Below are 115,343 nucleotides of genomic sequence, written 5' to 3'. Positions count from 1 at the left end.
ATCCATGTATAATCACCGCTTTACCAGAAGACAAACACGCTGCAGAACATCTAGCAATGTCGACACATGCTTCCTATCTCCCAACCCAATCTTTTGACGAGGTAGTAGCTATTATCGCCCAAGGAAAGCTGTTCATCACACTAGATGGTGGTGCGATGCACGCAGGTGCGGCAACAGGCGTTCCTACAGTTGCAATTATGGGCAAACAAGGATCAGAGTATTGGGCACCTTGGGCTTACCGTAAATATGCCCTACATAGCACAACTGGATGTGCGCACGAGATTACTATCGACAGCGTATTGCAGCAGTGCAGAGCACTGCTATCAAACTCATAATTTCACCACTAACCACTGCCGCATCACACGATAAAGGAGTATATTAGTGAAACAATTTTTGAAATATTTTTTACGTTCAGGGTCTTTAACATTTACCTTGGCAAGAAAAGGTGATGGAACCATTAAAGTGTTCACCTACAAGGGAAAGGAAATTTTCTACCGTAGTGGAACAAGTGATGTTCGGCTCATATATGAAATTCTTTTGAAAACTGGAACAAAAGCGGAATACAAGCCACCTTTTAAATTGCGTCCTAATGTCATTTTCGACATAGGTGCAAATATCGGACTTAGCTCAATCTATTTCGCAAACTGCTTTCCTAACTCGCGAATATACGCTTTTGAGCCAAGTCGCCAAAATTATGAATTGCTTGTCAATAACACTAAAAACTATCCGAACATCTCCGCTCATTGCCTTGGCTTCGGTTCTGCGGACGGAGAAACAACATTTTACCTCTCTGATGATGCAACAAACTTTGGAGGAGGCTCAATTCACTCGCTAGGTATTGATATCGCAAAGCAGGAAACCGTAAAAATTGCTAAACCATCAACCTTTCTTAAAGAAATTGAGAACCAGAAGATTGATATCATAAAGATAGATACGGAAGGAGCAGAATACGATATCATCACGTCATTTCCCAATGATGTTCTTAATTCGGTTACTTGGATTACCGGTGAACTTCACGGTATCAACGACTTTAAGTTACTTGACTACTTGTCAACCACATTCTCCATTCAGGTCAACACGAAACTATTCAAACGTTTATCGCGATTCGATGCCTTTAATAAAAATGCAACAAAAGAAACATTGGAAGGAAATTAAGCCTTGCTAAACGCAATTACCATTACACAATACCATGACAGAGTTCTTCAACACCAATCTTGGCCAGTATTGCTTTATCAAGAAAGTGATCCGTTGTGGCTTGCCATAGATAAAAATCATTTCTTTAATTGCTCACTCTGGAAAGAAGAAGATCAAGCACGCAGAAAAAATGTCCCCGATAGCGAAATTGCAGCTAATAAAAGAGCTATCGACTCATTTAACCAACAAAGAAATGATGCCGTAGAAATTATTGATGAGGTTCTTTTGATGCAGTACACGAATATTGCTCCCGCATCAGACTCATGGACAAACAGTGAAACTCCAGGCGGCATCATCGATCGCCTCTCCATTCTGAGCCTGAAGATCCACCACATGGCAATACAAGCTCATCGCGATGACGCTGATGACAACCACCGAAACGCTTGCCAGCTCAAACTCGCTAAGCTACAAGAGCAGCGGACGGACATCTCAATATGTTTCGATCGCTTCATAATCGGCATAGCAAACGGAACAGCACACTTTAAAATTTACCGCCAATTCAAAATGTATAACGATCCCAAAACAAATCCCTACCTGTACGCTACGATCCCTTCGTGCGCCCAGCGATAAGAGAGTCGACTTTTGCATATACATCGTCATCAGGCAATTCAGCCACTGCCTTTGGTGTATCAAGAAACGATACATTCGCCCCGACGGGTCCCCACTGGCTGGGATGTGGAGAAACATCAGTTTCCGCAAATAACCCTAGCACCCCACCGGGACTCGCTGCGGCAAAATGCATCAATCCACTATCAGGAAAAATAGATGTAGAAGCTGACCAAATAAGCCCTATGGCAGGGAGAATAGCACCCCGAAAAGGAATGAGCCACGGCATTTTGGCATCTACTACCGGCAAAGCGATATCATCATCACCAGGATATATAGGGTTATTCGAAGCCCCTGGAGTCCACATGAAAATTGTTTTCAACCTATGCTTCCTATAAAAATGCTCAGTCCATCGCACTATTTGATCGTATGAAGGCTGCTTTTTTGCTCGACGTGCTCCGAGCCCAAGGACAATGTATTCACGCTCATCAAGACCATTCTCACTAAGCCACTTTAGTGTCCAACTCCGCCATACGGTAGGAAGTTGAAATGTTGGGCACAAAAGCACTTCCGGTAATTTTACACCAAACGGCTCAAGCAACATCAGCATGCGTTGACTTTCATGCAACTGGGAGCTGATAGCAGGAATAGGGTGGGTCACTGGTGCTCTCACACCTTGCTCACCCTCCAAAAATGAAATTTGGTACTTAGCTCCTGTTAGGCGGGCTCTACGTAATGCCCGATGGGAAAAATCGCCACCGGCGACAATAACATAGTCATAGCAGGCTTTTCGTATACGCAAAAAGCATACAAGCTGGCTCCAAAGCGCAGTAATAGATATTTTCTTTCCTTCGCGGTACCGCTGGTAGATATGAATATGGTCAACAGCAGGATGTCCTTGAATAACCCAAGCGTTGTAAGAGTTGGCCAAAACATCAATCTGAGCACTGGGAAAGCTCTCGCGCAAATGCGCCAGCATGGGAGTAGTGAGCAACATGTCGCCTATTTTATCACGTTTCAGAATAAGAATTTTCATTGATTTGCCTCTCTAAACAACCCAACCCAAACTCCGAAAAGCACCATAGAGAGGATACCATGTTCCGTATGCAACGATGTATTAAATAGTCCGCTCACAAACGTCACAACAAGACCTCCTACAGCAGATAACCATACAATCAGACGCTGGTCTGACAAATAGAGTAAATTTCGTTTCTTCCACAGTGACCCTGCCCAGACAATAATTAGAAAAAGCAAGGCAGAGAATCCGAGAATACCTTTTTCTGCAAGGGTATTCATATACAAACTGTGAGCATGGTTCGAACCCAGATACCTTTCCGGGTCAAATACCTCCCCTCGCTGTTCCTTCCGCAAGGCAATCAACTCCAATGTGATATGGCGAAAATTTCCCATTCCAACTCCGGCGACAGGATTCTCACGCCATCCTTCGTAAGCGACATTGGCCAACCTATCTCGGTGACTAAAACCTTCTGACCCTGCCACCCCCATTTGCAAAAATTTTGCAGTGGCGTGAGGTATCGCAATAATAAATCCGGCCATAATGATTACAGATAGAACGCTCGCCATAGCCGCCTGCTTAAATGAAACCCTGAACCACGCAATGACGACAAGTACCCAGAAAACAGCAAAGGCCAATATCGCACCCCGACTCGCCATCTCTAATAGAGATACCCCATAAAAAAGGCAACACGTCATGAAGCCCCAGAAGCCAAATCGTTTCACCACATCAGGCTGGCGGACGTACCAAAAGACAAACGCCATCAAAACAGCAAAAGATAATGCAAGATAGATGGCACTATGGTTTACATGCCCAACCGAATGCAACTGCAACACACCCCGCTTGCCTGTGAAAACAAAATTCCAATATCCATGTATCAACGCAATGATGGTGCCAGCAACTACACACTGCAACAATAGGACATAAGTTCTTATTTTATAATGACTCCGCGCAAGCATCCACCCTACAAGGGTGTACCGCAAAACATCGAGAAAGCCGCCCCACTGCGCATCCGAAACACTTGCGAAAAAAGCGGAAAAGGCACTTGCAAGAATGAAACAAGCAAACACATTGTCCCAAAAATCCCACCGAAATAATCTATCAGGCTCTGACCTCATTCCCCACAACCAAGCTATAACAAAAAGCATCCAAGCGATATTTTTCGGTGCTTCAGCAAGTGGCAGCACTAAGAGCAGCATGCATAGAAAAAACACCTCCACGCGCTGTTGAGTACTCTGCAAAGCATTCGCGAACATTAGCCACCTCCCGTAGTCACGATATGCCGACACACGCACTGATACACTTCATTCGCTGAGATTGCCCCCATACCCACGTTACTCCTCTGCTTTTTCGGAACATTACTTTCCCATACACAATCTTCCGCAACTATCATGACATGTTTATCGAGATCCTGAACGATACCGGTGTGTGAAGGATTTGTGCTTGCAAACAACCCAACGGTCGGGACACCGAGCGCTACCGCTACGTGCATTGTTCCTGTGTCATTGCTTACCAGCACGTTAAATTCCCGCACGAGCCATGGCAATTGGGCAATCTGAGTATTGCCACAATAATTCTTCACCCGAAGCGGATCTACCTGCACCACTTTTTCCGCAATCGCCCTTTCCTGGGCAGTTCCACACAGTGCGATAATGATATTGTTATTGTGATTCAACAGTTGCACGGCAAGTGCACAGAAACTCTCAATAGGCCACGTTTTGTAAATATCCGATGCACCCACCTGAAAGCCAATAACCACATTGTGATCAGAAAAATACTGCCGCTCGGTACTTTGCGAATATTCAGGGGATAGCACCATACGCATATCACTGGCTCGACCACCCAGAAAGCGAACGATCTCAAGACGCTCTTCGATTGTATGTACTCCCGAAGGGAACGTAAATTGGTGCGAAAGGAGGGAGCTATAAGGGCTGCAAGTAGGAGACTTCAAAATAATATTGCAGCCTGAGAGAACTGCGCTGGGAATATCCTGCGGCCCATTTGCATGAAAAATGAGAATACAGTCGGGACGCATTGAACGAAGCTCACGAACGTTCCTGAGAAACCCCCGATACCCCCCATAATACAATAAAAACGCGTCAACATAGGGAAAATGAGCAAAAAGTGGATGGATTTTTTCGTGAATAAAGAGCGTGATGTGAGCCGCTGGAAATGACTCGCGTAGCGCTTTCAGCGCGGGGGTCGACATCAACGTATCCCCAAGAGCCGTATTGGAGTAGACAACTATAGAACGGGGAACCTGATTCAGTCGATGTCGATGTTGCAGACCAGAAGCATCGCGCGGGTGGCGCCACAAATACCACCGCAGCCAGACATCCACGCACCATTTCCAAAAATTCTTCACAAATCGCCCTTTCACGTTCACTCTCTATACACGCTTATAGCATAGAAAGCAGTCCCTATCTATGGTCAATTTCGCCACATACAGACAAAATTATCGTGTAGTAAAAACACTTGTAAGAATCAATATGAAAAGCTAGAGTTCACCCACTTACTAAAATAAACGTGAAGGATAGAAAAACCTTGTATGATCGCTAAAAGACTTTTTATGTATGTCATGCCATACAAAAAACTCATTGGTATATCAATTTTTTTCAGCATAGCAGTTTCTGCAACGGATGGTGTCATGGCATACCTCGTCCAACCTGTTTTGGACGATATTTTTATCAGTCAAAATGGCACATTACTTCAGTTGCTTCCCTTTGGCGTCATCGCCCTTTTTTTCCTGAAAGGCGTCTTCCGCTACATACAAGGGGTAACAATCCGCATAGCAGGACAACTCGCCATGCAAACCATCCGCAATGAAGTCTACTCACACATGGTGCGGCTACCCGTTCGTCATTATAGCAAAAACTCAGTTGGATCACAGATGAGCAAAGTGATTAACGATGTCAGCACCATGCAAGTTGCTATAGCTGACACTGTTACCGTTCTCCTGAAAGATTCCCTCACCGCTATCGCACTCCTTGGTCTTGCCTTTTATCAAAACTGGCAACTCACCTTACTGGCTATCATTGTACTTCCGCTCACCATACTCCCTGTGCGCACAATCGGGCGCAAAATTAAAAAATTTACGATTCAATCACAGGAAAAAATTGGTGAGCTCTCTGATACCCTTCAAGAAACATTTAGCGGCATAAAAATTGTTAAATCATTCGCATTGTCCCACACCATGATCAACCGCTTTGCCACCATCAACGATCGGTACTACCGTTATATCGTCAAAACTATCAAAAATGAACAGCTTGCCTCACCCGTCATCGAACTCATCTCCAGCTTTGGTATTGCGGCTATCATCTGGTTTGGCGGAAAACAAGTCATCGATGGCAGCATGACTACCGGAGAGTTTTTCAGCTTTTTAACTGCTCTTGGGTTGATGCTCGCTCCCGTTAAGCGCCTTATCGCACTGAACAGCGTCCTGCAACGCTCTTTCGGTGCTGCCGAGCGAGTTTTTGAAGTCCTCGATACGCCGCACGAAATCACAGACCCTACCGAACCCAAGAAAATCGAACATATTAACGGCAACGTCATCTTTCACAATGTCAGCTTTCGCTATGACGACGAATGGGTACTGCGTGATATCAACTTAGAAGCTAACTCTGGTGATGTTATCGCTCTTGTTGGTATGAGCGGTGGTGGCAAAACAACTCTGGCTTCACTGCTTGTCCGTTTTTATGATGTTACAGAAGGCGCCATTACTATCGATGGAGTTAACATCAAAGATTTTACGCATGTTGATCTCGCGAATGCAATAGCGTTTGTTGATCAAGAAACCATCCTCTTCAATGACACCGTGCGCCAAAACATTCTTTACGGAAAACCCGATGCGACAGAAGAGCAAGTTATCGTTGCCCTGAAAGCCGCAAATGCGTACGATTTTGTCATGGCAATGGAACAAGGACTTGATAGCGTCATTGGTGATCGTGGCGTTCGCCTTTCCGGTGGCCAACGTCAGCGCCTCTGTATCGCCCGCGCCATCGTCAAAAATGCTCCCATTCTTATACTCGACGAGGCCACCTCTGCTCTGGATAATGAGTCGGAAGCTCTTGTACAGGCGGCGCTGCACAATCTCATGCAAGGTCGCACTACGTTTATTGTCGCCCATCGTCTTTCCACTATCACCCATGCTGATAAAATTGTGGTTCTTGAGCAAGGACGCATCGCAGAAGCAGGCAACCACGCAGAACTATTAAAACATAACGGCCATTATGCCCGTTACTATACTATGCAATTTACAACGACAGCACACAAGGAGAACCCATGAAACTCGGAGTCAACATCGACCATATTGCTACGGTGCGTCAGGCACGGCGTGGTGCCGAACCATCCGTTGTAGCCGCTGCATTCGCCGCCGAACTTGGCGGAGCCGATTCAATTACCATCCATTTGCGTGAAGATCGCCGCCACATTCAGGACAGCGACCTTTCCCTCCTCCGTCAAACCTCTATTCTTCCACTTAATCTGGAAATGGCTTGCACGGATGAAATGATTCGCATTGCTTGTGAAGCCAAACCAGAACAAGTCACTCTCGTCCCTGAAAAGCGTGAAGAGCTTACCACCGAAGGAGGGCTTGATGTGAAAGCTAACTTTCATGCACTTCAAAGTGCGGCACGCACCCTACGCGAGGCTGGCATCTTGGTCAGTTTTTTTGTTGATCCCGATAAAGAACAGATTCAGGCATGTAATGACGCTGGCGCACATGCGGTCGAAATTCATACTGGCAGCTATGCCAATGCAATGAATCAACAACAAAGGGAAGAGCTCCGCCGTATTGTCTGGGCTTCCGAGTTCACCCTTGAACAAGGTCTCTATTTGCACGCAGGGCACGGGTTGAACTACCAAAACGTGATAGCAATTGCTCAAATCCCTGGGATGCAAGAGCTGAATATTGGCCACAGCATCATTTCACGCGCCCTGTTTTGTGGACTCGAGCAGGCAGTTCGCCACATGAAAGAACTCATGAGTCGGGTCATGCAATCGTGATTTATGGCATAGGAGTTGACATTGTCGAAGTGCACCGCTTCGACAATGTCACAATTAAATTCTTAGAACGTGTTTTCACGCCAAGTGAAATTGAATATGCGTCACGCGCTGCGAGCCCATCACAGCGATACGCCGTTCGCTTTGCAGCCAAAGAAGCCTTCTTAAAAGCGATCGGAACAGGCCTCCGTGACTGCACCTTTCAAGACATGGAAGTTTACCATGATCACCTTGGGAAACCATTCCTTAAGCTGCACGGCCGCCTTGCAGTATTTAGCCACATTGAACAGTACCGCGTGCATCTTTCGCTCTCGCATACCGCCCAGCAAGCTATAGCATATTGTGTTGTTGAGTCCATTACAACCCCGCTCTCATAAGTTACGAAACTCGCTCCTGTGCTACATTCAAATTAGTTACGTTTCAATGTCAACTAACTGACAAAATACGACATACAAAATATTTCTTCTCTCTTAAATGGCGCGTAAATAATTTGGATACCATTAATTATAAACTCTGTCATGTTTGTTACATCTATCTTTCTGTAAATTGTCAGTTGATTTTGCATCCTCTTTACATTATCAACTCACTGACAAGTTCTCAAATATCACACTTTATGGAGGATTTATGAATCGTGTACACCACAGTTTATTTGTTGCGGCTGCTCTTTGCGCAATCCCTGCCATGGCTTCTGCCAACGCACTCGAAGAATCGTTCAAAAATGGGTCTGTCTCTGGTCACGTAGGAATTTATGGCCAGCAAACTAATTATGACGATGCCGCCACTCCAGACGAAGGATTTTCTAACGGGAATGCTTCGATTAGCTACGAAACGGCTCCACTGCATGGATTGAGCCTTGGAATGGGTGCTTGGGCGACTACACGTTTGAGCGAAAAAAATGATGGCAACTATGACGCCCTTATTGCACAAGATGCTATCATACATGAAGCTTTCATTCGCTATACCCGTGAAGGAGTCGTTGGTATTACTGCTGGGCGCCATGCAGCCGATCTTGAGTGGCTCGGCGACTATATTGAAGGCGCCACGGCCACCGTTGATGCTATCGAAAACCTTGGACTTACTTTCGTATGGGCAAAGCGCCAAGCGGTTGTGGGCGTCGATGAAGTAAGCGATAAGTTTTCTCTTTTGAGCGATAATGATGCCTTGACAGGCGCTGGGCTTAATAAAGAAACCAGTGGTCTTTTCGTCTTTGATGCCAAATACACCCCTATCACATGGCTCGAAATTAACCCTTACTACTATCATGCACCTGATGCCTTCCGCGCTCCCGGCCTCAAGCTTACTGCTACGTTTGAGCCTATGGAAGGGCTGACAGCGACTACCATGGGACAGTATGTCCGTTCGAGTGTAGATAGCAACCTTGGCGGGCAAGATGGTAATGTCGCTTGGATTGAACAAGGGGTTGCATTTAATATTTTTAGCGCTACTGCTGGCTATATTTCAGTTGACGATAAAGGTGCAGGGTTCATCGCATCTTTTGGCGATCAAACGCCATTTGCAGAAGGAAATAACACATTATCTGACGATGCACGTACGTTCTACCTTGGTGCTGGTGTAGAAATCGCTGGTGTTTCCCTTGGGGCGCTCTATGGCCAAACTCGCTATTTTGATGGAATAGATAAAACAAAAGAAAAAGAACTTGACCTGAGTGTGGGCTACGAAATCATTCCCAACCTCACTTTTGGAATTTCGTATGCTGACGTGAAAAACGATAAATCAGGAAATGATAATTATAATATCGTAAGTGCGGGCATAGAATACGGTTTTTAAATCAAGCACCCATTCCTGCGATTATTGGGATCGACCTTACGTCGATCCCAATTTTTTTCGCATACATCAAAAAAAAGCCGACACCTCGTAAGGTGTCGGCTTTTTACGCATAACACGTAAAAGTTATCTGCCGTATTTCTCAGCAATGCTGATACGCATAATCTGACGAATCAGTTCAACCCGAGCCCGCTCGAATGCGATGGTGTCTTCATATTCTGCACGCTGCAGAACCTCTTCCACTTGCATCTTTTTGTTCCGAGCCTCTTCGATATCAATATCGATTGCCAATTCACTTGTTTCAGCCAGTACGGTAACTTGGTGAGGCAGAACCTCACAAAAGCCCCAGTCAACAAAAACGTGCGTTTCTTTCCCGTCGACAACATAGGTAAGTTCACCCAGTTTAAGTGCCGTCAAAAAGGGAGTGTGGTTTGGTAAAACCGTAAAATCCCCTTCGATGCCAGTCATAGAAACTTGCTCAACGTCAAGCTTTAACAGCTGCTTTTGTGGGGTAATCAGCTCAAAACCGATGGTCTCAGCCATAAAATTCCCCCTTATTTAACGCTGGCTTGCAGTTTTTCGCCCTTCTGAATCGCCTCATCAATCGTTCCAACCATGTAGAACGCTTGCTCAGGCAGATGGTCAAGTTCACCATCGACGATCATCTTAAAGCCACGGACGGTTTCTTTTACTGGAACATATTTCCCAGGGCTGCCAGTAAAGACTTCTGCAACGAAGAACGGTTGCGACAAGAAGCGTTGAACTTTACGCGCACGTGCAACAATTTGCTTATCTTCTTCACTCAGTTCGTCCATACCAAGGATGGCGATAATATCCTGCAATGCTTTGTAGCGCTGCAGCACGTTCTGCACCGAACGCGCAACCTGATAGTGCTCATCACCAACGACAGCAGGCTCAAGGATCCGTGACGTTGAATCAAGTGGATCAACCGCTGGATAAATCCCCAGTTCGGCAATCGAACGGTTCAGAACTGTGGTCGCATCCAAGTGGGCAAACGTCGTCGCAGGCGCTGGGTCAGTCAAGTCATCGGCAGGAACGTAAACAGCCTGAACCGAGGTAATCGAACCAGTTTTGGTCGACGTAATCCGCTCTTGCAGGTTCCCCATCTCGGTTGCCAGTGTCGGCTGATACCCAACGGCTGAAGGCATCCGACCAAGGAGAGCCGAAACCTCTGAACCTGCTTGGGTAAAGCGGAAGATGTTGTCGACAAAGAAGAGAACATCGCGCCCTTCTTCGCGGAATTTTTCCGCAATCGTCAACCCAGAAAGGGCTACGCGCATCCGTGCTCCTGGTGGCTCGTTCATCTGACCATACACCAGCGCGGCTTTATCGATAACCTTAGAATCAATCATTTCATGATAGAGGTCGTTCCCTTCACGGGTACGCTCACCAACGCCAGCAAATACAGAATATCCACCGTGCTCAGTCGCAATGTTACGGATAAGTTCCATGATAAGAACGGTCTTACCAACACCAGCACCACCGAAGAGACCAACTTTTCCCCCTTTGGCGTATGGGCAAAGCAAGTCAACAACTTTAATACCAGTCTCGAGCATCGCCCCTTCAGTATCCTGATCGATAAAGGCAGGTGCTTCACGGTGAATAGGCCAGTATTCATCGGCATTTACCGGGCCAGCTTCGTCAACTGGCTCACCGATAACGTTCAAAATGCGACCGAGAGTTGCCTGACCAACGGGCATATTGATGGCATGACCAGAGTCTGCCCCTTCCATACCACGTACTAAGCCATCTGTTGAGTCCATAGCAACGGCACGAACCATCCCTTCGCCAAGGTGCTGCTGTACTTCGAGCACCAAGCGACGGCCATCAATGTTCATTTCGATTGCGTTGTAGATATCTGGAATCTTGTCTGCGTCGAACGCGAAGTCGACAACTGGCCCGATGACCTGTGTGATCTTCCCTTTGTTCATAATTCTCCCATCCTTATACAAGGGGTATTTTAGAGTGCACCGGCTCCGGCGATAATCTCTGAAAGCTCGGTGGTAATGGCCGCCTGGCGAGCCCGGTTATACTTGAGGCTTAACTTACGCAGCATTTCGCTGGCGTTGTTTGTAGCCGAATCCATCGCCGTCATACGGGAAGCTTGTTCACTGGCCATTGAGTTCAGCAGCATGGCATTCACTTGTACTTCCACATTTTTCGGAAGCAGCTCCGCAAGGAGTTGCTCTTCCGAAGGTTCATAGAGATACCCGAGTGCTTCTTCGTCGCTTCCATCGTTTGGAGTCGCTTCAATCGGCAAAACCCGTACTGCTGTTGGCACCTGTGTTAACACGGTAACAAATTTATTGTAGACGGAATGAACTTCGTCATACGTACCAGACATAAAGCTTTCACTCAATTCGCCGGCAATCGTTTGAACATCGTCATAATTCAGTCGACCTGTAATATCAATGAATGCTTTTTGGAATCCTTGATCCCGACGAAATGCATCACGCCCTTTTTTGCCAATGGCAATAACATCGACGGTTATTCCTTCACTGCGCTTTTGCTGAATTGCCAGTTTGGCAGCTCGGATAAGGGCAGAGTTGAAGCTTCCGCATAAACCTCGATCAGAGGTAAAAACGTAGAAGAGTACTTTTTTTACCTCTTTCGGGTTTGCGAGCATGGGGTGAGCATCTTCACTGGTTCGGGCAGCAAGGTTGGCGATTACTTCCCGCAGCTTGTTGGCGTAGGGACGAGCACTTTGTACCGCCTCCTGAGCACGACGCAACTTCGCAGCCGAAACCATTTTCATGGCTTTAGTAATCTGCCGAGTATTCTTTACCGAAACAATCCGGCGTTTAATTTCCTTGGAACCTGCCATTGCCTACTTCCCTTTCCGATCAGGCGCTGAACGTTTTTTTGAAGTCTGCGATAGCCGCTTTCAGTTTGCCTTCAGTCGCTTCATCGAGTTGCTTCTTGGTCGCAATTTCCGTCATGACATCACCCCGCTGCGAACGAAGGAAGTTGAGAAACTCTGTTTCAAACTTTCTCACCGCATTGACAGGAATATCATCCAGATGACCACGAACCCCACAGTAGATAGAAGCAACTTGCTCTTCAACTTTGAATGGGCTGTACGCTGACTGCTTCAGCAGTTCAGATAGACGAGCACCACGATCAAGAACCGCTTTGGTTGTCGCATCAAGGTCAGAACCAAATTGAGCAAACGCCGCCAATTCGCGGAACTGTGCCAATTCGAGTTTCATAGTACCGGCAACTTGTTTCATCGCCTTAATCTGAGCCGCACCACCAACACGCGATACCGAAATACCGACGTTAACGGCAGGACGCTGCCCCGAGTAGAAAAGATCTGATTCAAGGAATATCTGGCCATCGGTAATCGAAATAACGTTTGTTGGAATATACGCCGAAACGTCACCCGCCTGTGTTTCGATAATAGGAATCGCCGTCAATGATCCTGCACCAAGTTCATCATTCAACTTCGCCGCACGCTCAAGCAGGCGCGAGTGGATGTAGAATACGTCACCAGGATACGCTTCACGCCCTGGCGGACGACGGAGCAAGAGCGAAAGCTGACGGTAAGCAACTGCTTGCTTACTTAAATCATCATAAATGATGAGCGCGTGCTTGCCGTTATCGCGGAAGTATTCGCCAATCGCAACACCGCAATATGGAGCAAGGAACTGAAGTGGAGCCGGCTCAGAAGCCGTTGCCGCAACAACCGTTGTGTACGCCATAGCGCCGTTTTCTTCGAGTACTTTAACCACCTGTGCAACGGTAGAACGCTTTTGGCCAATCGCTACATAGATGCAATACACATCTTCTGTTTTCAGGTTCAAAATCGTGTCAATCGCGATCGTCGTTTTCCCAGTTTGGCGGTCGCCAATCAGAAGTTCACGCTGACCACGTCCAATTGGAATCATGGAGTCGATCGCCTTAATACCAGTTTGCATCGGCTCGTGAACAGACTTCCGCGTAATAACCCCAGGAGCCTTCTTTTCAATCAAACCAAATTGCTTGGCATTGATTGGCCCTTTGCCATCAATTGGCTGACCAAGCGCGTTTACTACGCGGCCAACCATCTCTTCACCTACTGGAACTTGAGCAATTTTTCCAGTCCGCTTCACCAAATCGCCTTCGCGAACTGATGTTGCTTCCCCAAGAAGAACCGCACCTACGTTGTCTTCTTCCAGGTTGAGTACCATTCCGTACAGGTCGCCTGGGAATTCAAGCAATTCGCCCGCCATCGCGTTTTCGAGGCCATAAATGCGCACAACCCCGTCACCGGCGGAAATGATCTTACCGGTCTCTTGCACATCGAAGCTCTTGTCGAACCCTTCGATTTGCTGTTTGATAATCCGGCTGATCTCTTCAGCTTTGATCTGCATTCGCTCGTCACCTCAATAAAATTTAAGCTTTAACCAAGCTTTCTTTCAGTTTGTCAAGCTGGCCGCGAACGGATCCGTCGTACAGCGTAGAACCAATTTGAGCCGTCATCCCCCCGATAAGAGAATCATCAACGGATACTTCCATCGTGATTTTCTTGTTGGTTAAGGCCTCAAGGCAAGTACGAATTTCTTCTTTTGTCGTATCGCTCAGTGCAAAAGCACTGCGAACATCGGCCTGAACAATATTTTTCTCAGCATTGTACAGCTCTTCATAGGCACGAATAATTTCGCGCATGATCTCCAGCCGTCCCTTGTTCGCCAAAAGCACCAGAAAACGGCCACACGTCGCATCAATTGCGGCCGTTGCTTTTTGCATGACCTCAACTTTCAACTCACGCTGCACCGTCGGGTTCAAAAAAAAGCCGGCAAGGGACTTGTCATTCAAAATTTCGTCAGCAAAAGGAACTACTTGATCAAAAAACAACTCGGTATTGCCAGCATCACGTAACAGCTCATACGCTGCTTTGGCGTAACGCTTGGCGACAACATACTGACTCACGACTCCCCCTTCACCGCAACAATGTACTCTTTTACCAGTACCTCGTTGTTTGCTGCGTTCAGTGAAGAGCGCAAAGAACCTGACGCCTGCTCTAGCGCCTCTGCGACAATCCCTTGGCGAATAGTGTTGGTTGCTTTTTTGAATTCGATTTCAATTGACGCCTTGGCATTGGCAACCATTTTTTCGGCCAGTTCATGCGCATCACGAATAATCCGCTCGCGCTCTTCCTGAGCAATCTTCTCTGAAGTCGCCTTCATTTCCGAAAGCTCTTTTTCGACAGCACGGTACTTTTCTTCGTACTCTTTCGCTTTCTGCTCCGCTTCTTGCTTGGCTATACGAGCGGCATTCAGCTCTTTTTCAATAGTAGCAGTACGATTCGAGAAGAAATCAACGACATACTTTTTGCCAAAATACACGATAGCACCAAGCAAAATTGCTAAGTTAATCGCTTTCGGGATCATATCGGCAGGGTCGCCAGCTGCAAAAGCAACGGCTGGAACTGCCAACACACCAAGCACTACCAGCGAGAGAGCTTTTTTCATGAAGCCCTCCCAACAATTTTCTGGACAATCAACTGGGCAATCGCTTTGGATTCAACGTTCAGTTGAGCCTTCGCTTGAGCCAATTGTGCCTCAATTTCTCCCATACCAGCTGCGAGGATTTTACCGGCGTCTTGCTTCGCACTCCCAAGCACCTCTTCCTGCACTTTCAGAGCATCGACTCTGGCGGCTTCGGCCTTTGCACGAGCTTCCGCACGGTGTTTCTCCAGTGCGGCTTCGTATTCGGCTTTTTTGCGCGCGACAAGATCGTCGGTGTTCTGGACGCTGGCTTTTGCGTCAGCAATCGTTTTCTCCCGCTTCTCGATAGCTCTGAGCAGTGGCTTCACCACAATAATGTTCAGAAGTACCAGAAAAACGAGGAAATTGACCAGCTGAACAAAAAACGTCACATTCAGGTCAATCACTTCTAACCCCTTTTCCGATGAGATATACACTTCACAATGAAGAACCTTGTGCCAATGAGTGCAAAAAACCTGCGTAAACTAGCACACTGAAAAAGAATTCGTCAAGCAAACGGAAACAAAACAGAGTACTATTTATCGTTCAGACAGTCGACGCCAGGGAGAATTTTTCCTTCAAGCAATTCTAGGCTTGCTCCTCCCCCAGTAGAAATATGCGACATCTGCGCAGCTGTACCACTTTTATTGACCGCACTCACACTATCGCCGCCGCCAACAATCGTGATCGCTTGTGTATTTGCCGCCATCGCATGGGCTACGGCATATGTCCCTTCAGAAAAGCTTTTCCACTCGAAAACTCCCATCGGGCCATTCCATAACACCGTCTTCGCATCACCAATGAGTCGCTCGTAGTGCTTGATGGTTTGTGGCCCAATGTCGAGCCCCATCCACCCTTCGCCAATCGCGCGGTCTGCTGTCATTTTCTTTTCGGTTACTTCGGAAAACTCTCTGCCGACAACATGGTCAATCGGAAGTCCAATAGTTACCCCTGCAGCCGTTGCTTTTGCAAGCAACTGAAGCGCAAGATCTTTTTTATCTTCTTCCACCATAGATTTCCCTGTGCTTACACCTTGTGCAGCAAGGAAGGTATAGGCCATAGCGCCACCAATTAGAATAGCGTCAACTTTTGGAATCAGATTTTCAATGACGGGAATTTTATCAGAGACCTTCGCGCCACCCAAAATGGCGACAAAAGGGCGATCAGCAGCAGCAATTTTCGCACCGAGATATTCGATTTCTTGTTCCATCAGGAAGCCGCACACCTTCTCCTGCACATAATCGCAAATCCCAGCAGTAGAACTATGTGCGCGGTGTGCCGCACCAAAGGCATCGTTCACATACACATCGCACTGCGCGGCAAACTGCTGCGAAAGCGTTGGGTCGTTTTTCTCTTCACCTTTATGGAAACGGGTGTTTTCCAACAGCACAACATCGCCATTTTTCATTGCGGCAATCATGCTGTCCACCTCAGCACCAATACAATCGGGCGCAAAGGCTACTGGCTGTCCAAGGATTTGAGATAAGAGCGGTGCAACTGGTGCAAGCGACATATCATCGCGACGTTCGCCTTTGGGGCGACCAAAATGAGAGGCAAGGATAACCTTGCCTCCTTGTTCAACAATGTAACGTATCGTGCTGAGGGCAGCCTCAATGCGCGTAGCATCGGTAACGACTCCATCCTTCACGGGAACATTAAAGTCTACCCGCGTCCAGACTCGTTTCCCGGCGAGGGAAACTTCCTTAACCGATTTTTTGCGCATCGGTTACCCCTTGCTAGACATGAAGGATACTAAATCCACAACACGCGATGAATATCCCCACTCGTTGTCATACCACGCAAAAACCTTCACCATATTCCCACCAATCACCTTGGTGTTATCGGCATCAACAATACTGGAGCTGCTATTCCCCACGAAATCGACACTCACCAGTGGAAGATCACAGTATTGGAGGATTCCCTTCAGTGGCCCTTCGGCGGCTGCCTTCAGTGCTCCATTTACTTCTTCTACGGTTGTTGGGCGCTCTACTTCGCAGACAAAGTCCACCATAGAAACGTTGGGCGTTGGAACCCGCACCGCAAGGCCATCGAGTTTCCCTTTGAGGGTTGGCAATACCAGCGCCACCGCTTTCGCCGCTCCTGTCGTGGTTGGAATCATGCTCATCGCGGCGGCACGTGCCCGACGCAAATCTTTATGTGGAAGATCGAGAATACGTTGATCGTTGGTATACGAGTGAATAGTGGTCATTAACCCCTTCGCAATACCAAAGGTATCCAGCAACACTTTTGCCACCGGTGCTAAACAGTTGGTGGTACAGGAAGCATTGGAAACAACATGGTGCGAAGCGGGATTGTACTTTTCTTCATTCACGCCCAACACGATGGTCAGATCTTCATTTTTCCCAGGAGCCGAAATAATAACTTTCTTTGCGCCAGCGGTAAGGTGAGCGGCCGCTTTATCGCGATCCGTAAAAATACCAGTGGACTCCACCACATATTCAACCCCGAGCGCACCCCAAGGGAGCTTTGCCGGGTCTTTTTCAGCATAAATCTTGATGGTTTTTCCGTTTACAATGATGGCTCCGTCTCCAGCAACAACGTCCTGCTGGAACGTCCCTTGCACGGAGTCGTATTTCAGAAGATGGGCGAGAGTTTGCGCATCCGTCAGATCGTTAATGGCGACGATTTCAATATCGGTGCGAGTGCTGGCGATCCGAAATACTCCACGACCGATTCGACCAAATCCGTTGATTGCCACTTTAATTGCCATGATTTCCTCCCTTGCTCTGTGTAATGCGATTGTGACCGAGTAGAAAACAACACGATCACGAAAGCGAACCGTGAAAAGATACTGAATTCTGGAATTTTTGTCTATGTATTCAATCGAAACAGTTGAATTCCTTCAGAGCTTCCCGCGTCAGCAGGTGCTTGCGAAGGGACATATGGCACACTTTCTGCTTCGACAGGTACCAAAGCAGGGAGATTTTCGATCGTATCCACGTTCTCTACTGCCATTTCGCTGGCGACAAAATTTTGGTTCGTGCTCATATCGGCCATAAGGCCACGCGTGGTGTTGATCATTTGTAAAAGAGGTCCTAATCGGTCTGAAACTTCACGAATTCCACCGTTTGTTGTTTGCAACATTTGCTGCATATCTTCAAGCTGACGGGTATTCAATCCAGATGATCGAGATAATAATGAGTCGATTTTATTGGTAAATGTCGTCATTTGATAGAGAATCTTGCGATACCCCTCGGCGGTGTTTTCGAGGAGCATCCCTCGCTCAGTCATCAGGTTATCAACCGTCGTCTTTTGCTTGGTCAATAAGTGCACCGCTTCACGTGATTTCCGTTGTAATTCAACTTTTTCGGCAAGCAGTTTCGACATCCCATCTTTGGCAAGCAGTTTTGCTGACTGTTCATATTTCACCTGAAGAGTTGAACATTTATGCGACATGCTTTCAAAATCTTTCGTAAGCTGGAGATATTTTCCCATAAGCATTTTATGCTTCTCCACTACCGACTGATATTCCTTGTGTAAACTCCCCATGGTTTCGAACTTCTTTTTGGCAAATTTCTGGAAATCTTGGAAGGAACGTTGCGTTGCGGCAAGGTCACTCATGTCTTTCACAAAAATCCCCACCTCATCAGAAACGCCTTGTTCGCCCAACGCAAAAAGTTCTACCGAGTACACACCGCTCTTGCCCTGAAAGGCATCAAGCACTGTTGACACACTTTCGTGACTCTCAAACGCCTGACCAATAAGACAATCAGAAATATCCGTGACATCCTCTTGCGTGCCAAGATTCATATACCTGCCAATCGGGGTATCGATGACGTCCTTTACCTCTTTTTTCCCTGCCATAACCGCAAAATGGCGATTAGCACTAACGATTCGATTGTCGCGGTTGACGGAGCAAAGCCCTACTGAAATATTATCAAAAAGTTTATACAGCTTATTACGGCTTCGTTTAATAATTTCGAGCAGCTCGTCAGTTTCTTTCAGTTTATCCTTGAGCGATGACACATTTTTACGCTCGTTTTGCTCAAATTCAAAACACATCGACATCATTTCGCTTTTGAGTTGATCAACCTTGCGTTGGTATCCATCAAAAGACTGAATCAATGGATCTTTTAAGGAACAGACGGCATATGATTTTGTTCGCAGAAACGCAACGGCATCTTCAGGAAACTCTGGTGCCACATCCCGACTATCAAAAATAACAAACCCCCCTTCCGCATAGTGCGGCAAAGGAAATCCCAACATCTGGAAACTCACATCACCCTGCTTCAGCGTTAAGGAAGATGCTGCCCTCGTAGTCATAATTTTTTGCACGAGTTGGCTCAGTGGATTGTCACGATATTCCGCCTCAATAACCTTAGCATGCACCTGCGTAGGTGTCGCACGCAGATGCAGCGTAAATGTGTTGCGTCCGCCGTACCCAAGAATGAGCTGCGAAAAACAATTACTCGCAAGGAGTGTTTGGGCAAACAACTCAAGAAATTTAATATCGAGAGGGGAAAGCGATGGACTCATCTATCACTCCTCTGCACGTAATAATGTCAGTGCAGTAATTTTTTCAGTTCCACGCGCGGCACAAACGTGAGCATACCGGTTAAGGGTTGCCCCTGTGGTGATGATATCATCCACTATTATCATAGTAGGCGAGATTTTACCAAGATAAACCAACCCGCGGAATCCGCTGAGTAGTCGCTTTTGCCGCCCAAGTGCGACCTGTGACGCCCGTGGCATAACTTGACAAAAGGGGATAGAAAGCGGCATGCCAATATTTTCCGCCAACACCCTTGCCGGAATAAATCCGCGCAACAGTGACTTCCCCCAGAATACCGGCGGGTAACTGGCCGTCACCATCGACCGGTCAACATGCAACACGGCAGCAGACTGCCACCAGCGAATAATATAGTCCGCAGCCAGCATGTCTTTACGATATTTCCACGCTTTCAACAGCGAAAAGAGAGGCGAGTTATACGATGCTAAGGAAGTGACCGGAAGTCCATCTATACGCTGCAAGAGCGGCTTGAGTACAACCAGCGACTGACAGAGTTGACAGAGGGGAACGCTATCCTGACTCATCACAGCGCCACAGTGGCGACATCGTGGCGGAAAGCAGACACAGCGCGAAAATTGTAGAAGTGTGCGCAACAGCGGAGCTGTTTTTTCCATAACCGACTCGCCTCTTTTCGGCTCAAGCGGGAATGATTGCCAGTGACACTCCCGTCATGGCAGCAGGGAGAGGGATATCAAGCAGCGACAAGAGCGTCGGCGCAATATCCGCCAGTTTACCACCATTTTTCAGGGCAGTAACGCCCGGCGAAACCGCCACCAACTCGACCGGATTGATCGTATGTGCGGTATGCGGCTCACCATACTCATCCGCCATCATCTCAACATTGCCATGATCGGCCGTAATTAAAATATGGTACTCAAGTGCCTGTAGCTTTTCTACCACCTGCTTTAGAGCTTCATCAACTGCCTCGCACGCCGCTACCGCTGCATCAAATCGCCCCGTATGTCCAACCATATCGGGATTCGCAAAATTGAGGACAATCAGATTAAACGGCGTTTTTTCGACGCGATCACACAAACGACGTGCCACTTCGTCCGCACTCATCGATGGTTTTTCGTCATACGTCCGTACATCGCGCGGAGAGGGGATAAGCTCACGCTCTTCACCTGTGTATTGCGCCTCGCTACCACCGTTAAAGAAGAACGTGACGTGCGCATATTTTTCAGTTTCGGCAATGCGCAACTGCGTCATACCGTGGCGCGCGACGACTTCACCAAGAAGATCATGCAGAGGCTCGGAACGAAACACCACTGGCATCGGAAAATGCGCCGCATATTCAGTCAGACAGAGAAACTGCTGTGCCGGAATTTTGACGGGAGTCGCAAAGGGAAGGTCTTCCGAAAGCACAAGCGCCTGCGAAATTTCACGCGCACGATCCGCGCGGAAATTCCAAAACAATACCGTATCGTTTGGCGTCATGAGTGCTGATCCCTGTATCCGCATAGGCTCAATAAATTCGTCCGTGATCCCTTCATGATACTGAGCAGCCAACGCCGCAACCACATCGGTCACCTCACGACCAATCCCTTGCGTAAAGAGGTCATAACAACGCGCCACCCGATCCCATCGTTTATCGCGATCCATCGCATAGAAGCGACCGATAACCGTCGCCAGCTTCACTCCATCCAGGCTGGCAATCGCCGCTTGCAACTGCGCAACGTAATGCATCGCACTTTGCGGCGGAGTATCGCGCCCATCAAGAATAGCGTGCACCGCAATGCGTTCAACACCCATGCGGCGTGCTGCGTGAATAATACCGATGAGATGATCAATATGTGAATGGACGCCACCATCAGATAAAAGTCCCGGAAGGTGCAACGTCCCGTGACGCTGCTTCACGTGGGCGAAGGCTGCACAAATCACAGGATTGCTGTCAATATCACGCTCAGCGATTGACTTGCTGATGCGAACAAGCTCCTGATACACCACCCGACCAGCGCCAAGGTTAAGATGCCCCACTTCGGAGTTGCCCATTTGACCATCAGGAAGCCCGACAGCTTCCCCACTGGCTTCGATTAACGTCACTGGATAGTGAGCGCAAAGGGCACGATAAAACGGCATACGAGCAGCACGAATAGCATTATTTTTCGTAGCCTCGCTATATCCAAAACCATCAAGAATGATGAGTGCTGCCCGCCGTGCCATTAAATATCGTCCACTTCGTTATTTGCTTCCAGCTCTTCCTTGCACTCTTTGCAATAGCGCGCATAGGGGCGGAATTCGAGACGCTTTTCACCTATAGCACAACCGCATTCAAGACAATGCTCGTACTCACCCTTAGCGATGCGCTCAAGCGCCTGTTCGATAAGTCGCAGGGTTTTTGCGTCTTTTTCATTAATTTCAAGCATAATGTTGCGCAAATAGTCGTTACTGGCTTCGTCAGCGGAATCCTGAATGCCATCCTTGCCAAACTCATTACTGCGCTCGTTTGTAAGGCGAATATTCTCTACCAGTGTCGCTTTCATAGTCAGCAGGCGCTCTTTGGCGGCCTCAATATCAATGGCCATAAATACCTCCGATAAAATCAATCATTATGATAAGGCATGCCGCGCAATAAAGTGAGCGCTCTATAGAGCTGCTCCAGTGCTACAAGCCGTGCGAGATAATGGTTGAACGTTAGCGGTGACAGACTGACACGACGCTCTGCACGAGTGCGGACAAGCGTTCCATGCCCCAAAGCCCCACCAATCGCAAAGGCAATTTCGCGGTTCCAGCTCTCCATTGAACCGATCCACTCGGCAAACTGCCTACTGGTAAGCTGATCCCCCTGCTCATCAAACAGAATCAGTGACGTGTCACTACTCACTGCTTTTAAGAGCCGCTCCCCCTCTTCTTCTTGCACCTGCGCAACCGGAACATGGGAAGCAATTTTTGCATCTTTCAGCACCGTCGCCTCAAACGGCACGAACCTACCTATCCGTTTTTCAAAGTCCTCAATCAAGGCCTGAAAATGCCGATCCCGAACCTTACCGAAGCTCAGGAGACGATACTTCAAACTTCACCTCAGGAGCCTCGGCCCAGAGGGCTTCAAGACGATAGAAATCACGTAATTCCGGCAGGAAGATGTGCACAAGGACGCTACCGTAATCGAGCAGAATCCACTGTGAGTTCCCTTTCCCTTCAACGCCGAGTGCAATCTCACGAAATTGCTTTTTTAACTCTTCCTGAATATGGTCGGCAATCGCAATCGCTTGGCGTTCGGAGCCAGCCGTGCAGATATAGAAATAGTCGGCAAAAGACGAAATACCGGCTAACGCAAACGCTTGCACGTTTTCAGCATGCTTCTCGTCAGCTAAACGGTGAATGTGATGCAATAAATCAATCGGTTCCATTGTAACCCCTTGCCAGACGGACTTTTTCCCACATTGCCCGTACCAGCGATTCTAAATTCTGGCCAGTTATACTGGAAATGAAGATTATGTCAAACCCGTTTTCACGGACAACTTCTTCCAAAGCAGACTGCGCTTCGGGATCCTGAGCACTATCAATTTTTGTCCCCACAATCAACCGATCACGATTTGCCAACTCCTCGCTATACAAGCGCAGCTCTGTATCGACAATGCGGAACGCGTCAACGGGGTCGTATTCGCACGAAGCAAGGTCAACCAACTGCACAATCAGCGACGTCCGTTCAATATGACGCAAGAACTGATAGCCTAAGCCAGCCCCATGGCTCGCCCCTTCAATTAACCCGGGAATATCAGCAACGACGAAGGAATCAAAATCACCCGCCTTGACCACGCCCAAGTTAGGCACCAGCGTCGTGAAGGGATAATCAGCAATTTTAGGACGCGCCGCGCTGATACGGGAAATCAGCGTCGACTTTCCGGCATTTGGTAAACCAGCGATACCGACATCGGCCAGAAGCTTTAACTCCAGCGCAATCATCCGCTCTTCGCCCGGCCAACCTGGCTCTGTGCGACGTGGCGCTTTATTGGTAGAACTCGCAAAACACGCGTTGCCACGCCCGCCATCGCCCCCCTTGGCGACGAGCACGCGCTCACCGTGTTGCGTCATGTCGGCTATAATTTCTTGCGTATTCGCATCTTTAACAATAGTTCCAACCGGAACGCGCAGCACCTTATCCTCACCAGAGCGCCCCGTCATATCGGAACCTTTTCCGTGCACGCCACGATCCGCACGATAATGGCGCATATACCGAAAATCGAGCAGCGTATGGAGGTTTTCGTCGGCTTCAAGGATTATATTCCCGCCTTTACCACCGTTGCCGCCATCTGGTCCACCAAGAGGAACATACTTTTCACGCCGAAAACTCAAACAACCATTCCCGCCATTTCCAGCAGCAACGGAAATGGTTACACTATCAACAAACATACTCTTCCAATCTATCGTTCAACCCACAACCGGCACCGCCGGCTTGATAACGCATGAATAAAAAAGAGCACCCGCATTGGATGCCCTTTATAAGTCGATCAAACTCAAATGTTGGTGCGAACTATTCAGCAGCGACGTTAATGCTAATATAACGTTTTCCGCCACGTTTTTCAGCGAAAACCACCTGCCCTGTTGCCGTAGCAAAAAGGGTGTGATCTCTGCCAATTCCTACGTTCTCACCAGGGTAGAATTTTGTTCCGCGCTGACGAACGAGAATATTACCGGCTAATACTGTTTCGCCAGAAAACTTCTTGACGCCAAGTCTTTTTGATTGGGAGTCGCGACCGTTCCGGGTACTCCCGCCTGCTTTCTTGTGTGCCATCGGTTCAGACTCCTAGCATTCTATCTTGGTAATTTTAATTTTCGTCAAATCTTGACGGTGACCGTTTCTCTTCTTGTAACCCTTACGACGCTTTGATTTGAAGACGATGATTTTCTTCCCTCTGAACTGAGCCAGAATTTCTGCTGTCACTTTCGCGCCACTGACTACCGGAGTACCAACGACTGTTTTTTCGCCAGAAATCATCAAGACTTCGTTAATGCCAATCTCTTCGCCTACATTACCTTCCAAGCTGCTAACAGCGAGCACTTGGCCTTCAGAAACACAATACTGCTTTCCGCAAGTTTTTATAACCGCTTGCAAGAAACACCTCCATTTATAATCGTTAAAATTTGAATATGTGCGTTCAAAAAACCGTAGAAAGCTAGCACAAAGATTTTCGCCAAGTCAAGGGGAAATAAACTACGTAGAGAAACGCTCTTGATTCTGATACTGTAGTGACCTGCAATCCGCCTATTTCAATAGCATCAGAAAGAAAGGCACTTTTTGCTATGCACGATATTCGAGAAACCGTTCGCGAAGTTCTGTATGCCATCCTTCCAATAACGATCGTCGTATTCATACTTCAGTTTACCATAATCTGGCTCCCTTTTGCGGTTTTTGCACAATTTTTAATTGGCCTCGCCATGGTCACTATTGGCTTGATGCTTTTTCTTATTGGCGTGCAGGTCGGCCTTCTCCCTGTTGGAGAGATGATAGGTTCAGCGTTGCCGCGCACGGGCAAGCCGTGGCTGGTTATATTTTTTGGCTTTATTCTTGGCTTTGTTGTTACCGTTGCCGAACCGGATGTACGCGTTTTAGCCATGCAAGTCGATATGGTGTCAGGAGGCGAGATCAGCAAGAACCTTCTCGTCTACACGGTTGCACTCGGTGTTGCTATTTTTGTCGGGTTCGCCATGCTGCGCATTATTCTGAATTTTTCGATTACGTATTTACTCGTTGGGGGATATGCGTTGGTGTTTGGCCTCGCAGCTTTTACACCAGCGTACTTTGTCCCCCTTTCATTCGATGCCGGCGGAGTCACTACGGGGCCAATGACCGTCCCCTTCATCTTGGCACTTGGCGTCGGGGTAGCCTCGGTTCTACGTGGCAAATCAGCATCAACTGATGGGTTCGGGCTGGTCGCTCTCGCCTCTATCGGACCAATCCTCGCCGTCATGGCTTTAGGAGTAATATACGGATGAACGACATTAAAGTGTTCGAAGGGTTTTCACATGTCCTCACTGAGGTGAGCCTCGCGCTCATCCCGCTGATTATTCTTTTTATTATTTTTCAAATATTCTTTCTCCACTTGCCACAACGCAAGCTGGTCGATATTTTTAAGGGGATCTTCCTGACCTTCATCGGTCTTTCGCTTTTCTTGCAAGGGGTGCATGTCGGCTTCTTTCCTGCTGGTGAAGCGATGGGCGGCATCATGGGCAATCTCCCGTATCGCTGGGTGCTCATTCCAGTTGGCTTCATCTTAGGTTTTGTTGCCACCTATGCTGAACCAGCCGTACGGATTTTAAATCTTGAAGTCGAAAAAGTTTCGAGCGGCTACATTCCTCGAAAGGTCATGCTGTATACCCTTTCACTCGGCGTTGCTGTCTCAATAGCCGTCTCAATGGCGCGGATGCTGCTTGGCATACCTCTTTGGTATATTATTATCCCAGGTTACTTAGCAGCACTTATCATGATTCGCTATTCCACAAAAACTTTTGCGGCGATAGCGTTTGATTCCGGCGGAGTAGCAACTGGACCAATGACAGTGACGTTTATCATGGCCATTTCAGTCGGCGCGGCGAGTGTTATTGAAGGACGCGATCCGCTCGTCGATGGTTTTGGTATGATCACATTGGTGGCACTTGCACCAATCCTGTCGGTACTCATTCTTGGCCTGCTGTACCAGCGGGGAGAACAACAAGGGAGAAAGCAGCCATGATTACTCACAAATTGTTGGTTACAATTGTAAAAAAAGGTGCCGCGTCCACTATCGTCAAAGCAACCAAAGCGGCTGGCGCTGAGGGAGGCACTATCCTACCAGGCAAAGGAACCGGCATTACCCCCAAATCATTTTTTGGTTTTTGTGTGGAACCAGAAAAGGAAATCATTTTCACCTTGATTCCCGATGATAAGCTTGATGGCATGCTCGAAGCCGTGGCACGCGCTGGCAAGCTCACCGAACAGGGAAACGGAATCGCCTTTGCTCTTAATATAAATCAGGTTATCGGCATCGCTCACTTACAACAAGTTTGTTCTATTCGGGGAAACGAAGGAGAAGACATGGATAAGATTCAACATGAGCTCATTATTACCGTCGTGAATAAAGGAAATTCGGAAGTTGTCGTCGACGCAACAAAACGTGCTGGGGCTGAAGGTGGAACTATTATCTACGGACGCGGCACCGGCATTCACGAACAGGGAAAGCTTTTTTCTATCGCCATTGAACCAGAAAAAGAACTGGTGCTTACATTGATTGATCGTCGCCGCGTCGACGATGTACTCGCAGCCATAGAAGAAGACACCCGACTCAATGAGCCGGGTAATGGCATTGCATTTGTACTTCCAGTGGAAAAGACGATTGGCATTAAGCGTTACGAACAGCCACACAGCACTCTACATGAACCCGGACTCAACCAAGGCTCAGAATAGATCCATGTGTGATTACGTGAGATCCTCAGGGTATTCGATCGGCGGCTGATTTTCAATATGGGTAGCGATCTTCACATCCTCTTCCATAATATGGTGCACCAGCCAGTCGACAACCTTGTCATTTAAGTAATCTTCCATCTCCTTATCAAGGCCAATAACACGGAATTTTTCACGAAAATGGTAGAGATTGGCAATGTATTCAGAATGCGCATGACGATGCGCAAGAAACGCAGGATAATCACATTCCAGCATCAACTTCTCTTCTGCCGAAAAGTGGTCAATAACATAGTCCAAGAGATACAGCACCAGATTGAGCGCTTCCAGCTCTTCTTCAAAACTAAACTCATGTGGCTGATTGCAATAGCTGACAAAGGCATTAATCCGTACCAACAACTCACGGTGCTGACTATCAATCAGCGGATGATGTGTTGCCAGTTGATCGCTCCAGATACAGAGTGCCGTATTCTTTGTTCTTACTTTCACCGCAACCTCCATCAGCGCAAAACTACTGCGCCATCGTGCTTTTATTTCTACCCGTCTGCTTTGACTTGTACAGCGCCCGATCCGCACGAGCAATAAAATCATCTACCGCTTCGCCTTTTTTAAGCGTTGTAACCCCTACACTAATCGTGATCGTTCCAAGCTCTTGTCCTGCATCGTCGGTGCCAAAATCGAAGAGTGAAATTTGCTGACGCAACTTTTCGGCCACTTTGAAGGCACTTCCGAGATTCGTTTTCGGCAATAGTACCACAAACTCTTCCCCGCCAAAACGTGCCGTAATATCGTCATCACGCACATTATGGCGCAACTCACCTGCCATCTGACGCAGCACATGATCCCCGACCAAATGGCCGTACGTATCATTGACCCGCTTGAAGTGGTCGATATCAAAAAGAATAATCGAAAGCGGATGAAGCGCCGTATTCGTAAGATGACCATCGAGAAATTCAGAGAGAGCGCGGCGATTAAAAAGACCCGTCAAATGATCCGTGCGCGACGCACAGGTTAACTCATTCAGTTTCTGCGTCACTTCATCAAGTCGCTGAATAGAGTTCTCAAGCGACCCACGCATCTCACGATTCTGCACCGCGACCGCTTCGATTTCGCCCACCAACATATCAACGACCACTTCGGGAGCCTCTTCGCCCCGAAGGATTTTCACCTTCAGCTCTTCCAAAACCCGCTGTTTTTGAATGCCAAAGCTTTCAAATTGCTGGAGTTTTTCAAAAATAGCCTTAATGATATCAAGACCTGTAGTGCTGGCTTGAATAGCTTCTGGATTCACTGTATTGGTAGAAAAGTAGCGATTGAATAACGAATCAAGATCGGTTGATTGAAATGGTGGGGTTTTCTGGGCAAGCTGTTTAATTTCATCGGACAACTTGGTATTCATACCAGCAAGGTATTCGAAAAAAATAGCATAATAGTCTGGAGAGGAGGCAATCCCCTTCTGCGATAACAACGTTAACGTTTTTTTAGTAAGATCATTTATCGTTCCGCTCAGCTCAGCATACTTTCCCATTCCCACTCCTCCGCTTCTGTAGTATCCAAAAACCAGCGATAACCATTACCATGCTCGCAAGATATGGAGCCTTCATCCCAAACAAATAGAGATCGTCTGCCCGAAAAGTGGATGTAATCACTCGAATAACGCCGTAAGCAATGAGATAGTACCCCATTATGCCCCCTTTGCAAATTCTTTTTCTGAACGCAAACAGCGCTGCAAAAACAAGCAAATTGAGCACTAATTCGTACAACATAACCGGATGAATCGCTATTCCTGGGTACTCCGTTCCTGCAATAGAACTCGCCGGAAATACTACCCCCCACGGCAGGTCAGTTGGAATACCATGTGCATCGCCGTTCATAAAATTCCCGAAACGACCGCACGCTTGACCAACCAGTACACACAACGCTGCAATATCAGCAATATGCCATTGATCAATATTCCGTCGTTTCGTATACCACCATACCGCGATAGTGCCACCGATGATCCCACCGTGGATCGCTAACCCGCCATGCCAGATAGCGAGCGCGTCAAGAGGATTCGCCGCATAAAACGACCAATTAAACGCAACATAGTATACCCGCGCTCCAATAATCCCGCCGAGCAAACCAAGCGAAACCATATCGGCAATCTGGTCAGAACTCAGTTGTAAATGACGTTCTTTCCCCATGAAGTGAACCAAACCAAATGCGATAGCGCCCGCTAGTATGTACATCAGACTGTAATAGCGTAACGAAAAGCCATAAACACTGAACAGAATCGGATCCATACACCCGCCTCGAAAGTTTTTCTGGCGATGACTATATGATTTTAGGTGGTTTTTGGCAAACGAATCATATACAAATGTGGGTCAATCATGAACAAAGCACCCCATTTTACGCGAAGGAGCATACCGTGCAATACGAAACAATCCCTGTCGGCCCACTACAAGTGAATTGCTCTATCCTTTTCGACCCATCCACTCGAGATACAGCGATTATCGATGCCGGAGGCGACTTTGATACTATTCGCCAGTTTATAGAACAACAACGGCTGAACGTTCGCTGGATACTAACAACCCACGGGCATTTTGACCACGTTGGCGCTATTGCTGATCTCAAAAAAACGTATCCGGCTGCCGAGTACGCCCTCCACAAAGATGACGTCCCCCTAGCGAACAACGCGCCCAAACATGCCGCCATCTACGGGCTGCGCGCCGTCGCACCACCCGCTCCTGACCGCTACCTTGCCCACGGTGACGTACTGCAATGTGGTAGCATCACCATCAACGTTATCGCCACACCAGGGCATTCACCCGGCGGAGTGTGCTTCTCTATTCCAGCTGAGGCGACACTCTTTTCTGGCGATACCCTCTTTTGCGAAAGCATCGGGAGAACCGACCTCCCCGGTAGTGACCACAACACGCTTCTAACAGGAATCAAGTCCAAGCTCTTTACCCTTGCCGGGAACACCACGGTAATTCCCGGCCATGGCCCAGACACCACTATCGAACACGAAAAAAAGCATAACCCATTTGTCGGAAATCGCCGCCTGTAATACAAAAANAGCATCTTCTGGCGGGTTCATTCGAGCATTCGCAGGTTTTATTTTTTTGCGTGCAGCTTACAGCTCATAACCGTGTTGTACATCAACATCGCTATCGTCATCGGTCCAACACCGCCAGGAACGGGCGTGATGCTGGACGCTTTCGGCGCTACCGCGTCGTAATCCACATCGCCAACCAGCTTGTACCCTTTTTCATTGTTGGCGTCGATGCGGTTAATCCCAACGTCAATAACCACGGCTCCCGGCTTCACCATATCGGCAGTGATAAAATTAGCTTTGCCAATCGCCGCTATCAAGATATCCGCGCTAGCACACACTTCTGGCAGGTTTTTCGTAGCGCTATGGCACACCGTTACCGTACTGTTGCACCCCATATTACTGCCGTACTCTTTTTGCATCATCATCGCGGCCAGTGGTTTCCCCACAATATTACTGCGACCAACGACAACGACGTGCTTCCCTTCAGTTTCAATATTGTAGCGTTTGATGATTTGCACTACCCCATGCGGAGTGCATGGCAAAAAGCGCGGCTCACCGATCAGCACCCGTCCAACATTATCCGGATGGAAGCAATCAACATCCTTCGCCGGATCAATGCGGTTGATGACTTCTGCTTCATTCAGCCCTTTAGGGAGCGGAAGCTGGCAGAGGATACCATGAATTTCAGGGTCAGCGTTATATTGATCAATAACGGCCAACAACTCTTGTTGCGTCGTTGAAGCGGGCAAAATGGAAGATTTGGACAAAATGCCAAGTTTCTCACACGTTCTTTGCTTGCTCCCGACATACACCTTGCTAGCAGGATCATCGCCCACCAACACAACCGCCAAGCCTGGGCGATTTCCTTGCGCGACCAGCGCGGCAACTTCCTGCACTAACTCTTGTTGAACCGCTTCAGAAACTTTTTTACCATCAAGTATTTGTGCCATTTGCACTCCTTTTCTGAGTATTGCTCTCACTCCGCTTTTGCGAGTGCAGCGGTTATTGTCCGTCACTCAGGAGTGAGTCCGCCCACACATACGCCTGCAGCGTTGCTTCGCTGAACACACTGAATGGGATCAATAAATTTTCCACAATTTCGCATGCCTTCGGCACATCGTCCTGCTCATGCGCAATGATCGCCTCTAACATTTGCCCCATGGTTCCTTCATATTTGAGCACGGCCTGTTGAATTTTATCGTGCGCTTTTATGTTACGCAAAATCTCTTCTTTCGGCGCATGAAGCAGAACATCGACCAGCGAAAGCATGCCGACAAAAAAACCACTATCCGCCGTATTGCGATACTTGCCATCATCAAACGCTTCAATCAAGATCTCCATAGTACGAGCACGAACCAGCGCCGTAATCAGCGCAGGATGGCGCTTATGCGTTGGCCCCATACTGCCAGCCATTACCATCAGCCAGCTGACAACTTTTTTGCGCCCCAAAAGCGTCAGCGCATGACGAATAGAACGAATCCCCTGACGCAGACCAAATGCACCACTGTTGAGGAAGTTGACAAGCAATATTTCCAATTCCGGTGCTTGAGCAAACGCACGAATGATTTCTTCCATCTCCGTATCATTGGCATTGAGCATCCCGATAATTTCAAGCACTTTTGTCAATGAGGGATCAAGACTTTCCATCTTTACAATCTGAGGCTGAGCAAAGTAGTAGCCCTGAAAATAGTCAAAGCCGATACTCGCGCAGGTGGAAAACTCGTCTCGAGTTTCTACTTTTTCGGCAACCAGTTTACACTTCAGTTTTTGCTTGAGATTTCCAGCAAGTTGCTTGACACGCATCATGCTGTTTTTGCGCAAGTCGATCTTCACATAACTGGCATACTTAAAGAGCGGCGAGAACATTTTGATATACCAATCTTCAAAAACAAACTCGCTCAGAGCAAATTGATGCCCTTGCGCATGCAAATCAGATATTTGCGACACCAACTCCGGTGTCACCTTCGTGGAGCCCAACAACTCATAGATATAGCGCTGTGGCGGAAATATATCACCATAATCTTTTTGAAAAAATGTATGGTCAACATTGATAAACCCTTTATGCGAGCCAAGGAGATCGTTCTGAGAATAGGCGCCAAGCGCGCTGCGAATCAGTTGCTCGTTAATCCCTTCTGTCGCCTCACCAATCATCCGATTCAATCCTTTATTCTGGCGAAAAAGAATCTCATACGCGTAAATGGTATTATTCACATCAAGAATGGGTTGACGGGCTAAAGAATGTTCCGACATAGTCTCTCTCCTCAGGTACGAAACCAAGAAAAATTCCCCGCAGGGCGCGCAAAGTCTCATATTTTTGCAACTTATTGTCAATAAAAAATCCCGGCAGAGAGACCCTGCCGGGATAGAAACACAAAGTGACCGATTTACTTACGCGCTGGCTTTGCCATCACGTAGTCATGCAGCGCTGCGGCAGCAACTTTCGCCTGACCCATCGCGGTGATAACTTTCGAACCACCAGTAATGATGTCGCCACCAGCAAATACGCCATCTTTAGAAGTCGCGCACGTGTCAGGATTGACAACAACAACGCCCCATTTATTGACTTCGATTTCGGGAGTACTGTCTGGAATAAGCGGGTTAACATCGCAACCAAGCGAGAACACAACCGTATCAATTTCGTCAACAAACTGTTCGCCAGCCGAAACTGGCTTACGACGACCTGACTCATCGGGTTCTGTCAGAGTCATCACATCGCACTTGATCCCTTTAACGAAATAGTTGTCGTCGCCAATGAACTCCAGTGGATTCGAAAGGAACTTAAACTCAATAAACTCTTCCATAGCGTGATGAATTTCTTCCGTACGCGCCGGTGCTTCCTCGCGTGAACGACGGTAGTAAACCGTAACATCAGCACCCAGACGCTTCGCGGTACGTGCAGCATCCATAGCCGTGTTCCCTGCGCCAATAATCCCGACTTTTTTCCCTTGGTAAAGAGGAGTAATATTGTCAGGGAAGTTATCTGCACCCATCAGATAGATACGTGTTAGATACTCGTTCGCCGAGTAAATACCGTTCAGGTTTTCACCGTCGATACCAAGCATTTTGGGCAGGCCTGCGCCAGTTCCGATAAACACAGCATCATAGCCATATTCTGGCCCCATCAATTCGTCAAGCGTGATCGACTTGCCGATTACCGTGTTGTACACGAAATTAACACCCATTTGCTGGAGGAAGTTCAGATCTTCGTCAATGATATCAAGTGGCAAGCGGAAACGAGGAATCCCGTAGACCAGAACCCCACCACCACGGTGGAATGCTTCGAAAACGGTGACTTCGTGACCACGGCGACGAATCTCATAGGCAGCGGTCATCCCTGCTGGCCCAGAACCAACAACCGCAACTTTGCGGCCAGTAGGAGCGGCAACAACAGGAACGGTACGAATATTGTTCGCCCGCTCGAAATCAGACGCAAAACGCTCAAGTGAACCAATCGAAACTGGCTTATTGCGCTTACCAACAATACACACCAGTTCACACTGCTGATCTTGCGGACACACGCGACCACAAATCGCCGGGAGGAAGTTCGTTTCACGAATCACGGCGACCGCAGCGCCGAAGTCGCCCTCTTCGATTTTCTTCAGGAAGCCAGGGATGTTGATGTTAACCGGGCAACCATCAACGCACTGTGGGTTTTTACAGTCAAGACAACGTGAAGCCTCGGCCATCGCATCTTCATTAGAAAATCCAAGGGGAACTTCAAGGAAGTTGGTCACACGGAGTTCGGGCTTTTGTTCAGGCATAGCATGACGTTGAATAGCAAATCTTTGTGCGGCGGTGAGTGCAGCCATTTATTTCACCTCTTCCATTTTTTCCATAGCGATTTTTTCCTGCGCAACAAACATTTTTTGGCGCAAAGTCAATTCTTCAAAATTCACCTTATGACCATCAAAGTCCGGACCATGGAAACAAGCGAATTTCGTTTTCCCATCAACCGTTACACGGCAAGCACCGCACATTCCCGTACCATCAACCATGATCGCGTTCAGCGATACCCATGTTTTGATGCCAGCTGGGCGCGTCATTTCGGCAACGGCTTTCATCATTGGCACAGGACCAACCGCAAGCACATACGAAACTTTCTCTTTTTCCATGATTTGCTTCAACGCGTCGGTTACGAAACCCTGAATCCCTTTTGAACCATCGTTTGTAGTAACATAGACTTCGTCACAATCAGCACGCAAGTCGTCTTCCAGGATAACAAGGTCAGCACTACGAGCACCAACAATACCAATAACTTTATTCCCCAACGCTCTCATGTCTTTTGCTGTTGGGAGAACCGCACCCGTACCATACCCGCCACCGATAACGACAACCGCACCATCAAGTTTTTCGACGTGTGAACGCTGACCAAGTGGGCCAACGATATCCTGGAAGCAGTCGCCAACGTTTAACTGAACCGCTTCGGCAGACGTGCGACCAGCCGCCATGATGATGATCCGGATGGTTCCTTTTTCTACATCCCAGCCTGAGATCGAAATTGGAATCCGCTCCCCTTTTTCGCTGACACGCAAAATAACAAACTGCCCAGCTTTCATCGCGCGAGCCGACATCGGGGCGTATACCTGGAACATGGACATGCCAGGAACCAAGTCCGTTTTTTCAAGTATTTCGTACATCTTGGGCATTCGTTACTCCTTACAATTTGGTAATTACTGACAAACTTTCAGTTTATTGGCGGCAGGGTCATAGCTGACAGAGAAGTCGACAACACAATTTTTCGGAAGTACTTCAAGCCCTTTCAGCAACTCTTTGACACTGATGCCGCGCATGGTGCACATTTCGTCAAGACCGGATGCGACATATTCCTTCGACTTTTCCATGTACAGCTTTTCCGCCCCGGCAAAGTCGCCGGCTGTCAAAATAACTTTCTCTTTAATCAGGTCATAGACCAGAAAGCTACCCTCGTCTTTGTTTTCAATAACTTTGACATAGTTATTGCCCATTACGACAACGCCTAAGTTTTCCATAGCTGGCACACCTTCGTTGAGAATTTAGAGAATCATTTAGCCGCAATCATATGGATAAAGGCGACGGAGGTCAAGAAAATTGTATACAATCCGCGCCTTATATAAAATAACGTTATACTATTGCTTTCACAGCTTCTTCTCGGAACCATTGGTATCGATAATCAGTTGACTTCAACGCCGCTTTTCTTCTACTTTACAGCGGTTGAGCCTTCACACAAAGGGGGAATAAAATGAATATATTCATCGCGCGGCAGCCGATATTTGATCTTAAAATGGATGTATATGCCTATGAATTATTGTTTCGCATTGATGGTGCTGATGCCTATGATTACTCCGATGGAGATAAAGCAACTGCCAACGTCCTTGCCGACACCCTGAGTTCGATAGATCTCTCAACATTGACGGGTCAACAACGCTACTTTATCAATTTTACATCGAACCTTATTATAAGCGATGTCGCGTCGCTTTTCCCGAAAGAATTACTCCACGTTGAAGTGCTCGAAGACGTTGACCCAACACCCGACGTTATCGACTCATGCAAAAAACTCAAAGAAAATGGCTACATGATCGTCCTTGATGATTTTGAATACGACCCTTCGCTCGAACCACTGGTTGAATTAGCCGACATCATTAAAGTTGATTTCCTCCTCTCGCCACCAGAAGAGTGGGCAGCTCTCGCCCAACGCGTGAAAGGGAAAAACATCAAACTTCTGGCTGAAAAACTTGAAAACGTAGAGATGTTTGAAACGGCGAAATCACTGGGCTACGAATATTTTCAGGGCTACTTTTTTAGTCGCCCAACGCTGACACAAGTCAAAGACATTGCGCCCAATAAAATGAGTTCTCTAAGCCTCATGCGGGAAATCAACCGCACTGACGTAGACCTGAAAGCATTAGAGCAAATCATCCGGCGTGATGTTTCCCTCTCCATGAAATTACTAAAGCTCATCAACTCCGCCGTTTTCGGGCTCCGCACCGAAGTCAGCTCCGTCGGTCATGCCTTAACACTTCTTGGCATTAGTAACGTCAAAAAATGGGCCTCTGTGGTCGCCCTCAGTCAAATGGGCGAGGGACTCCCAACCGAGTTGATCGAAATGACTCTCATAAGAGGCAACTTTTGCGACCTCCTCAGCAAATCGGGCAACCTAAAGATTCCAACTGACAGCGCCTACTTTGTCGGAACATTTTCGTTGATCGACACCTTTATCGGTCGTCCGCTTGATGAAATTCTTGCCGATATTCCGCTGACCGATGAGATCAAACACGGGCTCCTCAAACGCGAAGGGAAGCTCGGCCACCTTTTAAACCTGATCGAAAACTATGAAAAAGGATTATGGAAAGAATGCGAAGCGATCTGTAGCGAACTTGGCGTTATCGCAGAAGCCGTCTCGCCCATCTACCTTCAATCCGTCAAGAAGACCCAAGATATAATGGAACAACTTGCGCGATAACGTCCACGAAGCACACTACCAAAAGAGGTTTACCCCATGTTTGAACAATTCTCCGAGCGGGCTCGCCGCATCGTTATTATTTCGAGGCAAGAAGCCTCTCGCCTGCAACAGGGAGCCATTTCCACCGAGCACCTCCTCCTTGCCATGATCAAAGACGGCGGAGGTATCGGCATTAGCGTAATCAAGAAACTCGGCATCAACCTCAACATCCTGCGCCTTGAAATCGAAAAATATCTCCCTCTTGGCCGTAACACCATCATGGATGCCGATATTCCCTTTAGCGCCCAATCAAAGCGCGTGCTCGAAATGGCTGTTGAAGAAGCCAAAGCTGCAGGACAGCACTTTGTGGCTGATGAGCACATTCTTATCGGCCTGCTGCGCGAACGGAAAGGGAAAGCATTTGATATCCTGAACGCCCTTGGTATGAGCCTTGAGCAAGTACGCGAAGAAGTGACGCGTACCCTGAAAGCCAACCTCGCCACCGACGAAAAGACGACCAACCCAACCACCAAAGCACCTACCGCCACACCAACGATAGATGAATTTGGCAGAGACCTCACGCGCTATGCCGCCGAAGGAAAACTCGACCCTGTCGTTGGGCGCGACAGTGAAATTGAGCGCGTTGTGCAGGTATTGTGCCGCCGCACAAAAAATAATCCGGTATTGATTGGCGAACCGGGCGTCGGCAAAACCGCTATTGCCGAAGGGCTGGCTCAGCGCATCACCGACCGCGATGTCCCCGAAATTCTGGTTGACAAGCGCCTCATCAGCCTTGACCTCGGCATGCTCGTCGCAGGCACAAAATACCGTGGTCAATTTGAAGAACGCCTAAAAAATATCATGCGCGAAATCGTCGAAGACGATAACGTCATCATTTTTATTGACGAAATTCACACCCTCGTCGGCGCGGGCGCAGCTGAAGGCTCTATCGACGCCTCGAATATGCTGAAACCGAGCCTCGCACGTGGCGAAATCCAGTGTATCGGCGCCACCACCCTGAACGAATACCGAAAGTATATCGAAAAAGATGGCGCACTGGAGCGCCGCTTTCAAACCGTACTCGTCAATGAACCCAACTTCGACGACACCGTCCGCATCCTCAAAGGGTTGCGTGATAACTACGAAAAGCACCACCGTGTGCAAATAAACGACGAAGCGATCGTTAACGCCGTCAGCCTCTCCACGCGCTACATCACCAGCAAATTCCATCCAGACAAAGCGATAGACGTCATCGACGAAACCTGTGCGCGCACGCGCATCAGCCACTTATCGCTGCCTGATTCACTCAAAAACATGGAAGCAAAAATCGTGCAACTGCACGAAAAACAACAAGTCGCCGAAGCGCATCAAGAGTTCGACAAAGCCGCTAAAGCGCGTAAAGATCACAAAAAACTGAGCGAAGAATTCCAGCAGAAAAAACAAGCTTGGAAAAAAGAGCGCGAAGCGATTGAGCCGATTGTCGGTGCCGAAGACATCGCCACCGTTATTTCGTTAATGACCGGCATCCCTTTACAACGGTTACAAGAAAAAGAAACCGCCAAGCTGCTGCGCCTTGAAGATGAACTGCACAAGCGGATGGTAGGACAAGACGAAGCCGTCAGCGCCGTTGCCAAAGCGATCCGCCGTAGCCGCGTCGGACTCCAATCGCCACAAAAACCAATCGGCGTTTTCCTCTTCCTTGGCCCGACCGGTGTCGGCAAAACCGAACTGGCAAAATCGCTCGCACAACTCCTCTTCGATAACGAAGAAGCCCTCGTCCGCTTTGATATGAGCGAATACATGGAAAAGCACTCCGTTTCGCGCCTCGTTGGTGCCCCTCCCGGCTACGTCGGCTACGACGAAGGGGGACAGCTGACGGAACAAGTGCGCCGCCGTCCCTACAGCGTGGTTCTGCTCGACGAAATAGAAAAAGCACATCCCGATATTTTCAATATCCTGCTGCAGGTCTTTGACGATGGTCGCCTGACCGACTCCTATGGCCATGTCGTCGATTTCCGCAACACCATTATCATTATGACATCCAACGCTGGCGCCCGCATGATCGGCAAAGATAAACGACTCGGCTTCGGCCAAGAAGTGACGACCGATCAAGAGGCCATCAACTTCGACCGCATGAAAGATAATGTCATGACGGAACTGCGCAACCTCTTCAGCCCAGAAATGCTGAACCGGATTGACGAAGCCGTCGTCTTCCATCCACTCGAAGAATCGCACCTCAAGCAAATCCTCTTCCTGCTGCTCGAGCAACTCAACCGCCGCCTCGTTGATCGCAACCTCAAGCTTCTTTTGCAAGACGATGCCGTGGAGTTCCTGCTGCAAAAAGGGTACGACAAAATATACGGAGCGCGACCCCTCAAGCGGGTCATGCAGAAATTTGTCGAAGACACCTTGGCCGAAGAGATGCTGCGCGGCAAATTTAAAGGTCGCAAAAACCTGAAAATCGGCCTGAATGATGCCAAAAATGGACTGAAATACTTCTAAAAGATGTGGAGCTAACATGAAAATCCGTAAAGCTGTTTTTCCCGTTGCCGGACTCGGCACGCGATTTTTACCCGCCACCAAATCGATGCCCAAAGAGATGCTCCCGTTGATTGACAAACCACTCATCCAATACGTGGTTGAAGAAGCCGTCGCCGCCGGCATTGAGCAGATCATCTTTGTCACCGGACGGACAAAACGGGCAATCGAAGACTACTTCGACAAAGATTACCGCCTTGAAACCCAACTACGTGACAGTGGAAAAACCGAGCTTCTAAAGATGGTAAACGCCATTACCGATATGGTCGAAGTGTGCTATGTACGCCAAAAAGAAGCGCTTGGACTCGGCCATGCCGTCCTGACCGCCAAACGCCTTGTCGGTGATGAGCCCTTCGCCGTACTGCTTGGTGATGATATCATCGAAGCACCCCGCTCCTGCATCGGGCAACTCATTGAAAAATACGAAAAATACCGCTGCACCATTCTCGGCATTGAGCAAGTTCCAATGGAACAAATCAGCTCCTACGGCTGTGTCGCCGGAACGCTGGTCGAGCCGCGCACCTATAAGGTTTCCGACTTAGTCGAAAAACCGCCCGTCAACGAAGCACCCAGCGATATGGCCATTATTGGCCGCTATGTGCTGACGCCGGAAATTTTTGAGATTATCGAAAAAACCAAACCCGGTCGCGGTGGAGAAATCCAACTCACCGACGCTCTGCGCGAACTCGAACGTCGTCAGGCCATCTATGCCTGTCAATTCGAAGGGAAGCGCTACGATTGCGGCGATAAGCTCGAATACCTCAAAGCAACCGTCGAAATGGCGCTGAAGCACCCACAATTTGGCAAACCATTCGGGGAATTTATTGCCTCGCTGCCAAAATAACAGGTAACAGTGTCATTGCGAGCGTCAGCGAGAAATCCAGATCTCTCACATACGTTCGAGATGACGCAATAACATGCCGGATCGTTACAACAATAACCGAGGAGAAAATATATGCTGAACAAAATTGACCATATCGGCGTTGCCGTCCGTTCCCTTGACGAAGCCGTTGGATTCTACCGCGCCATGGGCGCCGAGCCATACCATTTTGAAGAAGTCCCTTCGCAGAAAGTGCGCGTTGCATTCATCAAAGTTGGCGAAAGTAATATCGAACTGCTCGAACCAACCGCCCCAGATTCCCCCGTCGCCATCTATCTGGAAAAGCGCGGCGAAGGGATGCACCACATCTGCTATAACGTCGATGACGTCGCCGCTGGCCTCGCGACCCTCAAAGATGCCGGCTACCGCCTGATTGACGAAGCGCCAAAACCTGGCGCGCACGGCTGCACCGTGGCGTTTGTTCATCCCAAAAGCACTAACAGTGTTTTGACAGAACTCTCGCAGCATGGGGAACACGAAGGGCACTGATCATTCATGGCCAAACCTACCACCGTCCACACCTGTGCCCAGTGCGGCGCCACCTTTCCCCGCTGGAATGGCAAGTGCACCGAATGTGGCGCATGGGGCAGTATTAGCGAAGAAAAAACCGTCACCCTGCCACCGCGCACGAAAAGCACGGTTGGCATAGCCGCGGCAACCCTTGACCGCCTGCAGGACGTGGTGGTCGAAAACGCGCCACGCCAAGCAACCCGCATCCCTGAATTTGATCGCGTCCTCGGCGGTGGCATCGTTCCCGGCTCACTCATTCTGATCGGCGGCGATCCTGGCATCGGCAAATCGACCCTCACCATGCAGTGCGCCGGCACTATCGCCAAGCAAGGCAAGAAAGTGCTCTACATTTCCGGCGAAGAGTCACCGCATCAACTCAAGCTCCGCGCCGATCGCCTCGGCGTGTTGCACCCCGAAATCTATGTCTGCGCCACCAATTCCTTCGAAGAAGCCGCGCAACTGGTCGAACAACTGCGGCCACACCTGCTTATTATTGATTCTATTCAAACCATCGCCACGCAGGAACTCGAATCAGCCGCCGGAACCGTCTCGCAGGTGCGCCACTGCGCGGCACTGCTCATGGCACTCGCGAAGGGAAAAGGGATCGCGACGATTCTTATCGGCCACGTGACCAAAGAAGGCTCGCTGGCTGGCCCACGCGTACTCGAGCACCTCGTCGACGTCGTGCTGACCTTTGAAGGGGATCGCTCGCACACCTTCCGTCTCCTGCGCGGCACCAAGAATCGTTTCGGATCGACGAATGAAGTGGGTGTTTTTCAGATGGAAGCGACCGGACTCACCTCCGTCCCAAATCCCAGCGAATTGTTGCTCGCCGAAAAACCGGCCAACACTCCCGGCTCTGTGGCCACCGCCACCATCGAAGGAACCCGCCCGCTACTCGTCGAAGTACAAGCACTTGTGAGTGAATCATTCTTCGGCAACCCAGTGCGGAGCGCCCTTGGTCTGGAACATGCGCGGGTCAGTATGATCTTAGCCGTCCTGGAAAAACGGTTTGGTCTGCATATCGGCGCGCAAGACATCTACACCAACATCGTAGGCGGCATGAAAATCACCGAAACCGCCGCTGATCTGGCGATTGCTGTCGCGCTTATCAGCAGCTTCCGCAATCGACCCATCGGGCATGGCGTTATTGTTTGCGGTGAAATTGGCCTTTCCGGCGAAATACGTAGCGTGGCGCATGCCGATCAACGGATTAACGAGGGGCGCAAGCTGGGCTTTCGCCGCTTTATTATTCCCAAAAATAACGCAAAAAAAATCGCCCCTTCACCGGAAAAGCGGGAGGAAGAGATCCTCGGCGTCGCTTCGCTGGATGAAGTGATGGAGAGTTTATTTTAGCAGTCTGCCAGCCATTCCCGCAACACTCGCACCTCTTCATCAATCAAATGGAATAACATATCACGACTGTAGCCAGCGCTGTGCGGCGTGCCGTATACCGCCGGATGATGGCGGAGCCAATGATCGGGCGCTAACGGCTCTTCAGGAAAAACATCGACGGCATACGCGCTCATGATTCCGTTCTCCAGCGCCTCACACACCGCTTCAAGCGCCACCACGCCGCCACGTGCCGTATTTATCAGCCGTAAACCTTGGCGCGCGTGTCGCAACACGTCACGATTGATGCACTGGTGCGATGACGGGGTCAACGAACAGTGCAGCGTCACAATATCACACGTTTTCACCAACTCAATCAAAGAGACACACCGCTGCACGGGATAGGCGATAAACTCCGCGTCGTCAAGAAAAGGGTCAAATGCCAGCACTACTTCCGGCTGAAATGGAGCCAAGAGTGTCGCAACCCGTTTGCCAATATGTCCAAAGCCAACAATACCGACCGTTTTCCCTGCCAGACGGCTCGTATTTTCAATCTGATTGCGCACCCAATGACCAGCCACAAATTCACGATACTGCCACGGTGAGCGGCGCAACATATCAAGCATCATCATGATCGTCGTTTCGCTGACATCAATGGCGCGCGGCTGCGGCAAATGCACCCATGCAATCTGGCGTTCGTCAAGCCTATCCGTATCGACGTGGTCGTAACCGGAATTACATATAATCACAAGTTTCAACTGACTAAAATACGCCAGCTCTTGTTTTCGAATTGGATAGGAGGTATTGCCGATGATGACGTCCGCACGCGCGACTTCGGCACTTGGTTTTTCACCCTTTTTCAGGTCACAGACAACATAACGGATGCCAAGCGCTTCGAGAGCCGCTTTTTCGATGGGGACAAGATCGGTAAATTGCACAGGAGACAAGGTAATACGGGCGACAGTCATTGACATAAGCGTTCCATCCCAAAAGTTTTGCAGATATATAACACGCCCGCTGTCTACCAGAGAAGCCCACTCTTTGCGGTGGGAAACACTCTGATACACGGCGGGCATATTTACCTTCTGAAAACCTTCAGGCTATCTTTTGGAACTCTGCATACAAAATTGTTTCCTCGCGATGCATCCGCTGATGAAGCGTCGCATACAGACGGCCAAAATCACGTGCAAAATCCAACCCACCCTGTTGCTCCCAGTCGCGATCAAAAAACTGAAGTGCCTGACGGGAAATCTCACTCATTTCGCTCGCAAAACTGTCGTACAGCCTTTTTACACGCGGATCACTCTGTGCCGCTTTTTGCAATACTGGGTACAGGCGGCGGTCTTCTTGACTGAGATGCTGCAGCAATGACCGCTTCGCATTCAATAACATTTTCCGCCCTTCTGCGTTACCGATACCAACCTTTTTTACCTCATCCATCATTCGAAAAAGCTGCTGATGATCATGCTTAAGTTCGTCTACGAGAGTCATGGCTCACTCCTATTCGGTGAATGGTTTAATGAATCAGAGAGCCAGAACATAACGCAGAATTTCATCTTGAAAATTGACATTCGTCAACATAACGAAAAAAGTTTTATGCGCCTTTGGCAACACAAACTCTCTTGCAATTTTTTTCACCCTCACCGACTATACGGCCATGCAAATGTTTTTCAGGAGGTGTTTCATGATTGCTATCGACTACTCACTGGCGATGCAAAGTAATGTATCTGGGGGCATTAAAAGTTCGGCACTCAGTGCACTCGGCGACCGATTGAAATGTGAAATTTTTCCAATTCTCGAAAAGAAACTTGCCGACAGCACCTACGCATTTCGTGAGGCCTTGCACGATTCACGCGCTCAACTTCCGGCCATTCTACCGTACATTCAAAGCGCTCAGCGGGACTTTGACAACTTTGTCATCGTTGGCATAGGTGGGTCTAACCTCGGCAACATGGTTGTGGACAGTGCCTTTACGGGGAATGGAAAGAAACTGTTCTATATGGACAACATTGAGCCGTATCGCATCACCCAACTCCTAAACTCCCTCGACCTCAAGCGCACCCTGTTCAATATCATCACCAAATCAGGTGCGACGTCTGAAACGATGGCGAACTACATTGTGGCGAAGAAAGCACTTCAGGCGCAAGGCCTTCCCATCGCGCACCATTTTGTCTATACCACCGACCCGCAACAAGGCTACCTACAAAAAGTACGAGCACAGGACAACGTCACCACCTTTACAATTCCACCGAAGCTCGGTGGCCGTTTTTCGGTGCTCAGTCCTGTCGGACTGCTCAGCTCTGCTTTCAAAGGGATCGACGTTGCCGCCATGCTCAACGGTGCGGAGGCGATGGCCAAACGTTGCGCGACGCCCGACCTCGCCACGAATCCCGGACTTTTGCTCGCCGCACTGTATGTCGCTGCGTATGAGCAAGGGAAAAACATCAATGTCATCATGCCCTACTCCGATCGCCTCGGACAATTTGGCAAATGGTTCTGTCAGTTGTGGGCGGAAAGCCTCGGTAAATTTACGGCCAAAGGCAAGCGTGTCGGACAAACACCAGTAACGGCTCTGGGTACAGTCGACCAGCATTCACAGGTTCAGCTTTATATGGAAGGGCCCGACGATAAAATCATCACCTTTATTAAGATTACCGAGGTTGAAGACGACTTGCCGCTTGATGGTGAAATCGATTACTTCAATGGAGTCACCATGGGTCAACTGCTGAACACGGAGTTGCATGCCACAGAAATGGCACTGCTCAAGCAAAATAAAGCTTCACTGCGACTCGATATCGACCAATTGAACGCCGCAACCATGGGAGAACTTTTCTATCTGTTTATGTATGCAACGGTTGTCGCAGGAGAAATTTTGGGCGTCGATCCGATCAACCAACCGGGCGTAGAAGAAGGTAAACAGTTTACTTATGGTCTGTTAGGTTGCAGCGAATACCGCGCAAAACTCGATGAATACACGACGCTGGCAAACTCTTTTACTCGCTACGCTTTATAAAGCGTTGACAACGAAAAAGGGTGCAGGGTATATTTTTGCAACTAATCCTTTAAGGAGGGGGCATGACGAAGAAAGATTTGGTTTCCAAGATGGCGGAATCTGCTGAAATCACAAAAATTCAGGCAGAAAAAGCACTCAACGCATTTCTTGATTCAGTAGGTGGAACCATGAAAGAGGGCGGCAAAGTAACACTCGTTGGCTTTGGCACATTTCAGGTATCCGAACGCCAGGAGCGCAAAGGGATCAATCCCCGCACCAAGAAACCTATCACCATTCCGGCGAAGAAAACTCCTAAATTTGTTCCCGGCAAAGCTCTTAAGGAAATGGTCGACGCGTAGTTCGGGCACTTTTCTTTTTTGCATTTTTTAAGACAGGCGTTTTTTCAGGATGCCTGTCTTTTTTTATCATTATACTTATCGGTGAAATATGATCTGGAATGACGAATTCGAAACCCTTCCCCGCGAAGCACTTGAGGCACTCCAGCTCAAGCGACTCAAAAACACGTGCGAGCGGGTCTACGCAAACGTCCCATTCTACCGTCAGGCATTCGACAATGCAGGCGTTCGCCCAAGCGATATCCGCTCCCTTGCCGACCTTCAGCGGCTCCCTTTCACCGGCAAGCAGGATCTGCGCGATAACTATCCCTATGGCATGTTCTGCACACCGATGGAAAATATCGTGCGCATTCACGCTTCCAGCGGCACCACCGGTAAACCTACCGTAGTAGGGTACACGCGGCGCGATATTGATATGTGGGCCGAACTTATGGCGCGCTGTTTTTCGGCAGCCGGGGTCACGCGCGGCGATATCGTCCATAACGCCTACGGCTACGGGCTTTTCACGGGCGGTCTTGGCGCCCACTATGGAGCTGAAAAAGTCGGCGCTTCGGTTATCCCGATGTCGGGCGGCAATAGTAAGAAACAGATTATGGTGATGCAAGACTTCCGCTCGACCGTACTGACGGCAACCCCCTCGTACGCCTTACACCTTGCCGAAGTCGCCGAGGAAGAAGGGGTGCCAATGCGCGACCTTGCCCTGCGCGTTGGTATTTTTGGGGCGGAACCATGGTCGAATGGCATGCGCAAAGAGCTGGAAGAAAAACTCTGCCTAGATGCTATCGACATCTACGGCTTGAGCGAAATCATCGGCCCAGGGGTTTCGGTCGAATGCATCGAAGCAAAACACGGCATGCACATTATGGAAGACCATTTTATCCCTGAAATTATCAACCCAGACACCGGAGAAATCATGCCGCTGGGCGAATGGGGCGAACTGGTGTTTACCACTGTGACCAAAGAAGCCTTCCCACTGATCCGCTACCGCACCCGCGACATTACTCGTCTTATTCCTGAGCCATGCCGCTGCGGACGGACATTCTACCGTATGGAGAAAATCTCCGGACGGAGCGACGATATGCTCATTATCCGTGGCGTCAATGTCTTTCCCTCACAAATCGAGTCATTGCTCGTCAGCGTAGAAGGGATTGAGCCTCATTACCAACTGGTTATCAGCCGTGAAGGTTCGATGGATACGTTGGAAGTACAAGTTGAAGTCAACCACCGCAGCTTCAGCGACGAAGTGCGTCACCTCCAATCGCTTTCGCGCCGTATTCAAAAAGATATCAAAGATCTCTATGGCATTACCGCCAAAGTTTCACTTGTTGAACCGAAAACAATTACTCGCAGTCAAGGCAAAGCGGTTCGCGTCATCGACAAGCGAAAGGAGCAATCATGAGAGTAGAACAGATTTCCGTTTTTATCGAAAATCAAGCTGGGCGCCTTGCCGAAGTCACCCAATGTTTGGCCGATGGCAACATCAGTATTCGTGCCCTCAGCCTTGCTGACACGCAGGACTTTGGGATTTTGCGCCTGATCGTCGATGACGTCAATCACGCGAAAGTGGTACTAGGAGACAATAACTTTACCGTGGGTATTACAGAAGTGCTCGCCGTAGAGGTTCCTGACCGGCCAGGCGGTCTCGCCGCTATTTTAAAGATCATTGATAGTGGTGCGTTAAACGTCGAGTACATGTACGCCTTTGTCGACAAAAATCGCGACAACAACGCGATTATCATTTTCCGTTTTGAGGATATCGAAGCGGCGGCACTCTGCCTCCAGCAGCATAACGTGCGCATTGTGCCTGGCGCGGAACTCTACGCCTTATAATTTGACCGACTAAAGGAGAATGCCGATGAAAAGATTCCTGTTCGCTCTTGTCGCCTCTGTCGTCCTCCCGCTGGCCGCCATCGCTGCCGACACGATTAAAATCGGTGGTTTGTTCAGCATCACCGGCCCCGCTTCATTCATCGGTGAGCCGGAACGGAACTCCATGGAAATGGCCATTGAGGAAATCAACCAAGCTGGCGGCATTCATGGCAAAAAACTCGTTTCAGTCATATACGACACAGGTGGCGATGCCAGAAAAACTGTCAATTTCTTTCGCCGCCTCACGAAAAATGACGGCGTCAATATCATCGTTGGCCCAAGCCTTTCCGGCAGCACGTTAGCTATCAAAGATATGATTGAAAAAGAACCAGACGTAACGGTACTCTCCTGTGCTGCATCAGATAAAATCGTCAACCCGATCGTGAAAAATCTCTTTAAAACCGCTCAATCGGATGATATTGCGGTCGAAAGAATTTTCGGCTACCTGCAAAAACTCGATGTGAAACGGATTGCGATTCTGACAGCCACCAACGGTTTTGGCCAAAGTGGCGATGAGCAACTCACCCGCTTGGCCGCCGACTACGGGCTGCAAATCGTGATCAACGAAAAATTCGGCCCCGCCGATACCGACATGACGGGTCAGCTCACCAAAATCCGTCGCGCAGAGCCCGAATTCCTGATCGTTTGGAGCATCAATCCGGGTCCCGCCATCATTGCGAAAAACATGAAGCAGCTTGGTATCGACATCCCAACCATCAACTCGCACGGGGTTGCTTCACGCCGCTTTATTGAACTCGCTGGTGCCGATGCCGAAGGGATTATTCTCCCCTCAGGCCGCATCACCATTGTCGATCAAATTCCAGATAATCACCCACAAAAAGAGATTCTCGTGCGCTACGATCAAGCCTACCGCGCGAAGTTCAATGCCGAACCGTCGCACTTCGGTGCACACGCGTATGATGCGGTCTATCTCATCAAAGCCGCACTAGAGCAGAACAGCAACATCGCGGAACTTGCGACCACGCTTGAATCACTCCCACCACAAACACTGGTTGATGGCGTTTTCACGTACTCAGCAACGGATCACAGCGGGTTGAGTGCCGATGCGTTCAGCCTACTGCGCGTGAAAAATGGGCAGTGGGAAATCATAGAAGATTGATATGAGCGACTTTTTGCAGATTCTCGTTTCAGGGTCGATCAACGGGATGACCTACGCGGTCATCGCCATCGGCTTTGTGATCATCTACAATGCCACCCAGATTATTAACTTTGCCCAAGGTGAATACGTCATGCTGGGCGCACTGTCAGCCATATGGCTTATCTCGGGCTGGCAGATTCCCATACTGTTAGCATTTATCCTCGCCACCGCCTTCGTGGTGGTGGTGAGTTACGCTATGGAACGGGTTACAATCCGACCGCAGATTTCACGCGAACCTATCAATCTGATTCTTATCACCATCGCCTGCTCCATTCTTTTGAAGGGAGCAGCAATGTTTTTGTGGGGCAAAGACCCGCTTCCCATGCAAGAGTTCACTCCAGGCGCCCCGATTATGCTCGGAGGAATCGCTATTTCGCGCCAAGGATTGTGGATTGTTGCCAGCGGCTTCCTCGCCATGTTTCTGCTGCACCTCTTCTTTTCACGCACCCTTTTGGGAAAAGGGATGATTGCCTGCAGCATTGACCGACGCACCGCCTCATTGATGGGTATTGACACAAAACGGGCGACCAATATGGCGTTCCTGCTCGCTGGAGCTATCGGTGCACTCGCGGGGATCGTGCTGGCACCCGTCACGATGATGAGCTATCTCTCCGGCACAATTCTTGGATTAAAAGGCTTTTGTGCCGCTATTCTTGGTGGGCTCAATTCTATTTCGGGTGTGGTACTCGGCGGAATCATCATTGGTGTGCTCGAAGCGCTTACCGCTGGGTATTTTTCCAGTGGCTATAAAGATGCTGTCGCCTTTATCGTCATGCTGCTTGTCCTCTTCTTCCGCCCCGAAGGGCTCTTTGGAAAAAAGGGGATAAAACGTGTCTAAGTGGCCTGCTCTCGCTGTTTTTGCCCTTGCGCTCCTGCTGATTCCACAATGGATACAGAATGGATATATGCTTGGCGTTTTGACGTTTGCCATGCTGGCGGCGATTAACGTCATTGGATTAAATTTACTGATGGGGTTTGCCGGTCAGGTTTCGATGGGTGTAGCCGGCTTTTACGGGCTTGGCGCGTACACTACCGGTGTAGCGACGGTTCACTGGGGGGTTTCGCCGTGGATGGGAATTTCCCTCGCAGTACTGATCTGTGGCGGATTAAGCTATCTCATCGGACGTCCAACCCTGCGCCTGAAAGGACATTCGCTGGCCATGGCGACTCTTGGCATCGGAATTGTCCTCTTTATTTTCTTTATGGAAACTATTCCGCTTACAGGTGGCCCAGATGGGCTTTCAGGGATTCCGCCATTGTCGATTGGCGACTTTGCCTTTGAAAGCGACCTGACGCATTACTGGTTGGGGGCGGGTGCATTGTGGCTGGTCGTATTGCTCTCTCTGAATCTAACCGGTTCGCTCTACGGCTATGGTATGCGCGCGCTCGGTCTTTCTGAAGCGGGCTCCCGCTCGATTGCGATTGACACGCATCAAATTAAAGTCGGCATATTTGCCCTGAGCGGCGCGTTTAGTGGCCTTTCCGGTGCTCTTTATGCGCATATCGTTACGTTCGTCAGCCCCGAAACGTTTGATTTTCACGCTTCTATTGTTTTCCTCACCATGGCGGTTTTTGGCGGACTCGGGAGCATTTGGGGCAGCATGGCGGGAGCACTGCTGTTTTCCTTCTTGCCAGAATTCTTGGTTGTCTTTCAGGACTACGATATTCTGGTCTACGGTGCTGTGCTGCTGGCAACGGTTATTTTCCTTCCCAAAGGACTTGGAGGGTTGGCACGCGTGGTAACTCTGAAAATAACTTCAATGAAACCAAAATCATAGCGGCCGCATACTCATCGGCGTAAAGGAGTACCCATGAACGAACCACAATCCGATATTTCAACGCTGCTTTCGCGCATGCAGTCCCTGAGGAGCGCGAGCGCAACGCCTGAATCATGCGAAAGTGAACGTCTTTGGGAGAAGAACCTTGCCGCGCTTGAAGCTCGACTGCCGTCTCTGGTTCACACGCTGCGACATAGCGCGTTACTGGTAAGGGCTCACCAAAGCGTTCCGTGCGATTTCAGCAAAGTGCGAACTGATGTCGACTCCATGCTTTTGGTGCTCGGTGCCGACGCCTTTAGCGAGTTTCTGCAAGCCGCCCCAAGCCTCGGGATGGTGCGCAAAGTGGTGATTTTGGAACATCAACTCGCTCCACTCAAAAAACTCTTCTGCGAAGTTGACCTGAGCGAAAGTTTCCGCAGTGGCATCTTGGATTTGGTTGTCGCCGAACATGCCGAATGGAATCTGATGATTGCGCTGCGGCAGCAAGCTGTCGATCACCCATGGCTCCTCGCACTGTCGCAGTCGGTACAAGTCATCGGCAACGCACACTATATCAGCTTTCAAAAAGACTTTTATACGCGTTATATTGAAGCCGTCAAAATCGCTTTTAACGAAGCGAAAGTATACTACGGAAACGATCCGCACGATTCGCTCATCGGTATCGAAAATATGTTCGACAACCTTGACCTGATCATCGACAACCCTGGCATCATGCAGATGAAAGGGAAAATGGCAGGCACTCCGGCATTTATCATCGCCACAGGCCCATCGCTGACCGAAGCGCTCCCACTGCTCCCGCAAGCAGCGCAGCGCGGTTTCGTCTTTGCCTGTGATTACTCAGTAAAACATTTAATTGACGCCAACGCGCCCTTTCATTTTGTTGTATCGCTGGAGCGCAACCCTTTTATCGCGAAGTTCTTTCGCGATTACGACCTCCGTAACCACTACCTCTTTACCCCTCCGTTGCAGCACCGTCATATTCTGACGAGCTTTACGGGTAAAAAAATTATCACCTACCGCAATGTGAAGCATTTTGACTGGCTCGGTATCCCCAAAGGGCAGCTCGATATTAAATCATCGGTTGCGAATATGGCTTTTGCCATTGCCGACTATCTGGGATGTTCGCCGATTGTGCTGGTCGGGCAAGATCTCTGCTACGGCTCGGATGGTGCAACCCACGCTGCTGGCGCAATTTTTGGCGCAAAACAAGAAGAAGTCGTACGACAACAGCGCCTCCACACGCGTGGTAATAGCGGAGACATGGTAGAGACAAACCAGATTTGGTTTAGCTGTATTAAGTCATACGAAACCGATATTGCCCGTTCACACGCGCGGTGCATCAATACCACCATGCGCGGTGCGGCCATTCTCGGCACCGAATTGCAGGAACTCTCAGAGGTACTCGCACACTTACCAAAGAGAGCCGAAGCCGATATCTGGCATATAATTGATCACTCCCTAGCATTGCCCACCCGTGCCGAAAAGCGCAAATATGCTCGCCAGATAATCAAACGGATCCAACAAGGGATCAATGAATGCGATCAAATCATCCGCACTGCCGAAAGCTCGCTCCATGCCATTCACCAATTTTTAGAGCACGATGTCGCTTCACTCCTGAATGGCACCATCCCCGCCATCGACCCTTCACGGGTTGCAAGCGTTTTCAGCTCCGTTGAACAGGCAAAATCAGCCATTGCCCAATGTGGAAAAGAGACCTTCATGTATATGGTTATGCACGTAGCACAGTCCTTTGTTATTGATGATATGATTGAAGAAAAGAAACTCTTCTTTCAGTACGCCGATCCCACTATCGCCAAAATCAACGCTATTGCCCGCTACCCGCGCTGGGTCGCAGAAATCAAAAAACACACCCTCGCGGTGCGCAAAATTATCGAACGAACAGCGAAGCAAACGTATTTATCACCAACAAAGCCGTAACAGACGTGCCAAGCCGTCTGTGGCATGACCCAAGAGACGACGCCGTCAAATGGCATTTTATTCACCACCACTCATCGATTACAAAACCACCAACATTCAAGAACATCCCGCACACTCACACAAAGCACCATCGCGTATCTTGCTATTTTACTTGTGATTAAAAATTTATGCGCTGTACCCTGCATTATGGCGCAATTTTTGCACTCTCCTCTGACACGTCAGCGGTGAGCGAGTAACTACCAATGATGAGGAGTAGAACCGTGTCACATGAAAGAGCGAACATTCTCATAGTCGAAGATGATCTACGCATTGGCCAATCACTGGTCAACCATTACGGTTCTGATCACCGCGTACAGTGGTGTCAAAATATCACGACCGCAATTGAGACGGTGCTGGCATCTTCGTTTGACCTGATACTGCTCGACATGCATCTCCCAGATGGCGAAGGAACACAGGTACTCCAAGTACTCAGCGAGGCACCGGGCAACCCGCAAGCCATTATTTTAACGGCCTTTCCAGAGCACCAGATGGCGGTTAAAACTATTAAAATGGGGGCGGTTGACTACCTCGAAAAACCGTTTGATTTTGACGATCTCGACCTGCTGGTTGCTCGTACGTTAGCACAGAGTGCAACCCTGCAACGCGACGCGATAGAAATGCGACAGCGTGAAAATGCAACCAACCCGCTTGACGCCATTCTGGGTGTTTCAGCTTCCGTCCTCGCACTCAAAAAGCTCATTACCACCGTAAGCACTTCGCCTGATACGACCGTACTGGTTACCGGCGAAACCGGTACCGGCAAAGAGTTAGTCGCTGAAGCGATCCACGCTCTTTCTGCTCGCCGTCACCGCCCACTCGTACGAGTCAACTGCGCGGCGCTCCCTCCATCACTGATCGAAGCCGAACTGTTTGGCTACGAAAAAGGAGCCTATACTGACGCCAAGAAGAGTCGTCGTGGCTACATCGAAATGGCGGCAGGCGGCACGTTATTCTTGGATGAAGTTGGCGAACTCGGACTCGACATTCAGGCAAAGCTCCTCCGTTTCCTCGAAGCCAAGTCATTTGTCAAAGTGGGCGGCGAGCGTGAAATCCAAATCGATACACGTGTGATCGCCGCGACGAACCGCGAGATGGAAACCATGCTCAAAGAAAAAACCTTTCGCGCGGATCTGTACTATCGCCTGAATGTCTTTGAAATTCGGCTCGACCCCCTCCGCGAAAGACCGGACGACATTGCGCTCCTTTTCGAGCATTACCTGAAGCATTACTGCCGTCGATTGGGGAAACCAGCACTTTCCATCGTGTCAACATTCCTTGATGAAGCGAACCGTTACGGATGGCCAGGCAATATTCGTGAACTACGCAACATCGCCGAACGCTCTGCACTGCTGGAGTCATTTCCGCGCCTCAGTGGAATTGGCGCTCCTTTTAACGCCACCGTACAACTGCCGAATCAAGATGAACCGTTCACTCTGCGCTCACTGGCTGAAATTGAACGCGAACACATTATTGCAACCTACTACGCTCTGGAACAGAACAAAACACGTACCGCGCATGTGCTTGGCATCAACCGCCTGACGCTGCGCAAGAAGCTCGAAGAATACGGCATGAGTGACGACACACGCTAGAGCCCTTTGCAAAGCAGAGGTTCTTGATAAAACGGCATGGGAATTATTCATCAACCGCGCAACCTAACATGGAGGTGATCTACCCCAAAGAACAGAGCACGTAAGCAAATTTCCATTCATGTCCACACAAAAAAAATTGAGAAGGAGTCCAAAAGATGAAAAAGATTTTCTCTACGCTTTTAGCCACTCTCTTCGTAGCAGGGTCAGTCGCCGCATCGTCGACCATTGATCTTGGTGAAGGGAACCTGAAGTACAAAGACATGCCCCAGTACCAGTCGTACCTGAAGAACAAAGACAACACACAGATGACCGAATACGGCGGATCTGTTCCTTATGACAAGCACGATGGCGTTAATCCACTTCCGAAAGGCTACAAGCACGCCCAGCCTTATCTGAAAAACCTCTGGCTCGGCTATCCATTTTCGTATGAATACAAGCGCGCTCAGGGTCACACCCAAGCCATTGAAGACGTAACTCATATCGACCGTATCAACCGCTACAGTGAGCAAGCCGGTCTTCCTGCAACCTGCTGGAATTGCAAAACGACCACTATCCCAACACTAGTTGAAAAGTTTGGCGATAAGTTCTGGTCTTCAAACTTCCATGACTACCGCGAAGCCCATGAGGGTAGCAAACATGCTATCGGCTGTGCAAATTGTCACGATGAAAAAACCTTTGCATTGGCCATCACTAGCTTTCCGCTCGACGAAGCGTTGAAGCGTCAAGGGAAAGACTGGCGCAAAGCTTCGAAGCAGGAAATGCGCTCGCTCGTTTGCGCGCAGTGTCACGTTGAATACTACTTCGAAACGAAAGATCACGGCGTAGCTGCTAAGCCACACCTCCCTTGGGATAAAGGCATGAACCCTGCTGACATGTATGAGTTCTACTCCAACGGTGATCCGAAGCGCGATGCCTTCAAAGGCGCCTTTACTGACTTCACTCATGCAGCGTCAAAAACTAAAATCATTAAAGCCCAGCACCCTGAATACGAAATGTTCTCTGACGGCGTCCACGGTGCAGCTGGCGTATCATGTTCCGATTGCCATATGCCACGCGACAAAAACGGTATGAGCTCACACCACTGGACATCACCACTGAAGAGTACCGAGTCTATCCAAGCTTCATGCGTCAGCTGCCACAAAGACAAAACACCTGAGTACCTCAAGGGTCGCGTTGAATTCCATCAGGAAAAAGCATGGAAGCAGCTCAACATCGCTCAGGAAAAATCAGTTCGCGCTCATGAAGCCGTTCGCCTTGCAATGGAATTCAAAGGGGTAGACGAAAAGCTCCTTGCTGAAGCTCGCGAAATGACCCGTAAAGGTCAGTGGTTCTGGGATTACGTCTCTGCTGAAAACAGCGCAGGCTTCCACAACCCAACCAAAACTCTTGATACACTTGCCTCTTCACAACAGTACAGCGACCAAGCTGTTCAATTAGCAATGCAGGCTACCGGCTACGCTATCGCTCCAAAACTTGAAGGACCAATCGAAAAGATCGTTCCGCCAATCATGGAGCACAGCCGCAAACTGCAACAAGACCAGAAGCACCTTGATTCACACGTCTGGTTGAAGTACCTCCCAGTTCTGCCACAGGCTGACCTCGTATGGGATAAAAACAAGAAGCTCAAGTAAGCTTCTGTCTCGTTCAATACCTCTCTTTGGGAGTGGCCAGTCCTGGCCACTCCCTTTTTTTATGAAAAAATTGTTGTAGTTGTGACAATTCACAGTAGAATGCGCACTGGCTTTGAGAAAAGAGCGTGCACCCAAAAGCGGTTCATTCCGGTGCCCGTGCTTTCCGCAGACTGCTCAAATAGGTGATGCTTTGACAGAGACTATTCGACGCTATCTCCTGATTGTTTTTTTTCTCGTCACACTGGTGCTCTTCGGTGTTTTTACCGCATTTTCTCTGCACATCAATGGCGTATTAGAAGAGCAGCTCCGCGAACGCGGACGGGCGTTCTTCAATGAAATAGTGCTTGTTCGCCAATGGGTAGCCAAACACGGTGGTGTATTTGTCCGCGAGCGGCCAGGAGTCGAAAGCAACCCGTTTTTGGAACATATTCATGGCCTAGACGCTACTCTCACTTCAGGAAACGGTGTCCGTTACGTTATGCGTAATCCAGCATTAGTCACGGCAGAAGTCTCTGAGCTTGCGGCCTTAAAAGGAATTTTCCAATTTCACATGACCAGCCTAAGTCCGCTCAATCCTGGCAACACACCGGACTCTATTGAGCGCGAAGCACTGGAAGCGTTCCGCACAGGGCTGAAGGAGTTTATCCACTTTGAGCGCGACACCAAACGTGCCACTCTACGTCAACCGCCAATGGCGCAGACCTCGTATCGCTACATCGCCCCTCTGCCAGTCGAAGCCGAATGTATGCGCTGCCACACTGAATATGAAGTTGGCGACATTCGCGGTGCACTCAGCATTACCATCCCGGTCGACGACGTAATCGACAAAATGCGCACCTCACACCTGCTGCTGATCATTTCTGGCAGCGGCGTGATTCTCATTATGATCATCCTCTTACTGAGTGCGAGCTTCCCCTTCCTGCGCCGAGTCAACGACCGTTATCACATTACCGAATCCCTGTTTCAAGAGTCACGCACCAAATACCTGAGTCTGTTCGACAATGCCACTGACCCCATCTTTGTCGTGGAACCCGATGAGGATTGCACAGGATGTCGACTGCGCGAAGTCAACCGTTCCCTGTGCCAACTCCTCCAACTTCCGCGCGAAGAATTACTGGAACTCCACCTCTCCCGCTTCGTCTGCAAAGAATCACGCGAAGCCCTCCGCACCACCTTCCACCATCTGCTTGCACACCCCGACGAGCCGGTGCTGCTCAATGCTCGCCTGAAACGTACCGATGAAACCTGCATCGACGTTGAGATCCATGCTCATATCGTCGAATATAAAAATCAGCGCTTTATCATGGCAACCGCACGTGACATCCGCGAGCGACTGCGGCTCGATGAAGAAAGACGCTATCAAGAACAAATGTTGATTCAGCAATCCAAAATGGCCGCTATGGGTGAAATGCTGAATAATATCGCGCACCAGTGGCGACAGCCGCTGACAGGGCTCAGCCTGATGCTTCAGGATTTACGTAAAAATGCTCGCAAAGGGGTTTGTAACGCGCAGGAGGTTGAAGCCGTAACGGAACAAGGGGTGGCTGCGATCAACTTCCTGTCGCAAACGATCAACGATTTTCGGATGTTCTTGCGCCCCAGCAAGGAAAAAATGCTTTTTGATCTTGACCAGACCATTATGCATGTGATCCCATTTATCCGTCCGAACATACAAAGTCACGGCATCCAGCTCCGCTTCAGCCCAGACGGCAAACCCAAACGAACCTACGGCTACCCCAACGAACTCAAGCAGGTAGTAATCAACATTTTAACAAATGCGAAGGATGCCATTATTGAAGCGCGCCATAACCAACAAGCAGACCTGATCGGCATCATCGAAATCACATGCGAAGAGCATGAAAACCATTGGAAGATCATCATCAGCAACGACGGTGCGGCGATTCCACCCCACTTACACGAAAAGATATTTGATAATTTTTACTCCACCAAAGGGAGCGAAAATGGCACTGGAATTGGCCTTTACATGTCGCGTACCATTATAGAAAAGCACATGGGTGGAAAATTGTGGGTACGCAACCACAACAACCGAGTGGAATTTATCATCGAACTCATACAAGGAAATGCACTGTGAGTGCCACCGATATCGACACCAGTTACCCCGCGCTGGAGCAAGCCCTAGAGATCTTTGGACTGACAGCGCGGTTTACCCGCGACCACGTTCGCCGCGCCTACCATCGCCTCAGCAAACTTCATCACCCCGACAATGGTGGATCTGACGAAATGATGGTGAAAGTAAATGCAGCTCACGCGTTATTGGAACACTATATGCAGCACTACCATTTTCAGGTGGATCGCGACGAGTTTTTGCGTCAGAATCCGTACCATCGTTTTATGAATCAATTTCACCAAGATGGCGTGTGGAATTATCGTGATGATGCCACCGAACGGCAACCGTAAAAGGAGAAGACTCACATGAATCAATGTAACATTGTCTCAGCCGGAACCTTGCTTCCCAAAGGATTTTTCTCAGCCACCACATGCGCATCAGTCAAACCGAACAATACCACGCGCGACGATATGGCACTGATTTTTTCAAAAGTTCCCGCTACCGGAGCGGCGGTCTACACCACCAATAAAGTATTTGCCGCACCAATCACCGTATGCCGCGAATCCCTGAGCGATGGGCGCGCGCAAGCCATTGTTGTGAATAGCGGCAACGCGAATGCCGCAACGGGATCACAAGGGTTGCAGGATGCGCGGATGATGCGGCGCATCGCATCGGAAGCGCTTCAAATCAATGAACTGGATGTCCTTGTTGCCAGCACCGGTGTCATTGGCCTGCCACTGCCGATGGATCGCATGGTGCCCGCGATTCACACTATGGGAGCGAGTAAAATCGCGCCATACGACCCCCTAGTCGTTGCACAGGCCATACGCACCACCGACCTCTTTGAAAAACACGGCGCGACCTCTCTCCAAGTCGGCAACAAAGAAGTGATCATCAATGCCGTTTGCAAGGGAGCGGGGATGATTTGCCCCAATATGGCGACAATGCTTTGCTTTGTGCAAAGCGATGCGGCGCTGACCAAAGCCGCTGCCCAAAGCGCGCTACAAACAGCAGTTCACCGCTCCTTTAACCGCATTCTGGTTGATGGCGACATGTCCACCAACGATACCGTAACCCTGATGGCAAATGGGCTTTCCGGAGCACCAACCATCGACATTGGCACTCCGGAGTATACAATATTCACCGAAGCGCTCACCGCCTTGCTCGTCAAGCTCGGCAAAGACATTGTGCGCGATGGTGAAGGCTCTACCAAAGTGGTCAATATTATCGTGCAAGGCGCTGTGAATGACGACGATGCACAAATCGCCGCAAAATCTATTGCCAACTCAAACCTTTGCAAAACTGCTTTTTTTGGTTGTGACCCGAATTGGGGAAGAATTGCTGCCGCTGTGGGCTATTCCGGCGCGCAAATCGATCAAAACTCCTTTGATCTCTTTTTTGATCAGGTGCAAATCGTCCGCCAAGGCGTTGCACTGAGTGGTGACACCGAACAGCGTGCAGCGGAAGTGCTTCAAAAAGAGGAATTTACTATCCGCTTTGACCTCAACCTTGGCGACGGTATCGGCAATTACTGGTGCTCCGATCTGGGATACGAATATGTTAAAGTCAACGCCGACTACCGGACTTGATAGCGCATGTCACCAATGACACTTGCCATCGATCTTGGCTGGTGCGATGGAGTGCTTCCTGCCGCTGTCGCCCACCATTTTCCACATAATATCGCCTTTCACGACTGGGGGAGCTATCTTGTTTTCAAAACGCTCCATGCCACATTTAATGACGTGGAGTGGCGTGCCGATGGAGCCATTACCCTGACCCTCGCCAATGCGGAGTCATACCTTGGCGATCAAGCATGGCCATTGGTGGTAAATACGCGACCAGTCAGCCAATCGTGGAGCTTTACGCAGCGGCTCCTCCAGCATCACTACCGCGTCGCGGTGCTACCGGCAACGGAAACCCTCGGTTGCATATCACCTACCACACTGAGCGCACTTGCGTGGGAGAGCTACCAAGGCGTACTCTTTACCTCGCGCGAAGGGGTACGCTATCTGGCGCAGGCCTTTCCCGCCAACACGCCCAAACCTTCGGCCTTTGCTATTGGCGAATCAACCGCGGCGGCGTGTCGCAATGCCGGTTTTCCCGTTGCGTACACCGGCCAAACGGCTGAAGCGGAAGCCTTTGCCAGCGACATTATCCGTGACTTCCCAGCACGTGGCCGACTGCTCCTCGCCCAAGCTGCCAAAGGGCGACCCGTCCTGCAAACACTGCTCACCGAGGCAGGCTTTGTCGTAGACACTATCACCACACACGACAGTCACACCATCATTCATCCAATAAAGTTCCTCAGAGCGATTCTGGACAGCCACCCGTGTTGTATGGTATTTACTTCAAGCTATGCAGCGACGTCACTGCTCGGTCAGTTGCGACATTTCCCCACCGACCACTTGCCGCCACTTGTCACCATCGGGCCGCCAACTTCGCACAGTGTTGCCGTCTGTGGATACACCGTTACGGCGCAGGCCAGTCCTTATAATGTCGACGGATTACTCTCAGTTATTCCATCTTGTGGAGGTAGACCATGAAAAGATTCTGGATTGCACTACTTAGCCTTACTACTGCCGTACTGCTTCTGACAGGTATGGGGCCAGACATCGCGGGACCAAATGCCACGATCACCGATATCAACGGCACCACCGTAACCGTCGAAGGGTTGACGTACGACTATGCACCATTTGTAACCGGAAAACTCGGTTCAGGTGATGTTAGAGTCGAGCTGAACAAAGTCGATACGCTTATCGTGCATGATGGGCATCTCGTGGTAAACACGTATGGTACAACAATTGAAATGGGGCTTGCAAAAGGGAACTTTAGTGGCAAAACCGGTTTTGGCAGTTACACTATTCCTGCCAGCCAAGTGAAGGAAATCAAGGTAAAAACTTCACGCTAAACACGGCACGAACTTCAACAGTATGATAACGACGATGATATTTTCTCCGGAGGAACACTGAGTTATGGCAGGTCATTCGAAATGGGCCAACATCAAGCACCGCAAAGGGGCGCAGGATGCACGGCGCGGCAAAGCCTTTACAAAAGTTGCAAAAGAAATCTCTATCGCTGCCCGTGATGGTGGCGCTGACCCAAACTTTAACCCTCGTTTGCGCCTTGCCCTGGCCAAAGCCAAGTCGGTCAACATGCCGAACGATAACGTTTCACGTGCCATTAAGCGTGGTATTGGTGGCGAAGATGGTGCTCATTACGAAGAGATCACCTATGAAGGATATGCCCCTGGCGGGATTGCTGTACTAGTGCAGTGTTTGACTGACAATCGCAACCGTACCGTTGGTGACGTCCGGTTTATCTTTACCAAACGTGGCGGATCACTCGGCGAAAGCGGTTGCGTGGGATGGATGTTCAAGCGCAAAGGGGTTATCACCATCCCGGAAGAGGGGATTGACGAAGAAGAATTCATGCTGCAAGCCCTCGAACTCGGCGCCGACGACGTAGTACATGAAGACGAAATGTACGAAGTCACCACAACGCTGGAAAACTTTATGGCGGTCAAAGAAGGGCTGGAAGCCGCAGGGATCGCGCTTGAAAGTGCAGAACTCGCCTATGTGCCGGATACAACCGTAACTATTGACGACGAAAAAGTCGCACAGCAAGTACTCGCCCTGAATGAAGCACTGGAAGACAACGACGACGTGCAAGATGTCTACATGAATTTTGATATCTCCTCGGATATCATGGAAAAAATCAGCGGGTGATACTGCTCGGCATTGATCCAGGCTCGCGCGCAACTGGCTACGGGGTGATTCGCCTGCAGGGGAATCACCTGCGCCACATCGCCCATGGTGCCATTCGCACCAACGACAAGGACACTTTTCCGCAAAGACTTCACGTGTTGAATAAAGGCCTGCAAGCTGTGATCAGGGAATACCAACCGCAGAGTGCTTGCATCGAAAACCTGTTTCTCTCGCAAAATCCACAGTCGGCACTCAAGCTTGGGCACGCCCGTGGCGTACTGATCCTCACCTGCCTGCAAGAGGGAGTTGAAGTCGTGGAACTTTCCGCTTTACAAATCAAACAAAGCGTGACCGGATATGGGAAAGCTCCCAAAGAACAGGTGGGAAAGATGGTGACTATGCTGCTTGGCCTCTCCAATCCTCCAACCTCGGCAGACGCCGCGGATGCGCTAGCTGGAGCCATCGCCCTTTCGCAAATCCTCCAGACACAACAACGGATTGCCAGATGATCGCTTTTTTACAGGGGATATGGAGCCATCCGTATGGTGAACGTGGCGTCGTCATGACCTCTGGCGGTGTTGGCTATGAAGTCTTCGTTACCACCGATACTGCGCTGACAACCCGTGCTGGCGACGAAGTGGCGTTTTACATCTACACCGCCGTCAAAGAAGATGCTATTACCCTGTACGCCTTTCAGAACGCCACACAAAAAGAGATGTTCCTGCACCTCATTAAAGTATCGGGCGTCGGCGCGCGCACCGCGCTAGCGGCGCTTTCAACCTTATCTCCTGCGGCCTTGCATCACGCCATCATTCACGGCGACATCGCCACCGTCCAGCGCGTGCCGGGCGTCGGGCGTAAAATGGCAGAAAAAATCATTGTCGAACTCAAAGGCTCGTTGCCGCCCCTGTCACCCGCTGCCACGATAGGAAACAGCGATGGCCAACCCCGTTCACCTCGCCCCGTCTACACCAGCGAATTGACCGACGCCATTGCGGCACTGGTCGCGCTGGGACTAAAACCCAATGACGCCGAAAATCGTGCCCAGAACGCCCTCGCGCAGGGAGCCACCGAAAGCGCCGCCATCATCCGCTTGGCACTCCAAGGGTTGGGTGGAACGCCATGAGTGCCCGCATTCTGATTGTTGACGACGAACCATCGATCTGCGAAATCCTCACCGATATCGTGCAGGACGAAGGGTATACCGCCCAAGCGGTGCAAAGTGGCGAAGCGGCGCTCGAGATTTTCCACCAATTTCGCCCCGATGTGATCCTGCTTGACGTCTGGCTTGGCGGTATTGACGGCATCACTACCCTCAAAAAACTCAAACAGCTGAATCCCGCCGTTGGCGTGATCATGATGAGCGGTCACGGCACCATTAACACTGCCGTCAAAGCGACGCGCGACGGTGCCTATGACTTTATCGAAAAGCCCTTTACGATGGAGAAAATCCTCCTCGTTATCCGCAACTTTCTCGATATTGCGCAGGTTTCGCGCTCGCTGGTCAAACCAGCCATCGTGTGCCCACCAATTATTGGCTCCTCTGCCGCCATCCGCCAACTCGACGATACCATAGCCCGCGTCGCGCCATCCAACGGGCGTGTGCTGATTCAGGGTGAAAATGGCACTGGCAAAGAATTGATTGCGCGACAAATCCACCTGCGCAGCAAACGTGCGGAACACCCCTTTATCGCGATTAACTGCGCCGCCATTCCCGAAGAACTCATTGAAAGCGAACTGTTCGGCCATGAAAAAGGAGCCTTTACCGGCGCACACCAACTCAAAACCGGGAAATTCGAACACGCGCATGGTGGGACGCTTTTTCTGGATGAAGTAGGCGATATGTCGCTTAATATGCAAGCCAAACTCTTGCGTGTGCTGGAAGAGCGAGCCATTACCCGTGTTGGTGCGCTGGCGGTGATTCCGGTCGATGTGCGCATCATCGCTGCGTCAAATAAAAGACTCATGGATTTGGTTGAGCAAGGCGACTTTCGCCAAGACCTTTTTTACCGCCTGAGTGTTATTCCGATAGACGTTCCACCCCTGCGGCAACGCACGTCAGATATCCCCCTCTTGGCGGAACATTTTCTGGCACAAGTATGCGCTGAAGAGGGTATTGCCCCGCGCACAATGAGCGCCGATGCGATGGCGTTATTGATGAGCGCCGCGTGGCCGGGCAATGTGCGGCAACTGAAAAACGTCATCGAACGGATGACCATCATGTCGCCCAACGTGGTGATTGGCGTGGCCGATATTCCCACCGATTTATTGCAAGCCGAGTCAGGGAGCACGCTATCCAATACGGATGAAGTTGACTTGCGCCGCGCGCGCGAACAATTTGAAAAACGTTTTATCGAAGAAAAACTGGTGCAATGCGATCAAAACATTACCCGCGCCGCAGAGCTGATGGGTATTGACCGCGTCCACCTACATAAAAAATTAAAGCTTTATGGAATAAGGAAGTAACATGTACGAACTCACCATCGCGTGGCGTAACCTTCGTGGTCGCAAAAAAGAAAAGTTTATTTCCTTTATCAGCCTTATGAGCGTGATTGGTATTGCCATTGGCGTTGCGGCATTGATCATCGTTATCAGTGTGATGAAGGGTTTTGAAATAGAGCTGCGCGAAAAAATCCTCGGTGCCTCGTCGCACCTGATGGTCACCAGCTACGATGGTGTGATCACGGAATTTGCTCAACTCGAACAGGCTATTGCGCGCATTCCGGGGATCGATTCCGTCAACGGTGTTTTGTACAGCTCCATGATGATTATGGGGCAAAAAAACATCAGCGGCATGCTCGTGAAAGGGGTTGAGCCTGAAGGGTATGACTACCTCAACCGCTATATCGTGCGCGGCTCGCTGGCCGATCTACGCACACCGAACTCCATTATTCTTGGCGAAAAGTTAGTCGAAAAATATGCCCTTGTGGTAGGCGATCCCGTCAGCGTGCTGGCTCCATCTGGACGGATCGGCCCTTTCGGCAGCATTCCGAAACGGGGACAATTGATCCTCGTCGGCGTGCTCCGCACCGGTATGTATGAATACGATAACTCATTAGCCTTTTCTTCCATCGACACCATGACGGAATTTGGCGGCTATAGCGAACGCTACGTGAACTCGCTGGAAATACGGGTGCAGGATATTTTCAATACACAGCTTTTTATTCCCCAAGTACGCGAAGCGATCGGCCCATATTATTCCATCCGCGACTGGAGCGAGCTGAATTCAACCCTTTTCAGCGCCCTGAAACTTGAACGGGTCAGTATGTTCCTGATTCTCTGTATTATCGTGATTGTCGCGTCGTTTAACATCATCAGTACTCTCGTGATGATGGTGATGGAAAAAACGCGAGAAATCGGCATTTTGATGTCGATGGGGGCAACCCGTCGTAGTATTCAGAAAATATTTTTCTTGCAGGGGATTATCATCGGCAGCGTTGGAACGCTGGCGGGAACACTCTTTGGCGTAATCCTCAGTTTACTCCTCAAGCGGTATCAATTTGTGAAACTCCCAGAAGACGTCTACATGCTCAACACCTTGCCCGTACAGCTTGAATGGCTCACCGTCATAACGGTCATTGCCGTTTCACTCGCTATTTCGATGCTCGCCACCTATTACCCATCGTTGCGGGCAGGGAAACTCCACCCTGTTGACGCACTCAGGAACGAATAATGCAGCCCAATACACCGATCCTTGAAGGGATCAACCTCAGCCGAATTTTTGCGAGCGGCAACGAATCACTCCGCATTCTGGGAGGCCTCAATCTGACGGTGAACGCCAGCGAGTTTGTGGCCATTACTGGCAAAAGCGGTTCGGGAAAATCGACACTTTTGCATCTTCTTGGCGGACTCGACCGACCAGACGAAGGGGATGTGAAGTTCCGTGGCGCCTCATTGTACATGATGAATGAAATTGAACTCGCCCGTTTTCGCAGTCAACACATCGGCTTTGTCTTTCAATTTCATCACCTGCTCGGCGACTTTAGTGCGCTGGAAAACATTGCCATGCCATCCATTATCGCGGGGAAACCACAGTGGGATTTTGCGCGTGAACTCCTTGACCGTATTGGACTTTCCGCACGTGCCAACCATATCCCGACCCAACTTTCTGGGGGCGAGCAACAGCGAGTCGCCATCGCACGCGCTATGGTCAACCGCCCTGATGTACTGCTGATGGATGAACCAACTGGAAATCTTGATGCCGAAAATTCTCATCGGATTTTTGATATGCTGCGCGAACTCTGCCAAAGTTATGGTGCTACCGCTATTGTGGTAACGCACAGCCTAGAACTGGCGGCACGTTGTGACCGTCAGATTACCATTAGTGCGGTGTGAGTATGGATCAACTCCACCTTCAGTATGAATTGACGACCAGCGAACGGCTCGATAAATACCTTGCGGACAATACCCCTATCACCCGTTCGGGCTGCGCACGGCTGATAGAAAACGGCCATATAACCGTCAACGGAGTTACCGTCACAAAGCCTTCAGCCAAGCTCCACGCAGGCTACGACATTACGGTTACCATTCCTGAGCCGGAGCACCTCAATCTCACCCCTGAAAACATCCCCCTTGATATCCGCTATGAAGATGAACACCTGTTGGTGATCAATAAACCAGCAGGATTAGTCGTTCATCCCGCGGCAGGCAACTGGAGCGGCACACTTGTCAACGGTTTACTCTATTATCTGCACAATGATATCTCTCCCATCGGCGGCGTGCTCCGTCCTGGGATCGTGCATCGACTCGATAAGGATACATCTGGGTTGATGATAGTTGCCAAAAGCGAAGCCGCGCACCTCCGGCTGGTCGAAATGTTCAGCAATAAAGAAATCGAGCGGCACTATCTCGCGCTCGTTCACGGGAAACCGCAGGATAGCGGTACAATCAGCGGCAACATCGGGCGCGACCCGCGTGACCGTAAGAAAATGGCGATTGTCGAGGCTCCACTCGGAAAACATGCGATTACCCATTACACCACCCTAGAGCGATTTTTAATCGACCAGCACCCCGCAACCTACATCCGCTGTCAACTTGATACTGGGCGCACGCACCAAATCCGAGTGCACTTGCGCAGCATCCATGCCCCACTGATCGCCGATGAACTCTATGGATATGGTACTGAAAAGCGGTGGGTCACGTTGCGCCGTCAAGCATTGCATTCTGCTACCGTCCGTTTTCACCATCCTATTCATGGCGAATGGCTCGAATGTCACGAACCACTCCCTGAGGACATGGAAAAGCAGCTCAACTGGTTGCGGCAGGCATCGCCATTTGGCCGCTAAATCATCAGATGAAAGGGGCTTTTCTTCAATTGAACGCTTTTTCTCGACTTTTTTCACAATTGGTCGTACTTTTTCGGTGTGAGCATGATGAGTTCAAGGAATAAAAGGAGTACCCCATGTTAGATTTCAAAAAAATACTGCTCCCCGTTGACATGAGCGATTTTTCCCTGCAAGTCGCGGAAGAAGCTGTCAACTTTGCCGAAAAAGTTGGTGCCCAGGAAATCATCATTCTAAGCGTCGTGAATGTGGTGAATTACTCACAAAGCTACATCAACGCTATCGACTTTGATCAAATGAATTCCACTATTCAGCGCCACTTCAGCAAAGAACTTGATAAGCTGACAGAATCGCTTAAAGGGAAGAAAATTCCAGTTAGAAGCCTGATTCTGGAAGGCAACCCGTACGCAGAAATTGTGGATTACGCAGAAAAAAATGACGTTGACCTCATCATCATCGGCTCACATGGGTATACTGGCATTGATCGTTTTCTCCTTGGCAGTGTTGCCGAACGAGTTGTACGCAAAGCCAAATGCCCAGTCCTTACGGTACGCATGAAGGGCTAAATCCCCTTTCCTTTCAAGCAAAACAGCCGAGCGGATTTTACCCCCGCCCGGCTGTTACTGTTTTGGCCGCATACCTCATTGCAAGTGGACGAAACCGCTACGTGCTTTCCAGCGAAAAGCTCATTCCACCGCTCGACGATCCACCTTGCTTTTGTGAGCTTTCATGAAGTTTGACCATCAAGCGCACTTCATTGGGCGAATCGGCATTACGCAGCGCTTCTTCAAGAGAAATCTCTCCATCTCTGTGAAGGTTAAAAACAGCCTGATCAAAGGTTTGCATTCCATGCTCTGCCGATTTCTTCATCAACTCTTTAATTTGATGCACTTCCCCTTTATGGATCAGATCCGCCATCAGCGGCGTGTTGAGTAAAATTTCAATTGCCGCACGGCGCCCTTTACCCGAAACATGGGGAACCAGACGTTGCGCAATAACACTTTTGAGGTTCAGCGATAAGTCCATCAACAATTGACTCCGGCGCTCTTCGGGGAAAAAGTTGATAATCCGGTCAAGTGCCTGATTCGCATTGTTCGCGTGAAGGGTAGCAAGACACAGGTGACCGGTTTCGGCAAAAGCTACCGCATGTTCCATCGTTTCGCGATGACGGATTTCCCCAATCAGGATGACATCCGGCGCCTGACGTAACGTATTGACAAGCGCGCTTTCGAACGTATCGGTATCAATGCCCACTTCGCGCTGCGTGATAATGCACCCCTTGTGCTGATGGACAAACTCTATCGGGTCTTCAATCGTAACGATATGGCCGCTACTATTGGTATTACGATAGTCGATCATAGCCGCTAACGACGTTGATTTCCCCGAGCCAGTACCACCAACAAACAGCACAATCCCCCGTTTCGTCATCGCCACTTCTTTCAATATAGGCGGCAGATTAAGCGTATCAAATGAAGGGATTTGCGTTTCGATTTTCCGAACCACCAATCCAACGCTATTGCGCTGCTTAAAGACGTTGATGCGAAAACGCCCGATGCCGTCCCTGGCAATCGCAAAGTTACATTCGTGTGTACTTTCAAACTCGGTAATCTGGGCGGGCGACATGATGGCATAGGCCAGCGCCTGCGACTGCTCCGCCGTCAGGGGCGTTGCTGATACTTGTTTCAGTTGCCCACTGACTTTAACGCTTGGCGGCGCTTCGCTGGTGATGAACATGTCGGAACCGTTGTGTTCAACCATGTATCGCAGGAGTTCGTTGAATTCCATTGAAGTATCTCCTTAAAAGCTATCTTTATGCGCCGCTTTCAGGCGTGCTTCGGCTTTTGTCACGATCCCTTTTTGAACAAGCCCCGTCAAGCACTGATCCAACGTCTGCATCCCTACCGCCTGGCCGGTTTGGATCGTGGAATACATTTGCGGCACTTTATCTTCGCGAATCAGGTTGCGAATAGCCGGAGTTCCCAACATGATTTCGTGTGCAGCAACCCGTCCTCCGCCAGTTTTCTTCAACAGCGCTTGCGAAATGACCGCACGCAGCGATTCAGAAAGCATCGAACGAACCATACTCTTTTCCGCCGCCGGGAATACATCGACAATACGGTCAATAGTTTTCGCTGCCGAGCTTGTGTGAAGCGTGCCGAAAACAAGATGTCCGGTTTCAGCAGCGGTTAAAGCAAGACGGATGGTTTCCAGATCGCGCATTTCACCGACAAGGATGACATCAGGGTCTTCCCGCAAAGCAGAACGGAGAGCGTCAGCAAAACTGTGCGTATCGCGGTGCACTTCGCGTTGGTTGACAAGGCATTTTTTACTTTCATGAACAAATTCAATGGGGTCTTCAATCGTCAAGATATGCCCATATTCACTGTTGTTTTTATAATCGATCATCGCAGCAAGCGTAGTCGATTTCCCAGATCCGGTCGGACCCGTTACTAAAACAATCCCGCGGGGGTTATCAGCTATTTCACGGAAAATCTGTGGGCAATTGAGTTGTTCAAGGGTAAGAACCGTCGAAGGAATAGTGCGGAAAACAGCACCAGCACCACGGTTGTGATGGAAGGCATTCACGCGAAAACGAGCAAGCCCCTGAATTTCAAAAGAAAAATCAGCTTCCAGCTTCTCTTCGTAATCGCGGCGCTGCTTGTCGTTCATAATATCGAACAACAACGTGTGCGTCTCTTTATGGTCAAGCGCAGGAACATTGATACGCCGCACATCACCATCAACGCGAATCATGGGTGGAAGCCCTGCCGAAAGGTGTAAATCTGATGCACCACTTTTCACACTAAACGCCAGCAATTCGGTGATATCCATGTGAGCCTCCTGTGTAAGATCAAATCACTCTACCCTATAATTGTGCCGCTGACACACATTGAAACGTACGCTTTACACCAGCAAAATTTAGCAGACTTCAGCGGAAAAGCAACCTCTCATCACTGGTTGGCGCGACAAAGGGCAGACGCAGAAGTCTGCCCTTACAGGAAAGCCGAAGGATTTTTTTGTAGGGGCGATCCTGTGTGATCGCCCTCTTGCAATCTGCACCCCTTGGCAAAAGCAGTGCATATTTCTTTTCCGGTTGTCAGAGAGAGCGTTCCCCCTCTATACTCCTTTGTCATGAACCAGCACAACCCCACACACAATCCACATGATCACTTTTTTAAAAGGCTGATGAGCGACCCAAAAAATCTGCGTGATTTTATTCGTGGCTTTTTGCCACACGAAATTGTAGCGCACATAGATATCAACACTATTATCCTGAAAGATCGGGAACATCTAACCAAAAAATACCGCCGTTTTCACCTCGACCTAGTGGTGGAATGCCAACTCGCGGGGCGTGATGCAACTTGACGAACAAAGCCGCCTGTTTATTTTTGAATACGTGGTAACCAGTAAAGAAGTCGAACCGGAAGCGTTCATAGAAACTATCAAAAGAATTGGGGGTACTGATATGCCGACAATAGCAGAACAATGGGTACAACGCGGAGTACAACAGGGGATGCAACAGGGGATGCAACAGGGGATGCAGCAAGGAATACAGCAAGGGCGATTAGTCGGGCTGCTGGAAGGAAGCCGCAATACCTTGCGTACGCTCATTGGTCGTAAATTCGGTAAGGTTCCGCGTAAAGTGGATGCACGTATTGAACAGTCAGACTTCGACGCATTGCAACGGTATCTTGGGAATGTGATTGATGCGGCCAGTCCAGAGGAAGTTGTTGAACTCAAGCCGCACTAGGAACGAAAGGGCAGACACATAGGTCTGCCCCTACGAATATCGGAAAACATCAAATTTCTCTTGATTAAAAAACACGCCTCACATATATACCTCCAAGTATAATACCTATGAGTATAAAAAATCGAGGCTAGCGTGATACGAAAACCCTTTCACTACGGCGGCACCGTTGGCAAACTACATTTCTGCAATAGAACCATCGAAATAAATGAGCTGAAAGCCGATCTCGACTCAGGATTAAACCTACTCCTCTATGCTCCAAGAAGATTTGGCAAAACATCTCTTGTACTGCATACACTGAAGCAGACCGATTATCAGTATATATTTTTAGACTTTATGAGCATTGTAGATGAGCATGAGTTCATCAATGAATACTTCAATGCCATAGCAAAAAGCCTTAACACCACCGCAGATAAAGTCGTCGATTTTTTTAAGAAAATCCTAAAAATAACGCCAAACATTTCTGTCAATTTTGACATCAACGGCGCACCATCTTTCAAGCTCAACTTTTTACACAGCGAGAACAAAATTGTTCTCAAAGAAGTGCTCGAACTCCCCTATCTGTACGCAAAACACCACAAGAAAAGAGTAGTGGTGATATTTGACGAGTTTCAAGAAGTGGTCAATCTGGGCATTGAAGACAAACTCAGATCAGTGCTCCAACATCATGAAGACCTCGTTTCGTACCTGTTTTTAGGGAGTAAAAAGTCTATCATGACGAATCTTTTTTTCAATAGTACAAAACCCTTTCATAAATCAGTCAAACACCTACCAATCAATGCCATAGAAGCTCAACACTGGCAGAGCTATATTCAGGAAGGTTTTGCAACTCATAAAAAAACAATAGCGCCAGCGCATATCGATGCCATTCTAGCCGTATCAAAAGGATTTCCATACTACACACAACAAATCGCAAGCGAGCTTTTTAATGGCGTGGAGAAACATGTCGCGGATGACAGTGTCGCTGAAGCAGTAACAGCTCTTTTAGAGAAAGAGGAAGATCTATTCCTGAACGAATGGAATCGCCTCAGTCAACAGCAAAAAAAAGCGTTGAAATTTTTGATCCATTTTGGCGGAGAAAATATTTACCAAAAAGAGAAAATGGAGACGTTCAACTTCACAAGCTCATCACTCAAAAAAGCGGTAGAAGGGTTAGTGGCAAAAGATGTAATTGACATGAAACAGCATTGCTACTATTTGCAAGATCCATTGTTTGAGCTTTTCCTGAAGAGAATGTAAGGAAATGGTTTTCAGTGGTGCCATTTTGTTTGATATTTCGTAGAGGCAATCCAATGTGATCGCCCTTTTCAGCCAGCACCCCTCAGAGAAACCGGTGGATGGCCATATGAAAAAAGGGGCAGACACATTGGTCTGCCCCTACGGGAAATTCAAAGGATTTTACGATACCTAACTGAAACGTGATGCCATTTTGTTTGCTCTTTTGTCGGGGCGATCCTGGGTAATCGCCCTTTTGTTTAAAATGGGTGTCCTGTTACTGCTACTTGTGTGGTGGCATTTCTTGGCGAAATCTGCGAATGGCCATGTAAAAAGGCAGACCAATTGGTCTGCCTTAAAAAATCCAAAAATGTTACAAGACTTTAGTTGCAACCCGTTGATACTACCGTTACGGTCGGCACTGCGCCCGCTGATGCCGCAGCAGTATAATTGACTCTGCAATCGGCTGGAGTTGCGTAGCCAATCCAAGCTTCGTTAGTGTCTAAACCTGAAAGATCCATAGCTTTTGCGAGTTCTCCAGCATTACTTGCATAGCCGTATGCTAGACTAATTGTAGAACTATTAACCTCTACCGTATCGCCTGTTGCAGCCATTTTACTTTGAACACGAGCTTTAGCATGAATCATACTGTTAGTTGATTTCATTGCAGCCGCTGTACCTTCGAGAACTGATGTTTTTGCATCACTTCCTAAGTCCACAAACTGTGGTACAGCCACAGCCGCCAAAATACCCAAGATCACAATAACCATGATCAATTCAATCAGCGTAAAACCCTTTTGACGTTTCTTGTTCTTCAACTCTTCCATTTGCTGTTTCATTGAGAATCTCCTCCTCATTCTATTTTCTCCGCGAAGCCTTCACCACGCCTTCCGGTCTCTGGCGCTTCACGAACCAAACCGCGAGTGCCTCGCGTTTGTTATTAGCTTGAGATGTTATCATAGGCGTTTAAGGCGTGCAATGCCCCTTTTTCTGCGCAAAGAATTATTCGTAGCCAATTTTCTGCGACTCATACAAATACGCGATGTTGCTGTTGGTCAACACTTGCGGATACAGTGCACCATTGCCTAATTGACCAATAAAGTAGTGGGCGTACACGCTCGGGCTGGCATTATGTGCTCCCACAGTCAAAAGCAAACTATTGGAAAGGCTTGCACTCGTCACGGTACTATCCGAGTGCACTTTCAGGCCATTTTGAATGACTTTATTGACGTAAAGGCGCATTTGAAAGGGAATTACTGTGTCAACAGTATTTCGATCAAGCACTGCTGCCACGTGGTGCCACTGTCCAGCGGACAGTGGAATATCAGACCGAATCGAGCGTACGAACGCTGGCGTCTGCACTTGGAAAACAAGATACCCTTCACTGTCAATCAAGAGCGTATACCCAACTTCTCCGTCCATGCCTCCTTTAGAAACAACTGCCTGCACCTGACCAAAACTCGTAGGGGATAGCCACAGCGCCAGCGTCATATCGTCAAGTGTATCAAGATCACCCTTTGCTGCAGGCTCAAAGACAATCTGATTTGTGCCGGTAAACTCTTGGGTATCCAGCAAAAGCTGAAGTGCTGCGACAGAACCACCCGACTCACCACCATTTCCACCTTCTCCTTGCGAACTACAGGTGAATGTCCAGTTTTCAGAACCGTAATTTGATGGAACGAAATGAACCTGCATACCGTTCCAAGTTGTTACTGTCCCCTCCGATGAAATGTACGCCCCGACAAGTCTATTTTCATTACCAAACCTAATATTTCCCTTACTAAAAATTGTCCCAAACCAACTATTTTCATTATTAAATGTGACATTTCCATGAGTCTCCATATATACCCGTTCAGCATAAGGTGCTAGGGATGCCTTAATATGGCGACCTGCATCCACTATCTTTTCATACTCTGAATCATTGTCCACCTTAACAAATACATTAAACGAGCTACCAAATACTGCATCATTAACAACGAAAATATTGATGTCACCGCTAGAAATGTCGAGGTACATTGATGCTAAGTTATTATTAGCATTTATTCTATTAAACCAATAGTTACCAGCGCTAAGATAAAGCTTGCTTTCTCCACCGACCCCTACATCTCCATAGCTACCCTCTGTAAGCGTTCTATCTGTTTGCCATTGTGCGGGATAATTGCTTCCTCCTGCAGTGAAAGTTGCGTGTTCGGGTATGCACATTTCAGGGCATGCTTCTGGTGGAGTTGGAGCAATAAGGGGTAGTGATGATGGTGGTGTATTGGGGTGCTTAGTGCCGCTGACATTCACATTAGATCCTATACTCTGTGCGGCAAAGGCATCACCCGTAATGCTTGATGAAGTATTTGAGATAACCCCGTTAGCTACCACGTCGCCAATAATGGCTGTATTCCAGCCAAAAGTTACCCCACCACCGTTTGCATGCACATCACCAGTAACACGAACATTTGATGATTTAAACTCAACACTACCACCCGCGTAAATAGAGCCAACCAGAATTACTCCACTCGCGAGCGTCACATTCCCAGCGGCATGAATGTCAGTGCCTTCTTCGAGTTGCACATTAGACCCTAAAGTCACATTGCCAGCAGAATATATATTACCCTTGACCGTTGCAGAACTTGATCCAACCGTAACTGACGAACCATGTGAATGAATGTCGCCCCCAACTACCGCGCCATTATTCATATCTACCAAGCCGATAGCACATATGTTTTTACCAATCTTGGTTGCACTCCCGAGAGTTACTTTCCCTGTTGCCGTTATGCCCCCTGTTATCTCTACACCCGATCCATTCGTTACAATATCGTGCCCTGCGGCATTGCCATTTATTTTATTACTACTTGTAATAGTGAAAGTTCCCGAAGACTTCCCCTGCGTCAGTTGCAGCGTCGGCCCACCAATTGGTGATGGCGGTGGCTCTTCCTCACCTGGCACATTCGGAATTTCACTATCCGGAAATGCGGGATAGCGCTTCTTCACCTGATCCAGCGTTGCACTCAGTGTATCGACTCCGCCTTTACTGGTATTTGTAAAAACAGAAGTGATAGCAATTCCCAGCGCAGCAACCACCACAATCAAAAAAATCGCCACCACCAAGAGTGAACCGCTTTGATGTTTGAACTTCATTTCCTCGCTCCCGATCCGTTATTGCTGGGTATTGTAGCGGTTAATAATATTTCCGTCGGTCAGAACTATGTCCGGATAAAACCAAACCTCATCAATCAAAAGACCTGGGAAGGCCGCGTACGCCGTTGTGACTCCATTATGATACCCGCCAATTGCAAAAATTGATGCGCCAGCAAGGCTTTTGCTGAGCAAATCAACATTTTGGTTTACCCGCACTCCCAACGCTTGTCGTTCAGCGTTATGGTAAAGCCGCATCTGCCACGTCGTACTTGCATCCCGCTCCAGCACAGCCGCCACGTGCTCCCATTGCCCCGTAGTAAGCGGACGTTGCGACCGAATAGAGCGGACAATGCCGTCACTCGCACGAACCTGAAACACAACATAATCTTGTGTGTCCAGATACAGCGAATAACCGGGATCATCAATTCCCCCTTTGCCCAGTAATACCCGTTGTGTGGAATTACTCGCAGGAAGCTTCACCCACGCCATCAGGGTAAAGTCGTCGGTATCAATAGTGAGCAACCCAGAATTATCAAGCTGAAAATAGCCTCCCGCCAGTGATTCCCCAGTTTCGATAGTTGGAACATCGTCGCTGAAAGTCGCACTGACCGCCGTACCGCTGCCACGATTATTTGGATTGAACGGCCAATGGCTGACCGTGTGGGCGGGTGGAGTAAGCTTCATTTCACTGATCACGAGCGCAAAAGACTCCTGACCAAACCCAACGGTAAAGCCCGGCCTTACGGCAGAAAAATCGGCACCGCTGGGCAATGTCAAGCAGCGGCTAAACTGTGTGACACCGGTATTGCCACCGCTATAGGGGATGCGCAGATTAGAGAACACCGAGTCACTGGCCTGACACGTTCCCCCTGGGCTACACACCGCTACCGTAATGCGCGCATCGCCTGTAGTGCCGTTATGACTGCACCCAGTTTCGCGAAGCAGCTCCACACGGGCGCTATATTCATCCGGAATGTTAGTAGTTTCTGTTTCTAGCCAAGCCGTATTACCGATCAGACAGTCCGTGCCATTGCTACTCGCGCAAGCTGGCGTCGCGCCGCTCCCGTGCGTTACACTGTTGCCAACCAAAAGTGCTACGTGATTCCCCGCAGGGTCGTTGTTACCCAAAGAGTGCAAATCAAATTCGATGGCGATTTTCCCTTCGGTACTATCGGCAAGGCCAAGATAGCCAAGGTTTTGGCCGTTGGTTCCGGCACTGCCGCAAATGTGGGAACCATCATTATTCTGAATTGATTGATTTTGCGGGAGCAAGGTGAGAGTGAAGCCCCCCTCGGTGACATCGCCTCGGTAGATTTGAAAACGGAAAAAGGCACGGAACTGGTCGTATGCACTACGTCCGACAAGAAAGGGGCGGTCAATCCATGCGCAAGCGGCAACGGCGCTGTAGGTTTGGTTGCTCTCTTCGGTATCACCGACAATCAGCGAGACATTGCCTTCAATGTCGGTAATGGTTTGAATCATGGTGGCACCTTCGCTGCATCCACCCGTAGGGCCGATGAAGAGGTTTTTCACTATGAAATCGTTATCTTTGACGCCACCCGCATCCTCGCCTGTTACAGAGATAGAGACATTCACCCCAGCATTCGCAGGGTTAAATACCCCAAGGCTTTCAGAAAAAGTGCCACTCGCTCCATCTTCTTGATCAGCAATAGTAAATGACTTAGGCAGGTTAGCATCAGTCCCCGTGACTTCAATCGTTAAACTAAGTTTTGGTATTTTCTTGCCATTGCCTTTTTCTTTAATTTTCACTTCCCAAGCAAAGCCTAGGAACACTTGTTGCCCATCAACATTACAAAGTGTCAAGGCTTCTTTCGTCGTATGGTTTGAAGAAGTACCGGCTGCACCAAAGGCAACAGTTGTCCCATCATCACTCAGGGCGGCATGGTTGTCGCCACCACCTTTGAAATTCCAGAGCTGATCTGTAAACGCAACTACACTCGGATCACTCGGGGAAATTGGCGCGTCGCCCGGTGCTACGGGAGCCGTCGCATCGTAGGCATAGTTCGATTCTTCGGGACTAATAACACCGGGATTATCGAGCGCGCCATAGCGGTTATAGCTCATACCTTGCGTTGAACGGTCTGTATCAAAGCCACCACGGCTGGTATTGGAAAATAGCGACGTCACGGCTATCCCCATTGCAGCAACAACGGTTATCAAAAAGATCGCGATAATTAACAGTGATCCACGTTGGTTCTTACTTTTCAGGGCACGCATAGAGTTCCCCTCGCCTGTATCGGTTAGTTCATACATGAATTATCGTCTTTACGAACGTACACGGAGGTACGAAATGGTGCGCCGGTATTTGTTCCATCAAGCGTTATCGTTACAATATGCGTATCATTACTGATACTAGCTGCGCTCACAAGCGCCGTACACGACCCTGAAACTGAAAAATACTGAAACGGAGTCGCTCCATTGACTAACATTGCACCCGTCAGCGGCGTTGCGTTGGCGGTACATTCATCGTCAGTATAACGGACAATGCGGTTATTGTCGGCAGCAAAACAGGCACTGATGCCATCGCTACGGGTAAAGCCAATTTGTGTTGCAGTACTCCCGCTGTGGATAGCCTGTGCGTCACGAATTTCACGGCTCATCCGCTCCATCGCAAGGTTTACTTCGATTAAATCAGCACTCATGTCCCGTGCGGTTAGGTAGGCGTCAAGACTGCTGCTTACCAGTGGTGCTGACGCTGCAAAAAGTATCCCCATGATGGTAAGAGTCAAGATCAGTTCGAGAAAAGTAAAGCCACGAGCATTTTTCATACTGTTACTCGCTGACAAGGTAGACGTTTTCAAATACAAAGTTCATAGCATCGACCCCGTCTGAAACATTCACCGTGATGTGGTACACGGGGTTGCTCCCGAGATAGTCGCCAGAATCAATCAGGTGGGTAACTGTGTACGCAGTGCTAGAACACGGTGCACCGCCAGTCGCACACCATTCATCGAAACTATCCTGTCTGGCATAGGCATACATCAGCTCGACACGTTCCATAGCAAGGTAGGTGCGGCGCAAAATATCACCACTGGTAGGGGCGCCCAGCAACACTGGTGCGAACACACCAAGCAATCCCGTGGCGGCGATGCCGATTACCACAATAAATACTATCATTTCAATCAGCGAAAAACCTTTGGTTACTCGCATGCACCCACCTCAGCATGGCCAGTTTGTGCGTAAATACAAATGGTGGTTCCGGAAAGGATCATGGTGGCGTGAGTTACAATGTTGGGAACACCAAATTCATTATCAAAAATGATATTACTACCAGACAAAACAAAACCTTTGCTGCCTAGATTACGTGTGGTGTCGCCATCGGCAAAGGATTCGGCAACGCCATCAAGCGTAAACGCGTAACTATTACCACTGATAACAAATGCCCCTTCGCTGCAGGTTTCACAGGTCATGGTACGCAATTGCACATACCGGATATCGCTGACGAGCCGCTCGGAATAGGCGCCAACTTCTAGATCACGCCCCGGCCAGAGCATAGTTGCACTACCGGCAAGGATGCCAAGAATGACAATCACAACAACCAGTTCCAGCATGGTAAAGGCTTTTCTGGAGCGCACTGTGGATTCCTTTTTATGCATTGTATGCTTTTGAGCGGTAAACCGCCTTTGGTGTATAAATGGATACGAACTCTTGTCATTTCGAACGAAGCGAGAAATCTAGATCTCTCACTCCGTTCGAGATGACGGGTGTGAGTCGCAACGCTCATAGCACCTTTTAAATTAGCGTAAGACATTTCGCACACAACGTGCGAGTCAGTTTTTCGGTAAAGTTTCAGAAGATAGAGCAAGTGATTCCGATAACAATTTCCCGATTCTCAGGCATTATTGACATCATCAGAGAGCTCGTTTTCTGTAAGGTCGATAACAGGCACGCCATAACGACTGAGCTCAAGCAGAAACTGCACCCGGCTCACCCCTGCCAAAACAGCAGCCATACCTGAAGAAAGTCGCCCTATTTCGTATAACTTGGCTGCCATAGCGAACTTGGCTTCTTGCATAAATTGTTCAGGGGTACATTGCACGGCATCTGGAAAATGACTGGGAATTTCTACATTCAATTGCATTTCACCCTCATTATTGGAGTTACTTCATCGCGCTGCCCATACTCCACATTGGCATAAATATGCCAAGCGCCAGTATAAGCACGAGCACTCCCATAAACACAAGCAGAATCGGTTCTAACGCGTCGGAGAGCCGTTTGAGGTCGTACTCAATTTGTTGGTCATAAAAATCGGCGGTTTCGATCAGCATGGTATCAGTTGCACCGGTTTCTTCGCCTACCGCCAGCATTTGCAATACCATTGGCGAAAAGCGTCCGGTAGCGGCGGCGCTCCGTGAGAGCGATTCGCCCCCTTCAATACTCATCCGCATGTCGTCGACGGACTGCGCAATATAGAGGTTCCCCAACGAGCGGGCGACGGCGGAAAGAGCCTGCAAGGCAGGGACGCCGGAACTGAGCATCATGGCCAGCGTACGGCAGAAACGCGAAAGGATAATGAGTTCCGTAATTTTGCCGATCAGCGGCATCTTCAGGCTGTAGCGGTCAACATTAAATGCGCCGCTTGGTGTTCGCTTGTAGGATCGATAGGCGATGACGGATACAACCACGGTAATAATCATCGCCCACCAGTAATTGGTAAACAACCCTGACATGCCGATCAAAAAGCGGGTGGCAAGGGGGAGGTCGCTTCCAAGTTTGGCAAATACTGACGTAAACGCGGGGATAACAAAGACGTTAATAACGGTCAGTGCTAAAAACATGGCGGTACAAATAATAGTCGGGTAGCGGGTTGCCTGTTTAATCCGTTTTTTATTGGTTTTATCCATTTCTAAAAAGGCGGCGATTTGCAAAAAAGCACGGTCGAGTTGCCCGGTATTTTCGCCGATGTACACCATATTGACAGTGATTGGCGGGAAAATCTTTGGATGACTTTGCAGGCAAGCCGAAAGCGACATACCTGATTCAAGCTGATTGGCAATGTCTGCCAGAACTTTCTGCATGCTTTTATTCGGGGAGGCGTCAGCCAATCCATGCAGGGTGCGCATCAGCGGTACACCAGCTTTGATCAGCGCATACATTTGACGGCAAAACATTAAGATATCGTCAGAGCTGATAGGTTGCTGATTCAGTTTCTGCCAGAATGACTCTTTGGAGTCGGCGTCATCTTTCATGGCGCGTTGCGCTCCGCTACCGCCTCCTTTGGCGGGAGTAATGGTAATCGGAGTGATCCCCTGCGCAAAGAGGTCGCTAGCGATATCGTCGGCATTATTGGCATCCATCACACCGCTTACTGGTTTACCGCTGGCATCGCGCCCTTTATACTGAAAGCTTGGCATGGCTTATATCCCTTTATCGAGACTCATGGCAGAAATATTTGGTGCCAGCACCAGTGGTGGCGGAGTCGGTTCCGTTTCAACGGCTAACTCCAGTTTTTCTGGTCGATCGTCAAGTGACGCAGAAATTTTAAATACTTCGTCCAGCGATGTTTTCCCTTCGCTGGCGGCATCAAGGGCGCTCAGTGCCAATGGCCGATAGTGCGGGTCGCTTTTTGCGGCTTTGCCAAAAGCAGTAGCATCTTCACTGCGCAGCGCATCCATAAGCACTTCGTTGATTTCAAGCAACTCGTACACACCCATACGGCCACTGTAGCCCGTGTTATTGCAGTATTCGCAGCCACGCCCCCGGAAAAACCGAGCATTTTCGTCGAACGGTTTCCCTGTCAGATATTCCACCCATAATTTTTCACGTTTTTCCAGTTGATGGGGTTGTTTGCAGTTCTCACAAATACGGCGGATAAGCCGTTGTGCCAAAATACCACGCAGCGCAGTCGCAACTAAAAAGGGTTCTGCACCCATGTCGATCAGGCGCATCGCCGTACTCACGGCATCGTTTGTATGCAGCGTAGAAAGCACCAAGTGACCGGTCAAGGCGGCGCGCAAGCCGATTTCGGCGGTTTCTTGGTCGCGCATTTCCCCGACAAAAATAATATCGGGATCTTGTCGGAGTGAGGAACGCAAGACTTTGGCAAAGGTAAGGCCAACCTTCGTATTGATCTGACATTGAGTAATACGCGGAAGGCGATATTCTACCGGGTCTTCAGCTGTGATAATCTTGACTTCCGGAGTGTTCAGCTCATTGATGGCACCATAAAGGGTGGTGGTTTTCCCACTGCCGGTCGGGCCGGTCACAAGGATCATGCCGTGGGGACGGCGGATAAGGTTACGGAAGCGTTCCAACATAGCATCTTGCATACCAATTTTTTCGAGCCGTAATATCCCTTGCGATTGGTCGAGCAGTCGCAACACCACGGTTTCACCGTATTGGCTGGGAAGGGTGGAAACCCGCACATCAACCACGTGATCTTTTATTTTGATGTTAAAGCGGCCATCTTGCGGTATCCGCTTTTCCGAGATATCAAGGTTGGAAAGAATTTTGAGACGCATGACAAGGGCGGCGTCTATCCGTTGCTTTTTCATAGTTTTTTCGCGCAGATGACCGTCGATACGGTGGCGGATGCGCAGGATGTTTTCGTCCGGTTCAATGTGGATATCCGAGGCTTTGGCTTGAATGGCGTCTTCCAGAATGGATTGCAGCAGTCGCGCCACCAGAAGTTCTGACGATTTATTTTTGCCACTGCTCATAATGCCGCTGAGGTCAAAGTCGGTGGTACCTTTGAGTTCGCTTTCCAGCTCTTCGGCTATCGAAACAATGTCTTCTTGGTTACGGTAAATGGTATTGAGAGCGGTGTTTAGTTCCGATTCGCGTACGACGGCGGGAAAAACGGGGCGGCGCAGCACACGTTGCATTTCGTCAATCGCAAAGATATCCATCGGGTCAGCCATCCCGACAAGGATCCCATCGGGGCGCTCGGTCAGAATAATGCTGCGATAGCGCCGTGCCAGTGTTTCAGGCATTTTCTGCGACTGCTCTTCTTTGAATTTGTAGTGTTTCAGCTCTACAAACGGGAGATGGGCTTTTTCGGCGAGAAGGCGCAGAAAGGCTTCTTCTTGCACCATGCCGCTATCAATCAGGACGCGGCCAAGTTTTTTTCCCGATTTTTTTTGTTCGTCAAGCGCTTGCATAAGCTGTTCTTGCGAGAGCAAGCCAGCTTCGATCAGCATATCCCCAATACGAATTTTACGACTGGGGCCTGACATTACCATGCTCCCTGAAAGGTAATGTGCTCTAACCGCTGTTGCGCGTAGCGCACGAGTTGTTGATCGCTGGAGCGGGTAACGACGCGGTAGTGTTGGCGTGCTTCTTCAGCTTTACCAGCCAGTTCCTGCATCCGCGCAAGGGCATAGCTATAGTGTGCATTATTGGGGTGGCGCTGGTTGGCTTGTGCGTACCAGTTGAGCGCGGCGGCGTGGTCGCCTTGCCGTTCGTGGAGTACACCGAGAAGGAACGTCAAGGAACTTTGATGATCGTGCGTGAGATAGGCGAGCAGAAAGTCGCGCAATTGGTCGGCCGGGCGGTTTTCTTCCAGATGCCCGACACCATAAGCATAGGCAAGGGAAATGGCTTTCGTTTTATTTTCGGCAATAAAGGTGTGTGCCTGTGCTTCCATAGAGAGCTTACCGTATAAGTAAGCGCGGTTAATCAGCAATTGCCGAGTCGGTTGCATGTGCGCGGCAATGTCTTCGTGCACCGCTAAGCTTTCGTGATAGCGCCCTGCCTGAAAGAGTCGATCGGCTTGGGCGATCAACTGCATCCGCTGGCGTGGTGTGAGAGTACGTTGTGGCACAGCAGTTGGTAGCGGCGTGGGAGCCACGGCCACGGGTGCTACCGTTTCGGCTTTTCGGGCGGTAGACGGTATCATGTTTTCCACTTTCAGGTGGGCACCATACACATACCCTTCGCGCTCGTTCACCGTAACGCGATACCACTGATAGCCTGTCTGGCTTTGAACGCTTTCGTGTACAGTGACCTCTTGCGCTTTCGTCAGTACGGCACTGATGGGATACGATGGACCTGGCCCTGTACGCATGTTCAGATATTCGGCGGTGCTCATACCACGTATGGAAGTGGTATTACCTGCGTAACTTACAGTAGCGGCGGCCAACATGGCTAACATAGGGAGAAGAGTTTTTTTGTTCATCGTTTACAACTCCACGGAGCGAATTCTGAGGAAAATAACCAGCTCACGCCGCTCTTGCACGTCGCGAGTGCCACGGAACAGATGACCGAGCAGCGGCAGCGATGCGAGTCCACTGACCTCTTGTGCTTCTTTTCGGGTATTTGTCGAGATAAGTCCACCAATGACGACCATATCGTTATCGCGTACGCGGATAATGGTACCCGCCTCTTTCATGTTGATGACAGGGGCGGAAACAATCAAATTGTTTTGCGCATCATACTGTTCATCAACCCTTTCGAAATTCGTGGCCACAGGTATAATGTTAAGTAAGATCGTACCATCTTGTGAAATAACGGGTGTAACACCCATAGAAAGACCAGCAAGGACATCACGACGAGTAAATGTTTCGAGAGTCACTCTCGCATCGCCCTCCCCATCATAACTGATTTCTTTTGACCAGAAGGGAGTAATTTTTCCAGAAGAAATCAGAGCCGTTTGACTATTCATAACTCGGATGCGCGGATTTGAAAGAGTCTCAATATCTCCCGCGTTGCGCATAAGCTGAAGCATTCCCACAAAATTATTCCGTGTATACTGAACTACCCCCGTAGCGACACTTCCACCTAGCGCACCAAAAATATCCGTGCTAGTTAACTGTTTTATCGAAGTAGTTCCACCACCTATAGTAAAGATATGCTCCCAATCGATACCGAGCGCATGGCTGTCATTGAGTATAACCTCAAAAATTTGTGCCTCGATCAGCACTTGCTTCATGGAGTGTTCGAGAACCTGTTCGATCATTTTGGCAATTCGGTTGACGTTTTCGCGCTTATCCGTAACAGTGACCACGCCACTAAAGCGGTTCATCACAAAACGTCCTTCCTCGGTATCCGATAGTAAACTCTGGATATTGTTCTGAATGTGCAGGTAAAAATCGTTCATTTCTTCAGGGTTATTGTAGGTCAAGGAAAATTCTCCCTTATACTGGGTACCTTGGGAACCGGCTTCCGCACCGCTTCCGCCAAGCACATCGCCCCCAAGTTGCGAGGTCGAACCGGTACGGGTTTTCAGGTAGGGAATGGTAAAGCTGCGCGTTTCATAGTGATGGACATGAATGGTGTGGCCGTTCAATTTGTAGTAACAACCGCTGAGTTCCATAATAATATCAAGGGCTTCTTCGAGATCAACCTCTTCGAGCGAGACGGAAATCGGTGCCTCCTGCGGCACACCACGATGATAGACGACATTAAATCCAGCATCTTCGGTGATTGTGGTCAGAATCATCTGCAAGGGAGCGTCAAAAACTTTCATCGAAACGGGTGGCGCCCCTTCAAACGGCGATACGACTTGGTACGGCGACGGGATGACTAACGGCGGAAGTTCCGTAACTGCTGGTGGTACTGCTGGTTCTGTTTGGGCAAAGGAGTTGAGCAATGTCGGCATGGTGCCGCGTTGTTCCGCTGGCAATTGCGCTGGAGCGCCGCCCGGACGGTAGGCACCGCATCCGGCCGTGACGATAGCAAGCACTATACAGACACAAGCAATTTTCATTTTTGAACGTCTAAGACCCATCGTTGTCCCCCTTGGTCAAACAAAATAATCTGTGATTTGGTAATGTCTTGAATGCGGCTTTCGTTATATACATCGCCAACGCGGTAGCGTACTCCGTCAATAAGTGCCACGGTAGTATGTCCGAAAAAAACAAATCCGACGCGTTGAGCTGGAGCAACAGGTTCGGCATTATCGCCTTCGATCGTGTCACCACTACTGAGCACTGGAAAATGCCTCTCTTTGAATTCCTTGGGTGGCTCCGTTGGGTCGAGCAGCACTGAACCATAACTTACGGTTACGAACAGCACAAAAATGAGGAGATAGAGTACTGGATGTTGCCTCATTTAGACACCAATCCATTTCTGTTCGGTACCGATGGTATACACTTCAAGATAAATACGAGCGTTCGGGTGAGTGATCACTTGGTACTCCAATATTTCCCAGAAAAAATACCACGGAAGCGCTTCCACTGTTTGCAGGTACGTAAGGAGATCAAAGTAGGCTCCTTCCACTTCAATACGAATACCATGGCGGTAGGCGCGCAGCGCATCGGCAGCAACTTCCTGTTCTGCCGGATGGAATGGCGTGGCGGGTATGCTTTCCAGTCGTATCAGCTTCAGTCCTTGCTGCTGTCGCAAGAGATCATGCAAAAGGTTCGCCATGGTCGTTGGTTCCACCATAAAGCTCATGGCTTCACGAATCTTTTGGTTGAGTTCGAGCGACTTTTGCTGTAACTGCGAAAGGTCGGCACGCATGGGGGCATCGGGATCGCTCTGAGCGGTCAGAAAAATCAGCTCTGCCTGCTGTTCAAGCCGTTGGGCATCGCTCTGAAGTCGTGAAATATCCTGACGATATTTCACCATTTTTTGTGTCATCGGTTTCGATGCAAGGAATGTCCACCCGAGCAATATGATGAGTAAGAGAAGAATCAACACCATTGCCCGTTCACGCGAGGTTCTTTGGTTCAGCGCGTCAAGCTTCGTGTTAACTTTTTCGGCAATCGTGGTAAGGAACGCTGGTCGCTTCATGGTCGAACTCCCAACTGTGGTATGGCTGGAATTTCGGGCGCGGCGACGGTCGTCAGCGAAGAGGTACGCGGTGTGCCAACGCGAAAGAGAGTGACTTTGGGATTCGTTTCATCTTGCTGCATGCGAAAGTTGTCAAAACGATATCCCTGTAACACCGCTTCGCGTGATAACGCGCTCAACAGTACGGGCGGCTGGCTGGTTTGCGACGTTTTCCCTTGCAATGCCAATTGCACGCCGGCGTCGTAGAAGTAGATATTCGTGAGCCAGACGTTCGGCACTGTTTGGCGCGCTATCGCGGCGAGTTTTTGAGAAAATCGCGATTGATGATCTCGTGCTATTTCGAGTTCCGCCAGAAGGCGTTCCTGATAGATCGTCGTGTTGCCCATCATGTTGATGCGGCCAGCCAGACCTTTATCGGTGATGGGCGCTGGATAGAGCTTGGTATATTCGGCCACTTTTTGCTCCGCTGCCGCCCGTTGCTCCTGCCAGTGTTGCTGCTGCGTTGCCAGTGTTTGTGTGTGGTACCACTGCGCTGCGGTAGCGGCGAGGATAACCACAAGACAGAGCGCGGCAATACCAAAGACGCGCTTGGCGGGAAATGGGATTGGCTTGGGGCGAAATTGTTCAAGGTAAAGATTAATTTCCTGCTTCATAAAGGTTCCTTCCGGCGCAATGCCGCCCCGATAGCACGGATACATTGTTGCTGGAGCGCTTTCGGGCAGTCATCCGAAATCTGAAGGTAGTCCCCGAGATTCAGCTCACTGACCGGCAGTCCAAGCCGCTCGCTCAAGTGTTGTGTCGGGATCTCGCTGTCGGTAGGGGTAAAGTACAAGGAACCGACTCCCCCCTTGCCAAGCTGACTTTCGTAATAGTCAAGTGAGCGTTGCAGCTCAAGGAGTAGGGCGTCGGCAGGGTTGGCAGTGGCCATCGTAGCAAAAACTGGAAAAGCAGAGTCGGGTTCTGGCGCAGCGGGTTCCTCTTTTTTTTTCAGCGAAAGCAGTCCGCTTTCGCCACGGCGACTCAAGTAAAGGGCGTCGCGCTCCATCAGGTTAATCATGCCCCCTTCACTTTCCATATGGATAATGCCGAAACCGCGCTCTTGTTCGGGTAAGAGAAGAGCAAGGTTTCGCAATGCCATTTCCGCTATGTCAATATAACGAAGCTCCAGCCCGACATTCTTTATCATCTCTATCGTTTCGTGGATGAATTTCTGTTGCGCAATAGCAACGTATACCATCTGCATGCGGCCGCGAAACGCATCATCAGGCAGCGAGACAAAATCAATGACGGCCTCGTTCACGGGCATTTGAATCAGATCCTTAATCCGCCAGCGAAGCGCTTCAGCCAGTTCGTCATTCGGGATTTCCTCTGGACGGTCAACAAAAATCAACTGGTATTGCGATGGGTGAAGCACAACGGAACAAGCATGGCGCTGAAGAGCCTGCTGTTGGACATGTTTAGCGAGCACATCAACTGCTTTTTCCCCTTTGGCAAGTGGGTGAAACTGGCAATGACTCAGACGATGAGGTGTTGTGCTGTGGTCAATTTCGGCGAGAGCAACCCCTTGCGGAGAAATCTCTATTCCCAGCAATGTCGGGCTTTGTGAGGAAGTTTTTTTGAAGAGAGAAGAGAGCATGTTCATTCCCCAGATGAAACTTCTAGCATTCACGACCGCAGCCGCAAATAGAAAACAGAATGCAAAATATGTTTATAATAAACACAGCACGACTTCTTGAAAAGTGTATAGCAGCGAATAATGGCACAGAAGAGCCGTGAGAAGCAATTGATTTCTAAGAGAAAGTCTCATTAGCTGAGACGCTAAGAGGGCGCAAAAAGCAAGTACTACGCGTCGCTTACTTCCGGATAGATCAGTGACATTTTGTTATACTTGAGTGCTTCGCCCTTGAGTTGCGAATGCAGATTATGTAGCGCGCGCACGTCTTCCCAAACCGGACGACGGAGCGTTTCGTTACGCAGTAATGCCGAGGGATGATAGGTGCAGATAACTTTCGCGCTGTGGTATGAAAGAATTTTTTGTCGCATCTGGTTCATGGTTTTTGGCGTAGCCATGGTTCCCCAAAAAAAATTTCCCGCAAACCGCCCTAACGCAAGAATAATGGTGGGCTTCAGCAATGCCAACTGCCGCTTCAGAAAATGAGCACAGACGGTCATTTCGTCTAACTGCGGGTCACGGTTTTGCGGCGGACGACATTTAATCACATTGCAAATATACAGTTCATCACGCTGCCATCCGATGGCGCGCATGATTTGATCTAGCTTCTGCCCGCTTGCTCCGACAAAAGGCTTTCCTTGACGATCTTCCTCAAATCCCGGCCCCTCCCCGACGAGGCAAATCGAAGCGTGGCGATTCCCCGCACCTATGACAATCGAACTGCGGCCAAGTGTTGCGAGTTTGCACCCTTGGCAATCAGCAAGATCACGTTCGAGTTGCTCCCAACTGTCGTTTTCGGGAATTGCGAGCACATGCGCTTCCTTCGGCGGAGTCTGCGCGGCTGGCTTGGTAGTCATAGGCGGCACGCGGTCATATGAACGGGTTGGAGCCTGTGACGGGGCAGGGGGCGTGTGCGCTACACGCATCGGGGCAAGCGGCAAGCGTAATGTATTCGGGTGATGTGAATACGCCAGAAAAGCTCCTCCTTGGAGCTGGTAGCGACTGAGAAGCGTGAACGCTATTTGTTGGGGTGTAAAGTGAGGCATATGTGTATCTGTTCTGCGATCGTTTCAGCAACGTCGTCTTTACTGCCCGCCGCCGTTGCGATAACACCAGTGGAAGTGACGAGAGAAATAGCGTTCTGGTCGCTCCCAAAGACGGCAGCGCTTCCACCAACCTGATTCGCAACAATCATATCTGCTCCTTTGCGCTGCAATTTTTGCTGGGCATGTTCGAGAAGGTTTTCCGTTTCTGCCGCAAAGCCGACGATATACTGCCCCGCCTGTTTTTGCTGGCACAGCGTATGGAGGATATCGATATTTTCGGTGAGTTCAATGGTATGCAGCGCCTGAGTCGTCCCTTTTTTGCACTTTTGCTGCGCCGCCAAAGCAGGGCGATAGTCGGCTACCGCAGCGGCTTTGATGATAATATCAGATCGAAGTGCATGCGCAAAAACTGCATTCGCCATTTCGCTCGCACTTTCAACATCAATGCGCTTCACACCAAACGGCGTCGCCAAAGCAACAGGCCCTGCAATCAGCGTAACATCAGCGCCACGATTGGCAAAAGCACGTGCGAGGGCAAAACCCATTTTTCCGGATGAGAAATTCGAGAGGTAACGCACCGGATCAATCCGCTCACGGGTTGGACCGGCAGTTATGAGCACTTTTTTCCCTGCATATTGCTGACGCGCAGGGTGTGTCAACCGCAGGGCTGCCGCAAAAATATCAGATACTTCCGCTAATTTCCCTTTGCCAATATCGTTGCACGCTAAAAGTCCACAGGCAGGTTCAATAATGGTAACGCCATCGGCACGCAGCGTGGCAAGATTGCGTTGCGTGGCACGATGTTCAAGCATGGCCGTATTCATGGCGGGAGCAAGGAGAATAGGTGCGCGACAGGCCAGATAGAGGGTCGCGACAGGGTTGTCGGCAATGCCGTGGGCAAGTTTTGCGATAAGGCTGGCCGTCGCTGGTGCGATGATAAAGATATCGCACCATTTCGCTAAACCGATGTGCTCAACCCCTCTGGCGTGATCGAGTGCAAATTCATCGCGATACACGGCATTTCCCGTCAGCGATTCGAGTGTCAATGGCGTAACGAAATTCAGCGCATTCGGGGTGGTACAGCAGACGACAGAATCACCACGCTTGATAAAAAGACGTGCCAGATCTGCGGCCTTGTACGCCGCGATGGAACCCGATATGCCAAGAAGAACGTTCACGTTAAACCTTTTGTAACTCACGGTAGATAAGGGTGATTTTTCCGGTCATAACTTCTTCAAGAGCTAACGTTGTCGGCTTGCGAAAGCGTGAATCTTCAATCAACGGGTGGTCTTTCATTAATATCAAATCAGCGGCGCGTTTGGCGGCGAGATTCGTGAGCATAAAGCGGCTGTTCAGAAAATCGGGATTTTCGAGACACTTTTCAATTTCAATGAAGGCCATGGGACTCTCCTCGTTATCTTTCATCAAATGGCGTGAATAGGCACAGGGTGCAATACTCACAGGGTATTTTCAAAGAACGTCGAAGTATACGGCAAGTAAAAGGAGAATGCAATCACGCGGACTGGCTAAAAGTGGTACCCGGGACCGGAATCGAACCGGTACGAGCGTAAAGCTCTCAGGATTTTAAGTCCTGTGCGTCTACCTATTTCGCCACCCGGGCTCAATGAAGAATGAATCTACGAGAAAAGTTTTTGGAGGCGGCACCCAGATTTGAACTGGGGATAAAGGATTTGCAGTCCTCTGCCTTACCACTTGGCCATGCCGCCTGACAAATAGATGGAGCGGGAAACGGGACTCGAACCCGCGACCCCAACCTTGGCAAGGTTGTGCTCTACCAGCTGAGCTATTCCCGCGACGGAGAGCTTTATATATGAGTTGAGCGGGGGAAGTCAAACGTTTTTTGAGTTGGATTGCGGGGTGCTTTGCAACAGGCTTTCCAACGCGATACTGATTTGCGCCGTATTGACCGTCGTATCGATGCAAGGACCGCTTGGTGTTTCATTAAATACACCAATAACCGGCAAAGGAAACGTATCGCGCAGGCCACTATATAAGTCGCGTTCGCACGCAACGGCAATGATAGCACGCGGTTTCGTTTCTTTCACAATACGACGCGCCAACGTGCCGCCGGTGGCGGTAAATATCTTCACACCAAAGCGATGACTAATACCAACCAAATGCGTGATCGGACAGCGTCCGCACATCGCACATTTTTCAATATCAACCGTCACGCGATGGTCACAGTCGCGCACCTGCAAACAATGGGGAACGAGCACGATAATTTGATCAGCGCGAAGTTTGCCACGATATTTTTTGAATACGTATTTATTATTGTAGCTCACCAACTCACGAATCAGACTGATTTTATCGAAGCCGAAGGTTTCGCCAAGATAGAGGATAAAAGGAAAATAGAGCCCGATGCAGTACCGATTCGCCAGCGTAAAAAGTGGCGAGCGAAGATTCAGCTTGAGGAACAAGTAAAAGATAACCGGCAAAAGCCCCATAATGCCAAAAAGCAATGAAGGGACGCCCCAGACGAGCGCCATTTTATAGCTGATATGGCCGAGGCGCAGCGCAACATAGCCCATCCCAAGTGATACCACCCAGAACGCACCGTTAACGAGTGAAAAGAGAATTTTGAAATGCGGTTTTCCACTAAATGGCGCAACCGCGCTGGTATTATCCAAGTATCTCTCCTGCGGTTATGTGGTGACCACGGATAAAATCGGCAGCAGATACCGGCTTTTTGCCGTCAAGCTGCACTTCGCCAAGTAACAGTGAACCATTCCCACACGCCACTTCTAGCCCCGAGTCGCCCAGCGACACTATTGTACCGGGAACTCCCGATTGGCGACAAGGGGTCGCGCGGAGTACTTTAAGACGTTTTCCTTGCCACGTCGTTTCCGTCCCTGGCCAAGGGGTGAGCCCTCGCACTTTATTCGCCAGAACGGTAGCGTCCTGCGTCCAATCGATATGCGCTTCTTCTTTGGTTAATTTACGGGCGTATGTGTGAGCAGCATGATCCTGCGCCGTAAAAACGGCACTGCCGTCAAATACGGCGTACAAGGCACTGATGATAGCTTCGGCACCAAGGGTTTTCAACTGATTGTGCAGCTCGGGCGTCGTGGCGTTGCCAATTGGTATACCCCGCCGAAGCACCATGTCACCCGTATCAAGCCCAGCATCCATCCGAATAATAGTAATGCCGGTTTCCGTTTCACCATCAGTAATCGCACGGTGAATAGGAGCCGCTCCGCGCAGCTTTGGCAAAAGCGAAGCGTGGATATTATAACACCCAAAACGGGGGATATCGAGCAGGGCTTGCGGCAAAATCTGCCCATACGCCACAACAACTATCGCGTCCAGATTCATCGTACGCAGCTCATCGATCAACTCGCTATCACGACGGATTTTATCGGGAGTGACTACGGGAAGGTTCAGCGATTGTGCCGCTACTTTTACCGCAGAAGGGGTAAGCTGCAGCTTTCGCCCCGCAGGTTTGTCGGGCTGCGTAATGACAATGGGAACCGTAAAATGATCAGCGACAGCGTGGAGTGACGCAACACTGAACTCTGGGGTTCCCATAAAACCGACGCGCATAGTGCGAAAAGGGTGTGTCATGCGTAATTCCCTTCGCGCACCGCTTTTTTGATCTTTCGTTTGATCAGATCGCGTTCGACACTGCCAATTCTATCAAGAAACAAGTTGCCGGTCAGGTGATCCATTTCGTGCTGACAGATCACGGCTAAAAAATCCGTGGCAACCAAATCCATTTCGCCCCCATCAGGAGTGTCGGAATGGACGATTATATGCGCCGAGCGTTGCACTTCAGCATAGTAACCTGGCACAGAGAGACACCCCTCTTCGCAACGAATTTCGCCAGAGCGCTCGATAATGCGCGGATTGATTAAAACAATCTGGCGTGCTGGTTCATCCTCTTTACCAGCATTCGGGTCAATCACGCAGAGTTGGCGCGAAATTCCGATCTGCGGTGCGGCGAGGCCAACACCGTTGCGGGCATACATGGTTTCAAACATATCGGCGATAAGCACCTGAAGCGGTGCACCAAATTCAGTAACCGGTTGTGCCATTTGTTTGAGAATCGGATCAGGGTATTTGCGAATTTCATACATCATGGAGTTTCTTCCTCCGAAGTTTCAGGTGTGCAAAGGGCGCAAAAGGCACCATCGGGATGTTTTTGAACATACAGCCACTGATCAAGCGGCGCCGCAATGTCGGCAAGCGTGATTTCGTGAAGACACTGCGAAACTTTACTGCCATCACAGCCGTCTTTGCCACAGGGAATGCAGGGGCGCGCTTGCTGGTATATCATGTGTGGGCCACTTTGCTGTAACCCATTGCGTTTCGAGTAGGGTGGCGCCTTATCGCCACTAGCAAACGGCCCCCAATGAAAAGCACCGCTCGGCCCAAAGAAAGCAAATACAGGGGTGTTCACTGCGGCGGCCATGTGCATCGGCGCGGTATCGACACCAACAAATCCTAGTGCCAGACGTGAAATAGCAGCGGTTTCCAGTAACGTGAGTTTTCCGGCAAGGTTCACGATTTGCGCGTTCTCCTCTGGCAAGCAGCGGAGCACCCGTTTGATATAGTCCAGTTCGCGTTCATCATCGGCGGCGGTCAGCACGACCGCAAGCTCATGCTTATCAAGCAGATAGTGGATAATTTCGCCCCAAAGTTCCGGTTTCAATGTTTTAAACATCCAACGCGACGTAGGATGAACATGGATAAAATTACTCAAACCTTTCAGCAGGATAATTTCTTTGGCCATATCCGCTGCGGCCGTTGGGATCGTGAGATCAACCCGAGTGTGGTACGGCACAACACCAAGCGGTTCCAGTAAACGGAGGTTGTAATAGACGGTATGCGTCGCGTGTTGCTCGACAGCAACACGGTCAGTCAAGAGTGCGTCCATCAGCCATTTTCCCGTTTGATACCCGATGCGGCGCGGCGCACCGCTGATGCGAGCGGTGAAAATACCGCGATCAGAGGCGGTGGTAACGACCACCAAATCATAGCGTTGCTGGCGTAAGCTCCAAAGAAAGCGTGCTTCGGCCAGCAAACGCGAGAGCAACGGAAGGCGTGCAAAGCGGCTTCGCGGGTAGACAATGACCTCTTCCACCGCTGGATGATGTTTGACCATCTCTTCGGTTCCCTCGTTGACCAGCACAGAGATGCGCGCATCCGGCCATACGCGGTGGAGTTCACGTATAACCGGAGTTACCAAGAGGACATCGCCAATATTGCGCTGTTTAATAATCAGGATATTATGAAAGTTCATCGGGAAAGTGGCTGCTCCCTTTCAGGTATTTGGCATACGTGTACATAGCGTAGAGGGTAGCTAACGTCAATCCCATGCGGCCATCAAGGAAACCTTTTTTGAAAAAAAACATTTTCAGAAAGGTGAAGAAAGGTCGTAGATACACGTCACTCCAGCGCACAGTACGACCCTCAAGGCGCATCTGGCGCGCGGCAAGGGTTGAGTAGCGATCCATCCGCTGCAAGTAGTCGCTCAGAGAACGATAGGTAAAATGAATCAGTCCGCTCTTTAGTGGATACGCGGGAAATACTCCTTCAACCGACTCATGCACTTCTCGTGCATTAAATGCCGCACTTGCACGGAAGTAGAGCCGTTTCTGCGCATCGGGATACCAACCACTGTAACGAACGCGCTTGCAGCAAAAATAATTCTCGCGTCGCACGCTATACACATCAATATTCGTTCCAGAATAATCCAGTATAGCAAGCTGCTCGCGCAGTGGTGTGCTTACCCGTTCATCAGCGTCAACATTCAATATCCATGGTTGCGTAGCGAGCGAGGCAGCATAGTTTTTCTGAGCGCCATAGCCCGGCCACGGGTTGTGAAAAAAACGGACGTTCGCGAATTGTTGACAGAGGGACACCGTTGCGTCACTACTACCGGAATCAACAACAATAACCTCCGGCAAAAACGAGAGGCTTTCCAGACAGGCAACGATGTTGTGCGCCTCGTTCAGGGTAATGACAGTGGCGCTGATGGGAAGCTGAGATAACGACATCATAACGCTCCTAACGCGCAAGAGCGTCGTTGGTTGCCCCATAGCCCAGATATTCAAGCCGATGGATGACATCATTCACAAAGAGATGGCGCATACAGCTGCGATCTGTCGGACACTCGCGTAAGAAACAGGGCGAACAACGGAGCTGCGCCTCAAATGAGAAATGGCGATTATGAATCGGACCGGTGCGTTGCAGTGACGTTGGGCCAAAAAGTCCGATAACTTTCGCCCCTACCATATCAGCTATGTGCATCGGGCCACTATCAACACCAACAAATATCCCTGCTTGATATAAAATTCCCGCTGTTTGCGGCAGTGATGTGCTGCCACAGAGGGAAATCCCTTGACCAATTTCACGGACAATAGCTGATCCTTGCTCGGTTTCACCTTGCGCTCCAATAATCACCGGAGTCAACCCCTGACTCACGAGCCATTTTCCAAGTGCGACAAAATGCTCAGCAAGCCACTGCTTTGACGGCCAGCGGCTCTGAATTCCAAAAACAACTGGTCGTTGAATCTGCTGCGCCAGCTCGATTCCCTGTTGAAAGCCTTCGCCGGTCGGAATAATGTCGGAAGCAATGTCAAATTCTATCCCGACTGCGGCCTGAACAAGCTGGTGCATGCGTACTTCGGCACCAAGTTCCCATGGTGCTACGACATGGTTGTGATAAAAACGGCGCGACCCTTCACGTGCTTCCGCATGTCCCCATACCTGTTTGCGACGTGCAAGACGGCAGACAATGGCGCTTTTCATAAGCCCCTGAAGGTCGATGACGAGATCAAACTTCTGCTTCCAGAGTTGCCACGCGGAGGCCAACTTGCGCGTCGGATCAATCGTCACAACAGTATCGGCAATGCCAAGCGTGGCGACAAATTCGGCATAGTGTGGTGCCACTGCCCAGGTGAGCGTGCCACTCCATGCCGGCTCTCGTTTAAGCCCAGCAAGTACACAGGCCGCTACCGCAATGTCTCCCAAAGAGCTCAACTTGACAATTAAGATATTCATAGCATCACCTTCTCGCACGCCCAGTAGACATCGTCAGGATCGACGGCATCCATGCAGTAGTGTCCAGGTTTGCTACATTCCCGTTTCATGCACGGGGCACAGGAAATAGCGGTCGAACGTATTACTTGGGCGCGAGATGCCAGCGGGTACGTATTCGTGTGATCTGTTGAACCGAATACCGCCACCACAGGAGTATCGAAAGCCGCGGCAAGGTGCATCGGTCCAGAATCATTCGTCACCATAATTTGCGCACCGCCAATGACACCCATGAGGGTTAGCAGGTCAGTTTTTCCCGCAAGATTTGTGGCGGGAACATCAACCATTTTGACAATATCACGTGCCATATCGGCCTCCGCGTCAACACCTGTAACGACAATATGGAGTTTATGGTTGATCGCAAGCCCCCGTGCCACATTGGCAAACCGCTCGGGAGCCCAGCGCTTGGCCGAACCATATGTCGCCCCAGGATTGATAACAGCGTAGCGATCCGGCACCCATTGCGCCGCCGCTTTGACGGCTCGCGGTGGAAGTGGCAAAGCAAGCTGCGTAGGCGTTACCGGTGCGGAAATTAAATCCAACCCATGCAACATACGGAGATAATAGTTGCTATGATGACCAACGCGTGTTTCTGCCGTGGCCGGAACACTCTTTGACAGAAGGAGCCGACGGCCATCTGTATGGTAACCGTAAACATTGGGAATACCGGCGAGTCGCGCAATAATCGCCGCTTCGATGGCATTTTGCAGAAGGATAGCTGTGTCGAATTTTTCGCGGCGCAAACGGCGGGCAAGCGCAAAAATATCCTTCTTACTCGTCTTTCGAAACGGAATCAGACGATCAATATACGGGTAGTCCATGAAAAGTGGCGCCGTGGTACTATTTTGCAAAAGAGTAATATGCGCGAGTGGATGCGCCAGCCGCAAAGCCTTGAGTGCTGGCGTTGTCATCACCGCATCGCCAACCCAATTCACTCCACGGACAAGGATTTTATTCATGCACGTCTTTCACCTAAATCAGAATATTGGCACTGTCCGGCAAAGTTTATGACCGATACATTGCACGAAAATAAGGGGGACTTATACGCGGATTCACTATAGGGCGCAAATGGTTTTGTACACCTTGCGCTGGCACGCAACAGACAATAGGCCGCTTCTGAAAAGGATTATGGCTTTCAAAAACGGCCTATAACATTTTTAGTATTTACGGGATGGCAACCTGCACCTCTACAGGAGTGGCATTACCGGGCGCGCTTATCGTTACTACGGCACTATCTTTCACTAAATTGCCTCCAACATCAATGGCACCACCCAACGTTCCACCTGTGACAGTAATCGAAATTGCACATTGTCCATTGGTGTCGGTCGTACAGGGAACGGCCTGCACTTGAAACGCCCCTGTGTTTGTTACAATCGTAACCAACGGTGAAATAGTCAAGAAAGGAAGCGGAATTGCATTCCCATCGACAAGAGAAAAATTAATAGCAGTCGTATCATTATTCGTCGATATCGTTGTTATTCCACTCTCGTTAGTAAGTGTATAACCAAGGACTGGCGCAAAGCAAAAGCGATTATCTATCGTGGTTGCTCCTGAATCGGTCGCTTCGGCGACAATCCACACCTGAGCAGAGCCCGCAGGGAGGTGTCGTGTATCGACCGTGTGGTTACCATAGTAGCAACCAGCATTAATCGCCTGCTGATTAGCCGGATATGTTACAAAAAACTGCGCTAATCCATCTTTAACGGTAGCATGACCAGCTACCATGGCTTCTGTTTGAGCATTCACACCATGCACTTGACCTCCAAGCAATGAGGCTCCCATCAAATACTCAACTCCAGACACAGATGACTGGTAGGCTTTATTAACCGACACTTGAGAAGCACTTATCGTTGTACCAACAAAGCGGCTCTTGTCCGATGCCACAGTATTAAAGAGCAAGACACGGTCGTTACTTTGCACATACCGCAAAACCCCGTTACGGGTCACAGATGCGGTAGTGAGTACCGTAGTTCCAACTGAGAGTATATTGCTTGCTGCGCTGGTTGCCCCATCACTACCGGACGCGATCACGCTATCAAGGAGTCCAAGGTTAATCGCCGTACCATCAGGCACAGCGTTGCCGTAGCGATCGGTAACAGAAGCAGAACCGGCACGGCGGTAAAATCCCGTGCCGAGGTTTGTAATAGAGCCGGTGACTGGATAGCTCAGCGCAATACTATGTGGCGGCCCAGAAGCAATAGTAATTTGTGGCAGGATATTCAGAACACGCGGACTTAAAGGGTTGCCAAATTCATCAAAAGCCTCTATTTCGAGTTCAACAACACCCGGTAGTGTACCGGCTTGCAGCGTAATGGTTGCCACCCCTCCATTGGTTCGCACCTCGATAGAATCATTACTCACCGTAAGTCCAGTAGCACTGGTTCCACTGAGGGTTTCCGGCGCCCCGGGGTGCGTGCGAAAAGCGACACGCAGGTTATTCACCCCAGCATCCGGATCAGCAATGGGACTGCCAGCGGCATCGCGAACGGTGAGCGAAATACTGGTGGCGTCCGATTTTCCAACTCCGGCAACATACAAATTAGGCGTTCCTAGAGACATCTCTATATTGGCAGGAGCGTTGCTGCTTACAGAGCCAAACGTAATCGTCCTACTAATGCTCGGGTATTGCATAAGCGAGAGCGTCGCTTCGCTCGGGGTCGATGGGGCACGCAGGGTAAACGTCGCACGACCGGAGCTCGTTGCAATCGGGTTTTGCGACGTTATCACTCCCGCTGTCGCCTGAAGCGTTACTTCCCGTCCATCCATAATAATATTACTGTACTGGTCGCGAAGAGTAACCGTTACCTCGGTTTCTGCTGTCCCATTGGCAGGTAATGCAGAAGGAGACGCAATGAGGGAGGATGTCGCCGCAAAGGGAGCACCGGGAGCGAGTGCCACCGTGGTACTGGTGCTCACTCCGCCTGCCGTGGCATGAACAGCAGCAGTGGTCGCCTGTGTGCCAGAACGCAGATAGAACCGCACAATTCCACTTGTACCAGTAGCTAAGAGAAGTGTTTCTGCCGTATCCCCACCACTTGTTCTACTCAGAGAACCTGCGGTCGTAGTGACCGTAATCGGCACGCCACTCATAGGTTGTTGCTGGCGGTTACTGGCACTCAGATCAATCGCAACGACATCGGTACCGTTCGCCGCAATGGAGTTATTCAGTGCCGTAAGCGTGAGCGCCGCAAGGTCGATTATTTCGACGGGCTCTTCCGTACTAGGTGGCACGTAAGTGGGATCGGCTTGAAAAGTAACGTTCACCTGTTGCTGAATCCCATTAACAAACGATGTAACCGTTGCTACGCCCGTCGAGCGGCCAGGATAGAGTCGTACCGCCGCTTTCCCGTTCATATTGGTTCTTGCCGTGACCTTTTGGGCTGAGCCTACCGCCATTATCGTTGCAACGGCGCCAATGGTTGGCGGAACGTTGTACACCTCGAGCGTTCCTAGCGTGGTCGAAAACTCCACATCCGCATTGGGCAGCGGTTTACCACTGGCGTCGGTAGCAAGGGCCGTGATGGTAGTGTAACTATTTCCGTCGGCGACCAACGTCGTGGATGTCGCGGCAAGCGGCGCAACCGATTCGACGCGGCTACTGGTTCCACCGCCCCCACCTCCGCAACCAAAACTCAACATCAACAGGGCAATGGCTAAAATACTGATAAAATAACGGCGGATCATACTCTAAATTCCTCCTCGGGGAAAATCTCAACGGCGAATATCTCTGCATGTAGAGTCACATTAAAACAGAAAATAGCGCCACTGTCTATTGAACGACAAAAAACCTTCCGCGCAACTCCCCTTACAGTCGTCGACAGAGCGTGTACACTTGATCTTCGCTATATGACGTAGCCGCGGTAGCACTTGGTGCGGTATGTGCGCCAGCGGTGGCTTGTGCCGCGCGCACTTGCCCTGAATTTGGCTTTCCATCGTCGATTTGGGTATCAATAGCCGCAGCCGCCCTACCGGAAACTTCGGAAGCACAAATTTTATTGCCCGTCAGCCCAAAGGCAGTGGCACTCGTGAAGCCGAATCGTCCACCAAACGGATTCAGTGGCAGCGTGTCTACTCCTGTCGCTTGAACATCGCCACTCATAAATCCCGCCGCACGCAAATGATTCCAGAAATACCCCCCTTCTTCACTTCCAGTAAACGTGCTAGCAAGTGCGGCGTCAACAATGCCATTGCGGTTACCGACCGCACTCCCGGAAAGTTCCGACCAGCTTCCTCCGCGAGCGGTGAGCGTTGCCGCAGGACCATCGTCGCCGGGTTGGCGGCGATATTCGTCAACGTATGCATTGTAGGCGGTAGATATGCCATTCATATCGCTGATCGTCTGCTTGACCTTGGCCGAAGCAATCAGTTCTTGACCTTTTAAAATCCCTCCAATCAATAGTCCGACAATAACCAGGACAATAGCGGCTTCAATAAGCGTAAAACCGGCATGTGTTCGATGGTGCATGTAACCCTCCAAAATAGTGTTGTGTAGCCGGAGCTACGGTTATGGTAACTGTCCCGCAGCAACCATTCGCTGCGCGAAGAGGTACGGCGATACCCAGCTGACGATGTCATCAAAATATTCAGTTTGATCCTGCATGACAAAAGTGACCGTGCTCATGTTGTTGGTATTTTCGTCAGCGCTACCCGACGCACCACGGCGTAAACCACTGGGAAGGTAGGCATAAAATCCATTTTTACCGTGTGATACGAGTACAGCAGGAAGTAGACTTGCGATAATTGTGCCACCGCTTTCTTGATCACGCACCGTCATATTCCCTTCCGAAGCCAGAGTGATTTTTGGAACTGTGGTACCGAAGGTGTCGCGAATGCGGTACGAAATGCGGTTGCCCCACGGGTCGGTTTCCACCAGACCAAGGGTTGCCCACGGCACAACACCACGATCGAGAGCGCAGTTTTCGTTTCCGGCGCCATTCGAACCAGTCGCAAGTGTTGGCGTAGCGGGGCAAGGGAGCCGCCCGTGTATTTGCGCGAAACCGTAGAGCGATTCAAGGATGCGGTCGAGTTGCTTGCGGGCATCGCTGCGGCGCATACTTTCAAGACTCGACGAAAGCGGGTAAAAAGCGCCACCGAGCAGAATGCCGATGATCGCCAGCACAACCGCGAGTTCGATAAGGGTGAAACCGTTCTGCCAGCGAGAGATAGTTAACATCGTGTTTGGCTCCGCAAGGGTTTTTGTCCCTGCACCAACGTATACAGAATGGAGCATCCGACAAACGCAATGGTGGCTGAAGTGGACGTGGTGCGCGTGTAGCTGTCTACAGCGGTCGACCAGTTTGCTTCCCAATAGGCAATATCGCTAGAATCGATAGAATCAAGTGTAAGGGGGAAGTTTGCCTGTGCACTCAGTACCGCAGCCACGTCCGCCGCAACCCGCGCCGTGACCGCCCCCATCAATTCGCCGTGGGTGATAGCGAGCACTCTATCATTCGTCTGTTCACTCAGTGGTGCCGCGCGAAAGCGGGTATGATCATCGGAGTTGTTTTCTCCTTCTAAATACAACGATACGTGTTCGCTGGTGGCTGCCGAACGTGGCTGGTCGGCAAAAGCAAAATTGGGAGCAATCACGACAGCAATCACCTGTTCGTAAGGGGTATCGCCGGTAATGGTCAGACTTCCGCTCAAGGCACTGGTGAGTGGCATGGCACTTGGATGATCGCGAAACTGCGGGTCAAAGGCGTACCAGATGGTTTCGCCCGAACCGTCGCGATAGTTCGGCAAGCGCATAGTTTTACCGGGGAAGCGCCCAAGGTAAAATGTACAGTGATTTCCCACAAACATCTCCGCGCTGCCGTCGTTATCCAGATCGGGACAGGGAAGACTGCCGGGGCGATTGGCATCGGCAACGGCACGCGCAATAAGTGCCTCTTTGGCTTGCAAAAGTGCATACCGCGTATAGGCGTCGCGACGCTGCTGCCCCTGTTCACTGCCACCATAGCCGCGCACAGCGATGGCAGCTCCACCCACCACTATGAGCAGCAATACGATTAAGAGGACAGCTCCCTTTTGGTGTTTCGTGTGGTTATTCATAGGGTGGCTCGATCGGCTTTCTTGTGCTTTCGCCAGCACGAAGAGTGTGTACATGCCCATCTGCTGTTTGTATACGGATACAAGCGGTTTTACACATGGCGGGTGCGACGATCATTCCATCGGTAGGCGTATCGCGTAACATGATTGATGTGCGATTGTACCAGACCGTTCCTTGGGAATTTTGCCGCAGTACAAAGCCATGGAGCGTTATCTGCGGCATTACAGCGGTGGGCGCAACGGGCACTATGTGCACCGGAAGTGCGTCTTGGACGTGTTCAAGCGCACGACGTTCATCGGCTGTTGTCAGCAGCGTACCGAAAGTTTCAAGCACGGATGCCATGGCCGTAGTAGGAAGCAGGAGTGCGCACGTGAGTATTGCCTTTTGTCTTTGGTTCATCGCTCCCCCTTCGCTGGCGTAACGGGAGAAACGGAGTACAGGGAGAGTTCGCAAGTCGCCAGAACCAGTGCATCTGTCACGGAAGTTCGTTGAAGCAAGCAATGCGGCCAATGGAGATCCCCTTGAATATGGTGCACGTGCAACGCTTCAATGAGTCGGAAGAGATCGACTTCGTGCCGTAGCTGCATATCAAGGTGAACCGTTTCAACGGCAACGGTTGCCTCGTTCCAACGAGGATCATAAAAGGGCTGGAGTGACGCCATGCGCACAGTAAGATACGGGATAGTGACTGTTTCTGCGATATCTTCAAGTTGGTCCAGCAGATCGAGATGTCGTGGAACACCGTTGTCCATGACATGCGGTAATGCCGTAAAAATGGCACCGTACTGCTCCTGCTCACGATGCTGCTGCGCTTGCTGCGCGAGCGCCCGCTCTACCTGATGCCGTTCGCGCTGAACGTCTTGTAAGTGTTTTTGTGCACTCTGATAGCGAGTCAAAATACTCCCAAAAACCATTATAGCACTCACACTCACTATCACCGTCGTCAGCACCGTTGTTTTCAATACTGACCAATCAAAGGCTTGCCAGAGTAACCTCATGGTGCACCTACTCCATGCGGCATATCTGCTGCCTGAAAGGTGATACGAATAGCAAATGGGGCACGCAGGGGTTCGGTTTCCGAGCGAATGGTGGAGGCCATCGTCGTGTACGCATCGGCTGGCGACGTGAGGCTTTCGACAGAAATTCCGTTGGGAAGTGCCGCGCGTAGCGCCGACACAAGCGTGTGAAAACGGGTATACATTGCATGCAAGCTGAGGTGTTGCCCCTCAACGACCCCCGCAAGTTCGGTAACCAGTTGCGCATGATTCACATTCTGTTGCCACATGACCGTTTGAATGCGAAATAGCGGATAGTCCGCGAGAACATGACTCACTGCGATCAGAAGTTGTTGCGGCAACGTATACTGTCCGGCAAGCCATGCGAACGTCTGTACCGTATCACGGAGCACGTACACCGGAGCCGAAGGGACTTCTGCTGCGTCCTCAATGAGTGCCGTCCGCATCTCTACCAATCTCTTTTGGGAATCTTGCACCGTTTCATTCAGCGCGTGTGTCCGTTGCAAAAGCGAGAGGGTCGTAGCGCCGCAAAGCAGAGTTACCAGCAACGCAACTCCCACCAGAGTACGTTTGAACGAGCGGTTGATAGCATAGCGACAATCATACGCAGTGCGATAATCGCTGCCGCGTGCCTGTTGAATAAGCCTGGCAAAAAGAGGATCGGCACATGAGCGCTCAACGCTCTTTGTATTCGCCTCATCGACATTCGTATGCGGAATACCGCTCAACAGAAACGGCATGTGTTGACGAGAATGGAGAGTGGTGATCGCACTGATAAGTTCGGGCTCGCCAACAATCCAAATAGAGGCCGCTTCTGGCACTACCTCGCCCGCAGCAAGGCGCAACAGGTAGCGGGTTGTTTTGGCAACTTCCTGTAAAATCATCTCGGCATACTCGTGCAGCGAATCAACGGCTGCGATTGGACTGAGGCGGGTAAACGCCAACTGACCATCGCGAACGTAACTTTGACGCACCCCGCTGTGCGAATGGATAGTGACAATGACGGCATGCGGGGCACGTATCGCCAACGATTTTAGCAGCAGTGGCGTAAGCAACGCAACGGAGCGGAGAGCCATGATGGGGGTTTTGGCGCGGTGCAGCATATCAAGCCATAGTTCACATGAGTCGCCACTTTGGAGAGCGGCACAGAGGGCCTGAGCATCGCGTCGCCCATGTTTTTCGCGCCCTGTAATAGCGATAGAGCGCCGAAATGGATGACGAAACACACGCTCAGCAGTCTGGACTAACAGGGCACCACGATTCCATCGCACCCACGGAACCAGCTCAAGCTTAATCTCCTCATCGGGAATATCAACAATCAGAAAAGCCCGAGCATCTGGGATAGCCGCAAGGAAAGTGCCAAAAGCGGCCTGATCAGCAGGCTGATTCAAAAAAATAGCAACGCAACGCCATGCGCCACCCTGCTGCTGGTAGACCTTTACTCCTCTCGTCGAGATACAGAGAATATGCGTTTTTTTCATAGCACTACCACGAATCGACGGAACCCATCAGGTCGTACACCGGCCCGAGGACTGAAAGGATAATCCATCCCAAAACTGCACCAAGGATGACCGTCAACATTGGCTCTAGCAACGTTTCAAGTCGTGCGATCTGCTCGGTTACTTCGCGATCATAAAAGCTGGTCGCATTCAAAAGAGCCGCATCAAGCTCGCCCGTTTTTTCGCCAATCGCGATCATCCGTAAGGGTATTGGCGTAAATAAAAACGTGTTACTAAAACTTTGGTTGATCGAACTCCCTTCCGCAATGCGCGTCGTGGCATCACGCAGAGCGCGAGCAATCACGCTATTGCCAATAGTGCATTCAGCAATGTGCAGTGTTTGCAACACAGGGACACCTGCCTGATACATGCGGGCGAATATCTGACAAAAGCGGGCGAGCATAATGTTACGCTGAATAGCGCCTACGAGCGGGAGGCGCAACAAGACGGCATCCACCCAGAGTCGAACAACGGAAAAACGTGTGACGAGTATTTTCAAAAGTATTCCCCCGCCCATCACTGCTCCAAACATCAACAACCAATAACGGGTAAAAAACTGCGACGTAGCAATCAAGGCACGTGTATGCGTTGGAATTTCGCCGCGCATACCGGTAATAAACTGCATCAGTTGTGGCACAAGGAACACCATCAGAATAACGACGACCGTCAGAACCACCGTAGCGACAACCGTCGGGTAGGCAATCGCTTTCTTGGCACGTGCGATGGTTTGGTCCTCCCACGCCAGATTGTCGGCAATACTGCCAAAAACCTGTGGTAGTTGACCGCTTTGCTCGCCTGCGCGCGTCAGATGAACAAATACCTGATTAAACACGGCGGGGTGACAGTGAAGTGCTTCGGAAAAAGTCGCGCCATCCTGAATTTTGCTTGTCAACGCAACAAGTACAGGCTGCAAGGCACTGTTGCCCATGGCTTCCTGCAGATCGTGTAGCCCTTGAACGAGCGGAATACCTGCACGAGTGAGCTGCGATATCTGCGAACAAAACGTCATCAACTCACGACGTGAAACGGTGCTACGCAAACGCACCAGCCGTTTTTTTCGTGGAAGGCGGGCTCGAATGAGGTCAAGTTCTGCTTGGCGAAGCCGTGCGTGGAGGTCATCCATACTGGTGGCATTCATAACGCCACGCCGTGTGCGGCCATACCGATCCATTGCGGTGTACGTGTAGGGCTGCATCTGACTACCCTCGCTGGAGGTGAACGACACGCGACGCTTCTGCGAGTGACGTAACCCCTTCACAAATCCGCCGTCTGGCATCATCGGCCAAGGTGCAATGACCCTGATCTTTGGCAATCTGGCGCAACTCGCGCAAAGTACCGCGTCTGGCAATACATTCGTCGAAATCGTCATTCATAGGGATGATTTCCGTCAAAGCCAACCGTCCGTCATACCCCTGAAAGTCACACGCCGAACAACTGCCGGCGTTGTAAAGCGTAAGCGAATCTGGTGGCGCGTGAATACCATAGTGTTGCAGTTGTTCGGAGTCGGGTGTGTACGGCTGACGGCAGTGGAGGCATAAGCGCCGTACCAGCCGTTGCGCAAGAACACCAATAATAGATCCAGCAAGAATATCGGGACACAAACCAATGTCTAACAAACGCGGAATCGCTCCCAATGCAGAATTTGCATGCAGAGTGGCATACACCTGATGACCCGTCATGGCGGCGCGTAGTGCCATCGTCGCCGTATCGGCGTCGCGAATTTCACCAATTAAAATAATATCGGGATCTTGCCGGAGCAACGCGCGGATACCACTGGCAAAGGTCAGTTTGGCCGCCTCATTGATCGCGGATTGACGCAATCCTGCGAGCGGCAATTCCACGGGATCTTCGAGCGTGACAATATTCACTTGTTCGTTATTGAGAGTGTGGAGAATCGAATAGAGTGTGGTGGTTTTGCCACTGCCGGTCGGACCAGACACAAGAATGATCCCTTCCGGTTGCGCCACCATATCGCGCAACGTGCGCAGTGCCGCTTCACTCAGGCCAAGCTTGTCTAGCGGCACCATCCCGTGATGACGGTCAAGAATCCGCAGGACAATATTTTCGCCATGCAAGGTTGGCAGAACAGAGACGCGAAAATCGACATGGCGACCATAGAGTGCCAGCTGCATCTGCCCATCTTGTGGGCTGCGCGTTTCGGCAATGTTCAGTTGGGAAAGGACTTTGATCCGTACGGCGATGGCTGACCAGTATTTAGCGTGCAAGCTGCGAATCTGGCGCAAGACGCCGTCGATACGGTAGCGCACGCGCAAGAATCCTTGTTCCGGTTCGAAGTGAATATCAGACGCCCCTTTTTTCACCGCATCGCTCATCAGGGCATCGACAAGACGTACAATAGGGTGCGCATATTCATGTCCTTGGAGTAAGGGCGCGGAGGTATCAGTCTCTCCAGTTTCAATTTCGTGCAGAATGCCATCAATCGAAAGATCAAAACCATAGAACTGATCAATCGCATGGGCGATTTCGGCTTCTCCAGCGAGCAGTGGTTCAAGGGCAATAGAACGTTTGATGCTGGCGTGCACTTGATCCAGCGCGAGCAGATTTTGTGTGTCAGCCATAGCAAGGATGAGGATATTTTCGTCCGCCTGATACGAGACAGGGAGGATGGAATAGCGCCGTGCAATTTCAATCGGAAGTAGTGCGAGTGCCGTTGGATCAGGAATCGTGATAGCAAGATCGATGCTTGCTTGCTGCAACACTTCACCGACCGCGTCGCGCAGGGTAGCTTCGCTAATAAAGCCAAGTCGCACGAGAATTTTGCCGATGGATTCACGACGCTCCGCCTGTTCCGTTGTTGCAATGCGAAGTTGATCGCCACTAATCATTTTTTTATCGAGCAAGAGAGCGACAAGCGTGGTGTCGATCATGGGCGTACCGCTTTCAGCGCCTCAAGGCGCTGCGCAATGGTGTCACGCAGGGCATGTTCGTGTGGTTTCGCATCATCCAGCGCCCGCTGATAGCTTGCTACCGCTGCGGAATAGTCACCGACATATTCGAGCGCGATAGCATGGTTGAAAAAATATGTTGTTATCTGGAGTGGCGCAAGCGCTACAGCGTGTCGATAGCTCAGTTCGGCTTCTGGCCAACGCTCTTGGTTGGCGTAAAAATTCCCAAGCGCGAAATGGAGTTCCGCAACTTCAGGTGTCGCCTCCAGTGCCTGCTTCAATCCGCTCTCGTGCCGCTCACGGTTTGTGACGGGTACAAACATTGCCAGCCCGGCCAAAGCAAAGGGATCGGTGGGATGGAGTTCGAGTATCTGGCGTAGCTGAGTTGCGGCGCGCTGGAGCTTTCCCTGCATCGTAGCCGCCGAGGCGACACCAAGTTGAGCACCACGATGTGCGGGGTACCGATCAAGAATTGATTGATAGTGGAGATCCGCCTCTTGAAAGCGACCATGAATCAGATGGTCGTTCGCTACTGTTATTTCGTGGTGCAAGGTCGGTGGCGTTACATTTTCAAAAATGGGTTGATGTAACGCCTGAGCTGCGACCACTCCAACGAAAAGCCAGAGCACCAAACCAGCCAATACAACATTTCGTGTCATGGCTCACTCCTCAACTCTCTGCCAGCGGTGGCGGTGGTCGCTTCTTTGAGGTATTCAGCGAAATATGGCAGCGTTTCGCCATTTCCAGCATGCTGAACCACGATGGGTCGAATAAAAATTACCAGCTCGGTCTTTGATTTCTGATCACTTTGATACGAAAACACCGAACCGAGAAAGGGAAGGCGCGATAAAATGGGAACACCGGCCACGTCGTTATTGATTGTGTCCTGCATCAGCCCACCTAATACCGCGACGGCACCGCTTTGAATACGCAAAATCGACTCAATCTCGCGTACCTGAATATCGGGAACAAGGTTCGTGACGCTGGCGCTGGCAAGGTCGGGGTTGGGATCCGTTGAATAGCCTATGATGCGGGAAATCGTTGGACGAATATTGAGCGTAACCAGATTATTGGCGCTAATTTGCGGGGTAACGGTCATCACAAAACCAACCGGAGCGGTTTTAATGCCGGTTTCGTAGCGGTGGACAATAACTTGATTGTCGCCGACGTTATGGACTTCGGCAAAAATTTTAACCGAGAAGTAAACGATATTGTCTACCACTTTCAGCACGGCAGTTTGGTTATTCAGCGTCATGACACGTGGCGTAGAAAGGACTTTGATGTTGCCAAATTGTTCCAGCATTTTTACGGTTAACCCAAGATCACTCTGACTGGTGGTGCGGCTCATCACCATTGTGGTGAGTGGCGAAGCCGCGAAATTTGCGCCAATGACACTCTGCTCGATGCCCGCGACCGAAGCATTTCCAAGGCGAAAGGCTGACCAGTCAATCCCCATCTGGAACGTATCGTTCAACGTTACTTCCACCACGGTTGCTTCGATCAAAACTTGTTTCAGCGCACGCGCCACAACGGTGTTCAAAAATAGCCGAATTTCATCGTGCTGCGCGGCGGTGGCACGGACACTCACAAGCCCATTTTCAGGGTTGACAAGGATATTGCGCGACAACGCACTACTGTTGATATCCTCTTCAAGAATAACACGGAGGTTGGCTATCATAGTTTCCCAGAAAAGATTGCTCGATTGCTGCTGCATGTGGGTCGTGGAATCATTGCCACTGGCGATGCCCCCACTATCGCCACCAATACCAAGCGTTCCGGTCGCCGCCACTGAATTCGACACACTCACGGTTCCTGTCGAGCGACGGCTGACATTAACGTAATCTATTTCGTAGGTTTTCAGGAACGGGGTATCGGGAAAAACTGAAAGGTGTGGAGGCTGATAGTGCCACCGAATAGGATGTTGACGGGAAAGTCGCGTGAGGATTTGCGGGAGCGTCTGGTTCACCGCATTGATCGTAACCAACCCCATAATATCTGGGTGAATATCGACATTGATAGCGGTATCACGGGATAAAGCAAAAAGCAGCTCGCGGATGGGAACATCAAAAACCGATACGGTGTAGCGTTCAAGTTCGTGGTGATAGTCCAGCGGTGGAATGATGGGAATATGCTGAATAATCGGCGGAGCATGTGCCAATGTCGGCATTTCAGGCGGCGCTATGTGCCGCTCGCCAGGAAGTGATGCACCAGTATGCAGCGTCCGGCATCCGCTCAGCAATAGAAAAGACACGATAAGTATCAGAACACATCTCATACCTGCCATCAATCCTCCTCGCCACAAAACAATGGCTTTCTGAGATTCATAACACTGTTTTGGCAAATATGGAAACTAATTTATCGAATAATTTATTTTGTTACTTTATCATCATATTTACAGCTCGCAATACCAACCTGCTGTTTTAGTTCGCAAATCCGCTGATACGATTCCCAAATGCGCTCCTGACTCAGCACCCCCTGCTCCACGAGTTGCACAATAATTTCTACCCCTTTACGCGCAATGTGCGGATCGTACTCAAGATTGTTGCCGAACAAAAGGATATCGACCCCCGCCAGAATTGCCTGTCGGATAGCTTCCTCAAATCCGTAGTGCTCTGTAATGGCCTTCATCTGCATATCGTCAGAGACGATTACGCCCTGAAAACCAAGCTCGCGACGCAACATTCCCTGCAAAACAGGAGCAGAGAGGGTTGCAGGAAAATGGCGATCAATGTTTTGATTGAAAATATGCCCCGTCATCACCATTCCATGAAAGCCGTCCGCAATCAGCATCCGATACGGTTCAAGCTCTTGGGGCGTCCACGTGTGTGTAATGTCGGTAAAACCAAGATGGGAATCGTGCTGTGAACTGCCATGTCCGGGAAAATGCTTCAGTACCGGAATAATTTTTTCGGAACGCAATGCAGCAGCATACTGTGCACCGTGACGCGCCACCTGCTCGGGATCGGCGGAAAAACTTCTCCCAAGTTTTCCGATCACCGGGTTTTCAGGATTGGTATTGAGATCAAGCACCGGTGCAAAATTGAGATTTATGCCGACCGCTGCCAGCTCACGAGCCGTGTCACGAACTTCGCGAAATGTTCTCGCCACGTCACCCGCACCAAGCTGAGCATGCGATGCCAGAGCGCGAAATCCATGCTCCGACTTCAGCCGACTCACGCGCCCCCCTTCCTGATCAACCGCGATAAACAGCGGCAAAGGCGCTCTGTATTGAAGCGAAGCGATAAGGTCGCGCACTTGCGGCACACTCTCAATATTGCGTTGACGACTTCCCGTCAACACATCACGATCAAACAAAATAACTCCCCCAACATACCCCGCAGCAATATCCTGCACCAGTGGGCTTGTTGCGGGTATCGTCAGCCCACGAAACCCAACCAGCATCATCTGACCAGCCATCTCGCGAAGCGTCGTCGCGCTGGCAGCTCCAGTAGCAAGAACCAAGAGCGACACAAGCAGTATATTTCTTTTCAAGATGGCCATATGTTTCCTCCGTTTTTAGCACAAAAACAATCACAGGAGCCGTTTTACGCTATTGTGAAACCCTATTCCACAAACCATATCGTGCAATCAGCTTGACAGTAATAGGAGGAGAAACTATACCAAAGGCGTGTGTTTGCCAAGGAGCTTCATCACCAAGAGGTCGCGAATGGACGCAAGTAATACGCCTCAGGAGCCAATAAAGAGCCCAGACGATGAATCCTTATTAAAAAATCTTGCTGGTCAAGTGCCGGGATTTCTCTATCAATATCGCGTATTCCCTGATGGGAAAAGCTGTTTTCCGTTTGCTACAGAGCACATTCGCTCTATTTACGCGGTTACTCCAGAACAGGTTCGCGACGACGCATCGCCGGTTTTTTCCCGCATACATCCTGACGATAGGGGGAGAGTTTCCGACGCAATCCAACACTCGTTCCAAACGCTTGAGGTATGGGAGTGTGACTATCGCGTTACTCTTCCCGAACACGGGATACGCTGGGTAAGCGGCGTGGCTCGACCAGAAATGCTTGCCGACGGAAGTGTCTTGTGGCACGGCTATATCCGCGACATTACCGATCGAAAAAATGACGAAGAGACTATTTTCGAAAACCGCGCCCTTTTAAAACAAATCCTCGATACCATTCCGCAAGCCGTTTTCTGGAAAGATACCCAAGGAAAGTACCTTGGCTGTAACGAAGTTTTTGCTCGTGAAGTCGGAATTGCAAAGAGTGATGATATTGTCGGCAAAACTGACTACGATCTCCCGTGGCCACGCGAAGAAGCGGATGCTTATCGCGCAGACGACCTTGCCGTTATGCGTACCGGCAAACCCAGAGTCCATATCATTGAGCCGCTTCAACGAGCAGATGGCAGACGCCTCTGGATTGATACCTCAAAAGCACCGCTCTGCGATCAGGGAGGAACCCCTTTTGCGTTATTGGGAATTTACGGCGACATCACCCACCGCAAAAAGTTGGAAGATCTCCAGTCGGCACAATTGCGACTGGTGGAATATGCCGAAAACCACACCGTCAAAGAAGTCCTCCAGCTTTTTCTTGATGAAGCGGAAACGCTGAGCGATAGTGAAATCGGTTTTTACCACTTTGTCGATCCCGATCAAGAAACCCTTTCATTGCAAACCTGGTCCAGTAACACGCTCCAGAAAATGTGTACCGCTGAAGGTGCTGGCACCCATTATCCTATTTCCCGTGCCGGTGTCTGGGTTGATTGCGTGCGCCAACGCAAACCGGTCATTCACAACGACTACATGAACCTTACCCACAAAAAAGGACTCCCCGCAGGTCACGCTCCTATCGTTCGTGAACTCGTTATCCCGATACTGCGCGACGGGAAAATTGTCGCCATCCTCGGCGTGGGGAATAAAAAAACGGATTACACCGAAGAAGACGTTTCGGTATTACAAAAATATGCCGACCTTGCGTGGGAAACCGTCAATCGCAAACTCGCGCAGGATGAGCTCCGAGAAGTAAACCAAAAACTCACAGAAGCCGTTGCGCGCGCCAACGCCCTCGCATTTCAGGCAGAAGCGGCCAATAAAGCCAAATCGGAATTTCTGGCCAACATGAGTCACGAAATTCGCACCCCGCTCAATGCAATTCTCGTTCTCACGGAAATCGTACTCGATAGATTTAGCCATGGAGAGCATGCAAGCTACATGCAGAAAATCTACCGTTCTTCCCAACTGCTGATGGGTATTCTTAATGATATTCTTGATTTTTCAAAAATAGAGGCGGGAAAAGTAGAACTGGAACACCGCCCGTTTTCGGTATCGGAAGTAACCTCGTCGATTCACGACCTATTTGCCGACACGTGCATAGAAAAAGGGTTGACGCTTACTATCCTTTGCCCCACCGATTTGCCCACGGTTGTAGGCGACTCCATCCGGCTCACACAAATACTCACCAACCTTGCGAGCAATGCCATCAAGTTCACTGAGCACGGCCAGATCGTGCTGGAAGTTAAGGTACACGAGCAAGACATGGTCAACCAACGTGCTACGCTTTCTTTTACCGTCCAAGACACGGGGATCGGCATGACAGAAGAGAGCATCGATCGCCTTTTTACACCATATGCGCAGGCCGATACTTCCATCACGCGGCGCTATGGCGGAACCGGACTCGGTCTGACAATCGTACAACGGCTCGTGACTCTAATGGATGGAAGCGTCAATGTCTCGAGTGCTCTTGCACAGGGAACAACCGTGCAGATCCAGATACCTTTTTCAATCAGTACGCCCCAAGATTCCCATGATATAACGTTTACTACTGAGCATGAACTCCCGTCACTACAAGGTTTCCGAATTCTCGTTGTCGAAGATCATCCGATCAACACCGAAGTTATTTGCCATTTACTCAGTAGCGCCGGAGCAACCATTGGCGTTGCCACCAATGGTGAAATAGCGGTCTCCCTCGCTACAACCCAGCAATTTCACCTGATCCTGATGGATTTGCAAATGCCCGTATTAGACGGGTACGAAGCAACACGCCAAATCCGCCGCGTGCATCCCGATATTCCCATTCTGGCGCTCAGCGCCGCTACAAGCGCCGAAGTCCGCGAACGCGGGGCAACCGTCGGGATGAATGGGTATCTTGAAAAACCGGTCAAGCGGCATGTGCTCTTCGACACGCTAAACAAGTGGCTACAGACAATGCGCCCACAAGTGTAAACGCTCTTCGGTTGTCAGTAGAACCACTCCCATCACAGAATACGAAAAAAAAAGAACGGAATCATCGTAACGATAATTCCGTTCTTGAGTTGCTCACCAGAATGAAACTGGTGGAGGCGAGGGGAGTCGAACCCCTGTCCGAAAGTCCTTTCATAACGCGTCTACATGCTTAGTCGATCGATTTGATTTTAAGCGATTGGTCCCCGAACGACAGGGTGTTTTTCGCCGATTTTCCCAGGTATCCTCGCTGAAGGTCGGGAAGCATTCCCCTCAGAACATCCTGCTAGGTTGAGTGCCAGATTGTCTCCGCAGGCTGAGACTCTCTGGTGCTCCGCAGCTTACGCTGCGGCTGCTACAACGTTTTCTTCGTTAGCAGTTATTATTTTGCTGGTTTTTACAGGGCCACCAGCCCCCTGGCATGCGGCAGTTACTTCTGTCACTCCCGTCGAAACCATTGCGCCCCCAAGCTTGAGGATGGATGCTCAACGGACTGTCTACAGACAATCAACGACCTTTTAGGGCTTGTTGCACTTCACGCTCGGCGCTTTTTTTCTTCAGCGATTCCCGCTTATCGTGCAGCTTTTTCCCTTTGGCAAGAGCAATTTCCAATTTGACCTTACCCTGTTTAAAGTACATTTTCACGGGGACGATAGCAAGCCCCATCTGCTGTGCATGCGCGCCTATTTTCAGAATTTCGGCTTTGTGCATCAGGAGCTTACGCGGACGCATGGGATCGGGGGCAAAATTCCCCGCTTCTTCGTAGGGCGCAATATGGCACTGCAGGAGCGATATTTCACCACCATCAACGCGGCAAAAGGCTTCCTTCAGGCTCGCTTTCCCTTGGCGAATACTTTTCACCTCTGAGCCTTTCAGAACTATTCCCGCTTCCCATGTTTCAACAAATTCGTAATTGTGTCGTGCAGAACGATTTTCGGCAGCTATTTTTATGGACACGTCACACCTTTGTTCTATCTTCTTTTTTTTCACGGCGAGTATACCGTACATTTGCGCAATTTTGTCATTCAAAAGGGAAATATGCAATTGAATCATGAATTGAAAATTTCTGGCGAAAAAGATCAGCGAGGCAGTGGATATTGTATACAATCCATGCTATGTTTCCGCCGATCGTTTCTGTGCCTTTGGCGCGCCTAGAGTTTGCCTTCAGACAGGGACAGAACGAGTTGTCGCACATGGCGCTGAGCGCCTTTGATATATGGCATTTAGTTCGATCTATTTTACGTTTTAGAGGAGCTGCTATGGTACTTGACGGGTACGGCCCACTGCTCGGAATCATCGTTATTGGGGTGTTGATGCCAACTGCCCTGGTAACCTTGGCCTGGTTACTGGGACCAAAATTCGGGACGAGGCTGAAGTACACAACCTATGAATGCGGCATGGAGCCGACGAGCGACTCACAGAGTCGGTATCACATTGGATACTATCTCTATGCGTTGCTCTTTTTTGTGTTCGAAATTGAAACGATCTACATCTTCCCTTGGGCGGTAGCGTTTCACGATCTCGGGATTTTAGCGTTGATTGAGATGTTTGCTTTCGTCGCTATCCTCGTGATTGCACTGGCGTACGCGTGGAGAAAGGGAGGATTGCAGTGGACGTAAAAGACGGCGTTATTACCAAATCGTATCAGGTCGACGTCTGCGACAACTCTCAAACTGATGTTTCACAAAGTGTCATCGTTACCTCTTTGGAGTTTATTTACAACTGGGGACGCTCAAACTCACTCTGGCCACTATCGTATGCGACGGCATGTTGTGGTATTGAAATGATCTCTTCTTCGTGTCCACAACACGACATTGCCCGTTTCGGGTCGGAAGTTTTCCGCGCTTCTCCCCGTCAAGCCGACTTGATGATTTTAGCTGGTACCATCACCAAAAAGATGATGCCGCAAGTTGTTACCCTGTGGGAACAGATCGCAGAACCTAAATATGCGATTGCGATGGGGAACTGCGTGATCACCGGCGGGATATTCAAGTATTCGCCATCGGTTGTGCACAACGTCCCTGACTACATTCCTATTGATGTTTTCATCCCTGGGTGCGCGCCACGTCCAGAGGCCTTGTTCCACGGCATCATCACGCTACAACATCAGATTCGTCGTCAAAAGATGTTGAAGCGCAAAGATTATGTTGGCAAACAGGCAAAACGACTTAAAGACGGTTCACTCAACCCGAACTATGTCGAGGGCAAGCATTACCCGATCATTCTGGGAGGGGAATAAGATGTCTGAAGAACAGAAACCAAAACCGAAATTCACCCCCGAACAGCTTGAAGAGCTGAAAAAAGCTGCTGCTGCCAAGAAAGCGGCCGCTGCCGCCAGTGGCGAAGCTGCTCCTGCTTCTGCAAGTGCTTCTGAAGCGCCTGCCGAAGCAGCGACTCCCGCGCCAAAGCCGGAAGCTCCAGCATGGCTGGCTGGCTTTATGCAAGGATTTGACGGGACAGAATATCAAGGAACGGATGCCAATCAGTGGCATATCGTCACCATCACGCCCGACCAAGTGGTTGCTTTCTGCACCAATCTAAAAGCCGGTGGCTTCGACTTCCTCGACTGCCTTTCCGGTGTTGAGTACAAAGAGTGCTTTGGCACCGTGCTCCATATCCACCGTATTGCCAATAAGTGGCAGCTCTGTGTGCAATACCGCACGGCAAACAAGAATGAGCCAGTGACATTGCCTTCCGTCAGCGCCATCTGGCCAACGGCTGATTGGCACGAGCGCGAATCGTTCGACCTTATGGGAATCCGCTACGCTGGTCACCCTGACCTGCGCCGCATCCTCTTGCCGGACGATACCGTAGGGCACACGCTCCGCAAAGACTTTGTTCCGAATACCGACGGGAGTTTGAAAGTATGACCACAACACCCTGTGCAACACCTTTGCCCCCGCAGGTCATCAAACACGACTACGAAAGTGACATAATGACCTTGGCCATGGGGCCACACCACCCTTCGACCCACGGCGTTCTGCAAATTATGCTGAAGCTTGATGGTGAAATTGTGGTGGAAGCAGAGCCGGTTATTGGCTTTCTGCACCGCTCTATGGAAAGAATGGG

Annotated in this window: 117 protein-coding genes, 3 tRNA genes, 1 other RNA gene and 1 pseudogene (1 of these 122 running past the window's edge); 47 read left to right on the top strand and 75 right to left on the bottom strand. The window is 49.9% G+C overall.

What is annotated here, in order from left to right; translation table 11 throughout:
- The 3 genes in view from P304_RS0106095 to P304_RS0106085 are tightly spaced (at most 46 nt apart) and all read left to right on the top strand, a layout consistent with a single transcriptional unit that may run on beyond the window.
- Nucleotides 1–335, top strand: partial view of a glycosyltransferase family 9 protein gene (locus P304_RS0106095; RefSeq protein WP_051321464.1) — the end only. It extends 640 nt beyond the left edge of the window; 335 of the gene's 975 nt are visible here — the last part of the coding sequence; its start codon lies off the left edge, out of view; the stop codon is at nt 333–335.
- A 46-nt stretch (nt 336–381) separates the two neighbouring features.
- Nucleotides 382–1,155, top strand: coding sequence for an FkbM family methyltransferase (locus P304_RS0106090; RefSeq protein ID WP_027389814.1), 774 nt, complete (start codon nt 382–384; stop codon nt 1,153–1,155).
- A gap of 3 nt (nt 1,156–1,158) precedes the next feature.
- The gene (locus P304_RS0106085; protein WP_027389813.1) at nt 1,159–1,764 is read left to right on the top strand and encodes a DUF4254 domain-containing protein; all 606 of its coding nucleotides are present in this window, start codon (nt 1,159–1,161) and stop codon (nt 1,762–1,764) included.
- On the opposite strand, the gene P304_RS0106080 is transcribed toward P304_RS0106085, so the two are convergent.
- Genes P304_RS0106080 through P304_RS0106070 form a run of 3 tightly spaced genes read right to left on the bottom strand, consistent with a single transcriptional unit; the run spans nt 1,736 to nt 5,096 of the window.
- The gene (locus tag P304_RS0106080; RefSeq protein WP_027389812.1) at nt 1,736–2,776 is read right to left on the bottom strand and encodes a glycosyltransferase family 9 protein; all 1,041 of its coding nucleotides are present in this window, start codon (nt 2,774–2,776) and stop codon (nt 1,736–1,738) included. The genes P304_RS0106085 and P304_RS0106080 overlap by 29 nt on opposite strands.
- The gene (locus P304_RS0106075) at nt 2,773–4,011 is read right to left on the bottom strand and encodes an O-antigen ligase family protein (protein WP_027389811.1); all 1,239 of its coding nucleotides are present in this window, start codon (nt 4,009–4,011) and stop codon (nt 2,773–2,775) included. Before P304_RS0106075 ends, P304_RS0106080 begins: the two co-directional genes overlap by 4 nt.
- Complete coding sequence (locus tag P304_RS0106070) at nt 4,011–5,096, bottom strand: glycosyltransferase family 9 protein (protein WP_152514495.1); 1,086 nt, start codon at nt 5,094–5,096, stop codon at nt 4,011–4,013. The genes P304_RS0106075 and P304_RS0106070 overlap by 1 nt, the downstream gene beginning before the upstream one ends.
- 207 nt (nt 5,097–5,303) lie before the next feature.
- On the opposite strand from P304_RS0106070, the gene P304_RS0106065 reads away from it, so the two are divergent.
- The 4 genes from P304_RS0106065 to P304_RS14325 all read left to right on the top strand — a co-directional run bounded on the left by P304_RS0106065 (nt 5,304) and on the right by P304_RS14325 (nt 9,544).
- Nucleotides 5,304–7,040 carry an ABC transporter ATP-binding protein gene (locus P304_RS0106065; RefSeq protein WP_027389809.1) on the top strand — a complete coding sequence of 579 codons (1,737 nt, stop codon included), beginning with the start codon at nt 5,304–5,306 and terminating at the stop codon, nt 7,038–7,040.
- The gene (locus tag P304_RS0106060) at nt 7,037–7,759 is read left to right on the top strand and encodes a pyridoxine 5'-phosphate synthase (protein WP_027389808.1); all 723 of its coding nucleotides are present in this window, start codon (nt 7,037–7,039) and stop codon (nt 7,757–7,759) included. Before P304_RS0106065 ends, P304_RS0106060 begins: the two co-directional genes overlap by 4 nt.
- On the top strand, nt 7,756–8,133 hold the full coding sequence (gene acpS / locus P304_RS0106055; protein ID WP_027389807.1) for a holo-ACP synthase: 378 nt from the start codon (nt 7,756–7,758) through the stop codon (nt 8,131–8,133). The genes P304_RS0106060 and acpS overlap by 4 nt, the downstream gene beginning before the upstream one ends.
- Before the next feature lie 247 nt (nt 8,134–8,380).
- Nucleotides 8,381–9,544: an Opr family porin gene (locus P304_RS14325; protein WP_051321463.1), complete on the top strand. Its 1,164-nt coding sequence runs from the start codon at nt 8,381–8,383 to the stop codon at nt 9,542–9,544.
- Nucleotides 9,545–9,667: 123 nt separating this feature from the next.
- On the opposite strand, the gene P304_RS0106045 is transcribed toward P304_RS14325, so the two are convergent.
- The 18 genes from P304_RS0106045 to rplU all read right to left on the bottom strand — a co-directional run bounded on the left by P304_RS0106045 (nt 9,668) and on the right by rplU (nt 24,617).
- Nucleotides 9,668–10,084, bottom strand: coding sequence for a F0F1 ATP synthase subunit epsilon (locus tag P304_RS0106045; protein ID WP_027389806.1), 417 nt, complete (start codon nt 10,082–10,084; stop codon nt 9,668–9,670).
- A gap of 11 nt (nt 10,085–10,095) precedes the next feature.
- The gene (gene atpD, locus P304_RS0106040; protein ID WP_027389805.1) at nt 10,096–11,493 is read right to left on the bottom strand and encodes a F0F1 ATP synthase subunit beta; all 1,398 of its coding nucleotides are present in this window, start codon (nt 11,491–11,493) and stop codon (nt 10,096–10,098) included.
- A 29-nt stretch (nt 11,494–11,522) separates the two neighbouring features.
- Nucleotides 11,523–12,386 (bottom strand): ATP synthase F1 subunit gamma, encoded by an 864-nt coding sequence (gene atpG, locus P304_RS0106035; RefSeq protein WP_027389804.1) that lies wholly within the window; start codon nt 12,384–12,386, stop codon nt 11,523–11,525.
- Between the two features lie 19 nt (nt 12,387–12,405).
- Entirely contained in the window at nt 12,406–13,914 is a 1,509-nt protein-coding gene (gene atpA / locus P304_RS0106030; protein ID WP_027389803.1) for a F0F1 ATP synthase subunit alpha, read from the bottom strand.
- Nucleotides 13,915–13,936: 22 nt separating this feature from the next.
- Nucleotides 13,937–14,473, bottom strand: a complete 537-nt coding sequence (locus tag P304_RS0106025; protein ID WP_027389802.1) for a F0F1 ATP synthase subunit delta — start codon at nt 14,471–14,473, stop codon at nt 13,937–13,939.
- Nucleotides 14,470–15,015 carry a F0F1 ATP synthase subunit B gene (locus tag P304_RS0106020; protein ID WP_027389801.1) on the bottom strand — a complete coding sequence of 182 codons (546 nt, stop codon included), beginning with the start codon at nt 15,013–15,015 and terminating at the stop codon, nt 14,470–14,472. The genes P304_RS0106025 and P304_RS0106020 overlap by 4 nt, the downstream gene beginning before the upstream one ends.
- On the bottom strand, nt 15,012–15,437 hold the full coding sequence (locus tag P304_RS16085) for a F0F1 ATP synthase subunit B (RefSeq protein WP_051321462.1): 426 nt from the start codon (nt 15,435–15,437) through the stop codon (nt 15,012–15,014). The genes P304_RS0106020 and P304_RS16085 overlap by 4 nt, the downstream gene beginning before the upstream one ends.
- Before the next feature lie 128 nt (nt 15,438–15,565).
- Complete coding sequence (locus P304_RS0106010; protein WP_027389800.1) at nt 15,566–16,753, bottom strand: phosphoglycerate kinase; 1,188 nt, start codon at nt 16,751–16,753, stop codon at nt 15,566–15,568.
- Between the two features lie 3 nt (nt 16,754–16,756).
- Nucleotides 16,757–17,761: a type I glyceraldehyde-3-phosphate dehydrogenase gene (gene gap / locus P304_RS0106005; RefSeq protein ID WP_027389799.1), complete on the bottom strand. Its 1,005-nt coding sequence runs from the start codon at nt 17,759–17,761 to the stop codon at nt 16,757–16,759.
- Nucleotides 17,762–17,862: 101 nt separating this feature from the next.
- Nucleotides 17,863–19,527 (bottom strand): PAS domain-containing protein, encoded by a 1,665-nt coding sequence (locus P304_RS0106000; protein ID WP_027389798.1) that lies wholly within the window; start codon nt 19,525–19,527, stop codon nt 17,863–17,865.
- 3 nt (nt 19,528–19,530) lie between these two features.
- Nucleotides 19,531–20,175: a ComF family protein gene (locus P304_RS0105995; RefSeq protein ID WP_027389797.1), complete on the bottom strand. Its 645-nt coding sequence runs from the start codon at nt 20,173–20,175 to the stop codon at nt 19,531–19,533.
- 22 nt (nt 20,176–20,197) lie between these two features.
- A complete protein-coding gene (gene gpmI, locus P304_RS0105990) occupies nt 20,198–21,724 on the bottom strand; it encodes a 2,3-bisphosphoglycerate-independent phosphoglycerate mutase (RefSeq protein ID WP_027389796.1) in 1,527 nt (508 codons plus the stop codon).
- Nucleotides 21,724–22,086, bottom strand: a complete 363-nt coding sequence (locus P304_RS0105985) for a TraR/DksA family transcriptional regulator (protein ID WP_034764440.1) — start codon at nt 22,084–22,086, stop codon at nt 21,724–21,726. The genes gpmI and P304_RS0105985 overlap by 1 nt, the downstream gene beginning before the upstream one ends.
- A gap of 17 nt (nt 22,087–22,103) precedes the next feature.
- On the bottom strand, nt 22,104–22,574 hold the full coding sequence (locus P304_RS0105980) for a 23S rRNA (pseudouridine(1915)-N(3))-methyltransferase RlmH (protein WP_027389794.1): 471 nt from the start codon (nt 22,572–22,574) through the stop codon (nt 22,104–22,106).
- Nucleotides 22,546–22,911 carry a ribosome silencing factor gene (gene rsfS, locus P304_RS0105975; RefSeq protein WP_027389793.1) on the bottom strand — a complete coding sequence of 122 codons (366 nt, stop codon included), beginning with the start codon at nt 22,909–22,911 and terminating at the stop codon, nt 22,546–22,548. Before rsfS ends, P304_RS0105980 begins: the two co-directional genes overlap by 29 nt.
- Nucleotides 22,898–23,914, bottom strand: a complete 1,017-nt coding sequence (gene obgE, locus P304_RS14315) for a GTPase ObgE (RefSeq protein WP_034764439.1) — start codon at nt 23,912–23,914, stop codon at nt 22,898–22,900. The genes rsfS and obgE overlap by 14 nt, the downstream gene beginning before the upstream one ends.
- A 121-nt stretch (nt 23,915–24,035) precedes the next feature.
- Nucleotides 24,036–24,296, bottom strand: coding sequence for a 50S ribosomal protein L27 (gene rpmA / locus P304_RS0105965; protein ID WP_027389792.1), 261 nt, complete (start codon nt 24,294–24,296; stop codon nt 24,036–24,038).
- Between the two features lie 12 nt (nt 24,297–24,308).
- Nucleotides 24,309–24,617, bottom strand: a complete 309-nt coding sequence (gene rplU / locus P304_RS0105960; protein WP_027389791.1) for a 50S ribosomal protein L21 — start codon at nt 24,615–24,617, stop codon at nt 24,309–24,311.
- A 188-nt stretch (nt 24,618–24,805) separates the two neighbouring features.
- On the opposite strand from rplU, the gene P304_RS0105955 reads away from it, so the two are divergent.
- From P304_RS0105955 to P304_RS14310, 3 genes are read left to right on the top strand one after another with little or no spacing between them, the layout of a single operon-like run.
- Complete coding sequence (locus P304_RS0105955; RefSeq protein WP_027389790.1) at nt 24,806–25,498, top strand: DUF1538 domain-containing protein; 693 nt, start codon at nt 24,806–24,808, stop codon at nt 25,496–25,498.
- On the top strand, nt 25,495–26,235 hold the full coding sequence (locus P304_RS0105950; RefSeq protein ID WP_027389789.1) for a DUF1538 domain-containing protein: 741 nt from the start codon (nt 25,495–25,497) through the stop codon (nt 26,233–26,235). The genes P304_RS0105955 and P304_RS0105950 overlap by 4 nt, the downstream gene beginning before the upstream one ends.
- Nucleotides 26,232–26,945 carry a P-II family nitrogen regulator gene (locus P304_RS14310; RefSeq protein ID WP_051321460.1) on the top strand — a complete coding sequence of 238 codons (714 nt, stop codon included), beginning with the start codon at nt 26,232–26,234 and terminating at the stop codon, nt 26,943–26,945. The genes P304_RS0105950 and P304_RS14310 overlap by 4 nt, the downstream gene beginning before the upstream one ends.
- A gap of 12 nt (nt 26,946–26,957) precedes the next feature.
- Here the strand turns inward: P304_RS14310 and P304_RS0105940 are convergent, their stop codons facing one another.
- From P304_RS0105940 to lgt, 3 genes are read right to left on the bottom strand one after another with little or no spacing between them, the layout of a single operon-like run.
- On the bottom strand, nt 26,958–27,428 hold the full coding sequence (locus P304_RS0105940; RefSeq protein WP_027389788.1) for a bacteriohemerythrin: 471 nt from the start codon (nt 27,426–27,428) through the stop codon (nt 26,958–26,960).
- 22 nt (nt 27,429–27,450) lie between these two features.
- The gene (locus P304_RS16080) at nt 27,451–28,467 is read right to left on the bottom strand and encodes a GGDEF domain-containing protein (protein ID WP_051321459.1); all 1,017 of its coding nucleotides are present in this window, start codon (nt 28,465–28,467) and stop codon (nt 27,451–27,453) included.
- Nucleotides 28,451–29,221: a prolipoprotein diacylglyceryl transferase gene (gene lgt / locus P304_RS14300; protein ID WP_051321458.1), complete on the bottom strand. Its 771-nt coding sequence runs from the start codon at nt 29,219–29,221 to the stop codon at nt 28,451–28,453. Before lgt ends, P304_RS16080 begins: the two co-directional genes overlap by 17 nt.
- A gap of 125 nt (nt 29,222–29,346) precedes the next feature.
- On the opposite strand from lgt, the gene P304_RS0105925 reads away from it, so the two are divergent.
- Nucleotides 29,347–29,988: an MBL fold metallo-hydrolase gene (locus tag P304_RS0105925; RefSeq protein ID WP_027389787.1), complete on the top strand. Its 642-nt coding sequence runs from the start codon at nt 29,347–29,349 to the stop codon at nt 29,986–29,988.
- Between the two features lie 47 nt (nt 29,989–30,035).
- Here the strand turns inward: P304_RS0105925 and folD are convergent, their stop codons facing one another.
- The 5 genes from folD to P304_RS0105900 form a co-directional block, all read right to left on the bottom strand.
- Entirely contained in the window at nt 30,036–30,926 is an 891-nt protein-coding gene (gene folD, locus P304_RS0105920) for a bifunctional methylenetetrahydrofolate dehydrogenase/methenyltetrahydrofolate cyclohydrolase FolD (protein ID WP_027389786.1), read from the bottom strand.
- Between the two features lie 52 nt (nt 30,927–30,978).
- A complete protein-coding gene (locus tag P304_RS0105915; RefSeq protein WP_027389785.1) occupies nt 30,979–32,226 on the bottom strand; it encodes an EAL and HDOD domain-containing protein in 1,248 nt (415 codons plus the stop codon).
- A gap of 134 nt (nt 32,227–32,360) precedes the next feature.
- The gene (gene gltA / locus P304_RS0105910) at nt 32,361–33,785 is read right to left on the bottom strand and encodes an NADPH-dependent glutamate synthase (protein WP_027389784.1); all 1,425 of its coding nucleotides are present in this window, start codon (nt 33,783–33,785) and stop codon (nt 32,361–32,363) included.
- Complete coding sequence (locus P304_RS0105905) at nt 33,786–34,622, bottom strand: sulfide/dihydroorotate dehydrogenase-like FAD/NAD-binding protein (protein ID WP_201766925.1); 837 nt, start codon at nt 34,620–34,622, stop codon at nt 33,786–33,788.
- A 24-nt stretch (nt 34,623–34,646) separates the two neighbouring features.
- Nucleotides 34,647–34,964 carry a hypothetical protein gene (locus tag P304_RS0105900; RefSeq protein ID WP_027389782.1) on the bottom strand — a complete coding sequence of 106 codons (318 nt, stop codon included), beginning with the start codon at nt 34,962–34,964 and terminating at the stop codon, nt 34,647–34,649.
- Nucleotides 34,965–35,194: 230 nt separating this feature from the next.
- Between P304_RS0105900 and P304_RS0105895 the strand changes: the two genes are divergently transcribed.
- The 5 genes from P304_RS0105895 to radA all read left to right on the top strand — a co-directional run bounded on the left by P304_RS0105895 (nt 35,195) and on the right by radA (nt 41,678).
- Nucleotides 35,195–36,415, top strand: coding sequence for an EAL and HDOD domain-containing protein (locus tag P304_RS0105895; protein WP_027389781.1), 1,221 nt, complete (start codon nt 35,195–35,197; stop codon nt 36,413–36,415).
- A gap of 36 nt (nt 36,416–36,451) precedes the next feature.
- The gene (locus P304_RS0105890) at nt 36,452–38,896 is read left to right on the top strand and encodes an ATP-dependent Clp protease ATP-binding subunit (RefSeq protein WP_027389780.1); all 2,445 of its coding nucleotides are present in this window, start codon (nt 36,452–36,454) and stop codon (nt 38,894–38,896) included.
- Nucleotides 38,897–38,912: 16 nt separating this feature from the next.
- Nucleotides 38,913–39,776 carry a UTP--glucose-1-phosphate uridylyltransferase GalU gene (gene galU / locus P304_RS0105885; protein WP_027389779.1) on the top strand — a complete coding sequence of 288 codons (864 nt, stop codon included), beginning with the start codon at nt 38,913–38,915 and terminating at the stop codon, nt 39,774–39,776.
- A gap of 111 nt (nt 39,777–39,887) precedes the next feature.
- The gene (gene mce / locus P304_RS0105880) at nt 39,888–40,301 is read left to right on the top strand and encodes a methylmalonyl-CoA epimerase (protein WP_027389778.1); all 414 of its coding nucleotides are present in this window, start codon (nt 39,888–39,890) and stop codon (nt 40,299–40,301) included.
- Between the two features lie 6 nt (nt 40,302–40,307).
- Entirely contained in the window at nt 40,308–41,678 is a 1,371-nt protein-coding gene (radA, locus tag P304_RS0105875; protein WP_027389777.1) for a DNA repair protein RadA, read from the top strand.
- Here the strand turns inward: radA and P304_RS16075 are convergent.
- Complete coding sequence (locus tag P304_RS16075) at nt 41,675–42,730, bottom strand: NAD(P)-dependent oxidoreductase (RefSeq protein ID WP_051321456.1); 1,056 nt, start codon at nt 42,728–42,730, stop codon at nt 41,675–41,677. The two genes, radA and P304_RS16075, sit on opposite strands and share 4 nt — an antisense overlap.
- A 19-nt stretch (nt 42,731–42,749) precedes the next feature.
- Nucleotides 42,750–43,145, bottom strand: a complete 396-nt coding sequence (locus P304_RS0105865) for a hemerythrin domain-containing protein (protein ID WP_027389776.1) — start codon at nt 43,143–43,145, stop codon at nt 42,750–42,752.
- Between the two features lie 193 nt (nt 43,146–43,338).
- Between P304_RS0105865 and P304_RS14290 the strand changes: the two genes are divergently transcribed.
- The 23 genes from P304_RS14290 to P304_RS0105750 all read left to right on the top strand — a co-directional run bounded on the left by P304_RS14290 (nt 43,339) and on the right by P304_RS0105750 (nt 66,625).
- Complete coding sequence (locus tag P304_RS14290) at nt 43,339–44,667, top strand: glucose-6-phosphate isomerase (RefSeq protein WP_051321455.1); 1,329 nt, start codon at nt 43,339–43,341, stop codon at nt 44,665–44,667.
- Between the two features lie 62 nt (nt 44,668–44,729).
- Nucleotides 44,730–45,005: an HU family DNA-binding protein gene (locus P304_RS0105855; RefSeq protein WP_027389775.1), complete on the top strand. Its 276-nt coding sequence runs from the start codon at nt 44,730–44,732 to the stop codon at nt 45,003–45,005.
- 88 nt (nt 45,006–45,093) lie between these two features.
- Nucleotides 45,094–46,401, top strand: coding sequence for a phenylacetate--CoA ligase family protein (locus P304_RS0105850; protein WP_027389774.1), 1,308 nt, complete (start codon nt 45,094–45,096; stop codon nt 46,399–46,401).
- Nucleotides 46,398–46,832: an amino acid-binding protein gene (locus P304_RS0105845; protein WP_027389773.1), complete on the top strand. Its 435-nt coding sequence runs from the start codon at nt 46,398–46,400 to the stop codon at nt 46,830–46,832. Before P304_RS0105850 ends, P304_RS0105845 begins: the two co-directional genes overlap by 4 nt.
- Before the next feature lie 25 nt (nt 46,833–46,857).
- Nucleotides 46,858–47,991 (top strand): ABC transporter substrate-binding protein, encoded by a 1,134-nt coding sequence (locus P304_RS0105840; RefSeq protein WP_027389772.1) that lies wholly within the window; start codon nt 46,858–46,860, stop codon nt 47,989–47,991.
- Between the two features lies 1 nt (nt 47,992).
- The gene (locus tag P304_RS0105835) at nt 47,993–48,868 is read left to right on the top strand and encodes a branched-chain amino acid ABC transporter permease (RefSeq protein ID WP_027389771.1); all 876 of its coding nucleotides are present in this window, start codon (nt 47,993–47,995) and stop codon (nt 48,866–48,868) included.
- Nucleotides 48,861–49,808, top strand: a complete 948-nt coding sequence (locus P304_RS0105830) for a branched-chain amino acid ABC transporter permease (RefSeq protein ID WP_027389770.1) — start codon at nt 48,861–48,863, stop codon at nt 49,806–49,808. The genes P304_RS0105835 and P304_RS0105830 overlap by 8 nt, the downstream gene beginning before the upstream one ends.
- Before the next feature lie 33 nt (nt 49,809–49,841).
- On the top strand, nt 49,842–51,746 hold the full coding sequence (locus P304_RS0105825; protein ID WP_027389769.1) for a motility associated factor glycosyltransferase family protein: 1,905 nt from the start codon (nt 49,842–49,844) through the stop codon (nt 51,744–51,746).
- Between the two features lie 260 nt (nt 51,747–52,006).
- Entirely contained in the window at nt 52,007–53,374 is a 1,368-nt protein-coding gene (locus tag P304_RS0105820; RefSeq protein WP_027389768.1) for a sigma-54-dependent transcriptional regulator, read from the top strand.
- Between the two features lie 155 nt (nt 53,375–53,529).
- Nucleotides 53,530–55,005, top strand: a complete 1,476-nt coding sequence (locus P304_RS0105815) for an ammonia-forming cytochrome c nitrite reductase subunit c552 (RefSeq protein ID WP_027389767.1) — start codon at nt 53,530–53,532, stop codon at nt 55,003–55,005.
- Nucleotides 55,006–55,195: 190 nt separating this feature from the next.
- Complete coding sequence (locus P304_RS0105810) at nt 55,196–57,097, top strand: ATP-binding protein (protein ID WP_027389766.1); 1,902 nt, start codon at nt 55,196–55,198, stop codon at nt 57,095–57,097.
- On the top strand, nt 57,094–57,423 hold the full coding sequence (locus tag P304_RS14285; RefSeq protein ID WP_034764434.1) for a J domain-containing protein: 330 nt from the start codon (nt 57,094–57,096) through the stop codon (nt 57,421–57,423). The genes P304_RS0105810 and P304_RS14285 overlap by 4 nt, the downstream gene beginning before the upstream one ends.
- Nucleotides 57,424–57,471: 48 nt before the next feature.
- Entirely contained in the window at nt 57,472–58,662 is a 1,191-nt protein-coding gene (argJ, locus tag P304_RS0105800; protein ID WP_034764516.1) for a bifunctional glutamate N-acetyltransferase/amino-acid acetyltransferase ArgJ, read from the top strand.
- Nucleotides 58,663–58,668: 6 nt separating this feature from the next.
- Nucleotides 58,669–59,616, top strand: a complete 948-nt coding sequence (locus tag P304_RS0105795; RefSeq protein ID WP_027389764.1) for a uroporphyrinogen-III synthase — start codon at nt 58,669–58,671, stop codon at nt 59,614–59,616.
- Nucleotides 59,613–59,981, top strand: coding sequence for a hypothetical protein (locus P304_RS0105790; protein WP_027389763.1), 369 nt, complete (start codon nt 59,613–59,615; stop codon nt 59,979–59,981). Before P304_RS0105795 ends, P304_RS0105790 begins: the two co-directional genes overlap by 4 nt.
- 64 nt (nt 59,982–60,045) lie before the next feature.
- On the top strand, nt 60,046–60,798 hold the full coding sequence (locus P304_RS0105785) for a YebC/PmpR family DNA-binding transcriptional regulator (RefSeq protein WP_027389762.1): 753 nt from the start codon (nt 60,046–60,048) through the stop codon (nt 60,796–60,798).
- Entirely contained in the window at nt 60,795–61,286 is a 492-nt protein-coding gene (gene ruvC / locus P304_RS0105780; RefSeq protein WP_027389761.1) for a crossover junction endodeoxyribonuclease RuvC, read from the top strand. The genes P304_RS0105785 and ruvC overlap by 4 nt, the downstream gene beginning before the upstream one ends.
- Nucleotides 61,283–61,903 (top strand): Holliday junction branch migration protein RuvA, encoded by a 621-nt coding sequence (gene ruvA, locus P304_RS0105775; protein ID WP_027389760.1) that lies wholly within the window; start codon nt 61,283–61,285, stop codon nt 61,901–61,903. Before ruvC ends, ruvA begins: the two co-directional genes overlap by 4 nt.
- Nucleotides 61,900–63,243: a sigma-54-dependent transcriptional regulator gene (locus P304_RS0105770; protein ID WP_027389759.1), complete on the top strand. Its 1,344-nt coding sequence runs from the start codon at nt 61,900–61,902 to the stop codon at nt 63,241–63,243. The genes ruvA and P304_RS0105770 overlap by 4 nt, the downstream gene beginning before the upstream one ends.
- A gap of 1 nt (nt 63,244) precedes the next feature.
- The gene (locus tag P304_RS0105765; protein ID WP_027389758.1) at nt 63,245–64,450 is read left to right on the top strand and encodes a lipoprotein-releasing ABC transporter permease subunit; all 1,206 of its coding nucleotides are present in this window, start codon (nt 63,245–63,247) and stop codon (nt 64,448–64,450) included.
- On the top strand, nt 64,450–65,112 hold the full coding sequence (locus tag P304_RS0105760; protein ID WP_034764429.1) for an ABC transporter ATP-binding protein: 663 nt from the start codon (nt 64,450–64,452) through the stop codon (nt 65,110–65,112). Before P304_RS0105765 ends, P304_RS0105760 begins: the two co-directional genes overlap by 1 nt.
- A gap of 2 nt (nt 65,113–65,114) precedes the next feature.
- Entirely contained in the window at nt 65,115–66,062 is a 948-nt protein-coding gene (locus tag P304_RS0105755) for an RluA family pseudouridine synthase (RefSeq protein ID WP_027389756.1), read from the top strand.
- Nucleotides 66,063–66,178: 116 nt separating this feature from the next.
- The gene (locus P304_RS0105750; RefSeq protein ID WP_027389755.1) at nt 66,179–66,625 is read left to right on the top strand and encodes a universal stress protein; all 447 of its coding nucleotides are present in this window, start codon (nt 66,179–66,181) and stop codon (nt 66,623–66,625) included.
- Between the two features lie 97 nt (nt 66,626–66,722).
- Here P304_RS0105750 and P304_RS0105745 read toward each other — a convergent pair whose 3' ends face one another.
- Together P304_RS0105745 and P304_RS0105740 are read right to left on the bottom strand one after the other, a co-directional pair.
- A complete protein-coding gene (locus P304_RS0105745) occupies nt 66,723–67,844 on the bottom strand; it encodes a PilT/PilU family type 4a pilus ATPase (protein WP_027389754.1) in 1,122 nt (373 codons plus the stop codon).
- A 12-nt stretch (nt 67,845–67,856) separates the two neighbouring features.
- Entirely contained in the window at nt 67,857–68,891 is a 1,035-nt protein-coding gene (locus tag P304_RS0105740; protein ID WP_027389753.1) for a type IV pilus twitching motility protein PilT, read from the bottom strand.
- 300 nt (nt 68,892–69,191) lie between these two features.
- On the opposite strand from P304_RS0105740, the gene P304_RS16595 reads away from it, so the two are divergent.
- The 3 genes from P304_RS16595 to P304_RS0105725 all read left to right on the top strand — a co-directional run bounded on the left by P304_RS16595 (nt 69,192) and on the right by P304_RS0105725 (nt 71,046).
- Nucleotides 69,192–69,425, top strand: coding sequence for an Rpn family recombination-promoting nuclease/putative transposase (locus P304_RS16595; RefSeq protein WP_084417566.1), 234 nt, complete (start codon nt 69,192–69,194; stop codon nt 69,423–69,425).
- Nucleotides 69,415–69,810 carry a hypothetical protein gene (locus P304_RS0105730; protein WP_027389752.1) on the top strand — a complete coding sequence of 132 codons (396 nt, stop codon included), beginning with the start codon at nt 69,415–69,417 and terminating at the stop codon, nt 69,808–69,810. Before P304_RS16595 ends, P304_RS0105730 begins: the two co-directional genes overlap by 11 nt.
- 132 nt (nt 69,811–69,942) lie before the next feature.
- Nucleotides 69,943–71,046 (top strand): AAA family ATPase, encoded by a 1,104-nt coding sequence (locus P304_RS0105725; RefSeq protein ID WP_027389751.1) that lies wholly within the window; start codon nt 69,943–69,945, stop codon nt 71,044–71,046.
- A 359-nt stretch (nt 71,047–71,405) separates the two neighbouring features.
- Here the strand turns inward: P304_RS0105725 and P304_RS17520 are convergent, their stop codons facing one another.
- From P304_RS17520 to P304_RS0105525, 40 genes are all read right to left on the bottom strand, one after another.
- Nucleotides 71,406–71,861: a prepilin-type N-terminal cleavage/methylation domain-containing protein gene (locus P304_RS17520; protein WP_330216751.1), complete on the bottom strand. Its 456-nt coding sequence runs from the start codon at nt 71,859–71,861 to the stop codon at nt 71,406–71,408.
- A 163-nt stretch (nt 71,862–72,024) separates the two neighbouring features.
- The gene (locus P304_RS0105715; protein WP_027389749.1) at nt 72,025–74,151 is read right to left on the bottom strand and encodes a LamG-like jellyroll fold domain-containing protein; all 2,127 of its coding nucleotides are present in this window, start codon (nt 74,149–74,151) and stop codon (nt 72,025–72,027) included.
- An 18-nt stretch (nt 74,152–74,169) separates the two neighbouring features.
- Complete coding sequence (locus P304_RS0105710; protein WP_027389748.1) at nt 74,170–76,389, bottom strand: LamG-like jellyroll fold domain-containing protein; 2,220 nt, start codon at nt 76,387–76,389, stop codon at nt 74,170–74,172.
- Between the two features lie 23 nt (nt 76,390–76,412).
- Nucleotides 76,413–76,940, bottom strand: a complete 528-nt coding sequence (locus P304_RS0105705; protein WP_027389747.1) for a PulJ/GspJ family protein — start codon at nt 76,938–76,940, stop codon at nt 76,413–76,415.
- A 4-nt stretch (nt 76,941–76,944) separates the two neighbouring features.
- The gene (locus P304_RS0105700) at nt 76,945–77,322 is read right to left on the bottom strand and encodes a type IV pilus modification PilV family protein (RefSeq protein ID WP_027389746.1); all 378 of its coding nucleotides are present in this window, start codon (nt 77,320–77,322) and stop codon (nt 76,945–76,947) included.
- Nucleotides 77,313–77,747 carry a type II secretion system protein gene (locus P304_RS0105695; protein WP_027389745.1) on the bottom strand — a complete coding sequence of 145 codons (435 nt, stop codon included), beginning with the start codon at nt 77,745–77,747 and terminating at the stop codon, nt 77,313–77,315. The genes P304_RS0105700 and P304_RS0105695 overlap by 10 nt, the downstream gene beginning before the upstream one ends.
- A gap of 257 nt (nt 77,748–78,004) precedes the next feature.
- A complete protein-coding gene (locus tag P304_RS0105690; RefSeq protein WP_027389744.1) occupies nt 78,005–78,253 on the bottom strand; it encodes a UPF0175 family protein in 249 nt (82 codons plus the stop codon).
- Nucleotides 78,254–78,272: 19 nt separating this feature from the next.
- Complete coding sequence (locus tag P304_RS0105685) at nt 78,273–79,526, bottom strand: type II secretion system F family protein (RefSeq protein ID WP_027389743.1); 1,254 nt, start codon at nt 79,524–79,526, stop codon at nt 78,273–78,275.
- Between the two features lie 3 nt (nt 79,527–79,529).
- Nucleotides 79,530–81,347: a GspE/PulE family protein gene (locus P304_RS14280; protein WP_034764425.1), complete on the bottom strand. Its 1,818-nt coding sequence runs from the start codon at nt 81,345–81,347 to the stop codon at nt 79,530–79,532.
- Entirely contained in the window at nt 81,347–82,288 is a 942-nt protein-coding gene (locus tag P304_RS0105675; RefSeq protein WP_027389742.1) for an SH3 domain-containing protein, read from the bottom strand. The genes P304_RS14280 and P304_RS0105675 overlap by 1 nt, the downstream gene beginning before the upstream one ends.
- A gap of 3 nt (nt 82,289–82,291) precedes the next feature.
- Nucleotides 82,292–83,839 (bottom strand): hypothetical protein, encoded by a 1,548-nt coding sequence (locus P304_RS0105670; RefSeq protein ID WP_084417562.1) that lies wholly within the window; start codon nt 83,837–83,839, stop codon nt 82,292–82,294.
- Nucleotides 83,815–84,162, bottom strand: a complete 348-nt coding sequence (locus tag P304_RS16895) for a hypothetical protein (RefSeq protein ID WP_027389740.1) — start codon at nt 84,160–84,162, stop codon at nt 83,815–83,817. Before P304_RS16895 ends, P304_RS0105670 begins: the two co-directional genes overlap by 25 nt.
- Nucleotides 84,163–84,846: a hypothetical protein gene (locus tag P304_RS0105660; protein ID WP_027389739.1), complete on the bottom strand. Its 684-nt coding sequence runs from the start codon at nt 84,844–84,846 to the stop codon at nt 84,163–84,165.
- Nucleotides 84,843–85,499: a hypothetical protein gene (locus tag P304_RS0105655; protein WP_027389738.1), complete on the bottom strand. Its 657-nt coding sequence runs from the start codon at nt 85,497–85,499 to the stop codon at nt 84,843–84,845. The genes P304_RS0105660 and P304_RS0105655 overlap by 4 nt, the downstream gene beginning before the upstream one ends.
- Nucleotides 85,496–86,482, bottom strand: coding sequence for a type IV pilus biogenesis protein PilM (locus tag P304_RS0105650; protein WP_027389737.1), 987 nt, complete (start codon nt 86,480–86,482; stop codon nt 85,496–85,498). The genes P304_RS0105655 and P304_RS0105650 overlap by 4 nt, the downstream gene beginning before the upstream one ends.
- Nucleotides 86,483–86,688: 206 nt before the next feature.
- Nucleotides 86,689–87,444, bottom strand: coding sequence for a uracil-DNA glycosylase (locus P304_RS14275; RefSeq protein ID WP_236613309.1), 756 nt, complete (start codon nt 87,442–87,444; stop codon nt 86,689–86,691).
- A gap of 92 nt (nt 87,445–87,536) precedes the next feature.
- Nucleotides 87,537–88,742, bottom strand: a complete 1,206-nt coding sequence (gene coaBC, locus P304_RS0105640) for a bifunctional phosphopantothenoylcysteine decarboxylase/phosphopantothenate--cysteine ligase CoaBC (RefSeq protein ID WP_034764423.1) — start codon at nt 88,740–88,742, stop codon at nt 87,537–87,539.
- 1 nt (nt 88,743) lies between these two features.
- A complete protein-coding gene (rpoZ, locus tag P304_RS0105635) occupies nt 88,744–88,965 on the bottom strand; it encodes a DNA-directed RNA polymerase subunit omega (RefSeq protein WP_027389735.1) in 222 nt (73 codons plus the stop codon).
- Between the two features lie 132 nt (nt 88,966–89,097).
- Nucleotides 89,098–89,185: transfer RNA gene (locus P304_RS0105630), tRNA-Leu, on the bottom strand.
- 32 nt (nt 89,186–89,217) lie between these two features.
- A tRNA-Cys gene (locus tag P304_RS0105625) sits at nt 89,218–89,291 on the bottom strand.
- Nucleotides 89,292–89,302: 11 nt separating this feature from the next.
- A tRNA-Gly gene (locus P304_RS0105620) sits at nt 89,303–89,378 on the bottom strand.
- A 36-nt stretch (nt 89,379–89,414) separates the two neighbouring features.
- Nucleotides 89,415–90,212 (bottom strand): DUF116 domain-containing protein, encoded by a 798-nt coding sequence (locus tag P304_RS16070; protein WP_051321452.1) that lies wholly within the window; start codon nt 90,210–90,212, stop codon nt 89,415–89,417.
- Complete coding sequence (fmt, locus tag P304_RS0105610) at nt 90,205–91,146, bottom strand: methionyl-tRNA formyltransferase (RefSeq protein WP_201766924.1); 942 nt, start codon at nt 91,144–91,146, stop codon at nt 90,205–90,207. Before fmt ends, P304_RS16070 begins: the two co-directional genes overlap by 8 nt.
- Nucleotides 91,143–91,661 (bottom strand): peptide deformylase, encoded by a 519-nt coding sequence (def, locus tag P304_RS0105605; protein WP_027389733.1) that lies wholly within the window; start codon nt 91,659–91,661, stop codon nt 91,143–91,145. Before def ends, fmt begins: the two co-directional genes overlap by 4 nt.
- Nucleotides 91,658–92,824 carry a putative lipopolysaccharide heptosyltransferase III gene (gene rfaQ / locus P304_RS14265; protein WP_051321451.1) on the bottom strand — a complete coding sequence of 389 codons (1,167 nt, stop codon included), beginning with the start codon at nt 92,822–92,824 and terminating at the stop codon, nt 91,658–91,660. The genes def and rfaQ overlap by 4 nt, the downstream gene beginning before the upstream one ends.
- On the bottom strand, nt 92,811–93,581 hold the full coding sequence (locus tag P304_RS0105595) for a glycosyltransferase family 2 protein (protein WP_034764419.1): 771 nt from the start codon (nt 93,579–93,581) through the stop codon (nt 92,811–92,813). Before P304_RS0105595 ends, rfaQ begins: the two co-directional genes overlap by 14 nt.
- A 10-nt stretch (nt 93,582–93,591) precedes the next feature.
- Nucleotides 93,592–94,587, bottom strand: coding sequence for a glycosyltransferase family 9 protein (locus P304_RS0105590; protein WP_027389731.1), 996 nt, complete (start codon nt 94,585–94,587; stop codon nt 93,592–93,594).
- Complete coding sequence (gene waaF / locus P304_RS0105585; protein ID WP_027389730.1) at nt 94,584–95,582, bottom strand: lipopolysaccharide heptosyltransferase II; 999 nt, start codon at nt 95,580–95,582, stop codon at nt 94,584–94,586. Before waaF ends, P304_RS0105590 begins: the two co-directional genes overlap by 4 nt.
- 205 nt (nt 95,583–95,787) lie before the next feature.
- Nucleotides 95,788–98,307, bottom strand: coding sequence for an Ig-like domain-containing protein (locus P304_RS0105580; protein ID WP_027389729.1), 2,520 nt, complete (start codon nt 98,305–98,307; stop codon nt 95,788–95,790).
- A 121-nt stretch (nt 98,308–98,428) separates the two neighbouring features.
- Nucleotides 98,429–99,088, bottom strand: coding sequence for a type II secretion system protein (locus P304_RS0105575; RefSeq protein ID WP_034764416.1), 660 nt, complete (start codon nt 99,086–99,088; stop codon nt 98,429–98,431).
- Between the two features lie 39 nt (nt 99,089–99,127).
- Complete coding sequence (locus P304_RS0105570; RefSeq protein ID WP_027389727.1) at nt 99,128–99,796, bottom strand: type II secretion system protein; 669 nt, start codon at nt 99,794–99,796, stop codon at nt 99,128–99,130.
- Nucleotides 99,790–100,674, bottom strand: a complete 885-nt coding sequence (locus P304_RS0105565; protein ID WP_027389726.1) for a hypothetical protein — start codon at nt 100,672–100,674, stop codon at nt 99,790–99,792. Before P304_RS0105565 ends, P304_RS0105570 begins: the two co-directional genes overlap by 7 nt.
- Nucleotides 100,667–101,071: a hypothetical protein gene (locus P304_RS0105560; RefSeq protein WP_027389725.1), complete on the bottom strand. Its 405-nt coding sequence runs from the start codon at nt 101,069–101,071 to the stop codon at nt 100,667–100,669. Before P304_RS0105560 ends, P304_RS0105565 begins: the two co-directional genes overlap by 8 nt.
- Entirely contained in the window at nt 101,068–101,670 is a 603-nt protein-coding gene (locus P304_RS0105555) for a hypothetical protein (RefSeq protein WP_027389724.1), read from the bottom strand. The genes P304_RS0105560 and P304_RS0105555 overlap by 4 nt, the downstream gene beginning before the upstream one ends.
- Nucleotides 101,667–103,169 (bottom strand): hypothetical protein, encoded by a 1,503-nt coding sequence (locus P304_RS0105550; RefSeq protein ID WP_027389723.1) that lies wholly within the window; start codon nt 103,167–103,169, stop codon nt 101,667–101,669. Before P304_RS0105550 ends, P304_RS0105555 begins: the two co-directional genes overlap by 4 nt.
- A gap of 4 nt (nt 103,170–103,173) precedes the next feature.
- Complete coding sequence (locus P304_RS0105545; protein ID WP_084417556.1) at nt 103,174–104,466, bottom strand: type II secretion system F family protein; 1,293 nt, start codon at nt 104,464–104,466, stop codon at nt 103,174–103,176.
- Entirely contained in the window at nt 104,387–106,075 is a 1,689-nt protein-coding gene (locus tag P304_RS0105540; RefSeq protein WP_027389721.1) for a GspE/PulE family protein, read from the bottom strand. Before P304_RS0105540 ends, P304_RS0105545 begins: the two co-directional genes overlap by 80 nt.
- Entirely contained in the window at nt 106,072–106,752 is a 681-nt protein-coding gene (locus P304_RS0105535; RefSeq protein WP_027389720.1) for a tetratricopeptide repeat protein, read from the bottom strand. Before P304_RS0105535 ends, P304_RS0105540 begins: the two co-directional genes overlap by 4 nt.
- On the bottom strand, nt 106,749–108,368 hold the full coding sequence (locus tag P304_RS14260; protein ID WP_160165018.1) for a pilus (MSHA type) biogenesis protein MshL: 1,620 nt from the start codon (nt 108,366–108,368) through the stop codon (nt 106,749–106,751). Before P304_RS14260 ends, P304_RS0105535 begins: the two co-directional genes overlap by 4 nt.
- Nucleotides 108,369–108,460: 92 nt before the next feature.
- Nucleotides 108,461–109,594 (bottom strand): glycoside hydrolase family 3 protein, encoded by a 1,134-nt coding sequence (locus P304_RS0105525; protein ID WP_027389719.1) that lies wholly within the window; start codon nt 109,592–109,594, stop codon nt 108,461–108,463.
- Between the two features lie 166 nt (nt 109,595–109,760).
- Between P304_RS0105525 and P304_RS16065 the strand changes: the two genes are divergently transcribed.
- A complete protein-coding gene (locus tag P304_RS16065; RefSeq protein ID WP_027389718.1) occupies nt 109,761–112,277 on the top strand; it encodes a GAF domain-containing protein in 2,517 nt (838 codons plus the stop codon).
- Between the two features lie 108 nt (nt 112,278–112,385).
- Here P304_RS16065 and ssrA read toward each other — a convergent pair.
- Nucleotides 112,386–112,741: a transfer-messenger RNA gene (gene ssrA / locus P304_RS16585) on the bottom strand.
- Nucleotides 112,742–112,781: 40 nt separating this feature from the next.
- The gene (gene smpB / locus P304_RS0105515; RefSeq protein WP_051321500.1) at nt 112,782–113,282 is read right to left on the bottom strand and encodes an SsrA-binding protein SmpB; all 501 of its coding nucleotides are present in this window, start codon (nt 113,280–113,282) and stop codon (nt 112,782–112,784) included.
- A 251-nt stretch (nt 113,283–113,533) separates the two neighbouring features.
- On the opposite strand from smpB, the gene P304_RS0105510 reads away from it, so the two are divergent.
- The 4 genes and pseudogenes from P304_RS0105510 to P304_RS14245 form a co-directional block, all read left to right on the top strand.
- Entirely contained in the window at nt 113,534–113,893 is a 360-nt protein-coding gene (locus P304_RS0105510) for an NADH-quinone oxidoreductase subunit A (RefSeq protein ID WP_034764412.1), read from the top strand.
- Complete coding sequence (locus tag P304_RS0105505; protein WP_051321449.1) at nt 113,884–114,513, top strand: NADH-quinone oxidoreductase subunit B; 630 nt, start codon at nt 113,884–113,886, stop codon at nt 114,511–114,513. The genes P304_RS0105510 and P304_RS0105505 overlap by 10 nt, the downstream gene beginning before the upstream one ends.
- A 1-nt stretch (nt 114,514) precedes the next feature.
- Nucleotides 114,515–115,144: an NADH-quinone oxidoreductase subunit C gene (locus P304_RS16060; protein WP_051321448.1), complete on the top strand. Its 630-nt coding sequence runs from the start codon at nt 114,515–114,517 to the stop codon at nt 115,142–115,144.
- Nucleotides 115,141–115,343: pseudogene (locus P304_RS14245) on the top strand (NADH-quinone oxidoreductase subunit C); the annotation flags it as partial. The gene P304_RS16060 and the pseudogene P304_RS14245, both read left to right, overlap by 4 nt.

This window comes from Chrysiogenes arsenatis DSM 11915, assembly GCF_000469585.1.
GTDB lineage: Bacteria > Chrysiogenota > Chrysiogenetes > Chrysiogenales > Chrysiogenaceae > Chrysiogenes > Chrysiogenes arsenatis.
This window is presented reverse-complemented; position numbering and strand designations above follow the sequence as displayed.

What these genes read in the sequence shown, in the direction of transcription:
- P304_RS0106080 (WP_027389812.1), bottom strand. Translation starts at nt 2,776, where the DNA reads ATGAAAATTCTTATTCTGAAACGTGATAAAATAGGCGACATGTTGCTC.
- P304_RS0106075 (WP_027389811.1), bottom strand. Translation starts at nt 4,011, where the DNA reads ATGTTCGCGAATGCTTTGCAGAGTACTCAACAGCGCGTGGAGGTGTTT.
- P304_RS0106065 (WP_027389809.1), top strand. Translation starts at nt 5,304, where the DNA reads ATGATCGCTAAAAGACTTTTTATGTATGTCATGCCATACAAAAAACTC.
- P304_RS0106060 (WP_027389808.1), top strand. Translation starts at nt 7,037, where the DNA reads ATGAAACTCGGAGTCAACATCGACCATATTGCTACGGTGCGTCAGGCA.
- P304_RS14325 (WP_051321463.1), top strand. Translation starts at nt 8,381, where the DNA reads ATGAATCGTGTACACCACAGTTTATTTGTTGCGGCTGCTCTTTGCGCA.
- P304_RS0106045 (WP_027389806.1), bottom strand. Translation starts at nt 10,084, where the DNA reads ATGGCTGAGACCATCGGTTTTGAGCTGATTACCCCACAAAAGCAGCTG.
- atpD (WP_027389805.1), bottom strand. Translation starts at nt 11,493, where the DNA reads ATGAACAAAGGGAAGATCACACAGGTCATCGGGCCAGTTGTCGACTTC.
- atpG (WP_027389804.1), bottom strand. Translation starts at nt 12,386, where the DNA reads ATGGCAGGTTCCAAGGAAATTAAACGCCGGATTGTTTCGGTAAAGAAT.
- atpA (WP_027389803.1), bottom strand. Translation starts at nt 13,914, where the DNA reads ATGCAGATCAAAGCTGAAGAGATCAGCCGGATTATCAAACAGCAAATC.
- P304_RS0106020 (WP_027389801.1), bottom strand. Translation starts at nt 15,015, where the DNA reads ATGAAAAAAGCTCTCTCGCTGGTAGTGCTTGGTGTGTTGGCAGTTCCA.
- P304_RS0106010 (WP_027389800.1), bottom strand. Translation starts at nt 16,753, where the DNA reads ATGCGCAAAAAATCGGTTAAGGAAGTTTCCCTCGCCGGGAAACGAGTC.
- gap (WP_027389799.1), bottom strand. Translation starts at nt 17,761, where the DNA reads ATGGCAATTAAAGTGGCAATCAACGGATTTGGTCGAATCGGTCGTGGA.
- P304_RS0106000 (WP_027389798.1), bottom strand. Translation starts at nt 19,527, where the DNA reads ATGAGTCCATCGCTTTCCCCTCTCGATATTAAATTTCTTGAGTTGTTT.
- P304_RS0105995 (WP_027389797.1), bottom strand. Translation starts at nt 20,175, where the DNA reads ATGGAAAAAACAGCTCCGCTGTTGCGCACACTTCTACAATTTTCGCGC.
- gpmI (WP_027389796.1), bottom strand. Translation starts at nt 21,724, where the DNA reads ATGGCACGGCGGGCAGCACTCATCATTCTTGATGGTTTTGGATATAGC.
- P304_RS0105985 (WP_034764440.1), bottom strand. Translation starts at nt 22,086, where the DNA reads ATGGCCATTGATATTGAGGCCGCCAAAGAGCGCCTGCTGACTATGAAA.
- rsfS (WP_027389793.1), bottom strand. Translation starts at nt 22,911, where the DNA reads ATGGAACCGATTGATTTATTGCATCACATTCACCGTTTAGCTGACGAG.
- obgE (WP_034764439.1), bottom strand. Translation starts at nt 23,914, where the DNA reads ATGTTTGTTGATAGTGTAACCATTTCCGTTGCTGCTGGAAATGGCGGG.
- rpmA (WP_027389792.1), bottom strand. Translation starts at nt 24,296, where the DNA reads ATGGCACACAAGAAAGCAGGCGGGAGTACCCGGAACGGTCGCGACTCC.
- P304_RS0105955 (WP_027389790.1), top strand. Translation starts at nt 24,806, where the DNA reads ATGCACGATATTCGAGAAACCGTTCGCGAAGTTCTGTATGCCATCCTT.
- P304_RS0105950 (WP_027389789.1), top strand. Translation starts at nt 25,495, where the DNA reads ATGAACGACATTAAAGTGTTCGAAGGGTTTTCACATGTCCTCACTGAG.
- P304_RS14310 (WP_051321460.1), top strand. Translation starts at nt 26,232, where the DNA reads ATGATTACTCACAAATTGTTGGTTACAATTGTAAAAAAAGGTGCCGCG.
- P304_RS16080 (WP_051321459.1), bottom strand. Translation starts at nt 28,467, where the DNA reads ATGGGAAAGTATGCTGAGCTGAGCGGAACGATAAATGATCTTACTAAA.
- lgt (WP_051321458.1), bottom strand. Translation starts at nt 29,221, where the DNA reads ATGGATCCGATTCTGTTCAGTGTTTATGGCTTTTCGTTACGCTATTAC.
- folD (WP_027389786.1), bottom strand. Translation starts at nt 30,926, where the DNA reads ATGGCACAAATACTTGATGGTAAAAAAGTTTCTGAAGCGGTTCAACAA.
- P304_RS0105915 (WP_027389785.1), bottom strand. Translation starts at nt 32,226, where the DNA reads ATGTCGGAACATTCTTTAGCCCGTCAACCCATTCTTGATGTGAATAAT.
- gltA (WP_027389784.1), bottom strand. Translation starts at nt 33,785, where the DNA reads ATGGCTGCACTCACCGCCGCACAAAGATTTGCTATTCAACGTCATGCT.
- P304_RS0105905 (WP_201766925.1), bottom strand. Translation starts at nt 34,622, where the DNA reads ATGCCCAAGATGTACGAAATACTTGAAAAAACGGACTTGGTTCCTGGC.
- P304_RS0105900 (WP_027389782.1), bottom strand. Translation starts at nt 34,964, where the DNA reads ATGGAAAACTTAGGCGTTGTCGTAATGGGCAATAACTATGTCAAAGTT.
- P304_RS0105895 (WP_027389781.1), top strand. Translation starts at nt 35,195, where the DNA reads ATGAATATATTCATCGCGCGGCAGCCGATATTTGATCTTAAAATGGAT.
- P304_RS0105890 (WP_027389780.1), top strand. Translation starts at nt 36,452, where the DNA reads ATGTTTGAACAATTCTCCGAGCGGGCTCGCCGCATCGTTATTATTTCG.
- galU (WP_027389779.1), top strand. Translation starts at nt 38,913, where the DNA reads ATGAAAATCCGTAAAGCTGTTTTTCCCGTTGCCGGACTCGGCACGCGA.
- mce (WP_027389778.1), top strand. Translation starts at nt 39,888, where the DNA reads ATGCTGAACAAAATTGACCATATCGGCGTTGCCGTCCGTTCCCTTGAC.
- radA (WP_027389777.1), top strand. Translation starts at nt 40,308, where the DNA reads ATGGCCAAACCTACCACCGTCCACACCTGTGCCCAGTGCGGCGCCACC.
- P304_RS16075 (WP_051321456.1), bottom strand. Translation starts at nt 42,730, where the DNA reads ATGCCCGCCGTGTATCAGAGTGTTTCCCACCGCAAAGAGTGGGCTTCT.
- P304_RS0105865 (WP_027389776.1), bottom strand. Translation starts at nt 43,145, where the DNA reads ATGACTCTCGTAGACGAACTTAAGCATGATCATCAGCAGCTTTTTCGA.
- P304_RS14290 (WP_051321455.1), top strand. Translation starts at nt 43,339, where the DNA reads ATGATTGCTATCGACTACTCACTGGCGATGCAAAGTAATGTATCTGGG.
- P304_RS0105855 (WP_027389775.1), top strand. Translation starts at nt 44,730, where the DNA reads ATGACGAAGAAAGATTTGGTTTCCAAGATGGCGGAATCTGCTGAAATC.
- P304_RS0105850 (WP_027389774.1), top strand. Translation starts at nt 45,094, where the DNA reads ATGATCTGGAATGACGAATTCGAAACCCTTCCCCGCGAAGCACTTGAG.
- P304_RS0105845 (WP_027389773.1), top strand. Translation starts at nt 46,398, where the DNA reads ATGAGAGTAGAACAGATTTCCGTTTTTATCGAAAATCAAGCTGGGCGC.
- P304_RS0105840 (WP_027389772.1), top strand. Translation starts at nt 46,858, where the DNA reads ATGAAAAGATTCCTGTTCGCTCTTGTCGCCTCTGTCGTCCTCCCGCTG.
- P304_RS0105835 (WP_027389771.1), top strand. Translation starts at nt 47,993, where the DNA reads ATGAGCGACTTTTTGCAGATTCTCGTTTCAGGGTCGATCAACGGGATG.
- P304_RS0105825 (WP_027389769.1), top strand. Translation starts at nt 49,842, where the DNA reads ATGAACGAACCACAATCCGATATTTCAACGCTGCTTTCGCGCATGCAG.
- P304_RS0105815 (WP_027389767.1), top strand. Translation starts at nt 53,530, where the DNA reads ATGAAAAAGATTTTCTCTACGCTTTTAGCCACTCTCTTCGTAGCAGGG.
- P304_RS0105795 (WP_027389764.1), top strand. Translation starts at nt 58,669, where the DNA reads ATGTCACCAATGACACTTGCCATCGATCTTGGCTGGTGCGATGGAGTG.
- P304_RS0105790 (WP_027389763.1), top strand. Translation starts at nt 59,613, where the DNA reads ATGAAAAGATTCTGGATTGCACTACTTAGCCTTACTACTGCCGTACTG.
- P304_RS0105785 (WP_027389762.1), top strand. Translation starts at nt 60,046, where the DNA reads ATGGCAGGTCATTCGAAATGGGCCAACATCAAGCACCGCAAAGGGGCG.
- ruvA (WP_027389760.1), top strand. Translation starts at nt 61,283, where the DNA reads ATGATCGCTTTTTTACAGGGGATATGGAGCCATCCGTATGGTGAACGT.
- P304_RS0105770 (WP_027389759.1), top strand. Translation starts at nt 61,900, where the DNA reads ATGAGTGCCCGCATTCTGATTGTTGACGACGAACCATCGATCTGCGAA.
- P304_RS0105765 (WP_027389758.1), top strand. Translation starts at nt 63,245, where the DNA reads ATGTACGAACTCACCATCGCGTGGCGTAACCTTCGTGGTCGCAAAAAA.
- P304_RS0105760 (WP_034764429.1), top strand. Translation starts at nt 64,450, where the DNA reads ATGCAGCCCAATACACCGATCCTTGAAGGGATCAACCTCAGCCGAATT.
- P304_RS0105755 (WP_027389756.1), top strand. Translation starts at nt 65,115, where the DNA reads ATGGATCAACTCCACCTTCAGTATGAATTGACGACCAGCGAACGGCTC.
- P304_RS0105750 (WP_027389755.1), top strand. Translation starts at nt 66,179, where the DNA reads ATGTTAGATTTCAAAAAAATACTGCTCCCCGTTGACATGAGCGATTTT.
- P304_RS0105745 (WP_027389754.1), bottom strand. Translation starts at nt 67,844, where the DNA reads ATGGAATTCAACGAACTCCTGCGATACATGGTTGAACACAACGGTTCC.
- P304_RS0105740 (WP_027389753.1), bottom strand. Translation starts at nt 68,891, where the DNA reads ATGGATATCACCGAATTGCTGGCGTTTAGTGTGAAAAGTGGTGCATCA.
- P304_RS16595 (WP_084417566.1), top strand. Translation starts at nt 69,192, where the DNA reads ATGAACCAGCACAACCCCACACACAATCCACATGATCACTTTTTTAAA.
- P304_RS0105730 (WP_027389752.1), top strand. Translation starts at nt 69,415, where the DNA reads ATGCAACTTGACGAACAAAGCCGCCTGTTTATTTTTGAATACGTGGTA.
- P304_RS17520 (WP_330216751.1), bottom strand. Translation starts at nt 71,861, where the DNA reads ATGAAACAGCAAATGGAAGAGTTGAAGAACAAGAAACGTCAAAAGGGT.
- P304_RS0105715 (WP_027389749.1), bottom strand. Translation starts at nt 74,151, where the DNA reads ATGAAGTTCAAACATCAAAGCGGTTCACTCTTGGTGGTGGCGATTTTT.
- P304_RS0105710 (WP_027389748.1), bottom strand. Translation starts at nt 76,389, where the DNA reads ATGCGTGCCCTGAAAAGTAAGAACCAACGTGGATCACTGTTAATTATC.
- P304_RS0105705 (WP_027389747.1), bottom strand. Translation starts at nt 76,940, where the DNA reads ATGAAAAATGCTCGTGGCTTTACTTTTCTCGAACTGATCTTGACTCTT.
- P304_RS0105700 (WP_027389746.1), bottom strand. Translation starts at nt 77,322, where the DNA reads ATGCGAGTAACCAAAGGTTTTTCGCTGATTGAAATGATAGTATTTATT.
- P304_RS0105690 (WP_027389744.1), bottom strand. Translation starts at nt 78,253, where the DNA reads ATGCAATTGAATGTAGAAATTCCCAGTCATTTTCCAGATGCCGTGCAA.
- P304_RS0105685 (WP_027389743.1), bottom strand. Translation starts at nt 79,526, where the DNA reads ATGCCAAGCTTTCAGTATAAAGGGCGCGATGCCAGCGGTAAACCAGTA.
- P304_RS14280 (WP_034764425.1), bottom strand. Translation starts at nt 81,347, where the DNA reads ATGTCAGGCCCCAGTCGTAAAATTCGTATTGGGGATATGCTGATCGAA.
- P304_RS0105675 (WP_027389742.1), bottom strand. Translation starts at nt 82,288, where the DNA reads ATGAACAAAAAAACTCTTCTCCCTATGTTAGCCATGTTGGCCGCCGCT.
- P304_RS0105670 (WP_084417562.1), bottom strand. Translation starts at nt 83,839, where the DNA reads ATGGGTCTTAGACGTTCAAAAATGAAAATTGCTTGTGTCTGTATAGTG.
- P304_RS16895 (WP_027389740.1), bottom strand. Translation starts at nt 84,162, where the DNA reads ATGAGGCAACATCCAGTACTCTATCTCCTCATTTTTGTGCTGTTCGTA.
- P304_RS0105660 (WP_027389739.1), bottom strand. Translation starts at nt 84,846, where the DNA reads ATGAAGCGACCAGCGTTCCTTACCACGATTGCCGAAAAAGTTAACACG.
- P304_RS0105655 (WP_027389738.1), bottom strand. Translation starts at nt 85,499, where the DNA reads ATGAAGCAGGAAATTAATCTTTACCTTGAACAATTTCGCCCCAAGCCA.
- P304_RS0105650 (WP_027389737.1), bottom strand. Translation starts at nt 86,482, where the DNA reads ATGCTCTCTTCTCTCTTCAAAAAAACTTCCTCACAAAGCCCGACATTG.
- P304_RS14275 (WP_236613309.1), bottom strand. Translation starts at nt 87,444, where the DNA reads ATGCGTGTAGCGCACACGCCCCCTGCCCCGTCACAGGCTCCAACCCGT.
- rpoZ (WP_027389735.1), bottom strand. Translation starts at nt 88,965, where the DNA reads ATGGCCTTCATTGAAATTGAAAAGTGTCTCGAAAATCCCGATTTTCTG.
- fmt (WP_201766924.1), bottom strand. Translation starts at nt 91,146, where the DNA reads ATGACACACCCTTTTCGCACTATGCGCGTCGGTTTTATGGGAACCCCA.
- def (WP_027389733.1), bottom strand. Translation starts at nt 91,661, where the DNA reads ATGATGTATGAAATTCGCAAATACCCTGATCCGATTCTCAAACAAATG.
- rfaQ (WP_051321451.1), bottom strand. Translation starts at nt 92,824, where the DNA reads ATGAACTTTCATAATATCCTGATTATTAAACAGCGCAATATTGGCGAT.
- P304_RS0105595 (WP_034764419.1), bottom strand. Translation starts at nt 93,581, where the DNA reads ATGTCGTTATCTCAGCTTCCCATCAGCGCCACTGTCATTACCCTGAAC.
- P304_RS0105590 (WP_027389731.1), bottom strand. Translation starts at nt 94,587, where the DNA reads ATGAATATCTTAATTGTCAAGTTGAGCTCTTTGGGAGACATTGCGGTA.
- waaF (WP_027389730.1), bottom strand. Translation starts at nt 95,582, where the DNA reads ATGAATAAAATCCTTGTCCGTGGAGTGAATTGGGTTGGCGATGCGGTG.
- P304_RS0105580 (WP_027389729.1), bottom strand. Translation starts at nt 98,307, where the DNA reads ATGATCCGCCGTTATTTTATCAGTATTTTAGCCATTGCCCTGTTGATG.
- P304_RS0105575 (WP_034764416.1), bottom strand. Translation starts at nt 99,088, where the DNA reads ATGCACCATCGAACACATGCCGGTTTTACGCTTATTGAAGCCGCTATT.
- P304_RS0105570 (WP_027389727.1), bottom strand. Translation starts at nt 99,796, where the DNA reads ATGTTAACTATCTCTCGCTGGCAGAACGGTTTCACCCTTATCGAACTC.
- P304_RS0105565 (WP_027389726.1), bottom strand. Translation starts at nt 100,674, where the DNA reads ATGAATAACCACACGAAACACCAAAAGGGAGCTGTCCTCTTAATCGTA.
- P304_RS0105560 (WP_027389725.1), bottom strand. Translation starts at nt 101,071, where the DNA reads ATGAACCAAAGACAAAAGGCAATACTCACGTGCGCACTCCTGCTTCCT.
- P304_RS0105555 (WP_027389724.1), bottom strand. Translation starts at nt 101,670, where the DNA reads ATGAGGTTACTCTGGCAAGCCTTTGATTGGTCAGTATTGAAAACAACG.
- P304_RS0105550 (WP_027389723.1), bottom strand. Translation starts at nt 103,169, where the DNA reads ATGAAAAAAACGCATATTCTCTGTATCTCGACGAGAGGAGTAAAGGTC.
- P304_RS0105545 (WP_084417556.1), bottom strand. Translation starts at nt 104,466, where the DNA reads ATGATGCCAGACGGCGGATTTGTGAAGGGGTTACGTCACTCGCAGAAG.
- P304_RS0105540 (WP_027389721.1), bottom strand. Translation starts at nt 106,075, where the DNA reads ATGATCGACACCACGCTTGTCGCTCTCTTGCTCGATAAAAAAATGATT.
- P304_RS0105535 (WP_027389720.1), bottom strand. Translation starts at nt 106,752, where the DNA reads ATGACACGAAATGTTGTATTGGCTGGTTTGGTGCTCTGGCTTTTCGTT.
- P304_RS14260 (WP_160165018.1), bottom strand. Translation starts at nt 108,368, where the DNA reads ATGAGATGTGTTCTGATACTTATCGTGTCTTTTCTATTGCTGAGCGGA.
- P304_RS0105525 (WP_027389719.1), bottom strand. Translation starts at nt 109,594, where the DNA reads ATGGCCATCTTGAAAAGAAATATACTGCTTGTGTCGCTCTTGGTTCTT.
- P304_RS16065 (WP_027389718.1), top strand. Translation starts at nt 109,761, where the DNA reads ATGGACGCAAGTAATACGCCTCAGGAGCCAATAAAGAGCCCAGACGAT.
- smpB (WP_051321500.1), bottom strand. Translation starts at nt 113,282, where the DNA reads ATGTACGGTATACTCGCCGTGAAAAAAAAGAAGATAGAACAAAGGTGT.
- P304_RS0105510 (WP_034764412.1), top strand. Translation starts at nt 113,534, where the DNA reads ATGGTACTTGACGGGTACGGCCCACTGCTCGGAATCATCGTTATTGGG.
- P304_RS16060 (WP_051321448.1), top strand. Translation starts at nt 114,515, where the DNA reads ATGTCTGAAGAACAGAAACCAAAACCGAAATTCACCCCCGAACAGCTT.